General features: G+C 69.7%; 85 protein-coding genes and 1 pseudogene (1 of these 86 running past the window's edge). 31 read left to right on the top strand and 55 right to left on the bottom strand.

Going from position 1 to position 105,949, the window contains the following annotated elements; translation table 11 throughout:
- Positions 1–313: 313 nt before the first annotated feature.
- From ACZ7L5_RS36965 to thyX, 3 genes are all read right to left on the bottom strand, one after another.
- A complete protein-coding gene (locus tag ACZ7L5_RS36965; protein WP_471522571.1) occupies positions 314–1,999 on the bottom strand; it encodes a ribonuclease J in 1,686 nt (561 codons plus the stop codon).
- A 155-nt stretch (positions 2,000–2,154) separates the two neighbouring features.
- Positions 2,155–3,054, bottom strand: coding sequence for a 4-hydroxy-tetrahydrodipicolinate synthase (gene dapA / locus ACZ7L5_RS36960; RefSeq protein WP_363032241.1), 900 nt, complete (start codon positions 3,052–3,054; stop codon positions 2,155–2,157).
- Positions 3,055–3,220: 166 nt separating this feature from the next.
- Positions 3,221–3,961 carry an FAD-dependent thymidylate synthase gene (gene thyX, locus ACZ7L5_RS36955; RefSeq protein WP_328878818.1) on the bottom strand — a complete coding sequence of 247 codons (741 nt, stop codon included), beginning with the start codon at positions 3,959–3,961 and terminating at the stop codon, positions 3,221–3,223.
- Positions 3,962–4,153: 192 nt separating this feature from the next.
- Between thyX and ACZ7L5_RS36950 the strand changes: the two genes are divergently transcribed.
- Both ACZ7L5_RS36950 and ACZ7L5_RS36945 read left to right on the top strand, forming a co-directional pair.
- On the top strand, positions 4,154–4,390 hold the full coding sequence (locus tag ACZ7L5_RS36950) for a hypothetical protein (protein WP_471522568.1): 237 nt from the start codon (positions 4,154–4,156) through the stop codon (positions 4,388–4,390).
- Positions 4,391–4,480: 90 nt separating this feature from the next.
- Positions 4,481–5,032 (top strand): PH domain-containing protein, encoded by a 552-nt coding sequence (locus tag ACZ7L5_RS36945; protein WP_471522566.1) that lies wholly within the window; start codon positions 4,481–4,483, stop codon positions 5,030–5,032.
- Between the two features lie 83 nt (positions 5,033–5,115).
- On the opposite strand, the gene ACZ7L5_RS36940 is transcribed toward ACZ7L5_RS36945, so the two are convergent.
- The 6 genes from ACZ7L5_RS36940 to eccD form a co-directional block, all read right to left on the bottom strand.
- Entirely contained in the window at positions 5,116–5,568 is a 453-nt protein-coding gene (locus ACZ7L5_RS36940) for a tetratricopeptide repeat protein (RefSeq protein ID WP_406196384.1), read from the bottom strand.
- A gap of 9 nt (positions 5,569–5,577) precedes the next feature.
- Positions 5,578–6,330 (bottom strand): 4-hydroxy-tetrahydrodipicolinate reductase, encoded by a 753-nt coding sequence (gene dapB, locus ACZ7L5_RS36935; RefSeq protein WP_471522564.1) that lies wholly within the window; start codon positions 6,328–6,330, stop codon positions 5,578–5,580.
- 55 nt (positions 6,331–6,385) lie between these two features.
- On the bottom strand, positions 6,386–7,765 hold the full coding sequence (locus tag ACZ7L5_RS36930) for a M16 family metallopeptidase (RefSeq protein WP_471522562.1): 1,380 nt from the start codon (positions 7,763–7,765) through the stop codon (positions 6,386–6,388).
- Positions 7,762–9,984: a polyribonucleotide nucleotidyltransferase gene (locus tag ACZ7L5_RS36925; protein WP_471522560.1), complete on the bottom strand. Its 2,223-nt coding sequence runs from the start codon at positions 9,982–9,984 to the stop codon at positions 7,762–7,764. The genes ACZ7L5_RS36930 and ACZ7L5_RS36925 overlap by 4 nt, the downstream gene beginning before the upstream one ends.
- Positions 9,985–10,273: 289 nt before the next feature.
- Complete coding sequence (rpsO, locus tag ACZ7L5_RS36920; RefSeq protein WP_190076129.1) at positions 10,274–10,561, bottom strand: 30S ribosomal protein S15; 288 nt, start codon at positions 10,559–10,561, stop codon at positions 10,274–10,276.
- Between the two features lie 197 nt (positions 10,562–10,758).
- On the bottom strand, positions 10,759–12,216 hold the full coding sequence (gene eccD / locus ACZ7L5_RS36915; RefSeq protein ID WP_471522558.1) for a type VII secretion integral membrane protein EccD: 1,458 nt from the start codon (positions 12,214–12,216) through the stop codon (positions 10,759–10,761).
- Positions 12,217–12,492: 276 nt separating this feature from the next.
- Between eccD and eccCa the strand changes: the two genes are divergently transcribed.
- From eccCa to ACZ7L5_RS36885, 6 genes are all read left to right on the top strand, one after another.
- Positions 12,493–16,440 carry a type VII secretion protein EccCa gene (gene eccCa / locus ACZ7L5_RS36910; RefSeq protein ID WP_471522556.1) on the top strand — a complete coding sequence of 1,316 codons (3,948 nt, stop codon included), beginning with the start codon at positions 12,493–12,495 and terminating at the stop codon, positions 16,438–16,440.
- Between the two features lie 170 nt (positions 16,441–16,610).
- Positions 16,611–16,997, top strand: coding sequence for a hypothetical protein (locus tag ACZ7L5_RS36905; RefSeq protein ID WP_471522554.1), 387 nt, complete (start codon positions 16,611–16,613; stop codon positions 16,995–16,997).
- A gap of 84 nt (positions 16,998–17,081) precedes the next feature.
- Positions 17,082–17,399, top strand: coding sequence for a DUF397 domain-containing protein (locus ACZ7L5_RS36900; protein ID WP_471522552.1), 318 nt, complete (start codon positions 17,082–17,084; stop codon positions 17,397–17,399).
- A gap of 123 nt (positions 17,400–17,522) precedes the next feature.
- Positions 17,523–19,472, top strand: a complete 1,950-nt coding sequence (locus tag ACZ7L5_RS36895; RefSeq protein ID WP_471522550.1) for an ATP-binding protein — start codon at positions 17,523–17,525, stop codon at positions 19,470–19,472.
- Between the two features lie 36 nt (positions 19,473–19,508).
- Positions 19,509–20,828 (top strand): SUKH-4 family immunity protein, encoded by a 1,320-nt coding sequence (locus tag ACZ7L5_RS36890; RefSeq protein ID WP_471522548.1) that lies wholly within the window; start codon positions 19,509–19,511, stop codon positions 20,826–20,828.
- Between the two features lie 60 nt (positions 20,829–20,888).
- Positions 20,889–21,194, top strand: a complete 306-nt coding sequence (locus ACZ7L5_RS36885) for a hypothetical protein (RefSeq protein ID WP_471522546.1) — start codon at positions 20,889–20,891, stop codon at positions 21,192–21,194.
- A gap of 59 nt (positions 21,195–21,253) precedes the next feature.
- On the opposite strand, the gene ACZ7L5_RS36880 is transcribed toward ACZ7L5_RS36885, so the two are convergent.
- On the bottom strand, positions 21,254–21,682 hold the full coding sequence (locus ACZ7L5_RS36880) for a hypothetical protein (protein WP_471522544.1): 429 nt from the start codon (positions 21,680–21,682) through the stop codon (positions 21,254–21,256).
- 116 nt (positions 21,683–21,798) lie between these two features.
- Between ACZ7L5_RS36880 and ACZ7L5_RS36875 the strand changes: the two genes are divergently transcribed.
- Entirely contained in the window at positions 21,799–22,452 is a 654-nt protein-coding gene (locus tag ACZ7L5_RS36875; RefSeq protein WP_471522543.1) for a hypothetical protein, read from the top strand.
- 283 nt (positions 22,453–22,735) lie between these two features.
- Positions 22,736–23,086, top strand: a complete 351-nt coding sequence (locus tag ACZ7L5_RS36870; RefSeq protein ID WP_471522541.1) for an LppU/SCO3897 family protein — start codon at positions 22,736–22,738, stop codon at positions 23,084–23,086.
- Positions 23,087–23,156: 70 nt separating this feature from the next.
- On the opposite strand, the gene ACZ7L5_RS36865 is transcribed toward ACZ7L5_RS36870, so the two are convergent.
- Positions 23,157–23,552 carry a hypothetical protein gene (locus ACZ7L5_RS36865; protein ID WP_471522539.1) on the bottom strand — a complete coding sequence of 132 codons (396 nt, stop codon included), beginning with the start codon at positions 23,550–23,552 and terminating at the stop codon, positions 23,157–23,159.
- A gap of 39 nt (positions 23,553–23,591) precedes the next feature.
- Between ACZ7L5_RS36865 and ACZ7L5_RS36860 the strand changes: the two genes are divergently transcribed.
- Complete coding sequence (locus tag ACZ7L5_RS36860; RefSeq protein WP_471522537.1) at positions 23,592–24,245, top strand: hypothetical protein; 654 nt, start codon at positions 23,592–23,594, stop codon at positions 24,243–24,245.
- 193 nt (positions 24,246–24,438) lie between these two features.
- Positions 24,439–24,819, top strand: a pseudogene (locus ACZ7L5_RS36855) (WXG100-like domain-containing protein); the annotation flags it as partial.
- A gap of 338 nt (positions 24,820–25,157) precedes the next feature.
- Here the strand turns inward: ACZ7L5_RS36855 and ACZ7L5_RS36850 are convergent.
- Positions 25,158–26,927, bottom strand: a complete 1,770-nt coding sequence (locus ACZ7L5_RS36850) for a hypothetical protein (RefSeq protein ID WP_471522589.1) — start codon at positions 26,925–26,927, stop codon at positions 25,158–25,160.
- A gap of 178 nt (positions 26,928–27,105) precedes the next feature.
- Between ACZ7L5_RS36850 and ACZ7L5_RS36845 the strand changes: the two genes are divergently transcribed.
- The 3 genes from ACZ7L5_RS36845 (at position 27,106) to ACZ7L5_RS36835 (ending at position 32,000) form a co-directional block, all read left to right on the top strand.
- Positions 27,106–30,018, top strand: a complete 2,913-nt coding sequence (locus ACZ7L5_RS36845; RefSeq protein WP_471522587.1) for a toxin glutamine deamidase domain-containing protein — start codon at positions 27,106–27,108, stop codon at positions 30,016–30,018.
- Between the two features lie 71 nt (positions 30,019–30,089).
- Positions 30,090–31,097 carry a HEAT repeat domain-containing protein gene (locus tag ACZ7L5_RS36840; protein WP_471522535.1) on the top strand — a complete coding sequence of 336 codons (1,008 nt, stop codon included), beginning with the start codon at positions 30,090–30,092 and terminating at the stop codon, positions 31,095–31,097.
- Positions 31,098–31,454: 357 nt separating this feature from the next.
- Positions 31,455–32,000: a hypothetical protein gene (locus tag ACZ7L5_RS36835; protein ID WP_471522533.1), complete on the top strand. Its 546-nt coding sequence runs from the start codon at positions 31,455–31,457 to the stop codon at positions 31,998–32,000.
- A 108-nt stretch (positions 32,001–32,108) separates the two neighbouring features.
- Here the strand turns inward: ACZ7L5_RS36835 and ACZ7L5_RS36830 are convergent, their stop codons facing one another.
- From ACZ7L5_RS36830 to ACZ7L5_RS36805, 6 genes are all read right to left on the bottom strand, one after another.
- Complete coding sequence (locus ACZ7L5_RS36830; RefSeq protein ID WP_471522531.1) at positions 32,109–32,510, bottom strand: hypothetical protein; 402 nt, start codon at positions 32,508–32,510, stop codon at positions 32,109–32,111.
- 99 nt (positions 32,511–32,609) lie between these two features.
- A complete protein-coding gene (locus ACZ7L5_RS36825) occupies positions 32,610–32,894 on the bottom strand; it encodes a hypothetical protein (protein ID WP_365064189.1) in 285 nt (94 codons plus the stop codon).
- Between the two features lie 43 nt (positions 32,895–32,937).
- Positions 32,938–34,068 carry a hypothetical protein gene (locus ACZ7L5_RS36820; protein WP_471522529.1) on the bottom strand — a complete coding sequence of 377 codons (1,131 nt, stop codon included), beginning with the start codon at positions 34,066–34,068 and terminating at the stop codon, positions 32,938–32,940.
- 65 nt (positions 34,069–34,133) lie between these two features.
- Positions 34,134–34,547, bottom strand: a complete 414-nt coding sequence (locus ACZ7L5_RS36815; protein WP_471522527.1) for a hypothetical protein — start codon at positions 34,545–34,547, stop codon at positions 34,134–34,136.
- 400 nt (positions 34,548–34,947) lie between these two features.
- The gene (locus ACZ7L5_RS36810) at positions 34,948–36,033 is read right to left on the bottom strand and encodes a WXG100-like domain-containing protein (protein ID WP_471522526.1); all 1,086 of its coding nucleotides are present in this window, start codon (positions 36,031–36,033) and stop codon (positions 34,948–34,950) included.
- A 20-nt stretch (positions 36,034–36,053) separates the two neighbouring features.
- Positions 36,054–36,380 (bottom strand): WXG100 family type VII secretion target, encoded by a 327-nt coding sequence (locus tag ACZ7L5_RS36805; RefSeq protein WP_471522523.1) that lies wholly within the window; start codon positions 36,378–36,380, stop codon positions 36,054–36,056.
- On the opposite strand from ACZ7L5_RS36805, the gene ACZ7L5_RS36800 reads away from it, so the two are divergent.
- Positions 36,379–37,089, top strand: coding sequence for a hypothetical protein (locus tag ACZ7L5_RS36800; RefSeq protein ID WP_471522522.1), 711 nt, complete (start codon positions 36,379–36,381; stop codon positions 37,087–37,089). The genes ACZ7L5_RS36805 and ACZ7L5_RS36800 overlap by 2 nt on opposite strands.
- A 43-nt stretch (positions 37,090–37,132) precedes the next feature.
- Positions 37,133–37,750, top strand: a complete 618-nt coding sequence (locus tag ACZ7L5_RS36795) for a hypothetical protein (protein ID WP_471522520.1) — start codon at positions 37,133–37,135, stop codon at positions 37,748–37,750.
- 126 nt (positions 37,751–37,876) lie between these two features.
- Here ACZ7L5_RS36795 and ACZ7L5_RS36790 read toward each other — a convergent pair whose 3' ends face one another.
- Positions 37,877–39,064, bottom strand: coding sequence for a S8 family peptidase (locus ACZ7L5_RS36790; RefSeq protein WP_471522518.1), 1,188 nt, complete (start codon positions 39,062–39,064; stop codon positions 37,877–37,879).
- A complete protein-coding gene (locus ACZ7L5_RS36785; protein WP_471522516.1) occupies positions 39,061–39,786 on the bottom strand; it encodes a hypothetical protein in 726 nt (241 codons plus the stop codon). The genes ACZ7L5_RS36790 and ACZ7L5_RS36785 overlap by 4 nt, the downstream gene beginning before the upstream one ends.
- Positions 39,787–40,462: 676 nt before the next feature.
- Here ACZ7L5_RS36785 and ACZ7L5_RS36780 point away from each other — a divergent pair.
- The 4 genes from ACZ7L5_RS36780 (at position 40,463) to ACZ7L5_RS36765 (ending at position 43,300) form a co-directional block, all read left to right on the top strand.
- Complete coding sequence (locus ACZ7L5_RS36780) at positions 40,463–40,690, top strand: hypothetical protein (protein WP_471522514.1); 228 nt, start codon at positions 40,463–40,465, stop codon at positions 40,688–40,690.
- Positions 40,687–42,096, top strand: coding sequence for a putative T7SS-secreted protein (locus ACZ7L5_RS36775; protein WP_471522512.1), 1,410 nt, complete (start codon positions 40,687–40,689; stop codon positions 42,094–42,096). The genes ACZ7L5_RS36780 and ACZ7L5_RS36775 overlap by 4 nt, the downstream gene beginning before the upstream one ends.
- 83 nt (positions 42,097–42,179) lie before the next feature.
- On the top strand, positions 42,180–42,626 hold the full coding sequence (locus ACZ7L5_RS36770) for a hypothetical protein (protein WP_471522510.1): 447 nt from the start codon (positions 42,180–42,182) through the stop codon (positions 42,624–42,626).
- Positions 42,626–43,300 (top strand): hypothetical protein, encoded by a 675-nt coding sequence (locus tag ACZ7L5_RS36765; RefSeq protein ID WP_471522508.1) that lies wholly within the window; start codon positions 42,626–42,628, stop codon positions 43,298–43,300. Before ACZ7L5_RS36770 ends, ACZ7L5_RS36765 begins: the two co-directional genes overlap by 1 nt.
- Positions 43,301–43,421: 121 nt before the next feature.
- Here the strand turns inward: ACZ7L5_RS36765 and ACZ7L5_RS36760 are convergent, their stop codons facing one another.
- From ACZ7L5_RS36760 to eccB, 10 genes are all read right to left on the bottom strand, one after another.
- Entirely contained in the window at positions 43,422–44,063 is a 642-nt protein-coding gene (locus ACZ7L5_RS36760) for a hypothetical protein (protein WP_471522506.1), read from the bottom strand.
- Entirely contained in the window at positions 44,060–45,037 is a 978-nt protein-coding gene (locus ACZ7L5_RS36755; RefSeq protein WP_383607316.1) for a WXG100 family type VII secretion target, read from the bottom strand. The genes ACZ7L5_RS36760 and ACZ7L5_RS36755 overlap by 4 nt, the downstream gene beginning before the upstream one ends.
- Positions 45,037–45,348 carry a type VII secretion target gene (locus ACZ7L5_RS36750; protein WP_471522503.1) on the bottom strand — a complete coding sequence of 104 codons (312 nt, stop codon included), beginning with the start codon at positions 45,346–45,348 and terminating at the stop codon, positions 45,037–45,039. Before ACZ7L5_RS36750 ends, ACZ7L5_RS36755 begins: the two co-directional genes overlap by 1 nt.
- Positions 45,349–46,555: 1,207 nt before the next feature.
- On the bottom strand, positions 46,556–47,896 hold the full coding sequence (mycP, locus tag ACZ7L5_RS36745) for a type VII secretion-associated serine protease mycosin (RefSeq protein ID WP_471522501.1): 1,341 nt from the start codon (positions 47,894–47,896) through the stop codon (positions 46,556–46,558).
- An 85-nt stretch (positions 47,897–47,981) separates the two neighbouring features.
- On the bottom strand, positions 47,982–49,430 hold the full coding sequence (locus ACZ7L5_RS36740; protein ID WP_471522499.1) for a hypothetical protein: 1,449 nt from the start codon (positions 49,428–49,430) through the stop codon (positions 47,982–47,984).
- Positions 49,431–49,472: 42 nt separating this feature from the next.
- Positions 49,473–49,820: a hypothetical protein gene (locus tag ACZ7L5_RS36735; RefSeq protein WP_365064219.1), complete on the bottom strand. Its 348-nt coding sequence runs from the start codon at positions 49,818–49,820 to the stop codon at positions 49,473–49,475.
- 55 nt (positions 49,821–49,875) lie between these two features.
- Positions 49,876–51,240 carry a type VII secretion-associated serine protease mycosin gene (mycP, locus tag ACZ7L5_RS36730; protein WP_471522496.1) on the bottom strand — a complete coding sequence of 455 codons (1,365 nt, stop codon included), beginning with the start codon at positions 51,238–51,240 and terminating at the stop codon, positions 49,876–49,878.
- A 231-nt stretch (positions 51,241–51,471) separates the two neighbouring features.
- Complete coding sequence (locus ACZ7L5_RS36725; RefSeq protein WP_328422751.1) at positions 51,472–51,762, bottom strand: WXG100 family type VII secretion target; 291 nt, start codon at positions 51,760–51,762, stop codon at positions 51,472–51,474.
- Between the two features lie 73 nt (positions 51,763–51,835).
- On the bottom strand, positions 51,836–52,147 hold the full coding sequence (locus ACZ7L5_RS36720) for a WXG100 family type VII secretion target (RefSeq protein ID WP_328422753.1): 312 nt from the start codon (positions 52,145–52,147) through the stop codon (positions 51,836–51,838).
- A 346-nt stretch (positions 52,148–52,493) separates the two neighbouring features.
- Positions 52,494–54,074, bottom strand: a complete 1,581-nt coding sequence (gene eccB, locus ACZ7L5_RS36715; RefSeq protein WP_471522493.1) for a type VII secretion protein EccB — start codon at positions 54,072–54,074, stop codon at positions 52,494–52,496.
- A gap of 496 nt (positions 54,075–54,570) precedes the next feature.
- On the opposite strand from eccB, the gene eccE reads away from it, so the two are divergent.
- The 3 genes from eccE to ACZ7L5_RS36700 all read left to right on the top strand — a co-directional run bounded on the left by eccE (position 54,571) and on the right by ACZ7L5_RS36700 (position 60,351).
- Positions 54,571–55,893 carry a type VII secretion protein EccE gene (gene eccE, locus ACZ7L5_RS36710; protein ID WP_471522491.1) on the top strand — a complete coding sequence of 441 codons (1,323 nt, stop codon included), beginning with the start codon at positions 54,571–54,573 and terminating at the stop codon, positions 55,891–55,893.
- Entirely contained in the window at positions 55,893–56,732 is an 840-nt protein-coding gene (locus tag ACZ7L5_RS36705; protein ID WP_363032316.1) for a hypothetical protein, read from the top strand. The genes eccE and ACZ7L5_RS36705 overlap by 1 nt, the downstream gene beginning before the upstream one ends.
- 253 nt (positions 56,733–56,985) lie before the next feature.
- Positions 56,986–60,351, top strand: coding sequence for an SCO5717 family growth-regulating ATPase (locus tag ACZ7L5_RS36700; RefSeq protein WP_471522490.1), 3,366 nt, complete (start codon positions 56,986–56,988; stop codon positions 60,349–60,351).
- Between the two features lie 74 nt (positions 60,352–60,425).
- Here the strand turns inward: ACZ7L5_RS36700 and ACZ7L5_RS36695 are convergent, their stop codons facing one another.
- The 9 genes from ACZ7L5_RS36695 to rimP all read right to left on the bottom strand — a co-directional run bounded on the left by ACZ7L5_RS36695 (position 60,426) and on the right by rimP (position 72,773).
- The gene (locus tag ACZ7L5_RS36695) at positions 60,426–61,373 is read right to left on the bottom strand and encodes a bifunctional riboflavin kinase/FAD synthetase (protein WP_471522488.1); all 948 of its coding nucleotides are present in this window, start codon (positions 61,371–61,373) and stop codon (positions 60,426–60,428) included.
- Positions 61,374–61,518: 145 nt separating this feature from the next.
- Positions 61,519–65,358: a trypsin-like peptidase domain-containing protein gene (locus ACZ7L5_RS36690; RefSeq protein WP_471522486.1), complete on the bottom strand. Its 3,840-nt coding sequence runs from the start codon at positions 65,356–65,358 to the stop codon at positions 61,519–61,521.
- A 288-nt stretch (positions 65,359–65,646) separates the two neighbouring features.
- Positions 65,647–66,552 (bottom strand): tRNA pseudouridine(55) synthase TruB, encoded by a 906-nt coding sequence (gene truB, locus ACZ7L5_RS36685; protein WP_471522484.1) that lies wholly within the window; start codon positions 66,550–66,552, stop codon positions 65,647–65,649.
- Complete coding sequence (rbfA, locus tag ACZ7L5_RS36680; protein ID WP_328878870.1) at positions 66,549–67,019, bottom strand: 30S ribosome-binding factor RbfA; 471 nt, start codon at positions 67,017–67,019, stop codon at positions 66,549–66,551. Before rbfA ends, truB begins: the two co-directional genes overlap by 4 nt.
- Positions 67,020–67,068: 49 nt before the next feature.
- Positions 67,069–67,365 carry a DUF503 domain-containing protein gene (locus tag ACZ7L5_RS36675; RefSeq protein WP_471522482.1) on the bottom strand — a complete coding sequence of 99 codons (297 nt, stop codon included), beginning with the start codon at positions 67,363–67,365 and terminating at the stop codon, positions 67,069–67,071.
- 207 nt (positions 67,366–67,572) lie between these two features.
- A complete protein-coding gene (gene infB, locus ACZ7L5_RS36670) occupies positions 67,573–70,731 on the bottom strand; it encodes a translation initiation factor IF-2 (protein ID WP_471522480.1) in 3,159 nt (1,052 codons plus the stop codon).
- A gap of 147 nt (positions 70,732–70,878) precedes the next feature.
- The gene (locus tag ACZ7L5_RS36665; RefSeq protein WP_471522478.1) at positions 70,879–71,175 is read right to left on the bottom strand and encodes a YlxR family protein; all 297 of its coding nucleotides are present in this window, start codon (positions 71,173–71,175) and stop codon (positions 70,879–70,881) included.
- A gap of 102 nt (positions 71,176–71,277) precedes the next feature.
- Entirely contained in the window at positions 71,278–72,264 is a 987-nt protein-coding gene (gene nusA / locus ACZ7L5_RS36660) for a transcription termination factor NusA (RefSeq protein ID WP_328878874.1), read from the bottom strand.
- A gap of 2 nt (positions 72,265–72,266) precedes the next feature.
- The gene (gene rimP / locus ACZ7L5_RS36655; RefSeq protein WP_328878875.1) at positions 72,267–72,773 is read right to left on the bottom strand and encodes a ribosome maturation factor RimP; all 507 of its coding nucleotides are present in this window, start codon (positions 72,771–72,773) and stop codon (positions 72,267–72,269) included.
- A gap of 222 nt (positions 72,774–72,995) precedes the next feature.
- Here rimP and ACZ7L5_RS36650 point away from each other — a divergent pair, with 222 nt between their 5' ends.
- Genes ACZ7L5_RS36650 through ACZ7L5_RS36640 form a run of 3 tightly spaced genes read left to right on the top strand, consistent with a single transcriptional unit; the run spans position 72,996 to position 74,938 of the window.
- Positions 72,996–73,547: a hypothetical protein gene (locus ACZ7L5_RS36650; RefSeq protein ID WP_471522476.1), complete on the top strand. Its 552-nt coding sequence runs from the start codon at positions 72,996–72,998 to the stop codon at positions 73,545–73,547.
- Entirely contained in the window at positions 73,544–74,011 is a 468-nt protein-coding gene (locus ACZ7L5_RS36645) for a ferritin-like domain-containing protein (protein ID WP_471522474.1), read from the top strand. Before ACZ7L5_RS36650 ends, ACZ7L5_RS36645 begins: the two co-directional genes overlap by 4 nt.
- A 27-nt stretch (positions 74,012–74,038) precedes the next feature.
- Positions 74,039–74,938, top strand: a complete 900-nt coding sequence (locus tag ACZ7L5_RS36640) for an aminoglycoside phosphotransferase family protein (protein WP_471522472.1) — start codon at positions 74,039–74,041, stop codon at positions 74,936–74,938.
- An 85-nt stretch (positions 74,939–75,023) separates the two neighbouring features.
- On the opposite strand, the gene ACZ7L5_RS36635 is transcribed toward ACZ7L5_RS36640, so the two are convergent.
- The 7 genes from ACZ7L5_RS36635 to ACZ7L5_RS36605 form a co-directional block, all read right to left on the bottom strand.
- Positions 75,024–76,727 carry a proline--tRNA ligase gene (locus ACZ7L5_RS36635; protein WP_328878879.1) on the bottom strand — a complete coding sequence of 568 codons (1,704 nt, stop codon included), beginning with the start codon at positions 76,725–76,727 and terminating at the stop codon, positions 75,024–75,026.
- A gap of 72 nt (positions 76,728–76,799) precedes the next feature.
- Positions 76,800–77,366, bottom strand: a complete 567-nt coding sequence (locus ACZ7L5_RS36630; RefSeq protein WP_328878880.1) for a GNAT family N-acetyltransferase — start codon at positions 77,364–77,366, stop codon at positions 76,800–76,802.
- Positions 77,367–77,506: 140 nt separating this feature from the next.
- A complete protein-coding gene (locus tag ACZ7L5_RS36625) occupies positions 77,507–78,355 on the bottom strand; it encodes a GNAT family N-acetyltransferase (RefSeq protein ID WP_471522469.1) in 849 nt (282 codons plus the stop codon).
- 218 nt (positions 78,356–78,573) lie between these two features.
- Positions 78,574–79,731 carry a flavodoxin-dependent (E)-4-hydroxy-3-methylbut-2-enyl-diphosphate synthase gene (gene ispG / locus ACZ7L5_RS36620; RefSeq protein WP_363048894.1) on the bottom strand — a complete coding sequence of 386 codons (1,158 nt, stop codon included), beginning with the start codon at positions 79,729–79,731 and terminating at the stop codon, positions 78,574–78,576.
- A gap of 169 nt (positions 79,732–79,900) precedes the next feature.
- Positions 79,901–81,193 (bottom strand): M50 family metallopeptidase, encoded by a 1,293-nt coding sequence (locus tag ACZ7L5_RS36615; protein WP_328884302.1) that lies wholly within the window; start codon positions 81,191–81,193, stop codon positions 79,901–79,903.
- An 8-nt stretch (positions 81,194–81,201) separates the two neighbouring features.
- The gene (gene dxr, locus ACZ7L5_RS36610) at positions 81,202–82,458 is read right to left on the bottom strand and encodes a 1-deoxy-D-xylulose-5-phosphate reductoisomerase (RefSeq protein ID WP_471522467.1); all 1,257 of its coding nucleotides are present in this window, start codon (positions 82,456–82,458) and stop codon (positions 81,202–81,204) included.
- Positions 82,459–82,583: 125 nt separating this feature from the next.
- Complete coding sequence (locus tag ACZ7L5_RS36605) at positions 82,584–84,518, bottom strand: acyl-CoA dehydrogenase family protein (RefSeq protein ID WP_471522465.1); 1,935 nt, start codon at positions 84,516–84,518, stop codon at positions 82,584–82,586.
- A gap of 357 nt (positions 84,519–84,875) precedes the next feature.
- Here ACZ7L5_RS36605 and ACZ7L5_RS36600 point away from each other — a divergent pair, with 357 nt between their 5' ends.
- The 3 genes from ACZ7L5_RS36600 (at position 84,876) to ACZ7L5_RS36590 (ending at position 89,339) form a co-directional block, all read left to right on the top strand.
- Positions 84,876–85,892: a LacI family DNA-binding transcriptional regulator gene (locus ACZ7L5_RS36600; RefSeq protein WP_471522463.1), complete on the top strand. Its 1,017-nt coding sequence runs from the start codon at positions 84,876–84,878 to the stop codon at positions 85,890–85,892.
- A 103-nt stretch (positions 85,893–85,995) separates the two neighbouring features.
- Positions 85,996–88,044, top strand: a complete 2,049-nt coding sequence (locus tag ACZ7L5_RS36595) for a glycoside hydrolase family 31 protein (RefSeq protein ID WP_471522461.1) — start codon at positions 85,996–85,998, stop codon at positions 88,042–88,044.
- A gap of 107 nt (positions 88,045–88,151) precedes the next feature.
- On the top strand, positions 88,152–89,339 hold the full coding sequence (locus tag ACZ7L5_RS36590; protein WP_471522459.1) for a sulfotransferase family protein: 1,188 nt from the start codon (positions 88,152–88,154) through the stop codon (positions 89,337–89,339).
- A gap of 36 nt (positions 89,340–89,375) precedes the next feature.
- Here ACZ7L5_RS36590 and ACZ7L5_RS36585 read toward each other — a convergent pair whose 3' ends face one another.
- From ACZ7L5_RS36585 to ACZ7L5_RS36555, 7 genes are all read right to left on the bottom strand, one after another.
- Positions 89,376–90,092: a glycoside hydrolase family 12 protein gene (locus tag ACZ7L5_RS36585; RefSeq protein WP_471522457.1), complete on the bottom strand. Its 717-nt coding sequence runs from the start codon at positions 90,090–90,092 to the stop codon at positions 89,376–89,378.
- Positions 90,093–90,128: 36 nt separating this feature from the next.
- Entirely contained in the window at positions 90,129–92,339 is a 2,211-nt protein-coding gene (locus ACZ7L5_RS36580; protein ID WP_471522455.1) for a glycosyl hydrolase family 95 catalytic domain-containing protein, read from the bottom strand.
- Positions 92,336–94,315: a beta-galactosidase gene (locus ACZ7L5_RS36575; RefSeq protein WP_471522453.1), complete on the bottom strand. Its 1,980-nt coding sequence runs from the start codon at positions 94,313–94,315 to the stop codon at positions 92,336–92,338. The genes ACZ7L5_RS36580 and ACZ7L5_RS36575 overlap by 4 nt, the downstream gene beginning before the upstream one ends.
- Positions 94,315–96,543 (bottom strand): WD40/YVTN/BNR-like repeat-containing protein, encoded by a 2,229-nt coding sequence (locus ACZ7L5_RS36570; protein WP_471522451.1) that lies wholly within the window; start codon positions 96,541–96,543, stop codon positions 94,315–94,317. Before ACZ7L5_RS36570 ends, ACZ7L5_RS36575 begins: the two co-directional genes overlap by 1 nt.
- 92 nt (positions 96,544–96,635) lie before the next feature.
- Complete coding sequence (locus ACZ7L5_RS36565) at positions 96,636–97,562, bottom strand: carbohydrate ABC transporter permease (protein WP_471522449.1); 927 nt, start codon at positions 97,560–97,562, stop codon at positions 96,636–96,638.
- Positions 97,559–98,611 carry an ABC transporter permease gene (locus tag ACZ7L5_RS36560; RefSeq protein WP_471522447.1) on the bottom strand — a complete coding sequence of 351 codons (1,053 nt, stop codon included), beginning with the start codon at positions 98,609–98,611 and terminating at the stop codon, positions 97,559–97,561. The genes ACZ7L5_RS36565 and ACZ7L5_RS36560 overlap by 4 nt, the downstream gene beginning before the upstream one ends.
- A complete protein-coding gene (locus ACZ7L5_RS36555) occupies positions 98,611–100,290 on the bottom strand; it encodes an extracellular solute-binding protein (RefSeq protein ID WP_471522445.1) in 1,680 nt (559 codons plus the stop codon). The genes ACZ7L5_RS36560 and ACZ7L5_RS36555 overlap by 1 nt, the downstream gene beginning before the upstream one ends.
- Positions 100,291–100,627: 337 nt before the next feature.
- Here ACZ7L5_RS36555 and ACZ7L5_RS36550 point away from each other — a divergent pair, with 337 nt between their 5' ends.
- Positions 100,628–103,465 carry a glycoside hydrolase family 3 C-terminal domain-containing protein gene (locus ACZ7L5_RS36550; RefSeq protein ID WP_471522443.1) on the top strand — a complete coding sequence of 946 codons (2,838 nt, stop codon included), beginning with the start codon at positions 100,628–100,630 and terminating at the stop codon, positions 103,463–103,465.
- A gap of 124 nt (positions 103,466–103,589) precedes the next feature.
- Here ACZ7L5_RS36550 and ACZ7L5_RS36545 read toward each other — a convergent pair whose 3' ends face one another.
- Both ACZ7L5_RS36545 and ACZ7L5_RS36540 read right to left on the bottom strand, forming a co-directional pair.
- Positions 103,590–105,035, bottom strand: a complete 1,446-nt coding sequence (locus tag ACZ7L5_RS36545; RefSeq protein ID WP_471522442.1) for an aldehyde dehydrogenase family protein — start codon at positions 105,033–105,035, stop codon at positions 103,590–103,592.
- A gap of 192 nt (positions 105,036–105,227) precedes the next feature.
- Positions 105,228–105,949, bottom strand: the 3' end of a protein-coding gene (locus ACZ7L5_RS36540) for a PucR family transcriptional regulator (protein WP_471522440.1). Its footprint extends 958 nt past the window's final position; 722 of the gene's 1,680 nt are visible here — the last part of the coding sequence; its start codon lies off the right edge, out of view; the stop codon is at positions 105,228–105,230.

Raw genomic sequence — 105,949 nt, 5'->3', positions numbered from 1 at the left:
TTTGTACTCACCCTCTCGGGCTTTCCTCCGGGCGCTTCCCTTCGGTCTTGCGTTTCCGACTCTATCAGACCTTTTCTCGATCCGATTTCCTCGGTACTTTCCAGGTTTCCGCTCTCGCGTTTCCCTTTCCGGCGACTCCGACTTTATCAGAAGTTCTGAGTCGGAATTCCCGCCCCCTCCGGGGACTGGTTCCGGCACACGAAGTGGCCGGGTTCCCGTTCGGGCGGAGCCGTAAACGTACTGGAGCGGGGCGCCCCGATGCAAATCGAGGCGCCCCGCTCCGGGTTCGCACGGTTCAGCGTCCGACGGACCGTCAGACCTCCACGACGACAGGGAGGATCATCGGCCTGCGGCGGTAGGTGTCGGAGACCCACTTGCCCAGGGTGCGGCGCACGAGCTGTTGCAGCTGGTGGGGTTCGACCACTCCGTCCTGAGCCGACCGCTCCAGCGTCTCCGTGATCTTCGGGATGACCTCGCTGAAGGCGGAGTCCTCGATGCCGGAGCCGCGGGCCTGGATGTGCGGGCCGCCCGTGATCTTGCCGGTGGAGGAGTCCATCACCACGAAGACGGAGATGATGCCCTCGTCGCCCAGGATCTTGCGGTCCTTGAGCGCCGGCTCGCCCACATCGCCGACTGAGAGGCCGTCGACGTACACATACCCGGCCTGGACCTTGCCGGCGATCTTCGCCTTGCCCTCGATGAGGTCGACGACGACGCCGTCCTCGGCGATGACGATGCGGTCGTGCGGGACGCCGGTCAGAGCGCCCAGTTCGGCGTTGGCGCGCAGATGGCGCCATTCGCCGTGCACCGGCATCAGGTTCTTCGGGCGGCAGATGTTGTAGAAGTACAGGAGCTCGCCGGCCGACGCGTGGCCCGAGACGTGCACCTTGGCGTTGCCCTTGTGGACGACGTTGGCGCCCCAGCGGGTCAGGCCGTTGATGACGCGGTAGACCGCGTTCTCGTTGCCGGGGATCAGGGAGGACGCCAGGATCACCGTGTCGCCCTGGACGATCCGGATCTGGTGGTCCCGGTTGGCCATGCGGGACAGGGCCGCCATCGGTTCGCCCTGGGAACCCGTGCAGACCAGCACGACCTCGTGGTCGGGGAGGTCGTCCAGTGTCTTGATGTCCACCACCAGGCCCGGGGGGACCTTCAGGTAGCCCAGGTCCCTGGCGATGCCCATGTTGCGGACCATCGAGCGGCCGACGAAGGCGACCCTGCGGCCGTACTCGTGGGCCGCGTCCAGGATCTGCTGGATGCGGTGGATGTGGCTGGCGAAGCTCGCCACGATGATCCGCTTGCGGGCGTTCGCGAAGACCTGGCGCAGGACGTTGGAGATGTCCCGCTCGGGCGGGACGAAGCCCGGGACCTCCGCGTTCGTGGAGTCGGAGAGGAGGAGGTCGATGCCTTCCTCGCTCAGCCGTGCGAACGCGTGCAGGTCGGTCAGACGGTTGTCCAGCGGGAGCTGGTCCATCTTGAAGTCGCCCGTGTGGACCACCATGCCGGCAGGCGTGCGGATGGCCACCGCGAGCGCGTCCGGAATGGAGTGGTTGACCGCGACGAACTCGCAGTCGAAGGGGCCGATGCGCTCGCGGTTCCCCTCCGTCACCTCAAGGGTGTACGGGCGGATCCGGTGCTCCTGAAGCTTCGCCTCGATGAGAGCGAGGGTCAGCTTGGAGCCGATCAGCGGGATGTCCGGCTTCTCGCGGAGCAGGAACGGGACGGCACCGATGTGGTCCTCGTGGCCGTGCGTGAGGACGATGCCCTCGATGTCGTCGAGGCGGTCCCGGATGGACGAGAAGTCCGGGAGGATCAGGTCGATTCCGGGCTGCTCCTCCTCGGGGAAGAGCACTCCGCAGTCGACGATCAGTAGGCGGCCGCCGTATTCGAAGACCGTCATGTTTCGGCCGATTTCGCCGAGGCCGCCGAGTGGGGTGACGCGCAGGCCGCCCTCGGGGAGCGGCGGCGGCGTGCCGAGTTCAGGATGCGGATGACTCAAAAGACTCTCCTCACCACGCGCGCCACGTACCGGTTGGGCACGTGGCGCGCGTGACGTTCGTGCAGAAGCAGTTGTCGTTGTGGGGTGCAGGCACCGGTGGCCCGCGTATTCAGTTGTGGAGTCTGTTGTGCGCGCCCGGAGCGCGAAGTCTGGTGTTAGAGCTGTACCCCGCCCGCGGCAAGATCGATCTTGAGCTGCTCGATCTCCTCGGGTGAGCACTCGGCCATCGGTGCGCGCAGCGGCCCCGCGGGCAGGCCCTGAAGGGTGAGCGCGGCCTTGGTGGTCATGACGCCCTGGGTGCGGAACATGCCGGTGTAGACCGGGAGCAGCTTCTGGTGGATCTCCGTGGCCTTCTGGACGTCGCCCGAGATGTACGCCTCCACGAGCGCGCGCAGGTCGGGGGTGACCACATGGCCGACGACCGACACGAAGCCGACGGCACCCACGGAGAGCAGCGGCAGGTTCAGCATGTCGTCGCCGGAGTACCAGGCGAGGCCGGAGCGCGCGATGGCCCAGCTCGCGCGGCCGAGGTCACCCTTGGCGTCCTTGTTGGCGACGATCCGCGGGTGCTCGGCGAGGCGGACGATCGTCTCGGTGCTGATCGGGACGCCGCTGCGGCCGGGGATGTCGTAGAGCATGACCGGCAGCTCGGTGACGTCGGCGATGGCCTTGAAGTGCCGGTACAGGCCCTCCTGCGGGGGCTTGTTGTAGTAGGGCGTGACGACCAGGAGGCCGTGTGCGCCCACCTTCTCCGCCGCTCGGGCCAGCTCGAGGCTGTGGCGGGTGTCGTTGGTGCCGACGCCGGCCACGACGTGTGCTCGGTCGCCGACGGCCTCCACCACCGCTCGTACCAGGTCCGATTTCTCCGCGTTGCTGGTGGTGGGCGACTCACCGGTGGTGCCGTTGATGATCAGGCCGTCGTTGCCTGCGTCCACCAGGTGCGTGGCGAGCCGCTGCGCGCCGTCGAGATCAAGTGCGCCGTCCGCCGTGAAGGGCGTGATCATGGCGGTGAGGACCCGCCCGAAGGGGGTCTGCGGAGTGGAGGTCGGAGCCATGGGTTACACGCTACTCGTTGCGCACGGCCTGGTCTGCCCTAGGGGGGTACGGGAAAGTCAGGACAAATAAGGAGCCCGGCACTGCCTGCTCGGGGGTTCAAGCAGTGCCGGGTCCGTTTGATCAGGCTAGATGAACTTCTCTAAATGCCGCAATACGGACAGTGCCTTACGGCGCCACACGGCCGTTCGCATTGAACGCCGCGTGGGTGAGCGGCATGAGCTCGGCCCAGGCCGTCTCCATCTTCTCGCCGACCATCTCGATCTCCCGCTGGGGGAAGGACGGGACCTTGGCCAGCTCGTGCTGGGTGCGCAGGCCGAGGAAGTGCATCAGCGACCGGGCGTTGCAGGTGGCGTACATCGAGGAGAACAGGCCGACCGGGAGGACCGCGCGGGCGACCTCGCGGGCGACGCCCTGGGCGAGCATCTCCTGGTAGGTCCGGTACGCCTCGCGGTACGACTCCTCCATGGCGTGCTGCACGAAGTCGTGCTGCTCCGGGGTGCCCTCGACGAAGACGTACTTGCCCGGGCGGCCCTGCTGCACGAGCTTGCGCGAGGTGCCCGGCACGTAGAACACCGGCTGCAGCTCCCTGTAGCGGCCGGACTCCTCGTTGTACGACCACCCGACACGGTGCCGCATGAACTCGCGGAAGACGAAGATCGGGGCGCTGATGAAGAACGTCATGGAGTTGTGCTCGAACGGGCTGCCGTGCCGGTCCCGCATGAGGTAGTTGATCAGGCCCTTCGAACGCTCCGGGTCCTTGTTCAACTCATCCAGGGACTGCTCCCCGACGGTCGACACCCGGGCCGCGAACAGCACGTCGGAGTCGGCCGCGCTGTGTTTGACCAGTTCGACGGTGACATCGCTGCGCAGATCGATCTTGAAATCGTCGTCGGGGGTGGGGGTCACGGTTCGGAGGGTCCTTCCCATCTCGTCTCTTGGCGACGCCACTCTACGTCCCATCAAACGGGGCGCTCACCGTCGTGACCGAAGGAAGGTCGCGATGGAAGGAAGTCGGTGAAACCGGGCACCTTTTGGGGCACTCGCTCGTCTGTGTTGATGAAAGTGATTCGTTCGATCCCGAAGGGGGACGCACCCTCCATGTTCCGTCGGCGTGAGCCCGTTCCGTTCGCCTTTCTCGCCGAGGCCGACAGGTTCCGCAGCAATGTCACTCCCCCACCCCGTGAGCGGGCGTCCGTCGGCCAGATAGCCGGGCGATGGCTCCTGGGGCTCACCATCGTCGCCGGGCTCGCCGGCTCGCTGGTGGTGGGCACGCCCGCGCTGTCCACCGATAAGGGGGCGCAGACTCAGCAGTCCCAGGCCTCCCAGGGGCGCTGACTCCATCGGACCCCCAAGGGTGGTGAGTGGGGACACAGGTCGATAGCCTCACCGGGCACAGCCCATGCATGGAACGAGTGAGGACCAGCCGTGCCCCTGCCCTTCCTGACGGCCGACCGCGCATTCGAGACAGCCGACGATGTCGCGCTGCCGTTCGACGACCTCGACCGCTGGCGGCGCCCCTACCGGCCCGGGCCGTGGCGCGTGGGTGTGGCCGCGCTGTGGCTGCTGCTCGCCTCGTACGTGCTGTTCGCCGCGGTCATCATCGCCCTGACGGGCACGGTGACCGGGGCTGCGGTCGTCTTCGGCATCGCGCTGGCCGTCATCGCGGGTGCCCTGAGGCTGCTGCGGATGGGCGTGTGGGTGAGCGCGAGCGGGCTGCGCCAGGTGAGGTTCTTCGCCACGCGTACGGTGCCCTGGCAACAGGTCGCCGCCGTGCGGACGGTGCAGCAGCCGGTGCGCTGGCTGGGGCTGCCGCGCACGGTGCAGGGACAGGCACTGATGCTCGTACGGCGCGACCGTGCGGATGACATGCCGACGCTGATGACCACGCACAACGCGGACTTCATGGCCCGGGTCGCGGCCTTCAACCGGGCCACGGACGCCGTGGAGGCCTGGGCCGCGGAGAACACGCAAGGCTGATCGAGCCGGGGTACGCGAAGGGGCCGGCCCGCGAGCAGTGCGGGCCGGCCCCTTCGCGTACCGCCGAGGGGTCGTCGTAGGGCTCAGGCCTCGACGGTCCTGCCGTCGTGGAGGGCGATGGCGCGTTGCATCGCCTTGCGGGCGCGCGGGGTGTCGCGGGCGTCGTGGTAGGCGACGGCGAGGCGGAACCAGCTGCGCCAGTCGTTGGGGGCGGCTTCCGTCTCGGCCCTGCGCCTGGCGAAGACCTCGTCGGCCGAGTCACGGTCGATACGGCCGCTGGGGGTGCGCTTCAGTTCGTCGACGGGCAGGGCGCCCTCGGCGTCGAGTTCGGCGGCCAGCGCGTTGGCCCGGCGGACGAACTGGGTGTTCTTCCACAGGAACCACAGGCCGATCACCGGCAGGATCAGCACCGCCACACCGAAGGTGACGGTGAGGACCGTGCCGGACTGGATGAGCAGCACGCCACGGCTGCCGACCAGGACGAAGTAGACGACCAGGACGGCGGCCGTTATGACGTAGGAGATCTTCGCGCGCATCTGCGGGCCTCAGCCCAGGTCCAGGAAGTGCTCCAGGCCGAAAGTCAGGCCCGGAGTGGTCACCACGCGGCGGGCGCCGAGCAGGATGCCCGGCATGAAGCTGCTGTGGTGGAGGGAGTCGTGGCGGACGGTCAGGGTCTCGCCCTCGCCGCCGAGCAGGACCTCCTGGTGGGCCAGCAGGCCGCGCAGGCGGACCGCGTGCACCGGGATCCCGTCGACGCTGGCACCTCGCGCGCCGTCGAGGGCCGTCTGAGTGGCGTCCGGCGCGGGGGCCGTACCGGCGGCACGGCGGGCCTCGGCGATGAGCTGAGCCGTACGCGTGGCCGTACCGCTCGGGGCGTCGACCTTCTTCGGGTGGTGCAGCTCGACGACCTCGACCGACTCGAAGTAGGGCGCGGCGATCTGCGCGAACTTCATCGTCAGGACGGCCCCGATGGAGAAGTTCGGCGCGATGAGCACGCCGGTCTCCGGGGACTCGGCCAGCCAGGCCTTCAGCTGCGCGAGACGCTCGTCGGTCCAGCCCGTCGTACCGACGACGGCGTGGATCCCGTGCCGTACGCAGTAGTCGAGGTTGTCCATCACCGAGTCCGGCGTGGTCAGTTCGACGGCGACCTGGGCGCCGGTCTCGGCCAGCGCCTCCAGCTTGTCGCCCCGGCTCAGGGCGGCGACCAGCTCCATGTCCTCGGCGGCCTCGACCGCCCGTACCGCCTCGGAGCCGATGCGGCCCTTGGCACCGAGGACCGCCACGCGCAGCTTGCTCATCTTTCTTGCTTCCTTACGTCGGATGTTCCGCGTCGGATGTTCCGTGGGCGGACGGTCAGGCGACGGCGTCGTTCAGCCGGGTCGCCTGTTTGTCCTTCAGCGGGCCGATGACCGAGAGCGAGGGCCGCTGTCCGAGGACCTCGCGGGCAACCGCGCGGACGTCGTCCGGCGTCACGGCCGCGATCCGGGTCAGCATGTCGTCGACGGACATCTGCTCGCCCCAGCACAGCTCGCTCTTGCCGATGCGGTTCATCAGCGCACCGGTGTCCTCCAGGCCGAGGACGGTGGAGCCGCGGAGCTGGCCGATGGCGCGGTCGATCTCGTCGTCGGACAAGCCGTGTTCGGCGACCTGGTCGAGTTCGTCGCGGCAGATCTTCAGCACGTCGTGGACCTGCGAGGGCCGGCAGCCCGCGTACACGCCGAACAGGCCGCAGTCGGCGAAGCCCGAGGTGTACGAGTACACGCTGTAGGCCAGGCCGCGCTTCTCGCGGACCTCCTGGAACAGGCGGGACGACATGCCGCCGCCGAGGGCGGTGTTGAGGACGCCCAGCGCCCAGCGGCGCTCGTCCGTGCGGGCCAGGCCGGGCATACCGAGGACGACATGGGCCTGTTCGGTCTTGCGGCCGATCAGGCCGACCCGGCCCGCGGCGCGGATGGTGCGCCGTCCCTCGCGCGGGCCGATGGGCGCGGCGTCGCCGTTCTTGAAGGCGCCGGCCTTCTCGAAGGCCGCGCGGACCTGTCGTACGACCTTGTTGTGGTCGATGTTGCCCGCGGCCGCCACGACCAGGTGGGTCGGGTCGTAGTGCTTCTTGTAGAAGCGGCGGATGCGGTCGGCGGTGAGGGCGTTGACCGTGTCGACCGTGCCGAGGACCGGGCGCCCGAGGGGGTTGTCGCCGAACATGGTGTGCGCGAACAGGTCGTGCACGCAGTCGCCCGGGTCGTCCTCCGTCATGGCGATCTCTTCGAGGATCGCGCCCCGCTCGACGTTGACGTCCTCTTCGACGATGAGGGAGCCCGTCAGCATGTCGCAGACGACGTCCATGGCGAGCGGCAGGTCGGTGTCGAGCACGCGCGCGTAGTAGCACGTGTACTCCTTCGCCGTGAAGGCGTTCATCTCGCCGCCGACGGCGTCGATGGCGGAGGAGATGTCCAGGGCCGACCTGCGGGCGGTGCCCTTGAAGAGCAGGTGCTCCAGGTAATGCGTGGCGCCGTTCAGAGCCGGGGTCTCGTCGCGGGAGCCGACGTGCGCCCAGATGCCGAAGGTCGCCGAGCGGACCGAGGGCAGGGTCTCGGTGACGATGCGCAGCCCGCCCGGGAGGGTGGTCTTGCGGACCGTGCCGATGCCGTTGGTGCCCATGATGAGGGTTTGGGTACGGGCGACGGCCCGCGCCTCCGAAGAGGTGCGGGCCGTCGCCGTGGAGCTACTCGACGTCACTGGTCGGTGTCGTCCTTCTTGTCCTCGTCGGAGGCCTCTTCGCCCTCGATGACCGGGACGAGCGACAGCTTGCCGCGGGAGTCGATCTCGGCGATCTCGACCTGGACCTTCTGGCCCACACCGAGGACGTCCTCGACGTTCTCCACGCGCTTGCCGCCGGCCAGCTTGCGGATCTGCGAGATGTGCAGCAGGCCGTCCTTGCCGGGCAGGAGGGAGACGAAGGCGCCGAACGTCGTCGTCTTCACGACCGTGCCCAGGTAGCGCTCGCCGACCTCGGGCATCGTCGGGTTGGCGATGCCGTTGATCGTGGTGCGGGCGGCCTCGGCGGCCGGGCCGTCGGCGGCACCGATGTAGATCGTGCCGTCGTCCTCGATCGTGATCTCGGCGCCGGTGTCCTCCTGGATCTGGTTGATCATCTTGCCCTTGGGGCCGATGACCTCGCCGATCTTGTCGACCGGGATCTTCACGGTGATGATCCGCGGCGCGTTCGGGGACATCTCGTCCGGCGTGTCGATCGCTTCCATCATCACGTCGAGGATGTGGAGGCGGGCGTCACGGGCCTGCTTCAGGGCGGCGGCCAGGACGGAGGCCGGGATGCCGTCCAGCTTGGTGTCGAGCTGGAGGGCGGTCACGAACTCCTTGGTGCCGGCGACCTTGAAGTCCATGTCGCCGAAGGCGTCCTCCGCACCGAGGATGTCGGTGAGGGTGACGTAGTGCGTCTCGCCCTCGATCTCCTGGGAGATCAGGCCCATGGCGATACCGGCGACGGGGGCCTTCAGCGGCACACCGGCGTTCAGCAGCGACATGGTGGAGGCGCAGACCGAGCCCATGGACGTCGAGCCGTTGGAGCTCAGCGCCTCGGAGACCTGGCGGATCGCGTAGGGGAACTCCTCGCGCGTCGGCAGGACCGGCACGAGGGCGCGCTCGGCGAGCGCACCGTGGCCGATCTCGCGGCGCTTCGGGGAGCCGACGCGGCCGGTCTCGCCGGTGGAGTACGGCGGGAAGTTGTAGTTGTGCATGTAGCGCTTGCGCGTCACCGGCGACAGCGTGTCCAGCTGCTGCTCCATACGGAGCATGTTCAGCGTGGTGACGCCCAGGATCTGGGTCTCGCCACGCTCGAACACGGCGGAGCCGTGCACGCGCGGGATGGCCTCGACCTCGGCGGCCAGCGTGCGGATGTCGGTGACACCGCGGCCGTCGATGCGCTTCTTCTCCTTGATCACGCGCTCACGGACCAGCTGCTTGGTGAGCGAGCGGTACGCGGCGGAGATCTCCTTCTCGCGGCCCTCGAACTCCGGCAGGAGCTTCTCAGCGGCGAGCGCCTTGACGCGGTCCAGCTCGGACTCGCGCTCCTGCTTGCCGGCGATGGTCAGCGCGGAGGCGAGCTCCGGGCGGACGGCGGCGGAGAGCGCCTCCAGGACGTCGTCCTGGTAGTCGAGGAAGATCGGGAACTCGCCGGTCGGCTTGGCGGCCTTGGAGGCGAGGTCGGCCTGGGCCTTGCAGAGCACCTTGATGAAGGGCTTCGCGGCGTCCAGACCGGCGGCGACGACCTCCTCGGTCGGAGCCTCGGCGCCACCCTGGAGCAGCTTGATGGTCCCCTCGGTGGCCTCGGCCTCGACCATCATGATCGCGACGTCGCCGTCCTCCAGGGTGCGGCCCGCGACGACCATGTCGAAGACGGCGTCCTCGAGCTCGCTGTGCGTCGGGAAGGCCACCCACTGGCCGCGGATCAGCGCGACGCGGACGCCGCCGATCGGGCCGGAGAAGGGCAGGCCGGCCAGCTGCGTGGACGCGGACGCGGCGTTGATCGCCACGACGTCGTACAGGTGGTCGGGGTTGAGCGCCATGATCGTGGCGACGACCTGGATCTCGTTGCGAAGGCCCTTCTTGAAGGACGGGCGCAGCGGGCGGTCGATGAGGCGGCAGGTGAGGATGGCGTCCTCGGAGGGACGACCCTCACGGCGGAAGAAGCTGCCGGGGATCTTGCCGGCGGCATACATCCGCTCCTCGACGTCCACCGTCAGGGGGAAGAAGTCGAGCTGGTCCTTGGGGTTCTTGGAGGCGGTGGTGGCCGACAGCACCATGGTGTCGTCGTCCAGGTACGCCACGGCGGAACCGGCGGCCTGCTTGGCCAGACGGCCCGTCTCGAAGCGGATGGTGCGGGTGCCGAAGGAGCCGTTGTCGATGACGGCCTCGGCGTAGTGGGTCTCGTTCTCCACTAGCGTTTTCTCCGTTACTTTTCGTCTGCGTTGCGTCTTTTGTCCCGATCCGCCCGTGTGGCGGGGGGACGTGAGCGGAGAAGCTGCTCCATCTGGTGCGGGCCGGTCTTCGATCGAAGCACCCGGGTTCACATCGCCCGGGGGCCACTACCGAGGACCGGCGGCGGCGAGGTGCGCTTCTCCTCGTGGTACTGCGTTGTGCTACCACACTACAAAGGGGCGGTGACACTCCGCACGTACAGCAAAGGGAGCGGCCCCTAAGAGTGGGAACCGCTCCCTTCACGGCGTCTTACTTGGCGCCCGCCGCACCGCGGCGGATGCCCAGGCGGTCGACCAGCGTACGGAAGCGCTGGATGTCCTTCTTCGCCAGGTACTGGAGAAGACGGCGACGCTGACCGACGAGGATCAGCAGGCCACGACGGGAGTGGTGGTCGTGCTTGTGGGTCTTGAGGTGCTCGGTCAGGTCCGAGATGCGACGCGAGAGCATGGCGACCTGGACCTCGGGGGAGCCGGTGTCGCCCTCCTTGGTACCGAACTCGGCGATGATCTGCTTCTTCGTGGCGGTGTCGAGCGACACGTGTACTCCTCGTAGTCTCTGATTGCCACCGAGTGCCCCTGGTCCACTTCTCAGGGGAGCTTCCGTGACTCGGGAGGCGGGGATCCGCTGGGCGCGTCCCCCAGGTGGACCCGGAGGCGCGTACACAAACGGCCGTCACACAGCGTACCAGCACGCGGGCACGCTCCTGACAGGCGGCCTCCGGGCCCCGGCGCCGGTCAGACGCCGCCGCGGACCTTGCCGTAGACGTCGAGGACGGCCAGGCAGATCGGGATCAGGGAGAGCAGGACCAGCGAGTCGGCGAGGTCCAGCATGCGGCCCCAGAAGGGGGAGAGCCCCTTCTGCGGCACGATCAGGGCGATCGCGATCAGCAGCAGCACACCGGCGCCGACGGAGGCGCCGAGCCACAGGGTGCGGACGTCGACCGGGCCGGAGTTGCCCTGGAGCAGCTCCATGACGATGTCGGCCGGCGGCGAGATCGCGAGGCCGAGCACCAGCAGTCCGAGCGTGACGACACCGGCCACGAAGAGGCAGGTGACCTGGGCGGTGTAGCGGAACAGGCGGGCCCGCAGCATCGCGGCGAGGCCGGCGCACAGGGCCAGCAGCTGGGCCCAGCCGCTGTCGCTGAAGCCGAGCACCGCGCCGCCCGCACCGATGATGACCGCGGCGCAGCCGCCGACCAGGCCGAGCAGCAGTTCGTGGCCGCGGCTGGTCTGGGCGACGATGCGCTGCACGTCGACGGCCTCGAGGTCGCCCTCGTTGCCATCGCGACGGGCCCTGGCCAGGTCCTCGGGGTTGCGGAAGCCGATCGGCAGCTTGGCGAAGCGGGCGGACCAGCCGGGCAGGAAGCCGACGACCGCCAGGGCGACGACCGCGGTGCCGGCGGCGATCTCCCGCGGCTGGGCCTCGGTGAGCACACCGCAGAACACGGCGAGGGTGCCGATCGCGGAGGCGAGCGCGGCGGCCACGAACGGGGCGTCGCCCTGCGGCAGCAGCATGATCAGTACGACGGAGAACAGCAGCACGGCGACGCAGCCGACGAGGAACTGGAGCCTTCCGGGGCCCTCACCCGCGTCCTGCGAAAGGACGCCGGAGCCCGCGATGAGCGCGTGCGGCAGCGCCGAGATACCGAGCGCGACGGCGGAACCGCGGTCCTCGTAGACCCGGGCCCGTACGCCGGCGAGAGCCGTCAGGGCGAGCGCGGTCACGCCGGCGAGGATGCCCTGCAGGCCGTGCATGTCGTGCCGGATCGGGTCCGCGAACCAGAAGACGAAGCCGAGCATGACCAGCAGCAGCGATCCGGCGACGAGACCGGCGAGGCGCATCAGGTTGTCGTTCCAGCTGCGCAGGTCCTGCTTGACCGCGGCGGCGATCGCGTCCACCACGTCGTCGTGCACGGCCGGCGGCAGCGAGTCGGCGAAGGTCCGCAGCAGCAGCACCTCACCGTCCCTGACGCGGTGCTCGAGCAACGAACGGCTCGCGTCGAGCACTTGACCCTCGCGGGTCACAAGGTGGTAACCAGATGGACTGGTGTCGGACTGGACCAGGCCCGAGAGCCTGATGATCTCAGGAAAGAGGTCCTGGATCGGCAGGTCCTCCGGCAGCGCGACATCTACACGGCTGTCCGGCGCTGCGATGGTGATTCGGCAGAAACCTGTCGAAGTCCCCGTGCTCACCTGGTGTTCCCCCTGCTAGACAAGGCTCCTCGCGCCGCTCGTACGACGCGGAGCGCCACCATATCCGTTGCGGTACCCGGGGAAGGACCTACCTCCCCCATTCCTCCCAGGACCTGCGCCGCATCTCCATCCGCCTCCCTCCCTCGGGCACGTGGCGCATCAGTAGGATCGCTGTCTACGCGAACGACGCCTACGCGAACGAGAACACGTCGCGGTACACGGGGGCGTCGGTGCCAGGACGTATGACGTATCAATCGCGAAGGATGAGTGCATTCGGTGAGCGTCGTCATCATCAAACGACCACCGCGGATAGTGCCCCCGGCCGTCCCGGAGGGCGAGGTCAAACTCGAGACGCCTCCTGAGATCCCTCGCGAGGGCGACGAGAGCATGCTGATGAACCTGCTGCCCATGATGGGCATGGTGGGTTCGGTCGGCTTCTTCTTCATGCCGGGTCTCCCCTCCTACATGAGGGTCGTCGGCGGGCTGATGCTCGCCTCGACGCTGGCCATGGCCATCGCCCAGTTCGCCAAGTCCCGTCAGCAGGGCGGCGGCGCGGGGATGGCTCAGGACCGGCGTGACTACTTCCGCTACCTGGAACAGGTCCGCAAGGACGTACACAAGACCGCGGAGCTGCAGCGCCAGAGCCAGCTCTTCCAGCACCCCGACCCGGAGCAGCTGTGGGCGGTCGCGGCGGACGGTAAGCGGCTGTGGGAGCGGCGCCCGACGGACGCGGACTTCGCCTCCGTGCGGATCGGTCGCGGCATCCAGCAGCTGAACACCCCGCTCGTGGCGCCGGAGACGGCTCCCAAGGAGGAGCTGGAGCCGCTGACCGCGGCGGCCATGAAGGCCTTCCTCGACGCGCACGGCAGCCTGTCGGACCTGCCGGTCGCCATCTCGCTGCGCGCCTTCTACCACGTGACGGTCTGCGGTGAGACGGACACGGTCTACGGCAACGCCCGCGCGTCCCTGTCCCAGCTGGCGACGCTGCACTCGCCCGAGGACCTGATGATCGCCGTGGTGGCGCATCCGTCCGCGGCGGCCGACTGGGACTGGATCAAGTGGCTGCCGCACAGCCAGCACCCGAAGAGCAAGGACGGAGCGGGCTCGTCCCGGCTCCTCTTCGACGACCTCGGTGAGCTGGAGGAGGCGCTCGCGGACCAGCTGGACGACAGGCCCCGCTGGAACCGTGAGGCGACCCCGGTCTACGACCAGCCGCACCTGATCGTGGTGCTCGACGGCGGCACCGTCCCGCCGGACTCCGAACTCGCCAGCAGCGAGGGCCTCCAGGGCGTCACCTTCCTGGAGATCGCGCCCGGCGAGCTGGAGGAGGAGCTGCGCGCCGGCCTGACGGTCTATGTGAAGCCGGAGCGGATGCGGCTGTTCGTCGGCCACGAGTCCGCGTACACCGGCAAGCCCGACCTGCTCAACCCGGCGCAGGCCGAGTCCCTGTCGCGGCAGCTGGCCCCCTTCCGGGTCGGTTCCGCGGAGGAGGGCGAACCGCTGCTGTCCAACCTGGACTTCACGGACCTCATGGGCATCGGCGACGCGGGCACCGTCGACGTCGCCCGCACCTGGCGGCCCCGCACGCTGCACGAGCGGCTGCGCGTGCCGATCGGTGTCGGCGAGAACGGCGAGCCGGTCATGCTGGACCTCAAGGAGGCCTCGCAGGAGGGCATGGGCCCGCACGGCCTGTGCGTCGGAGCGACCGGCTCCGGCAAGTCCGAGGTGCTGCGTACGCTGGTGCTGGGTCTCGCGGTGACGCACTCCTCGGAGACGCTGAACTTCATCCTCGCGGACTTCAAGGGTGGCGCCACCTTCGCCGGTATGGCGGACATGCCGCACACCGCGGCCGTGATCACCAACCTCGCGGACGACCTCACCCTCGTCGACCGTATGCGCGACTCGATCATGGGTGAGACGCAGCGCCGTCAGGAACTGCTGCGCTCGGCGGGCAACTACGCCAACCTGCACGACTACGAGAAGGCCCGGGCGGCGGGTGCCGCGCTGGAGCCGATGGCCTCGCTGGTCATCGTGCTCGACGAGTTCTCCGAACTCCTGACGGCCAAGCCGGACTTCATCGACATGTTCATCCAGATCGGCCGTATCGGCCGTTCGCTGGGTGTGCACCTGCTGCTGGCCTCGCAGCGCCTGGAAGAGGGCAAGCTGCGCGGCCTGGACACCTACCTGTCGTACCGGATCGGTCTGCGGACCTTCTCCGCCGCCGAGTCCCGTACGGCGATCGGCGTCCCGGACGCCTACCACCTGCCGTCGATCCCGGGCTCCGGCTATCTGCGGTACGACACCGACACCATGGTCCGCTTCAAGGCGGCGTACGTGTCGGGGGCGTACCACGGTGAGGGACCGTCCCGGGTGCACCGCTCCACGCAGCTGCGTCCCGCGCTGTTCTCGGCGGAGCATGTGGCGCTGCCCCCGCAGCCGGTGATCGAGGAGCCGGAGCCCGACAACCGGGTGGACGACGCGCTCGCCGACACCGTGCTGGACGTCCTCGTCAGCCGGATGATCAACCAGGGGCCGCCCGCCCACCAGGTGTGGCTGCCCCCGCTCGACGAGGCGCCCTCGCTGGAGCAGCTGCTCCCGCAGCTCGCCGTCACCCAGGACCGCGGCCTCACCGCGCCCGACTACACGGCGCTCGGCCGGCTCAACGTGCCGGTCGGCCTGGTGGACAAGCCGTTCGAGCAGCGGCGTGACGTGCTGTACCGGGACTTCGCGGGCGGTGCCGGTCACGGTCTGTTCGTCGGTGGTCCGCAGTCCGGCAAGTCGACGCTGCTGCGCTCGCTCATCTCGTCGTTCGCCCTCACTCACACGCCGTCCGAAGTGCAGTTCTACTGCCTGGACTTCGGTGGTGGCGGTCTGATCTCGATGGAGGAGCTGGCGCATGTCGGCGGCGTCGCCAACCGTCTCGACGCCGAGAAGGTGCGCCGTACGGTCAGCGAGGTCGAGGGCATCCTCAACGCGCGTGAGGAGTACTTCCGCACCAACAACGTCGACTCGATCCAGACCTACCGTCAGCGCCGGAACTCGGGCCAGCTGCCGGACCAGCTCTGGGGCGACGTCTTCCTCGTCATCGACGGCTGGGCCACCTTCAAGACCGACTACGAGATGCTCGAGGCGACCGTCACCGAGATCGCCACGCGTGGCCTCGGCTTCGGTGTGCACGTGATCCTGACGGCCAGCCGCTACACCGAGGTGCGGCCCGCGCTCAAGGACATGCTGCAGAACCGCATCGAGCTGCGGCTCGGTGACCCGACGGAGTCCGAGATCGACCGCAAGGTCGCGCAGAACGTCCCCGCCACCGTGCCGGGCCGCGGTCTGACCTCGGACAAGCTGCACTTCATGGCGGGCCTGCCCCGTGTCGACGGTTCCTCGGAGACGGAGGACCTGTCGGAGGCGACGTCGATCCTCGTGAGCGGCATCAACGAGAACTGGCAGGGCCAGCACGCCCCGTCCGTCCGTCTGCTGCCCACGATGATGCCCGCGGACGGGCTGCCCAAGGGCTTCGAGCACCCGGACCGCGGTGTCGCCATCGGCATCGACGAGTCGTCGCTGTCGCCGGTCTTCGTCGACTTCGAGACGGACCCGCTCTTCATCGTGTTCGGCGAGAGCGAGTCCGGTAAGTCCGCGATGCTCCGGCTGCTCGTCAAGCAGATCACCGAGCGCTACTCGCCGGACAAGGCGAAGATCGTCATGGGCGACTACCGGCGCGCCCACCTTGAGGGCGTGCCCGACTCGCACCTGTCGCGGTACTGCGCCTCGGCGCCGGCCCTGACGGAGACGCTGGAGGGCCTGGCCGGCTCGATGCACCGCCGGATGCCCGGCCCGGACGTCACGCCCGAGCAGCTGCGCAACCGCAGCTGGTACAGCAGCCCGGACGCGTTCGTCATCGTCGACGACTACGACCTGGTGGCGACCGGCGTGAACCCGCTGGCCCCGCTCCTGGAGTACCTGCCGTTCGCCCGTGACATCGGCCTGCGCGTCATCATCGCGCGCGCCTCGGGCGGTGCGAGCCGGTCGCTGTACGAGCCCGTGATGCAGCGGATGCGCGAGCTCGGCGCCCAGGGTGTCGTGCTCTCCGGCGACCGGGCGGAGGGTGCGCTGCTCGGCAACATCACCGCGACGCAACTGCCGCCCGGGCGTGGGCACTTCCATACGCGGCGTCGGGGTGGGCAGCTGATTCAGACGGGTTGGGTGCCGAACCGCTTCTGAGGGACGGTTGGTCGATCGGTCGATCGGTCGATCGGGAGGGGCGGTACCCATGTGGGTGCCGCCCCTCTCCGTTGCCCACGTGAGGGCTGGGTCCCGGACAGGTGTCCCCGTTAGAGTGGCGTTGCGACAGAAAAGACGAGCCACGGGGGGCAGTTGTGTCGTCGGACTACATGGACTCCGACCCTGAGGTCCTCAAGACCGAGGGCTTTCACATGTTCGGCGTCGGCGTGGACTTCGCCAAGGCCGTGTCAACCCTGCAGACCGGGCTGACCGCGCTCGAGAAGGGCGACACCCCGCCGTGGGGGGACGACGACATCGGCGAGAAGTTCGGCGTCGTCTACGAGGGCCTGCGCGACGGCATGTACGAGTCGATGGCCAGCCTGGCGGAGCGCATCGCCGGCATGGGCGTCGCCTTCACCAAGATGGGCGTGGCGCACGAGAAGAACGAGGCCGAGCAGGACGCCATCTGGCAGCGGACGACGTCCGAGTACGACGGTCAGGTGCAGGTGCCGACCGGTGTCGTGCACAGCAACCTGCGGCCTCGCCAGGACCTCTGATCCTCGACAGGCACGTGCGGGGCCTCCGACGCAAGTAGGCTGACTCACGTACGTCGTTCGCACGTCAGGAAGAGGCCCAGCGGCATGACCGAGGCACGCAACAACGAGGTCGGGACTCAGTCCGAGGACGTCAAGGCGCGCAAGGAGCGGGAGAGGGACGAGCTGTACGCCCTCGACATCTCGGGGGTCGAGTGGCAGTGCGCGCCCGGTACCGAGGCGCACGAGGAGCGGGTCGAGATCGCCTACCTGCCGGCGGGCGCGGTGGCCATGCGCTCGTCTCTGGACCCCGACACCGTTCTGCGGTACACCGAGGCGGAGTGGCGGGCGTTCGTGCTGGGGGCGCGGGACGGGGAGTTCGATCTGGAGGCCACGCCGCGCAATGGTGGGGTGGCGGCGGAGTAGGCCGGCTTCGGGGGTACGCCGCCGGCGTCGGCGGTCGGGGACGGGCCCGTCCGTGGGACCGGCCCGGCGCCTAAGATCAAGGTCCTACGAAAATGCGTCCGCGATGACGGAGGACGGGGACCCATGACCGGCACGACCGAGCACCACGCACCGCACCCCCACATAGGCGGCCGGACCGCCGCGTTGCGCGCGCTCACCGCCTGGCGCGGTGCCGCGCCCGGCGCGCCCCGCGTGGTCGTGCTCACGGGCAGCTCCGGAAGCGGGCGTTCGCGGCTGCTCACCGGTTTCCTGATGCTGTGCGAGCCGGAGTACCGCAAGCGGCTGCCGCTCGACGAGATGGACCCGTCGACGGTGCCGCCGGACCTGCCGGCCCCGGCCGTACCGGCCCCCGAGGGGTTGACCGCGGCCCAGGTCCTGTGGCTGCTCGCCGATCACTACGAACTGAACGCCACCAGTGTCGAGGGCGTGTACGCCGAACTGGCGGCACTCGACGAGCCGGTGACCGTCGTCGTACCGGACGTCGACCGTGCCGGTCCGGTACGGACGGCGGGCGAACCCGCACGGCTGGTACGGGAGGTCCTCTCCCCCCTGGCCGCCACGGAGACGGTCCGGCTCCTGGCCGAGGTGCCGCGTCCGCTGGCCGCCGAGCTGGCCGAGGTCCTGCCCTCCGGCACCGTGCAGATCATCGATCTCGACGAGCCGGAGTGGGCCGACCCCGAGGGCCTGCTGAGGCACGCGCAGGCGGCGCTGAGCGGGGAGTTCGGAGCACCCGAGCTTCCGTTCACCGCGGATCCCGCCTCCCGTCTCGCCCTGGGAGCGGCCATCGGCCGCCGGGCCGGGACCAGTCCGCTGGTCGTCCAACTCGCCGTCAACTGCATCCTGATGGCTCCGGAGGGCTTCGACCCGGCCGACGAGAGGTTCCTGCCGACGTCTGTCGGTGAGGCCCTGGACCTGCACGCCAGGCGGCTCGGCACCGACTCGCAGACGCTGCGGCTCCTGCTGGCACCGCTCGCCCTGGCCGAGGCCGACGGTCTGCCGATTCAACTGTGGTCGCGGCTGGCGAGCGCGGTCGCCGGGCAGGACATGAGCCAGGCCATCGCGGGCGGGATGCTGCTCGCCGCGCCGTTCGTGCAGCCCGAGGAACAGGACGCGGACGCGACGGACGACGAGCAGGCGGACGGGCGTACGTTGCTACGGCTGCTGCACCCGGCCATCAGCGACGAGATCCGCGCCGGCCTGCCGAACGTTGCCGCCGCCCAGAGCCAGATCGCGATGGCCCTGCTGGAGGCCGTGCCCGAGCAGGACTGGGGGAAGGCCGACCCCTACGTGCGCGACAACATCGCAGGCCACACGCTCGAAGCGGGGCTCCTGCCCCAACTCCTCACCGACCCGGGGCTGTTCGTCCACGCCGATCCGGTGCCGTTGCGCGCCGCCATCGAGGCGGTACCGGCCGAGGAGCTGGGCGCCCCCGCCCGCACGTACCTGCGTACGACACCCCTTCTGACCCGCACCCAGGCGTCCCCCATGCTGCGCGCAGCCCTGCTGGAGACCGCGTTCGTCGAGGACGGCCTGCCCGAGTACGCCGAGGCGATCCACCAGCGGCTCGGGCTGGAACTGCCGTGGCAGACGCTGTGGAGCCTGCCCGTCCCGGGCATCAGCGCCGTGACCGTCGGCAGCCTGCCTCGCGCCGACGGATCTGCCACCCCGGTCGCCGTCCTGGTCGTACCCGCGGGCACGCCGGGTGCCCACCCGGTCGGTGCGTCCGGCGAGGAGCCCGGTTCCGCGGTGCTGGTCCATGGCCTCGTACAGCCTGATCACCTCGGCGATGCCGACCCCGAGCAGATTCGACGCCCCTCGGAGGAGGAGCGTGCCGCCGCCCCGCTCGGCCTGAGCCGAGGCGCCGACTACCTGCGGGTCTGGGACCGGGCGGATCAGGAGATGGTGGCGGCACTGATCTCCGACACGCGCTTCACCGCCGCCGACATCTCCCCGGACGGCATCCTCCTTCTCGCCACCGAACACGGGGCGAAGGCCCTGCGTATCCGCGCGGCGGACGCGGGGATAGCCTCGTGAGCACCCACAACCGATGAACTTCGAAGGAGCCTCCCCGTGACCAGCCAGGAGCAGGCGCTCGCCATCGCCGACCGTTGGCTCAACCCGGAAGACTCCGCGGAGCCGCGCCGCGAGGTCCGGATGCAGGAGTTCGACCTGGGCTGGGTCGTGTGGGCGGCACCGGCGGAGCCCGAGCGTGACCCGGTGACCGGTCAGCGGCGGCCGCCTGCCGAGATCGGTGACGCGTGCGGGGTCGTGGACCGTCGTACCGGTGAACTGACGGTCTGGCCGTCGGTGCCGGTCGACGAGGTCATACAGATGTACCGGCAGAAGCACGGCGGCTCGGGCACGTCCGAAAGCGGCGCCCGTCCGGTCACGGGTCCCGGCAACACCGCTGTCTTCACGTACACGGACCCGGCGAACGGCGAGGAGACCACCCTGTTCCGCACCTCCGCCCCGGGCCTGCCTCCCGCCGAGTACCAGGCGTGGGGGGAGCTGCGGCGGATGAACGTACCCGCCGAGAACATCCTGGCCATCCACACCGATGTGCGTCCCAGCCTGCTCCCCGGCGGCTACACGGCCGAACTCCTCAACACCTTCCGCAACGCCCAGCTCTCCTGCTCACAGACCTACGGGGCTCGTCCCGAGGCGCGCGCGGAGGGCATCGCGGCGCTGGTCGAGCAGGTCGAGACCATGCACCGGATGGCCGGCCAGCAGCCGCCGCCCCGCCCGCACCGCCTGCCGGTTCCCGCGCAGGTGACGCCCGCGGAGCCGATGCGTGACGTGGCTCTGGGCCGCCATCTCGTGGAGGTCTTCGGCGAGGACGGCGTCCGTCGCTTCGACGCCGACGACATCACCGCCGGCGCGCTGCCCGAGGCTGCCGGGACGACGCTCACGTGGGCGGGGCTGCCGGCCGACCTCCCGCTGTTCTTCACCGCCGACCGGTCGGACGCCCCTCCGGCCGGTGGCCTGTTCACCGACGTCGCCACGAATCTGCGCGAGCGGCGCAGCCCGGCCGGCGACGACAAGATCGGTGCCCTGGCGCACCTGGTCCGGATCGGCTTCGACGGGGTCGCAGTCATCGCCGTGCAGGTCCTGCCGGGCTCGGGACAGCCGGACGGCCTCGGCGCCCTCTGGGCCGTGGATCCGGTCACTGCCGAGGCCCGCTACGTCAACGTCTCGGTCGCTGCATTCGCTCGCTCCCTGGCGCTGCTCGCCACCGTACGACAGCGACTGCAGGGCCTGGACCCGGTCGCGGCCGGTGCGGAAGTGGCGGCGCTGCAGGAGCAGTTGGCGGCCGTGGACGCGTCCGCGCTGGGTAACGCGGAGACCTGGTGGTCGCTGATCGTCGAGCAGATGTGGCACGGGTTGTTCTGACCGGCCCGGTCCTCTTGGCAGATCCCCACCGCGGCAAACGAGACAACAAGGAGAGCGACCGTGACTTCGGACCACCCGACAGCGCCCACCACCTCCGACCAGGCCCTCGCCATCGTGCGCAGCCGCTTTGCGCAGCCCAGGCTGCCGGACGGCAGTCCCGCCGAGCTGCGCGTCGAGGAGTTCGACATCGGCTACCTGGTGTACGCGGTGTTCCCGCCCGTCACGGACGCCGCCGGGCGGCCTCAGCCGGCTCCGCCCGGCGGCAGCAAGATCGTGGTCTCCAAGGAGACCGGTGAGACCGTCACCGTGCCCAACTATCCGACTGAGGCGGCCATCGCGCTGTACCGGAAGCAGCGCCAGGCATGACACCTACGGCTCGGGCATGACACGTACGGCTCGGGCGTGAACGTACGGCTCGGGCGTGCTCAGTAGAGCGAGAACCCGCCGCTGTGCCGTCCCTGGTTCTTCTTCCCGGACTGGGAGTCCTCGCCCTGCGCCCGCTTCGGATCCGACGGCCCGGTGGCGGGGTCACCGCCGGTGAGCGGCTCGCCGTGCCTGATCTGGTCGCGCTCGTCCTCCGAGAGCGACTCCCACTGACCGCGCAGGGAGGCCATGCCTCCGCCCAGGGCTCGTGACACCGCGGGGTCGTCCATGGCGTCGCGCAGGGCGAGGCGGCCGGAGAGCAGCTTCTTGGCCGCCTCCTGCAAGTCCTTGCCACCGACGTCGGACTCGGACAACTTGCGCAGGGCGGAGTTCAGGGAACGGATCTGTTCGGGTTCGAGTGCCTCGTCGAGCACGCCGCGCTCCTGCGAAGAGCCCTGCGGGTTGGGTGAGTTCTCGGGTTGCCTCGTCATGTCGCTGCCTCTCGTCGCCTCTCGACACCTGAAGTATCTCCCGTCACAGGGGGATGCCATGCTGGGGCCCCATCGGCCGTAGAGAAGAAGGACCGCATCGGAAGGACCGCATCGTCATGGCTCGGACGCAAGGCACAGGAAACGGCACCGGCGTCGACCGTTCCCTCGCCGGCCTCCTCGGCAGAGTCTTCGGGCGCCTGGGGCGCGCGGGCGGCCTGGTCTTTCTGATCGCGGGCCTCGGGCTGAGCGGGTTCGGCGCGTACGAGGGGGCGTACGCGGCGGGTTGGGCGGGTACCCACGGCACGCTTACAGTGCAGCAGTGCGAGGTCAGCTACCCGAACAACGCCGCCCGCAGCAGCCGTAAGAACCGCCGTCCCGTCCGCTGCGAGGGCACGTTCGTCGCCGAGGACGGCAAGGGCACGGACGCCAACGCGGCGGTGCGGGTCAAGCAACGGTACGCGCAGGGCACCGAGTTGTCCGTACAACAGACGGAGCCGCCGGCGTCGGAGGGCGGGGCCGGTGCCGACTACGTCCAGGCCGGGATGGACCGGGCGTGGCGCTGGTTCGCCGCGTTCTTCGGCGGCTGGGTGTTCACCGGGCTCGGGGTGTTCTGCCTCGCCACCGGCTTCGCTCCGTTCGGGCAGAGCCGTGTCTCGTTCGACGCCGCCTGGGAGGCGGCCGGGCGGGGAGTGACGCGGTCGCTCGTGATCGGGGCGATCGGGGTGGGGATCGTCGGCGCCGCGGTGTCGTTCTTGATCAGCTACTTCTGACCCGGTGACGGTCCGGCTGACGTCGGGGGATAGCCTGCGCCGGGTCAACTTCACGTTGACCTTTGCCAGTTCATTCAACGTTCAGCCAACTACGGGGTTCCCGGGCATGTCGACGCCTCCACCGCAGTATCCGAATCAGCCGTATGGGCAGCAGCCGCAACCGCCGTACGGACAACCGCAGCAGCCGTACGGTCAGCCGCAGCAAGGGTACGGATTCCCGCAGCAACCTCAGCCGCAGCCGCCGGGCGGGCCTCAGCGCCCGCAGCCAGGAGGTGTGCTGCGGATGCTGAAGGCCGCCCTCGTCGTCATAGCGATCTTCGGTGGGCTGGGCTACTACGTCTGGGACTACAACACCAGCCCCACCGGCGGTAAGGCGAAGGCCGAGGCTTCGGCGTCCGCGGCCGCCGAGGAGGACAAGACGCACGACCCCGAGATCGGCGACTGCGTGAAGGTCGCGGACCCTCAGGGCGAACCGCTGCCGACAGTCGTCGACTGTGGCTCGCCCGAGGCCGAGTACAAGACGGGGGCCCTGCTCCCCGGACAGGACCAGGAGTGCTCGGCGAAGTACGACTACGGCATCCAGTACCGCAACAGCCGGGGCTTCGACTACACGTTGTGTTTCACCAAGGTCTGATCCACATGGTCCATACGACCAGACCTGACCTGAGCCTGCCCTCGGCTCGCTGACCGGAATGTCCAGCGAGTCAGGGCATCGCGTCCGCCAGCGACGCGCCCGCCGCCGCCAGAATGATCGCCATCATGGCCAGGCGGGTGCGGGCGCGCCGCGCCAACTCCACACTGAGGCCGGCGGAAGCGAGGCTCACGCAGTACATCGCGGTCCCCACGCCCGCCTGGGTACCGCTGTTGAGGCGTCCCACGATCACGAAGAGGCAGACCAGCGCCACCAGCGCCCCGGCGGCCATGAGCCCACCGCGAGCACTCCGCGCCTGCTGCGACCGCCGGCTCGCGAACCCCGGATCCGCCTGCCTGGGGAAACTCGCCCGCAACTCGTCCAGCCCGGGCGGGACCGGATCGCCCTCGTCGCCTCGCAGCTGCGTCTGTACGTGTTCCCCGCCGAGTTCCCGGCCGTGCGTCGTCATGGGGAGGCAGCGTAGGTCAATTCGCTAAGCTCACGCACCATGTTGCCTTCGCACACGCCCTCCCCCGCGCCCGACGCCATGGTCATCCGGACCGGCCGTCGCGGCGCCATGACCGGCCTCCCTTGCTCCGTCCTGCTCATCGCGATGGGCGCGGTCGGCGTCGTCGGCGCGGTCGTGGTTGCTACCGGGAACCAGAAGGGGGAATCCAACCCGGCGGGTTACGTGGGCCTCGTGTTCATGCTGCTGCTCGGTGCGCTCGGCGTGTTCCTGTTCATCGCCAACTGGGCGAACCGTCGCAGCCGGATCCTCGTCGACGCCACAGGCCTGTGGGTCGAGAACGGAAAGCTTCGCAACGTCATCCCCTGGCAGGGGCTCGCCGGAGTCGGCCTGTACTGGAGCAAGTTCGGCCGAACCCAGAAGGTCTACTCCCTCGAACTGTTCCCCACCGGCCCGATCGACCGGGACGACCCCGTCCTGTGGACCCTCGTCCGCGACGAGGAGCCGTTGCACCCCGACCTGCCTCGCCTGCGCCACCGCCTCCCCTTCCCCGCGCCCTGCCGACAGGAACTCGTCTCCGCGGTCCAGCGGTACGTCCCGCACATCTGGCTCGGCGAGTCCGAACGGGCCGAGGGCCACGTCGGCCGACCCGACGTCAAGGGGCACCGACAGCGCACCCAGGGCCGTACACAGTGAACGGTCAGCCGCCCTGCCGCTCGCTTCCGGCAACAGTGGCGACCTGAAACGGACTTGTGACAGCAACCCCCTGAAGTTGCCGGCCGGTGAGTCCGTAAACTTTGCGGACGGCTGTACTCCTGTGTGATTTTCCCTCACGGGTGAGGGAGTTGTACGGCTGTGTTGTCTGACGGGGGTGCTTACTGCTGTGTCGATGATGCTGCCGGACGAACTCGAGTGGGTTCTCCAGATGCTGGGCTACAACTGGCCTACGGCGGACGAGGACAAGCTCAGAGACTCGGCCGCCCTGTGGCGCAAGTTCGGTGAGGACGTCACCGACCTGCACACCAAGGCCAACACCAGCGCCCGCACGGTGACCGCCAACAACGCCGGCGAGTCGATCGACAAGTTCACGAAGACGTACGAGAAGTTCGACGGCGGGGGCGGCGACGGCTACCTCCGTAACGCCGCCGAGGCCGCCTTCCTCATCGCGAACGTGATGGAGACCTGCGCCTACCTCGTCGAGTTCGCCAAGTGGGCGGTGATCGCCCAGCTGATCGCCCTGGCCATCCAGATCGCCGCCGCGGCTGCCGCCGCGCCTTTCACCTTCGGTCTGTCCTCGGTAGCGGGAATGGGCGCCACCCAGGCGGCCCGCCTCCTCGTGCGCCGTATCCTCGACGAGCTCAAAAAGGCGCTGCTCGAGGCACTCATCGAGACCATGAAGGAGCCTGCGATCTCGGCGATCGAGGCGATCATCACCGACCTCATCCGCCAGACGGTGAACGTCGGCTTCGGCGCACAGGAGGGCTACGACGTCGGCGCCACCCTCAAGGCCGGCGGCACCGCGGGCCTTGAGGCCCTGAAGCAGAGCCCGCAGACGTTCGCCGAGGGCGTGCGCGACAGCATGGGTAAGAAGGCGGGCGATCGCTTCCATCACGCGATCGACAGCCGTATCGACGGGTACAACGGGCCGTCCGGGACGCCGGGCAGCGACAGCGGTGCCGGTACCGACGGGAGTGGTGACGGCAGCAGCGGGAGCGGGGACTCCGGCTCGGGGAGTTCCAACTCCAACTCCAACTCCTCCTCCTCGGACTCCGGTTCGTCGGGGTCGTCGGACTCGTCGGACTCCTCGACGTCGTCGCGTTCGAGCAACGGCAGCGGGCCGGGAACGAACATAGGCAACGGGATATCGGCCGACACCGGCGGCAACGACATCGGCGGACCGAACGTGGGGCCGGGCCCCGACTCGGGCTCGGGATCCGCTTCCAACTCCGGCTCCGGCTCCGGGCAGAATCCGTCCTCCTCGGACACGCCGTACTCGAGGCCGTCGGTGGCCCCGTCCGGGTCGTCCCTGACGGACTTCGACGACCCCTCGCCCGGCGGAGCATCGTCCAACTCCCCTGGCTCCAACGGTTCCTCGGGCGCGCCGAGCACGGCCGGGCCCTCCCACTCCGGTGGCGGTTCCGGCGTATCCGGCCTGTCGTCGCCGAGCCCGCAGTCCACGCCCTCGTCCGGGGCCGCGTCGTCCGGCGGTACGTCCTCCTCGCCGGGGAGCGGCTCGATCGGCACCCAGATCGACGGCCTGGCCGCCACCGCTCCCACCCAGTCCAACGCCGCACCGGCGCCGGCAGCCGACTCGTCCCCCTCCAGTTCCGGCGGCCGTTCGGACGGCGGCTCGGCCATGCCGACGTCGCCCACGGCGCCTTCCACGGGGGGTGCGACTCCGGGTGGGCACCACAGCCCGGGCGCCTCCGGCGGCTCCAGCACGCCGTCCGCCACAAGCCCGAACGCCAACTCCGCCCCGGCGAGGAATCCTTCCGCCGGCACACCTGGCACACCTTCCGCCACCGGGACGGGGCCTGCCTCCACTCCGAGCGCCACGCCTTCTACGGCGCCTCGGAGTACGCCGGCTGCGACGCCGGGCGGTACGCCCGCGGCAACGCCGGGGAGTGCGTCGGCCTCGACGCCGGGGAGCACGTCTGCTGCAACTCCGGGAAGCACGTCTGCCACAACTCCGGGAAGCACGTCTGCCACAACGCCGGGGAGTAGGACTGCCTCCACGCCGGACGGACGTGCTCCGGGCGCGGGGGACGGGCGTACGCCGGGTACCCAGGGCACGCCGGATGGTCGAATACCGGCCCAGCGCCCCGGGAGTACGACCCCGGGCGAGGGCAACACGCCGCGGAACACTCCGGGTACGACGCCGGGCGACCGTACTCCACCGCGCGGCGGTCCCGGGAACACCTCTCCGGGCGACGGCAGCACACCTCGCAGCAACCCTGGGAACACGACTCCGGGCGACGGCAACACGTCCCGCAGCAACCCCACGAACACGACTCCGGGCGACCGCACTCCTCCCCGCAGCAACCCCGCGAACACCAACCCGAGCGACGGCAGCACACCTCGCAACAACGCCGACTCGAACAGTGGCACCCGTACCCAAACCCCGGGCCACAACCCGAGCACGACGACGCCGAACCAGAACCCGGCCCAGTCGACGCCCCCCAGGGCCGCATCGCCGTCCACCGGCACGCCCACGACGACGCCGTCCACGTCTCCCGGCGGCGGGCCCGAGCGCTCGTCGACGCCGAGCAGCAGTGCGCCGCACACCTCCACACCGAGCAGCGGCAGTCCGGGTTCCTCGACGCCGAACAACAGCAACCCGAACTCCTCGACGCAGCCGGGCCATGCCACTCCTGGCACGCCCGGCACCCAGAACCAGCCGAGTACCGGTTCGCCCGCCACCCCCTCCAGGCCGCCTCAGCAGCCGGCGGGGAACACGCCGAACACCCCCAGCACTCCGCAGCAGCCAGCCGCACAACCGCACAAGTCGGAGAACACACCGCCCGACTCGCAACAGCAAAAACAGCACCATCAGGACGTGACAGCGGTCCCGATCCACACCGTCGTCACGACACCGCCCGCCTCCGACTCCCCGTCGCACGCGGACTCCGCCACACCCCAGCCCCCCGGCTCGCCCCAGGCCAATCCCGGCGACTCCCAGAACCAACACCCGCAGCAGGACAGCCTGGACGACATCCGAGCCGACCTGGACCACCACCCGGGTGGCCTGTCCCAGCCCGATCCCGCCGATCAGCAGGCTCTGGCCGACGCGGTCCCGCACAACGAGGACGGCACCCCGGAACGCTTCCCCGACCCCTTCGGCCCCTGGACACAGCTCCAGAACGACGGCGGCAACACGGTCCCGGGCCGAAGCAACAACTGCGCAGACTGCTCCCGCTCGTTCCTGGAAACCTGGTACGGCAACCCCCAGGTCTCGGCCCCACGAACTGTCGACCTCGACGAGAACGGCAACCACAACCCGTTCACCCCCGAGGACAACGCGAACGACAACCAGATCCGCTGGACCGGCGCCGCTCACACCTACGCCGGCCCCGGCGGTGACCCCGACACCGCCAACAACATCGCCACCACCCTCCAGCAGGCCGGACCCGGTTCAGCGGCCATCGTCCAGGTCGACTGGCCCGGCGGAGGCGGCCACGCCTTCAACGTCGTCAACCACGACGGCAACATCGTCTGGATCGACACCCAGAGCGGGGAAGTCAGCAACCAGCCGCTCCACATCGACCAGGCGGAGCACGTCTGGCACATCCCGCTGGACGCCGACCGGAATCCGATCGACACGAGCCAGCCCCACACCCAGAACTCCGAGCACGCCCAGCAGGGTACGGACACGTCGCAAGACGGCGGTGACAGTGCCCAACCGAACACGACCGACGCATCCGACGGTCCCGAGAACAAGCAGACCGACGACCCGGCCCCTTCGGGTGAGACACCTGCCCATGCGCCCGGCGAGAACGTCCCGCACTCAGAGCCCGCGAACCCCGTAGACAGGCCGTCCGTCAGAGATGCGGACGGCGACAGCGAAGAGGGCGCGCTCAGCCCCGAGTCACGACCGTCGGACCGGCCGTCGGACCGGCCGTCGACAGGAGAACTTCCCGACGCCGCACGGGGGTCGGACTCCGGCTCCGCACGCGGTGAAGGTGAGAGTGGAGCCGGAGAAAGCCGACGCACACCCCCTGGCCAGGACGGCACGTCGCAGTCGGACAACGGCACTCGCACCAACGTGGCCAACACGCTCGATCCCGACAGGACCACGACTCCGGCACCTGGGACGCAGGCCTCGTCGCCGAGCGACCGCTCCGACACCCCCGCCCGCCAGGCACCCGATACCCCGGCAACCGATCGGCCCAGCAGCCAGCAGCCTCCTGTCACGGGCGCCCACGCCGCCTCGCAGCAGCACAACCCCACCGCGCGGTCGGCCGACCCACGCGGGCAGGACCCGTCCAACCGGAAACCGCACACAAACGAACGGCCGGACTCCGAGCGCGACACCACGACGCGCCCCGACGGCCGAGCGGACACCACCCCCGACGAGGCACCCCGCCAAGGCCCCCGAAGCCCTGCTGGGCAGGACTCTCACCAGCACGACGACCCCACGGATTCGACGGGCGACAAGGACAGCACCAAGGATCCCGACGACCACCCCTACACCGACCCTCACGACCGAGGCACCAGTGACACCGCGGACGAAAGCCGCCGGGTGACCGAGGACGGGCCGGACAGCGATGTCTCGCGCACCCATGAGACACCGGAGGGTGACAAGTCCAAGGAGTACGGCCTTGAGCCCGACCCGCTGCAGCAAAAGCTGCGACTGGAGCGGGACGTCCACAGGGTCGAACTCGACCGGGTCCACGACCGACTCAACCGCTGGGCGGATTCGGGCGAGCTCGGGAACGTTGTGCGGGCGACGAACGGCAGCGGGCCGAATGCCAATCCTGGCGGAGCACGTAGCTTCACCAGGGAGCAGTTGAGCGAAAGTCTCACCGGCTTCCGTGACTTGTCGCGAGGAGAGCAGCAAGCCGTTGTGGCGTCCCTCGCGAGGCTCAGCCTCTCCTTCCACCAGGAGCACGCGGTGGGCCGCAGCCCGGAACGGATCGCCAATCCTTACCGGAACGAGGGCGAGGGCGAACCCGACAAGGACACACCGGACCGCGGCGCGAAGATCTCCAAGGAGTCGCTCGGTGTGCGGCTGCATCGCATGGCGATGAACGCCTTGTTCAAGAAGGCGGAATTCAAGAACCTCGAAACCGACGACCTCAAGGAAATCAGGCGGCACGGACCAGACTTCAGTGGAAAGAACTACGCAGTCCTGGAGGTGCAGGGACCTCCGCCGGAGAGCGATGTCCATTACATCGTGGACTCGTCTGTTCCGGCCAACCAGAACCTCAAGGGGGTGCAACCACGACACTCGGAGCGACACCTGCTCGACTGGCTCAAGCGTATGGACCCGGACGGATCAACGTACACACCCATCGGCCTGTACACCGAGCGTGAACCATGCGGGCAGGGCCAGGGCCACGCGAAATGCTCCGACACTCTCCGGGACAAGCGGCTGGAGGGCATACCGATCCACTACAGCACGACTTACCGTGACGACCCCGTGGGTGTGGACACCCGTGGAGACATGGCAGATGACAAGAAGGACGCGCTCAAGCAGATGAAGGGCATGTCCGATCAGGAATCCAAGCAGCACGCGGAAAAGGTGTGGCGCGAACACTACAAGGACGACCAGGAAGGTCTCGACAAGGCACTCAAGAAGCTTGAGGACAAGACCGGCGACAAACTCATGAAGGCCATCAAGAACGAGTTCGATAACCAACGCAAGGGGACCACGACTCACAAGGAGGACGCCATCAGCGCCGAATTCGACCGGCACATCAGCGCCCTTCAAGGAACTTGGGGCAAGCTGCGTGACGACATCCTCAGCTGAACACAGCCATGGAATGACTGTCCGCCAACGCCCTTACCAGCCCGCCACGCACCACAACTAGGCTGTGGGTCATGCCAGACACCATCAACGCTCTTGTACGGGACCTCTCCGACGATGATCGGAGCGTGCGGCAGGCCGCGGAGGACGGTCTGGTCGCCCTCGGCATGCAGGCGGTCGACAGCCTGCTGCCCTACATGGGAGTGGACGGTTCATCCCGGCTGAAATGGGGTGCCGAGTCCGTCCTGCAGAGGCTGGGCGACGAGGCATTGCCACGCCTGCGGGAGATCCGGAGCCACGGTCCCGGGCGTCTGCGCAGCAACGCCCTGAAGGTACTGGTCGACCTGGGTGGCGCCGAGTACCTGGACGAGGGTGACCGGAGTGCCGTGGAGCGGCTCGTGCGGGTCAAACTCAAGGACGAACTCCCGGTGAGGGTCCCGTCGGAGGCCGGTCGCTGGCTCGCCTTCCCGGCGGAGCGAGTCGACGACGCCGTAGCCGCTCTCGGCCTGCACGATCTTCGGCCGGCCACCACGGTCATGGGCGTGGCTGCCGCCACCGAGGCCACCGACTCGCTCGAGTTCCAGGGTTCCCAGGGAAAGTCTCGGACCGCGTACCGGGTGTTCATCACGCCGGCGTTCGAGACCTGGCTCTCTGAAGTGCCGATCCAGAACTGGCGAATGCTGTGGGGCAATTCGTTCATCGATCAGCTCGACGGCTTCACACTGGCCGACAAACTCAGCGAGCGATGCGGTGAGGCTCACTTCTACGTCATCGACCCCTACAACTCCGCCGAGAACTGGTACGTCGCCCGCGAAGGTCACCGGGTGCGAAGCTTCGGCAGCTACGACCTGCCGCGGTTCCGGGGAGAACCACTGCCCTTCGAGGTGGAGTACAGGGAAGACGCTGACGAGGACGAGGCGGAGGAATACGCCGAAGGTGTTCCTTACGCCCTGACGGCAGCCGACATGCTCTCGGTCGAGCCCGGCCGCATGCCGGCGTCCAGCACCCACGGCCACGGCTGGCTCGCAACCACCCACCCCGACGTACCGAACTCCCGCTTCAAGGGGGCCTTGCCCATCTGACGCCTGCCCTGTGCGCACGGGGCCAGCGTGAAACCTCGGGGGGACCGGTTGCTGCTCGCCTCTCTCCCCTGAGCGCCCTTCACGCCGCCCGCCCCAACCCCGACGGCCCCCTCCTGATCACGCTGATAACTTGCTGTTCTTGCCTATTCACTCAGTGGGATTTCAATGAGCCAGCCACCGTTCCAGCCACCACCGCAGCCGCCGCAACCCCCTCAGGACCCCAACAACCCATACGCTCAGCCCGCGCCACCGCCCCCGCAGCAGCAGCCTCAGGGTTTCGGCCCGCCGCCCGCCCCCGGCCAGCCCCCGATGTACCCCGGAGCACCCCCGGCGCCGGGACAGCCGTCGATGCAACCCATGCAGCCGATGCAATCCGCGTATCCGATGCACCAGGCACCCCAGTTCCAGGCAGCACCCCCCTTCGGGCAGCGGCCGAACGCAAGCGGTCACCCGGTGGGCGCGGTCTTCCTCGCCTTCTTCGCGTCGGTCATCGTGTCGATGCTCTACAGCGGTCTCATCCTGGCCACCTACAAGGACCAGTCGGTCACGACAGCCAATACCCTCTACCTGGGTCACGCGCTGATCAACGGAGCGATAGTCGGCAGCCTGATCGGCATGGTGGGGCACCGCAACAACGGCGCCTGGATCAGCGGTGCCATCATCGCCGCGCTCGGCGCGTTCTTCGGCTACACCAACGCCACCCCGCTCGTCTTCGCCGACGTGGAGTCGCCCGGTGCTGTCTGGGACCTGGTGAGGTACGAGCCCTTCTGGCCGGCCAAAGCCTGGTGGACCGACGAAGCCACCGACGGAGTCGACTGGTTCTCCCCGCTCGGCTTGCTGCTCGCCGCAGCCGCCGCATGGGGCCTCGCCTACCTCATCGGCAGCAGGCGCCGGCAGGTGTGACACCGCATCAGGTACCGGTCCGGGCCATCACCCGGCGCCCCGGCCCCGGTCGGTAGCCTGGTCCGGTCCTGGCGCGAGCCGATGTCGACTCACGCCGGCCTGCCTGCCTCAGCGAAACGCCGGGCTGTCGCCGAGGCCCGCGAGCACTGCTCCAATGCACGCGACCATCATCGCCCAGCGCGTGTGACCGGCCCGCGCGAGCACGAAGCCCCATCCACCGAGGGCCACCCCCACGCCGTACGTGGCGACCCAGACGCCCAACGCGTCACCCTGACCGAGGCGTACAACGATCAGGGCAAGGCATACGACGGCGACCAACCCGGCGAACACCGCGTACTTCCCTCGCGCCTGCCGCGCGTCACGCCGCCGCTCCTCCACGAGCCCCGATCGGCCCTGGGCATCGAACTGCGCCCGCAGGTCGTCCGCGCTCACCCCGGAAGAACCGCTGGAAAGCGGCTGCCCGCCCGTCCCTTCAGGCCTGTTGGCCGCTCCACCGCTACCCGTAGTCATGGCAGTGCAGCTTAGCGGTGACGACCGGTGGCCCGCCGGAGTGGTCCAACGGATGGCGTGACAGGGCATCGAACCGCCCCAGACGAAGCGGAGTTCGCGCTACGCCCCCTCAAGCGACGCCAATACGAACGACAACGGCAGTGTGGCGACGGCGAGAGCAAGCCCCGCCGCGGCCAGTCCCGCACGGATCTCCCGCTTGCCTCGGACGCCCAGGTAGGCGGCGATCAGCGGCAGGACACAACACAGGAGCAGGCTGAAGTGCCAGCCCTCCTCCGTGATGAAGAAGACCATGGCGCCCAGGCAGACGGGCACCGAACTGACGCTCAGGACCTGGCTCCGAGAAAGGAAGAGCTCAAGGTCGCCGGCCCCACCGAAGAAACTCATGACCCGGACCGCTCTCTCCTCGTACTCCTGCTTTTCCTGCTACTCATACCGCGGCATGGTCGTAACCACCGGTACCCACCTGCGGAAACCCGTCCGCCGCCGAGAACCCGTTGACGGCCGCCGACATGACCACTCCGAGCGCGGCCAGCGCCGACGCGAAGGTGTCGAAGGTCTTGGCCGCCTCGGCCCACATCTGCATGAGCCGGATGGCCTGGGCCGCGGCCAGGGCGAACATGGCAATCGAGGCGGCCTGCCCGCCGACGGGAATGGCGTTGACTGCCTGCGCCGCGAGCAGGTTGACCAGCCAGATGACGAGCAGATCGCAGAACATCACCAGGAACGACTTCAGGAACTCCGCGAACTGGAACGCCATCTGCGCCGCCTGCGCATAGCACTGTTGCAGGGACTTGAAGGTCTCCTTGATCTCGTCGAGCTTCTTGGTGAACTCGTCGAAATACACGCTGGCGGCGTTGGCGGCATTGCCGTCCCAGGTCACACCCACGTTCTGGGTGCCCTTGCGCACATTCTCGGACACCGAGTCGCAGAACGACGCCAGGTTGCCCCATACGTCGGAGCAGTCGTTGTACTTGTTCCAGTCCCCGAAAACCCAGTTCGTGCAGACGCCGAAGGGGTCGAAGTCGAAGAGCAGCTTGGACGCCTCCACGGCCATCGCCGAGGGGCTGCCCAGGTCGAGGACGCTGCCGAGCGTCTTCTGCACGGGACTCATCTTGTACTCGTCCGCGTGGCCCGACGCGTACTTGACGATGGGGTTACTGGGATCACCGGGCGGCTTCAGCGTATCCGCGGCGTCGCTGGCGTCGGAGAAGTCGTGCGCGTCACCCCCGGAACCGCCGTCCGACACCTTGGACCCGGGGTAGGTGGCGTCGAGTTTGGCCGCCTCGCCGCTGTCCGTTTCCCGGTAGTACTTGGCGGTGCCGGTCAGCTCCTTCTCGGACGACTCCAGCAGACTCTTGACCTTCTCCAGAGCCTTCTTGGCCTCACTCACATACTGATCGTGGTCACCCGCGACCAGATCCCAGGCCTCACCGCCGACCGACTTCTCGATCTGTGCATGGGTGCCGGTGTACGAGACAGCCTGCGCACTGCCGTCCGCGGCGCGTCCCACCAGCTTCGAGAAGCCGTCGATCGCACCGGGTTCTACTCGAAAGCTCACATCTCCCCCATCGCCTGCATCAGCTCATACAAGGATCGGTACAAGGACCATCAGGACAAGGACCATCAGTACAAGGACCAGCCGCGCCCGTCGTGACGCGATTTCGTGCCCGGGCGGTTCTCCGACTCGGTACGCCGCTCGTCATCGAGCTGCCGCCGTTCCTCCTCGAGCCGGCGCTCCCCGTCAGCGGCGAGCGCCTCACGCTCGCTGTCGGACATGGAGGCCCACTTCTCGGCCAGCGGTGCCGACTGCTGCACCGCCTCCTCGGCGTACGCCGACACATCGGCCGCCTCGCGCAGCCCCATACGTCCGGAGAGGACCTCCTGAGCCATCTCCTTGAGCGCAGCGCCTCCCAGCCCCGAGGCGAGATGCTCCAGGGACTGCCGCAGGATCTTGGCCTGCGCGGCGTCCTGCTGGGTCATCTCCAGAAACTCGGAGTCGTCTACGCGCTTGTCGGAATTGTTCGCGGCGCTGTCCAAGGGATACCTCATCGGGGAGGGTCGGCGTGTCTCGACCGGCGTGAACCTACCAATGCAACTGCGAACGCTTCAACACACGGTCGCCGCAGCAATCGGGTGTTCGGTTTCAACTCGACCAGGGCGGGAGCTTGTTGGCCTTCGCGAGGCTACTGGGTTTGCGAACTTGATCATTCACCATGGCTGGATTACCTATGCCCCGAATTCTCCAATTCGCCGAATTCATCCTGCCTCTACGCAATGCCCGCTTCGCAGATTTGGCAGATGCGGCACCTGTTCATGATCACTTCTTGCTCACTCCCGGCGCGGAACCGATTCGAAGTGCCTCAACCGGACCGGGAACGCCGAGGCAATACGGCTCCAGCCCTGGCCGCTCGCCACGAGCGGTGATGTCCGCGTCACGTCATCCGAACTCGTTGCGAGCCCAGTCATCCGCACGCCCCGACGGGTTGGGGGACCCTGAAGTACCGGTGTCAGCAGAAGTACCGGTGGCACCGGAACCCGCTGCGGCAGTACTGGGCGCGGCGGTACTGGCCGCCGCCCCCTCGGACACCGACGTGGTGTTGGTGTCCCCGGAGCCGGCCCCATGCCGGGCCAACGCATCGACCCCGTGCTGCGCCCGATCCCCGACGGCCCCGCTGACGGTCTCCTTCGCGTGGTCCACATACGTGGCCGGATCCGCGTAGCCGGCGAGTGCCGACCCCTCTCCTCCGGTGACCTCGTTCTTGAGGCCGTCCACATAGGCGCCGACTGCCGTCTTGGCGACGTCCGTCGTCTCTCCGAGATCGATGCCTGACCGTGCGTCGAAGTAGGCCTCGATGCCCTGCTGACCGAGGTTCTGCGCCATTCCGACGGCGGCCTCGCGGACCTTGTCCTTGGCGGCGTCGACCACCCGCTCCTGGACGAACTGCTTGACCTGCTCCTTGACGACCTTCTTGGCCACCTTCTTGAGGGCGTCCATGGTGGCGTGCTCCATGGCCTTGGTGATCGCCTCCATGACCTCCTTCTTGAGGCGGTCCAGCAGCTCCCGGACGATCAAGCGCGTGGCCTGCGTGGCGCCCAGCGCGCCGACCTCGGACAACCCGAAGGTGAAGGGGGCCGCCGCCTGCGCGGCGATGATCTCCATCGCGAGGGCGATGAGCTGCACGATCACGGCCAACTTCGCCGTGAGGACCGCCACCGCGGCCACGTCGAAAGCCAGGGCGATCACGTCGCACGCGGTTCTCGCGTCAGGGATGTAGCGATCCTCGCCGTTCGCGCCCGTGTACGCGCCCCAGTCCTTGCTGAACCCCTCGATCGCGGCACCGAAACTGCTGGAGACGACGGTGCGGGCGAAGCCCTCGCCCTGCGCCTGGATCTCTTCGAGCTCCTTGCCGAAAGCCCGCCAGGCCTCGGCGACCTGATGCAGCGCTTCCTCATCGGCCTCGGGCCAGCTGTAGCCGAGGAGGTCGAGCACCCAGACGAGCTCGCCGGGAAGTGTGAGCGACATGTCAATAGTCCCGAATGCGCCTAGAGTTGACCGGAGATCCTGTCCAGCAGGCCACTGTTCGACGCGTCCGATGCGTCGTAGTCACGTGCGTTGTCCTGCAGGTTCTGCCCGATCTGGTGAAGCCGCTCCGCGAGGCTGTCCATCGACGTGAAGATTCCGTCACGAATCGGCGTGTAGACCTGCCCGAAGTTTTCCCCGAAATCCGCATCCGCCCAAGGCTCCCCGATGCCTTCAAGGGCACCCTGAAGCCGCTTGGACGCGGTCGCGAAATCACCCCCGAGAGTGGCGAATCGCTGCCCTTGCTGCCGGAGCACATCCGTGTCCACGTTAAAGGTTTCGAACGTCATGACGCTCCCCCGAACTCCCCTTGCTGTACGTCATATTGCACGACAGGCGGATAGCTTAGACTCCTCGCGCACGACCCGAAAGTCGGCCGGTCAAGAGATCGTCAAGGAATTCAAAGGGACGCCCAAAGTGGTGACAGCTCAGCCGCGTTACAGCAGTACAGGGGCCCAGTGGGCGGGAAGACTCCTCGGATTTGGACTGCTCCTCGCGGCCGTGGCCGTCGCCGCGGTGACCATTCCGGAACTGCGCAGTGAACTGGCCGGTGACGGCACCGCGGGGGCCCTCACGATTTCTTCATGTGAGACACACACGAAGACCCACTACGGCACGCATCGACGTTCGACAGAACTCCGTTTCAGTTGCACCGGAAACTGGACGGCTCAACAAGGTGGGACCACTTACCAAAATCTAGAAGTGGACACTTCGTCGCGTTTCGAATCCGGTGCGAAAATCCCGGTCGTACAAGTGGACGGTACTTTCGAGCAGCCGCAGGACCGTGACCCCGGAGACGACGCCGCGATCCTCGCGCTCTGCCTCTCCTTGCTGTCGTTCGGCATCCACTGCCTCCTCACCGGCTTCGGCTCCCGCAACGGCCCCGGCTTCGCGGCCTCCTGGAGCTCCTTGCCGGCCCGGACCATCACCGGTCCCCTCCTGGGCGGTCTGTTCGCCTTGGGCGTCCTGACAGCACTCGTGTGCACATTCGCCCTGTGATGCCCGTATCCGCACTCTTCCGCACTCTGAGGACTCACCCCCAATGGCACAGCTGCACGGGAACGCACCGCCGAACGCCACTCCGGAAGGGCGCGCGGGCCTCGGCCGTCTCATCGGCGCGGGCCTCATCCTCGTAGGCGTCGTCCTCCTGGCCCTCGGCGCCTACCTCGGCCCGTACTCGTACGCCACCTCCACACCGGGCAAGCTCACCGTCGAGACCTGCACCGTCGACTACAAGTACCGCTCGAGCTCGTCGAGCACCTCAAGCAGTTCGCGGAAGCGGACCAAGACCAAGTGGTGCTACGGCACTTTCACCACCGCCGACGGCAGCACCAAGGACCTCAACGCGGAACTCAGAAGCGACGCCCTGTACCAGCGCGGCGACGTCCTCGACGCCGTCAAGACCGGCGACACCTCCTACCAGCAGGACCACGGCTGGGTCGGCGCCGTCGCCGTCGGCTGCGCATGGTGGTTCGGCGCCCTCGTCCCCCTCGGCATCGGAATCCTCAGCATCACCACCGGCTTCGCCTTCGGCGGCACCTCCGACTTCCGCCACGCGAGGGAGACCGCGAGCCAGGGCCTGCTCGGCACCGTGTTCGTGATGATCGCGGTGGGGGTGGTGGGGTTTGTCGTCAGCTTGTTGGTGACGTTCTTCGTGTGACGCGAGTTTGGACCGTGCGTCGCACAGAGGTGGCTCCCTGAGGCGGTTGTTCCGATGCGAATCGGCAACAACCGCCTCAGGGAGCTTCGTGGCACAGAGGGACTGCCACTCGCCCCACCATGAGAGTCAGACCGGGAACGGCCCCGACGGAGGGACGGCGGCCGGTGCACCGCCGCCAGCCCTACGCCGCCCCAGCAGCACCAGTAGCAGCCCACCAATCAACATCAGGAGCCCCACACCGGCGGCGCCCAATCCGGTGAGCCACACTTCCTGCTCCATCGCCGGATGGGTCGTCCTGGGCGTACCCACAGGGGAGGCGAAGTGTTCCTTGCCCTCGTATTTCACCGGCACCGTCTTGTCGTCCGGCGGCGAGGCCGCAGCCTTCACGGCGGCGCCGGCGTCGATCTGCCCGTGCCCGAGGAACGCATTCCACCCGCCCTGCGGGTGACGGGCGGTGCTGGTGAGGATCGCACGCGTCTGGGCCGGCGTGAGCTTCGGGTTGTGGGAGAGCATCAGAGCCACGACACCCGAGGCAAGCGCAGTCGCCGGTGACGTGCCGTCAACGGCCTCGTAGCCACCTGTGTTCTTCGCACTGGTGATGCCCGTACCCGGCGCGGCCACTTCGTTGTACGTGTGCACGGTTGAGAACGTGGCGCGTGCCCCGCTCCGATTCGTCGCGGCTACTGCAATGGCCCCGGCGTAACCCGGCGGGAACGCGGTCTCATTGAGTTCGTCCCCGCTGTTGCCGGCCGCCGCGAGTACGGGCACCCCATGGCTCAGTGCATAGCCGATCGCCGCAACGTCGGCGTCATCCGCGTAGTTGCCGACCTCGCCGCTTCCAAGGGACATCGAGATCACATCGGCGCCGTGGTCGACCGCGTAGTAGATGCCTGCCACGATCGGACTTGGGCCGCGCTGCCGTTCGACTTTTCCGTCGTCTGCCTCGTCCTGGTCGGAAATCACCCTGACGGACAGCACCTTGGCCTTGGGCGCGACCTTGAGCACGTCCGACGCCATGGCGGTGCCGTGCCTCCCCCAGTCGGGGCTCTCCGGGTCCAGGCCGTCCTTGCGGTAGTCGGGGCCGGTGGTCACCCGCCCCTTGACCGCAGGGTGGTCAGCCACCACTCCGCTGTCCAGGACAGCCACGGTGACACCTTCGCCCTGACTGAGCTGTTGCGCTGCCGAAAGGCCCAGGGCGTCGCCTTCCCACCCCAAAGGCGTGGTGGCGGCATGCGCGGCGGCCATGGGCAATACACAGATGAGACCGGTCAGTGCAGCACCGACGACGGCCGTTCTCGTAGGTCGGTTGGTCACGACTCCGCACCTCCGAGCTGGAGATCATCCACGTGAAGTTGGAACATCCTGACCAGGATTTCCGCCTCGGCGTACCAGGACTCCCGGTCGGTCATCACTTCAGCTTCGTCTTCCGCCCAGTCGCCCGGCAGATTGCCGGCAAGCCGCCCGTTGACAGCACCCACGGTGGCAGCGACGGCGTAGGGCAGGTGTTCGCCGGCAGTTGCTTCCAACGCCGACCCGTTTCGCCCGATCTTCTTCCACTCGGCGGCCGGAGTGCCCGGCACCGCCAATGGTGCCACCGCCCCCTCGTTCTCCATGCCCTCGAAGGCCTGAGCGAGCTCCACCTTTTTCGAGATGTCTCCGGGCAACACCACGAGTGCGATCGTCGCCACCACGTCCCCGGTCGGGTCGACATACGTCGCGCGCAGCACGGCCTTGCATCCCACCCTCTCCGCGCTCGCAAGCGTCTTCGCCGTCAGTCCCTTGCCACAGGACGTTTCAGGGGAGATGCCGAGCCGACGCCAGTACGCGTACTTGGGATTGGTGAGATCCCCAAGTCGCCCGTCGCGGCCGCCAAGGGTGTCCGGAAAGATGCTGTCGGCGGGTTCGTCCGACCAGATCGCCTCTCCGTACTCGGGGTTGGCCAGCGTCTGCTGGCTGTTGCTGTAAGCATGCGCCGCGAGCGCCCCGCCTCCCACGAGTGCGAGGACACCGAACAGGCCGAGGAGCGAACCAAACACGATACGAACCGTGCGCCCACCCCCGCCGGGAGGAGCAGGGGCAACAGCCGGTGGCATTCCTGGAGAAGGGGGCGGCATGGGAACCTGCCCCTGCCACGGCTGTTGCTGTGGCTGTTGCTGCCAACCCGCTTGCTGGGGCGGCTGCCCATACGGGTTGGCGCTGCCCGGGTTTCCGGGCGGCGTCGGATAGGACATGGGCTTCCTCACACATCTGCCGGTGAGGGGCATGATGCGCAACTCGATCACGTGCGACAGAGGTCCGCTCCCTCGGCTGCCCTGCAACCGGGTTACGCCTCTGAGCTCAGCACAGGAGCAACTCCCGCCCCTCAAGCGCACCTTCCCCGTTCAATCACGAGACACCCTATGGCGTTCGCTAACGCAGAGGCGCACCGCCCTGCGGGTCCTGCGGCGACGTGGTACCACATTGCAGTGCTGCAAGGGTGGTTGTCCGCTTCGGCCGCGACTCCCGTACCCGTTCTCATGAGGTCGTGAAGGTTCTGCGAACGAGCAAACCCTCGACCGGGTCTCACAGACCCATTGGGTAGCGTGTGGCGACAGCAAGTTGACCTGCGCCTTTGCAAGACAGGGGGATGCCGGCGCCATGGGAGCGGGCTTCAAAGTAGACATATCAGAGCTGGACACGTTGGTCAGGGAACTCCACCGGAGTCAGGACGAGATGCGTTCCGCGCTCAACGCTCTGCGTGACACCGGTCCGAAGACCACGGGGAGCAAGGAACTCGACAACGCCTGCGACGAGTTCCACGACAGCTGGGACGACGCGATCACGAAGATCGCCGAGGGTACGCAGGCCATCGAGGATGGGCTGAGGAAGACCCGCGACACCTACCGGGACGTCGAGACGGCCCTGCGTGACGGCTTCGCCGGGAAGGGTGGCACGCAGTGAGCAGTGACTCGTACCCCGCCCTCGGCTTCGATCCGGCACCGGGCAACCCCGGCAACGTGGATTCGCTGGCCGCCCGCACCAAGAAGGCGGCAGCCGCACTCGACAACGCGCAGAACAGCATCAAGCGCCTGACGGGGAACGTCACTTGGGCGGGAGACGCCGCCTCCGCGTTCTCGACGAAGGTCGGGGAGCTCCCCCGCTATCTGAAGGACAGCCAAGAGGCGATGAGTACGGCGTCGTCGGAGCTGACGAAGTGGCGTGCGGCGCTGGCCGACTACCAGAACACAGCCCGGACATACGAGTCGCAGGCCAAGGAGGCCAAGGGGCAGGTCGGCTCCGCGGAAAAGGCCAAGGACACGGCGACGAGCCGCTACAACCAGGCAGCCTCCGACCCCGCGTTCCGCCTCAGTGGCCAGTACTTCACCGGCCCCGCTCTGCAGGACGCCCAAGCAAGGATCGACGCGGCGAGCGCCCGGCTGCAGCAGGCCGACGGCGACCTGTCGACAGCCTCCGTACGACTTGACCAGGCCGAGCGCGAGCTCGAGGAGATCGTCAAGAAGGCTGAGCGGCTGCTCGAGGAGCACCAGTCTCAGGCCCGGGGCGTCGCGGGTCAGCTACGCAAGGCGACCGAGAACGCCCCCGATCCGGGGTTCTGGGAGCGACTTGGCGACCAGTTCCAGAAGCTCGGGCACGCCATCCAGGAGTGGTGTGCCCGGCACAAGGACCTGCTGAAGAGCATCGGTGACTGGCTGAGCAACATCTCCGCCGTCCTCGGTGTCCTGGCACTGCTGACCCTGTGGTGTCCGCCGCTGTCCGGGGCTCTCGCGCTGGCGAGTGCGGGCTTTTCGGCGGGTGCGCTCCTGGCTCACGGTGCGGCCAAGATCGGTGGTGCGGATATCGGGCTGATGGACCTGGCGGGCGACGCCCTCGGCATCGTTCCGGGCGCGGGTTTCGCCAAGACAGCCATCACCGGCACGGCGAAGGTCGTGGTGCGCGCGGAGAAGGCGGGAGAGCTGGTGACCTCCGTCGACGGCGCGGCAAGGGCCGCTCGGCTGGGAAAGCTCGTGGATGACGGAGTCGCCACAGCGGAAGACTTCGGCCGGGCGGGGAACCGCGTCCTCCGCGGCGCCGATGGCCAGATCTTCGAGGCACAAGGCGCCGCGAACAAGGTGAAGCTGGCCTGGGAGAACTCGGTGGCCAAGAACATGGGTGCCTCGATGGGCGAGACCGGGCTGAACACCATTGTCGCCAACACTCCAGGGCTCAGGAACCTTGATTCCCTGCAAGCGGCGATTCGCGCCGACGGAACCGTGGACCCGACGTCGTGGTGGTCGAAGGGCCCCCAGCTTGCGATGCAGGTGCCGGGCACTGCCAGCGGCATTTACGACAGCGTGACGGGAGAATAGCCATGGCAGCCACGCCGCACTCCGAGTCGGTCGCGGACCCTGCCCTTCCGTTCCCTTCGAGACTGGGACTTCTGCTGTGGTTCGTGCTGCAGTGGGTGCTCATCCCGGTGGAGTTCGTTGCCAAACTCGTCTGGCTGCTCATGGTCATCTTCGGAGATGGCCATGAGGACGATCTGATGCGGCTCCTCAACGCTCCCGCCCGGTTCCTCTCGCCCGGCAGGCTGGCACTCCGCCTCTCTCGCAACCCGGCCAAGCACGAGGCACACCTGGACCGGGAGTTCGCCCGGCTCGCCGGGGAGATCGAACGACAGCAATTCGGCTGGCGCACGACGATCTACCACTTCGTCACACTGACGCCAATGCCTGACGGCGCACGCCTGAAGGGCGTCGCGCTGCATCCCCGTGAGTTCCGCGGGACCCCGGTCAGCGTGCTGACCCGCCTGGCACACCGGCACCACCTCGCCCTGGACGTGCCTGCAGATCTACGTCGCGGTGTGAGTCTGCGGCCAACCCACAGGAAGACGCTTTGATGTCCGCCCCGACTACCGAGCTGCACTTGGACGTTCCCGGTGGGTTTCACTCACTGGGACTCGACCTGGACGACGAGGAGCGCCAGGAGCAGCTCTGGTCCATCGCCGAGGAGGTCTGGCCGCACGGCACCGACTTTCAGCGCGAGGTCACCTTCCACTCCTACCGCGAGATGGCCGACCACGCGCTCGCCGAGAACTCCTTCTACGCCGGCTTCTGCCTGGACGAAGCCCCGGACGGCCGCCTCACCACCGCGTCGCTGCTGGCCCGCCTCGACCCGCTGGACGAACCTGACGCGGAAATGTCGGTGCGCGGCCTCTTCGAGGCGCTCTCCGCGAACGACAACAACACGGTCGAGGAGTTCCGGGTCCCGGCCGGGCCAGGTGTTCTCGTCCTGTGCGGCATCGAGTGGCAGTCTGACCCCTCCGACGCAACGGCTCCGTCCCTGCCGCTGGCCAGGGTGGACGTGTACCTCCCGCTGCCCCGGATGCAACGACTCCTCGTCCTGAGCCTCACCACACCCTCTCTGCCCGATCTCCCCTTCTACGTCTCGTTGTTGTCGAAGACCGCACATGATCTGACGGTGTCCAGCGGGGCCGGGGACGCCCCGTCCCCGGGCGACGGAGACGAGCGGGGACGTAGCGCTGCCGATCACGTGAGGGCGGACTTCGGATAGCGGTCCGGATCGCGGGGCGGCTTTCCTGACGCGCCCCCACCCATCGAAGGACAGCACGCCCGGGACCGATCGAGCCGGTCCCGGGCGGGTTCACTTCACGTCGCAGCTCACGACGGTCCGCTCATCTCTGATACGGAAGCGGGTCGAGGTGACTCAACCGGAGCGGGAACGCGTCCGACATCCCGCTCCAGCCCTTGCCGCCGAAGTGGATGGAGCACCACGAACCGTCGACAAAACCGATCTCGTGGTCGCCGCCCACCACATCGCTGCGGTCACGGATGCAGGTCACGTTGTGAAGATCCGTGGCCCATCCCACCTCGGCCGGACCGAGATTGCCAGTGATGGAACGGGCCTGTGACACGTAGACAATCTGCAGTCGGCGGTCGGTGACCTGCAGCATCACAGCCCTGTTGTTCTTGGTCCGAGGCAGCACGGCGCGGGCCAGATGACCGGCCATGCTGTTCCAGCCGCCGTGAAACGGTTTACCCGGCTTCTTCGGCTCACGCTCCGTGAACGCCTCGACGACCGCTTCGATCGGGTTCCAGGTGATCTCGTAGAGTCGTGCGAACCAGAACACGGGGAGCATGGCCCAGCTCCCGAGCGTGCGGCGCTCGGATCGCAGAGCGCGCGGGCGGCGGAAGTAGCCGGGCATCGGTGCCCTCTCGGCCAATGAGACCCCGTGATCGGCGCGTAGTACCTCACCCGCCGGCACCAGCGCTCTTGCCCGCTCAACCGTCTCCCGGCCGCGCTCGGTCCTGCTCACCCGAAATCGTCCCTCACTGTCCTTGTCGCACTCGAAGGAGTCACGTCCGTACGCTCACGGAGACTCTGCGGATCGGGGCGCTGATGGTACTCGTAGCGCTCCTCCGCCACCCCCGGCCCGTCCTCCAGAAGGCTCTCCTGGACCGCTCCGGCCGGGTCCGCGCCGATGACGTCCTTGACGACGCCCTTCACACCCTTCTTGACGACCTTGTAGCCCACATACATGGCAAGGTCGTTGGGGTTGCGCACGGTGACTTCGTTGCCCAACTCGTCACGCTTCTTCGTACCGCGAACGAAACGTCCGAGGCCGCCCTTGAAGTGCTTGGGGCCCTTACGCAGCGCATTCCGGAGCTTCATCATCTTACGCAGCAGTTGCATGCGCTTGGCGATGTCGGCCAAGGCGTCCGCCAGTTTGGCGGTGATCCTCACGGCCTTCGCGGCCCTGTGGGCGATGCCCGCAGCCGCGATGAGCGGACCGATGGCGGCCGCGGCGCCTGCCGTCAGGAGCGAGAGGATGGCCGTGGTCGCAGCGGCCGCGAGCGCGACCTCCACGATTTCCACGATGAGGTCGAGCATCAGCTGTTCGGCAGCCGCACACTCCTGAGCCGCCATCTCGAGGAGTTCGGCCATGGTGTCCATGTCCGAGGCCTCGCCCATGAGGGCTTCCTCGAACTCGGTCATCATGCCGTCGAACTTCCCGAACGCCTCGCCCTGCCACTGGGTGGCCAGCGTCCGGCGGTCGGCGACCAGGTCCTCGACCACACCTCGCAGGTCATTGGCGGACTTGCGCCACTGGATCGCGGTCTCGGCGAGCAGCTCGTTGTCTCCGCTGACCTGCTCGAGGAGTTCGTCCAGGTTGAACTGTTCGAGGATGCCCCGGATGATCTCGTCGAGGACACCGGCGAGCGGGTTGCTCCAGTCCAGGACGAAGTTGATCCGGCTCAGGGCATCACCGGCGACCTGTCCGGCGCCCATCAGTTGCCCCCGCCCATCATGCCCCGGTTATGCATCTCCGTTCCGTCGTAGGCCGCTGCGGAGTCTTTGAGCGCGTCGGCTATCGCGTACAGCGAGTCGACCGCGTCAGTGAGATCGTTGCCGGACTCCTTGCGCTGCGTGTCGTAGTCGGCCTTCAACTCGTCCGACTGGGGCAGCTTCCCGAAGGTCTCCTGGGTGAGCTCCAGTTGCTGTGTACGGCTCCGAATGCTGTCGACCCGACCTGCTGCCGCCTCGACAGCCTTCGCGTACTTACGCAAGGCGTCGCCCTCGACATCGAATCCCCCGCTCATAAGTCCCCTCGTTCGTCCCGTACTTGGATGGTGGTGGCGATTGCCGACCACGATTGGCTTTATTTGATCACGACACTGGGCCGTCGCTCCGGCCACTCGAACTCGGATGCCGCAGGCTGACTTACTGCCGTACGAAATCCGAACCTAACCCACCCCCCCCCAACACACACTGAGCCCATTGCCGCACTTGCTCCAACGGGAGGAACACCGGCTAGAAGCCCCGCTGGCGGCAAAAGCAACTGGGAGCAGAACGCTCGGGAGGGAGGTGGCGGCCTTGACGGCCGAATGCCCCATACCTCGACCGCCGCCGACGCTGGTGCAACTCGGGCGAATTCCGGCGCCGCGGCAGGCGTGGTTCAGCAGCGCCCCCGCGTTCGTCGGCGTCATGCTCACGGCGGGGAGAACGACGACCTCGTCGTGCACCCTGCGCAGTCAGAGAGAGCACCGGATACGAGCCCAGGCCTGCACCCAGCGCCCGGGTGCTGCCGAACAGGCGGGGATTGTTGGGCTCTTGGAGAACGACCCGAACCTCACGGTTGCTCGCGGTAAAAAGCTACTGGGCCGAGTGTCGCGGCGTCCTCGCGTCAGGGCCACGGCCTACTGCTGCGTCAGCTCGGCCGCAGCCCTACTCGAATGAGGCCGGACTCCGCTGTCTACTGCCCGTGATGCGGGGGCTGTTGCGTGTAGGGGTTGGGGTATTGAGGCGCCTGCCCAGGAGGAGTCGGCTGCCCCTGCTGGGGAGCCGAGGGGTAAGGCGGCTGAGCAGGCGGGTAGGCCGGCTGCTGGGGCGGGTATCCCATGTGCTGAGGTGGAGCTCCGGCGCCGTAATTCATCTGGCCTGGAGCCGAGTTGCGGCGACTTCGTAGCACTACGAAGACGACTACGGCGCCGACTACGGCTCCAAGGCCGAGAACGCCAACTACGACGACGATGGCACCCATCGATGGGAACCCCTTCTCCTTCTTGACTTCCAGGTCACTGCGGAATCGACATGCCGACGCGACATACAGCAGCAGAGTCCGGGCATACGTCACCGCGCCCCAACCATGTCAATTGCACGGCCGTCGTCACGGTATCCCAGCAGGTTGAACAGAATTCCCACGTGAGTGCCGAGGTTCCACCCCTGTGGTAGGCGCACCCTCTTGGGAGAACCGGATGCGCCTCTGACTGCCACAGACGAGGAAGGTTTGCCTCTTAATGCCCCTGCTTAATGCCCCTGCTGCGGGGGCTGCTGAGTGTAGGGGCCGGGTTGCTGCGGGGCCTGTCCCGGCGAGGCGGGGTATCCCTGGTTCGAAGCGGGACCCGGGTACGGCTGCTGGGCTGACGGGTAACCGGGGTACTGCGACCCTCCGCCGCCGGAACCGGGGCCTCCGTTGCCTCCGTTGCGACGGTTGCGGAGTACCACGAAGGCGATGGCGCCGATGACCACGACGACTGCGACGCCGCCGGCGACAAGGAGGAGGCTGCTGGAGGAGGACTTCTTCTTCTTTTTGGCCTGCGTCGACTTGTCGGTCCCGTTGGCCGCCTCGCTGGAGGTCGAGGTGGAGGACGTGAGTTGGCCGAGAGGGTTCTTCTTGGGGCCGGCGGGGATGTCCATCGTTACCGCCTGGCGGGGGCGGATAATCCCGTAGCCGTATTCCTCGTCGGGGGCCGTCAGGTCTTTGTGGCCGAGGAAGGAGGCCGACTTGATGAGGCGGTTGATAACTTGGCCCGCGGTCAGGTCAGGGTACTTTGCGCGGACCAAGGCGGCGGTGGCGGATACATAGGCCGTGGCATCCGATGTGCCGTTTGACAGGCTGTATTGCTGAGACCGCGTCTTGTCTGCCGCGAGGACCTCAACGCCGGGAGCCATGAGGGTTAGCCCCTTGCCAGTGTTGGAGTTCTCCCAACGATTTCCTTCTTTGTCTACGGCGCCGACAGACACAACGCCAGGCAGTGCCGCTGGCTCTTCGACAGCGACAGACCCTTCGTTGCCTGCCGATGCAACCACTACCACATCGTGAGCTTGCGCATACGAGATGGCTTCGCGACCGTCACTTAGAGTCTTGCCGCCATCATTGCCGAAGGAGAGATTGATGACCTTCGCGCCATGGTCCACCGCGTATCGGACCGCTGCGGCCCAGGTCTCATCGTGATTAGGGTCCTTCTGTGTCTGGATAACACGAAGGGGCATGATCTTCGCCTTTGGCGCGAGCCCCACCATGCCTGACGCATTCCCTGCGCCATGGCCACGCGCAGCGATGAGGCTCGCCATGCTCGTTCCGTGACCGTCCAAGTCCTCGCGCGCGTTGCCACCGCCGGTAAAGTCTTTACCTTCGAGGACCTGCCCAGCTAGATCCGCGTGGCTGCCGTCCACGCCGGAATCGACTACGGCGACAGTCACCCCTTCGCCTTGAGTCTCGGCCCAGGTGTCCTGCATCGCAAACACGTCCAAGACCCACTGTTGGTCCCTGACATAGTCTGCGGAGGCAGTTGAGGCCGAAGTGAGGAGCAAGGCTCCCGTCAACGCCACGACGCCTGTCGTGGACCAGACTCGCTTGAAATCCAACTCCCTGCTCCTCACTCAGCTTTGGCTGGATGCGCCAGCCCGCATAGGTGGGCGGACGACGACATGTCGTCGTCCGCCCCGCTACTTACTCGATGGTCCGCGGTACGTTGCGGTTTCGATCTTCTTCCGAGATCCAGGTTTCCTCGTCCTCGACCAGGTAGTCGGGACGGTCACCCCTGCTGTTCTCGTCCTCGGGCCGACGTCCGTTGCGACCGCCCATGCCACCCATACCGCCGGCCATGCCGCCACGCTGGGTTCCACCACGGCTGCCGTGCAGGCCCGCGCCGCCGCCAGCACCCTTGCCGGCAATTCCCTTGGCCGCGCCGACAACGCCGCCACGGGCCTTCGCCAGGGCACCACGACCGCCGGCGCCAGCGCCGCCCCGGCCCGCCGCACCGGCTCCACCGCCACCCATACCGCCCATACCTGCTCGACCACCGGCGCCACGACCTGCTGCCGCGCCGCCTCCAGTCATACCACCGCGACCGCCCATGGCTCCGATGCCCCCACGCCCGGCCGCGGCTCCACGGCCGAAGCCAGCGCCTCCGCCAGGTGCCATGATGCCCGGGCCCTGTGCGCCGCCGGTGCCAAGACCGCCACCGCCACCGCCTACGCCAGTGCTCGTGGAAGGACCAGGTCCTGTCAGGCCGGGAGTGATGCTGTCCACCTTGGTCTTAGCCGTGGGGAGCTGCGCACCGCCCGTGATGCCCTGGTCGCGGGGTACCGCGGGAGCAGGCTTCACATTAGTGGTCTGCCCTGCGCTCCATGGCTTAGGAGCCGAGCCGGACGCTCCTGGCCGCGATGCCCCTCCCGTAGGGGGCGTGACGGGTGGCGGGTACTCCACGTCACGGTTGGGTTCCTTGATGTTGCCCTTGTCATCGATAAGGACTCGATTTCTATCCAGGTTTCCCTTAACCCGGATGTACTGAGCCGCAAGGTTCTCCATGACAGCAACACCGTTGAGCTGCGCCTCCCGGCTCGCCCCGATCTTGCCCTCATTGATTTCCGCTACTTCCTTAGCGGTCAGCTTGCGGTCCTGGAGATCGCCGGCTACTGCCTCGCCGTTGTCCCATTGCCAGTCACTGAGGGCGTCGCCGACCTTGGCCCAACCACTGGGTTCTTCAATCTGGTCCAGCTGCGACTTGAACCTACGCAGCTGTGAACCGGCGTCAGCCATCTGAGAGCTGTTGAGATCGGCATGCCACGCGGCATTCCTGATGCTCTGAGAAATTTCTCGAGCCTTCTTCGCAAAGCTCTGGGCTGCTTCCCCCTCCCAGTGCTCCAGGACATTGTCGACCGCCTTGTCAAGCAGGCCGGCGATGCCCCCTCCCTCGCCACCGGAAAGGATCTCGTCTACCTTGCCCCAGTGACGGCCAACCTCCTCGATCGCGCCAGGATTTGTGCCGTCAAGCATCTGCTTGAGTTCTTTCAGCGAAAACTCGATGAACTGAGTCTTTGTCTGAGGCCGCCCAGGGTCCGCGACGCAGGTGTCATTGACGATCTCGGGCTTGGGCAGGTCCTTGTCACCAGCCATTTGGAACTCCTCCCCTATCAGGTGCTACTCGATCCGGAACTGCTAGTCCCACTTGCCCTTCGGGGCATCGGAGCCCCCACCCATTTGCTGCTTGTTCGCGTACTCCTGCTCGGTGTACTTGTCCTTGACCTTTGAGGTGCTCGTGCCGAACTTGTCGATCAGCCCGTGCAGGCTCTTAATCGCAGTTTCAAGGTCGGTCTTCATGTTCTTGTGGGCCGCTTGCAGATCACCGGCCTCCTGGAACAGGCACGTGTTCCCGAAAGCATCCATCGGGATCTCCGTGTTATACCGAGACGTCTGCCCGGCCTTATCCATATCGTCCAGCAACGTCCAGAGCTTCCGGATGACCTCATCCATCGCGCTCAGGTCAACCCGCATCCCGTTACTCATACCCCGTTGTCCTCTCCCCTGTTCCTCAAGTTGTCAGCACCCACTCGGTGCCCAGTCATCGCCCAAGTCGGCCAAGTCGGCCCGCCGACGCACCGGCCCGCCCGACCCTCCGACTACGCCAGTCCCGCACAGCAACCCCGCTCCCCGCAACCACAAGCGCAAGAGCCAGCCCTGTGCCCAACACATAGATGGCCACCCGGCGTTCCCGCTCCGCCTCGCTCTCCCCCATGGTCACTGCCATCGGGATGACGCCGCCCGACCCGGCCGTCACCGGCGGATCCGGCGTCGGAGACGTGCCTGGTGTCGAAGCGTCCGACAACGCGGCTACCGGGTCGACCACGCCCCAGCCGATGTACTGGTTGGGACCACGTCCCGGACGCTGGGCCGTTTCCTCAATCCGGGTAGCGATCTGGGCCGCGTTCCAGCCCGGGTTCTTCTGCTTCAGGAGGGCTGCGACACCCGCGACATACGGGGCCGCGAAGCTCGTGCCGTCGGCGGTGCACTGGCCGCCCAGCGGGACCGTGGAGACCATGCCGACGCCAGGTGCCGCGACGTCAACCATGTCGCCCGCCTGCGAGAAGAAGGCGCGTTCGTCGTTGCGGTCGGAGGCGGCCACCGCCAGGACGCCCGGGTACGCGGCGGGGTACGTGTTCGCCGGCTTGCCGTCCGCTCCGTCGTTGCCGGCGGCCGCCACGATCAGGGCTCCGGCCTTCACCGCGTTTGCCACGGCTCGCCGCAGACCCTCGTTGTCTTCCTTGTTCGCGGTGTCCGACGAGATGTTGATGATCTTCGCGCCCGCGGCCACCGCGGCGGCGATCGCCTGGGACATCGTCCCCGAGTTGCCCTGCTTCTCCCCCTCTCCCCCCGTGTAGCGGTAGGAGAGGATTTCGGCGTCCGGCGCGATACCCACGAAGCCGGTGCCCTTGAGCGGGCGGGCGCCGATGATGCCGGCGACCCGGGTGCCGTGGCCCTCGATGTCCTTGGTGGCGGAACCGCCGACGTAGGACTTGCCGCCTGATACGGCACTGCTCAGCTGCTTGTTCGAGCTGTCGACGCCCGTGTCGATCACCGCGACCTTGACGTCCTTGCCCGTCGCCTGTTCCCACAGCTGGTCCAGGAGGATCCGCTGGAGTGACCAGGGCGTGGACTTGATGACGTCGCCGCCGAAGTCGCACTCCGTGCTGGCCGACAGGCCGAACTCGGGCGCGTCGGAGGAGCCGGAGCCGCCCGAGGCGGAGTCACGCGAGTCCGCGAGGCGCGTCGGCGTCGTCGTGTCCGTCGGTGCCGACAGCGCGGGCGGCGCCGACGCCACGCACACCCCCGTCACCGCGAGCACGCCGAAAACCCGCTGCAGTGCGCGGGTTCCACTGGTGCGGCTACGCGTGCGGGCTGTACGGCCCGCCACGTTCAGGCCCTTCATGTTCAGGCCCCCAGGGCTTCCTTGCTTCCTTCGAAGCTGGGTCATGTGTGTGTCACGGGTGTTGCAGTGAATGTGAATGTTCGCGGGATTTGCTGTGTGCTTTCCGGCAGCCGGCCCTTCCGGTTCCGGAGAAGCTGTGTACGACCCCGAAGCAGAGGTCGGCCCAGCGAACGCCGTGGCGTCGGCTGGGCCGATTCTCTTCATCTCATGCCCCTTGGGCCGCCGCCGGGCTCAGCCCCACGTGTTGGCGTTGCTCTTCTCAGTGGCCTGGTAGCTCTCGGCGGCGCTCTGCAGGGCCGTCGAGATCTTCAGCAGGGTCGCGTGCAGGTCCTGGGCGGTCTTGTCCCACTCGCGCTGCTTGCGCTGGTAGCCCTCCTGCGCCTCACCTTCCCAGGTGCTGGCGACACGCTTGACCGCGGCCTCGAGGTCGTCGAGCTGCTGCTTGATGCGACCGGCGGTGGACTTCACGTCGGTGGACGCATTGGTGATGGTTGCGTAATTGACGAGGATCGACATCGTCATTCCCTTTCAGGAAGAATCGGAGGAAGTCTGTGGAATCTTGAACAGCGGAGATGTACCGACTGAAACGGCTCTATCAGCCGAAGTCGGACATGATCTTGCTGATCTCAGCGTTCTGCTGCTCTTCCGAAGCGGAGTAGTTGCTCCGCGTGGAGTCCACGGCTTCCTTGATGTCGTTGAGGATGTCGCTCATCCTCTTCGCGTCCGCGTTCCAACGATCCTGCAGCTGGCGGTAGGACTGGGCCGCCTGGCCCTTCCAGCCGCCGGCGATCTGGTCGATCACTCCGTTGAGGCGGCGGATCTCGCCCTGCAGCTGACCGTTCGCGGTGCTGATGTCGCCGGAGAGCTTGGTGAGTTCGTCCTCTGTTACCCGGAACTGGCCGGCCATGATGAACCTTCCCCCATGTCGTCGTTTATCCGGGAAACCAGCACGGGTACCCGGAGGAGCTTCGCACGCTTGAGCGCTGCAAACACTCTATCGTCAGCCTGTCACTCAACCACAGGCAAGACCAATCAGTTACACGGCTCACACACTTGGGCGATCATCTCGTGACCGTCACACCGTCTTACTCTCAAGTGCGTTTGCCCGCTTGCCCGTTGGCCGACCGTCCGCCTGAGGGCCGTCGGCAGACGGACCTCAGGCACCACCCAAGCCTCGGGATTCAAGCCCTCGGGATCTCAAGCCCCTAGGCCCGAGCACCGGGGACCTCAAGCATCGGGACCCCACGGCCCCGTCACTGACTCTGCGGCTGCGCCGCACTCCCCGTGTCCAGCATCGGCCCCTTCGGGATGAACGTCGCCCACGTCTGCGGCACGATCGCCACGTTGGACACGTCCTCGTAGCCCAGCCGCGTGCGCGCCTTGTCCGTCTCGCTCGCATCGCCCTGCGACGCACCGCTGGCGGCCGACTCGGCGGAACCGCTGCCGCTCTCCTTTGCACCGCTGTCGTTGTTCGACGGCAGCGAGTACCGAAGGCCCGTGTCCGTCAGCAGGTAGACCCTGCCGCCACCGTCGGCCGTACCGGTGACCTCCTGGAAGAGGAGGCCCGAGCCGGACGAGACGTAGGCGCCCAGCGAGTCGGCGACGACCTTCTTCGGGTACGCCGTTCCGGCCCAGGCCGCGAGTTCCGGCTTCTTGTCCGCGCCGATGCCGCCCTTGTAGACGCTGCACGAGGTGGTGCGGGCCTCGCCGCTCGCCGCGTCGGTGGCGTTGGCCTGCCGCAGAACGGTCTGGGGCCAGCCCTTGTCCTGGTAGAAGGTGTCCGCCCGGCCGCCGTTGGCATCGATGATGTCCGAGGTGCTGACCACGATGTCCTCGCGGGCATCCGCCCCGGTCGCCAGCTTGAGCAGGTCGGCCACGAGCGGCGTGATGGCCGCGATCTCGTCCTTGAGGACGATGTAGTACCGCTCGCCTCCCGCGTCGTTCGCCTTGAGCACGCTGCCCACCCTGCTCGCCTCCGCGGGGAGCCCTTCGACCGAGGTGGGGTTCCCGGCGCCGAGGACCGTCGGGAAGGTCAGGACGCCGCCGTCGTTGAAGGTGCTCAGCCACTCCTGGCTCACCGACTGCGGCTCTGCCTCACCACCGATGACCGCGGCGCGCAGCTTCTCCATGGTGGGTTGGTCGAGGCCCGGGCGCCCCAGCAGGAAGCGGGTCCCCTTGCCGTCGATCAGGTACTCCTGCTCGGTCTTGGAGTCGACGACGTACAGGGCCTTGCCGGTGCCGACCTTCCCCGCGCCGTTGACCGACTTGGCGTCGTCGGCGTCGAGGACGAAGACCGCGCGGTCGATGGCATCGGCCGACCCGGGGGCCGGCCGCTCGCACACCGCCCAGGTCTTCTCCTGCTCCGCGTCGTCCTTGGCGGGCAGCCGGTCGGGGGCGTACGGGATGCCGAGGGTCGCGCCGTGCGGGATGCCGCTCTTGTCGATCTCCTTGCCGGGGACCTCGATGACGCTGCCCTTGCCCTTGTCGAGAAGGAGCTTGGCGGAGGCGTAGTTGAGGACCGGGTGCAGCGTCTTTGTCTTGTCGCCGTTCGACGCCTCGTCGTTCAGGACGACGTAGCGCGTCGTGGAGTCGCTGTCCACGATGATGTACTCGCCCGGCGTGTCCCAGCCCTTGGGTGCCGCGGGCTTGATCACGCCCCACGCGATGAAGCCGATCACCAGCACCACGCCCACCGCGAGAGAGGGCATCACGGTACGAACGGGACGCGGTGCGCCCTCTTCGGATCCGCCCGGCGACGGTGCCAGGAACGCTGCGACGGTGCGCTTGCGAGCGAACGTGTAGGCGGCGAGCTCATCCCGACGCTGCTTTGCCATGGTCCCCGTTTCTCCCGTTTGTGATGCTCGATCGTGATGTGAGACTCGATCGCGGTTGTGTGCTCAAGCGCGTTGGTGATGCTCGATCGCGCTCGAAAGGCCGGTCCCACAAGGCCGGTTCGGCTGTCCTGCAAGGCCGATTCGGCCGCCTCATACGGCCCGTTCAGCCACGCAGGCACCCGCGCAGGCACCTACTATGCCTTGCGCCACGCGGCCCTGATCCATCAGGTGTACGGCCGCCCCCGCATCTTCACAGAGCTTCACCACAGCGCTCCACCATGCGGGGCCGGTCCATGACAGGCTGACCACCTGGGGTTTGGGTGTCCCCTGTGTCGCCTGGTGTTGTGCAGCGGGTACCGTGAGCCACCCGCATGGATGTTGTGGGCCATCGGTGCCCCTGGCCCGTCGCCGGGATCGCGGACCTCTCGGATGCAACGGAACAGAGGATCCCGCCCGGCCAACGGCCACTTACTTCGCGAAAGGGATGTCCCGGGGGATGACCAGCGCTACGAGCACTCGGCGCGGACGCCGCGCACCGCAGCAACAGGGAGGTCCGGGCGGCAGACGTACGTCCGCTGCTCCGGCCGCACCCGCCGCCGCGTCGCCGCGCACGCTGCCCCGCCCCGGCGGCCTCGGTCCGGTACGGCTGCAGCAGCTCATCCTGGTGGAGCTCGCGGCGGCGGTCATGCTGGCCGCCTGGGCCGCCGACGCGTCCTGGCTGCTGGCCCCGGCCGGTGCCGTGGCCGCGCTGTTGCTGCTCCTGGCCGTGCTGCGCAGGGGCCGCCGTCCGCTGCCCGAGTGGTACGAGACGACCCGCGCGCTCAGGCAGCGTCGACGCGACGCCAAGCAGCCCGTGCCGCCCGGGACGGACGCCATGCTGGCGCCGGTCGTGGAGTGCGACCCCGCCCTGCGGACGTACTCGTTCGTGTCCCGTGACGACCGTTCCATCGGCATGATCGGCGACGGGACCTTCCTCACCGCCGTCCTCTTCGTGCAGCCCGCCGACGAACCGCTGCGCCCCGCAGCCGCCGGACGGCAGCTGCCCCTGCGGCTGATCCAGGACGCCCTGGAGGTCGACGGGATCCGGCTCGCCTCCGTGCAGGTCGTGCAGCACACCCAGCCGGCGCCCGCGCCGCACCTGCCGCAGCAGTCGCTGGCCGCACGCTCCTACGGCCCCCTCCAGGCACAGGCCGGTTCCCCCGCGCTCCGGCTCACCTGGGTCGCCCTCAAGCTCGACCCGGAGCTGTGCCCAGAGGCCGTTCAGGCCCGCGGCGACGGCGTTCCCGGTGCCCAGCGCGCGCTGCTGCGTGTGGCTGACCAGCTGGCGAGCCGGCTGGCCGGGGCCGGCTTCAAGGCGACGATCCTGGACGAGACCGAGCTGGTGCAGGCGCTCGCGACGTCCAGTTGCCTGAACCCGCGCGCCAACGCGCAGCACGGGCAGGACGGGCGGGCCCCCCAGCGCCGTACGGTCGAGGCGGTCCGTACCTGGCGGGTCGACGACCGGTGGCACACCACGTACTGGGTGTCCCGCTGGCCGCAGTTGGGGAGTGGCGGTGTGGCGCTGCCCGAGCTGGTCACGCGGCTCACCTCGCTGCCCCTGCTCGCCACGACGTTCAGCATGACCCTCAGCAAGGCAGGCAACCGGGGCGTCTCCCTCACCGGGCACGTCCGTGTCACCGCCCGCGGTGACAGTGAACTCGGCCAGGTGGGGCGCGAGTTGGAGCGGGCCGCCAGTACCGCGAAGGTCGGTCTGGTCCGCCTCGACCGGGAGCAGGTTCCCGGAGCCCTCGCCACTCTGCCGCTCGGAGGTACGTACTGATGTCCCACCCCGCGACCATGCCCCCGGGGCAGCAGGGCCGGGCCCCCGCACGCACTCCGGCCCACGTGGCCTCCCCCACCGACACCGGCATGATCCCGATCATCCGGCAGCCGGAGACACAGCAGCAGCAGCGGCGCATCGGCAGCCCCGGCTTCGGGCTGCGCGGGCCGCGCCGCAACCGCCATGTCGTCAGCGCCGACGAACTCGCGGCGATCAGCATGCCGCTCGGTGACGACGGCGTGATCATCGGCACCGACCCGGAGTCGCAGCCGGCCGTGCTCGGGCTGTCCCGTCCGACCCCCTTCGACGTCGTGCTCGTGGGTGGCTTGTGGCTCGCCCAGGTGCTGGCGCTGCGCGCCGCCGCGACGGGTGCGCGGGTGGGCGTGGAGACCGGACGTCCGCAGGCGTGGCAGCAGTTGGCCCAGGCGGCGGGCGGCGGCCAGCAGTGCGTGACGGTGTACCCGGTGGGCCGGGTGCCCGCGCAGGGTCCGTCCGTGTCCAGTCCGGTCGTGCTGTTCCGGGACTGCGGTATCCGCCCGCCCCGCGGTCGGGTGACGTCCGTGCCGTGGCAGGCCGTGGTGACGGTGCTGCCCTTCGTCAGTGAGCACGCGCCGCGCTGGCTGTCCCAGGCCCATCTGGTCGGAATCCAGCGCATTTCGCCGTACGAGACCGAGGCCGTGCGGGACACGCTGGGGATCCCGGAGGACCAGCTCCAGCACCTGCCGACCCTGCACGACGGCGTCGCTCTGTGGTGCACTCGTAAGCATCAGAAGTTCGTCATGACCGACCCCACCGACGCGGAGACGGGCCTGCTCGGCGTGGCCCGCCGTATGGACTGACAGGTCGTCGTCCCCTGGGTGGGGCCCAACAGGGCCATGCCCAGGGGGGTTTCCGTCCGCACCCATGAGGCTCTTCCGCCCACGCACCCGGAGCTATAGCGTCCGCGCCCATGGGGGCTTTTCCGTCCCGCCATGCGAGTGATTAGGCTTCTGGTGGTGCGGTGACGATCGCAGTCGAGTGGGACTCGCCACTCGGTCCGCCCGGCCGCGACGACGACCAGCTCAGCAGCAGTGGCTGACCAGGAGGCAAGCAGTGAACAGGGATCGGTCCGAGTACAACGGCGGGAGCCCTTCCTCGGACGGGGACGATCACGAGGTGGATCTCACCGGCGAGTTCGAAATCGTCTACACACCTCCCGCCTGGTACGCCCAAAGTACGCAAAGCGGTTCCTCGGCCGGTGGCCAGCAGGATTCCGGTCCGCCATCGCCACCACCGCCGACCGGTGCGCCCGTCGGATCGCCCAGCGGTCCGCCCGGCGGTCCCGCTCCCTACGCTCCCGGACCGGCGCAGCCACCGGCCCAGGGCACCCCTCAGCCGCCCGCTCAGCCGGTCCAGCCCGCCCAGCAGACTCCGGCTCAGGGCACGCCCGACCCGCACCAGCAGGGCGGCCCCGCCACGGGTGGCTACGGCTTTCCGCAGCAGCAGTCCGCCCCGGGTGGCCCCGCGGCCGGCGGATACGGCTACCCCCAGCAGACAGGCGCCGGTGCGCCCCAGCAGGGCCAAGGCCAGGACACCTCCGGCGGGTTCGGCGTACCCCAGCAAGGTCAGGGCCAGGACACGTCGGGTGGCTTCGGTGTGCCCCCACAGCAGTCCGCGCCGGGTGGCCCCGCAGCCGGCGGATACGGCTACCCCCAGCAGTCAGGCGCCGGTGCGCCCCAGCAGGGCCAAGGCCAGGACACCTCCGGCGGGTTCGGCGTACCCCAGCAGGGCCAAGGCCAGGACACCTCCGGCGGATTCGGCGTACCCCAGCAGGGTCAGGGCCAGGACACCTCGGGAGGCTTCGGCGTCCCGCAGCAAGGCCAGGACACGTCCGGCGGATTCGGCGTGCCCCAACAGCACACGCCTGCCCAGCCCCCCGCCGCCGCACCTCAGTCTCCGACGCCTGCCCAGCCGCCCACCGCGCCCCCGCAGCACACGCCCGCCCCGCCCCCCGGCGCCCCCGGCTTCCCCGTGCTGCGTCCGGTCGACACCGACGCCCAGGGCGGACCGTCCCCGGCGGCAGGCGTCCCGGCGGCCCCCGTACCCGAGCACCCCGCACCCGAGCAGCCCGCTCCCGCACAGCCGGTGGCGGAGCCCGTGGCGGAGCCGGAGGCCGAGCTCAACCACGCCGCCGCGGACGCCGAGGCCGCGCGCCTGTTCGGCGATGCCGACGACGACGTAGAGGCGGACGAGGAGCGGACCGACGAGGCGGAGTCGGCGGACTCCACCGGATCCGCGCCCGTCGCTCAGGGCGACGAGCCGGAGCACGTCCAGGCCGACGCCGACTCCCCCACCCAGGCCGCGCCCCAGCACGAGCCCCCGGCGACGCCGGAAGCGGAGCCGGACGCAGAGGCCGAGGCACAGGCCGCCGCACCCGCGCCCACCGCTCCCGCACAGCAGCCTGCGGCTCCGGTACAGCAGCCCCAGGCGCAGCCGACCGGCCAGCCCCCCGTGCCGCCGCAGGCCCAGCCCACCGGCCAGGCCCCGGAGCAGCCGCAGGCCCAGCCCCACCCCAACCAGGCGCTCCCTCCGCTGCCCCAGGGATTCACGCCCGCGCAGCCCGCCCCGGGAATGCCGCCGCAGTCCGGACAGCCGGACCAGCAGGCCGCCGCCGCTGCGCAGGCCGCCGGCTACGGCTACCCCCAGGCCCCGGCCGCCCAGCCGCTCCCGGACCAGGCCGGCCACCCCGGTCAGCCCGGCCACTCAGGTCAGCCTCCGCACCAGCCCCCCGCGCAGGGCTCGTTCGGCCCGGCCCAGCCGCAGGCCCAGCCCGGATACCCGGCGCAGGGCGGACAGCCCGCCCCCGCCGACCCGCGGCAGGCACACCAGCCCGGACAGCCGCATCCCGGTCACCCGCAGGCCGCCGGTTACGGCTACCCGCAGCAGCCCCCGCACGCAGGCCAGCCGCAGCCGGGCCAGCCGCAGCCCGCGCAGCCCCAACCGCAACCGCAGGCCGACGGATACGGCTACCCGCAGCAGCCGCAACACCCCGCGCAGCCCGGCTACGGCTACCCGCCCCAGCAGGGCGGCTACGGCTACCCGCAGGCAGCCCAGCCCCAACAGCCCGGGCCGCAGCAGCCCCCGGCCCAGCCCGAGCAGCAGGCCCCGCAGCAGCCGCAGCCGCAGCAGAATCCCGCCGCCTACGGCCAGCCGGGCAACCAGGGCAACCAGGGCTGGAGCGCCCCGCCCGGACCCCAGGCCGGCCCCGGCGCTCCGCAGCAGCAGCAAGCCGCGCCCGGCACCCCGCTCGGCTACAACGCCGCGGTGGAGCTGTCCTCGGACCGACTGCTGCGCAACCAGCCCAAGGCCCGCAAGAACAACCAGGGTCCGTCCCGCTTCAAGCTCGGTGCGAAGAAGGAGCAGGCGGAGCGGGAGCGGAAGCTGGGTCTGATCCGTACGCCGGTGATGTCCTGCTACCGGATCGCGGTGATCAGCCTCAAGGGCGGTGTCGGCAAGACCACGACGACCATGTCTCTGGGCGCCACCCTCGCCACCGAGCGGCAGGACAAGATCCTGGCGATCGACGCCAACCCGGACGCCGGCACACTCGGGCGGCGCGTGCGGCGCGAGACGGGCGCGACGATCCGTGACCTGGTGCAGGCGATCCCGCAGCTCAACAGCTACATGGACATCCGCCGCTTCACCTCGCAGGCGCCCTCGGGCCTGGAGATCATCGCCAACGACGTGGACCCGGCGGTCTCCACCACCTTCAACGACCAGGACTACCGCAGCGCGCTCGACGTGCTGGGGCGGCAGTACCCGATCATCCTCACGGACTCGGGTACCGGTCTGCTCTACAGCGCGATGCGCGGCGTGCTGGACCTGGCCGACCAGTTGATCATCATCTCCACGCCCTCGGTGGACGGCGCGAGCAGCGCCTCGACCACGCTCGACTGGCTGTCGGCGAACGGGTTCGCCGATCTGGTCCAGCGGTCGGTCACCGTGATCTCGGGAGTCCGCGAGACGGGCAAGATGATCAAGGTGGAGGACATCGTCGCGCACTTCGAGACCCGCTGCCGCGGTGTCGTCGTGATCCCCTTCGACGAGCACCTGTCGGCGGGCGCCGAGGTGGACCTCGACATGATGCGTCCCAAGACCCGCGAGGCCTACTTCGACCTCGCCGCGCTCATCGCCGAGGACATCGCGCGCACGCAGCAGGGCTTCGGCAACCCGAACATGCAGTACCAGCAGCACCAGCAGCACCCGCAGCAGGGCGGCTACCCGCCCCCGCAGCAGCAGCCCCAGCAGCAGTACCCCCAGCAGGGCGGTGCCCCGCAGCCGGGTCAGGGCTGGGGGCAGCCCCCGCAGCAGCCCGCGCCGGGCCAGGGCTGGCAGCAGCAGGCGCCGCCGCAGCAGGACCCGCAGCAGGGTCAGCAGCCGCAGCAGGGCGCCGTACCGCCCGGCTGGACGCAGCAGTAGCCCATGCGCAACGAAGGGCGGCCGGTACCCCTGAGGTACCGGCCGCCCTTCGGCGTCGTAGGACTGGCTAGTGGCTACTCGGCGGCCGCCACCAGCTCACGGCAGCGCTTGACGTCCTCGGCCATCTGCTCCAGCAGGCCGTCCAGCGACTCGAACTTCGCCTGGCCGCGGACGAAGGCGAGGAAGTCGACGGCGACGTGCAGGCCGTACAGGTCCAGGCCGACGCGGTCGATCGCGTACGCCTCCACCGTGCGCTCGGTCCCGTCGAACTGCGGGTTCGTGCCGACGGAGATGGCCGCCGGCATCACCTCGCCCTGGGCGTGCAGCCAGCCCGCGTAGACGCCGTCGGCGGGGATGGCGGTGTGCGGCAGGGTCTCCACGTTGGCGGTGGGGAAGCCCAGCTCCCGGCCGCGCTGTGCCCCACGCACGACCACGCCCTCGACGCGGTGCGGGCGGCCCAGGATCTCGGCGGCGCCCTCGACGTCGCCCTGGGCGACCAGCCGCCGGGTCAGAGTGGAGGAGAAGGGCTCGCCGCCGCCGGCCTCGCCGGTCACGTACAGGTCGACGACCTCGACCTCGTAGTCGTAGATCTTGCCCTGCTCGGCGAGGAACTCGACGTTGCCCGCGGCGCGGTGGCCGAAGCGGAAGTTCGGGCCCTCGGCGACCGCCTTGGCGTGCAGTTTGTCGACCAGGACCTTGACGACGAAGTCGGCCGGCGACAGCTTCGAGAACTCGGTCGTGAAGGGGAGGATCAGGACCGCGTCCACGCCCAGCTCGGCCATGAGGTCGGCGCGGCGGTGGTGCGGGGCGAGCAGGGGCGGGTGGCTGCCGGGGCGGACGACCTCGCTGGGGTGCGGGTCGAAGGTGACGACGACCGCGGGGACGCCCAGCTCACGCGCGCGGTCCACGGCATGCCGGATGATCAGCTGGTGCCCGCGGTGGACTCCGTCGTAGGAGCCGATGGTGACGACGCTGCGCCCCCAGTCCTGGGGGATGTCCTCCAAGCCACGCCAGCGCTGCACTGTGCCTGCTCCTTGTCGCAAAGTCGTCGAACCGGTGTCCGTCTTCGCTCATACGGTCTTACGCAGGTCTAAGGGTGCCATGCCGGGCCCTTGTGGCCCGCATCGGCATGGGTGCTGTGACCGGCTGCACGTGCCAACGCGGGATTCATGCGGGGACTCGGACGCCTGCCAGGTTCTCGATCATCCGGCGGGTGCTCGGGCCCACCACCGCCGTCCAGTCCTGCGGGGTGTCGGTCAGCCACGCCGCGACCTGGGCGGCGAAGCCGGGGACGCGGCGCCCCAGGTCGACCAGGCCCCGGTCGAAACGGGCTGCGCCGTCCTGGGTGCGGACCAGGAGCATGCCGATGTGGTGGACGAGGTCGCGCAGACCGTCGCCCGGGCGGTCGCCGCGGCACCGGACGCTGGCGTGCAGGAGGGCGTCGAGGACGGCCGGGGCGTGTTCGTTGGCGAGGAGGAAGTCCAGGAGCTCGCGCCGCAGGGTCCGCGAGTCGGACGTGCCGGGAGTGGCGAGTACGGCGGCCAGGGCGACCCGCACCCCTTCCGTGCCGCCGTCCAGCAGGTTGGTGACCAGCGGGAAGAGGACGGCGCGGGAACTGGGGCCGTGCTCAAGGCGCCGGTCGACGTAAGCGGCCACGTCCGCTGCGGTCTCGGGGCACCACTGGACCGCTTCCCGCAGGAGGGTGGCGACCCGGCGGGCGAGGTCCGGTGTGGTGACGTCGGCGAGGGTGCGCAGCGCCTCTTCGGCGTCGGGTCGGCACAGCCGCGCCCGGAAGGCTTCGAGGACCTGTTCGGGGTGGGTCGCGAGGGCGGCGACCAGGGCGCCCGGCGGGAACCGCGGGTCGGCTGCCGCGAAGTGCGCCAGCGCCTGCGGCAGGTGGAGGGCACGCGTGCGTGGGTCCCGTACGAGGACGGCGAGCGCGCTGCCGTGCAGGGTGCAGTCGTCGGGCCGGGCGAGCAGGGCGAGGGCGGCATAGCGGAGCAGCTCGCGGTCGGCCTCGGTGCGCACATGAGGCGCGACGCGCTGTCCGTACGCCGCCGCCGCGACGCGTCGCCCGGGCCGCTCGTCGTGCGCCCAGCGGTCGACGGCCCGGCAGATCGCGGACGGTTCCTCCTCGGACAGTACGGCGAGGAGTTCGTCGGCTTTGCGGTGTGCGCTGTCGACGAGCGTTTCGGTGAGGTCGTCGAGGGCGCGGTGGCGGTGCGTGTGCAGCAGTGCCTGGGCGGCGTGGGCGACGGTCGCGTGGGGCGTCGCGGGCAGCGGGCGGTCGTCGTCGAACCAGCGGGTGAGGTGGGGTTGTACGGCAGCGGGGTCGGCGGCGAGGAGCCGGGCCACCGCGTCCAGGTACCGGGGGTGCCGGGGTTGCCCGGGGTCGAGCGCCTCCTCGGCGTCGCTCGGCGGGCCGTCGGCGAGGACGAGGCGGCGCAACAGGTCGAGGCGCTCCCCGTCCGGGAGCGGCAGCGCGGTCCAGAAGCCGGGGCCGAACTCGGGCGGCACGGCGAGGTCGCGCCCGCGCCGGGCGACGATCCGGTCGGTGAGGAGGCGCAGTACGTCCTGGTACGGCGTCGCGTCCGGGACGCGCAGCAGGGTCTCGGTGATGAGCCGGGCGGCCCACCAGCAGTGCCGGTCGGCATCCAGCGCATCGGCCAACTCCTCAAGCCGGAGGGCGAGTTGATGGTGTCCGTGGTGCCGTGGGAGCAGCAGGAGGGCTTGGACGACGGGGCCGATGCGGTGGTGCGGTACGGGGAGGGGGTGCGCGGCGTCGGGGTGGGTTCGGCTCCGGTGGACCAGGGCGTACAGGGCCTCGTCCAGGTCGAGGTGCATGCCCTGGATCCAGTCGGCGACTTCCTCGTGGGCGAAGCGATAGCCGTTGCCGGCCGGGACGAGGAGGCCCTCGGTGAGGACGGCGGAGGCCCAGCCGGTGGCGCCGCCGAGCCGCGCGGGGGCGGGCCCCCAGGGGAACACCGCCTCGAACGACTCCCGGTCCAGCTCCCCCTGGCCCGGCCCGAGGCTGCGGCGGGCGGCCTCGTGGACCTGGCCGGAGACCTTGGCGGCCAGGCGGCGTACGGCGGTGCCGCGCAGGCCGTTCTCGACCGCCAGGCGGACGGCGATGCGCAGGCACATGAGGTCGAGGTGGGCGGAGAGGACGTCGTCGCGGTCGACCGGGACGGCGGGGGCGTCGGGCAGGGCGGCGCGCACCTCGGAGAGGAGGCGGAGCGTGAGGGGGTGCCGGACATCGGGTGCGGCGAGAACGCCGTCCGGGATGCCGTAGCCGGCGCGGGCCCGGTGGGCCTCGTCAGGGGTGAGGTCGTCGAGCCGTACGCACGGCGGAAACCGCCCGGACGTCCCGCGCTCCGACCGCTCACCCGAGCCGTACAGCAACTCCTCCGGGAACTCGGCGCCCGCCCCCTCCCAGTACTCCGCCCGACACGCCACCACCAGCCGGGCCCCCGTCTCCCGCAGCCACTGCGCCGTGCCGTCGGTCCACTCCCTGAGGCCGTGGGCGAGGACGGGGGGCATCTCCTCGGGGCTGTCCAGGAGGAGCAGGAGGGGGCGGCCGGTGGCGCGAGCGAGCCGGGCCAGCCGTTCGGGGCTCGTGTCGCCCAGGATGCCGGGGTCGGCGGAGTACTGGCCGGCCACGGTCGCCGATACCGACGCCGATGCCCATACCGATGCAGATGCCGACACCGATGCAGATGCCGACACCGACGCCGACGCCGCCACGATGCGGGCCGCCCGGTTCAGCGCCCGCCGCGCCGCGTCGGCCACGGAGGTGTCGTCGCCCCTCAGGTCGGCGCCGCGCAGCCACAGCGTGGGAGCCGGTTGCGCGCCGCGACCGCGGCGGGCTGCCAGGGCCGCGAGTTCCGTCGTACGGCCGCTGCCGGGACGCCCGACCAGGCCCAGTACGGAGGCCCTGCTCTCGGCGAAGGCGCTGAACTCCCTCGCCGTCGAGGCCCGTTCGACCGGCATCGCCCCCGCTCCCCCGGCGCCCTCCCGGCCCGCATGGCCCGCCGGCGCCCCGGCAGGACCGTCCTGCCCGACCGATGTGGCCGTCAGCTCCAGTACGCCCGCCAGGTTGAGGTCGGCCCCGTACGCCGGCACCGTCGCCGCGTTCTCGGCGAGCAGCTCGGCCAGCGGGCCGTCGGACGGGACGCCCGTAGCCCCTGCCCGAGCGCGGCCGAGACCCTGCTGGAGCAGCGGTACCGCGAAGACGGCGTCGCGGTGGCCGGACTGCAGTGCCGTGCCGAGAACGCCCACGACGGCGCCGGTCCCGGCGTCGAGCACGGGTCCACCCGCCGCCCCTCCGCCCAGCCGCATCGCGTCCCGGCCGGCCGTGCCGATCGCCAACTCCAGGGCGCCGTCGAGGAGATGGAGGCGGTCCGTCGCCGTGTACGTCACTGCCACGGCGCCCAGCACCCGGGCTTCCCGCCAGCCCCCGGCGGCGATCCGGACGTACGCGCCGGTCTCGATCTGATCCAGCACGGTCACCGGCAACGGCTCCACGCCCAGCCCCTCGGTGCGTACGAGAGCCAGGTCCAGGGCGGGCAACAGGGTCACCGCGGTCGCATCCACCGCACAGCTCCGGTCGCCCTCGGCGGAGTACAGCACCAGCCCGGCCGAACCGTCGACGACCTCGTGGCTGGTGACGACCGTGCCGTGGTGGTCGGCCACGAACCCGAGGCCGCGGGGCCGACCGGCCGCGTCATGAATGCGGACCAGGGCTTCGTCACGAGGGCGGGCGCCCAACCCGGCGCCGTCCCGGCGTTCGCCGGAGCAGGACCCGCTGTCGTCCGGGCCTCGGGTGCCGACGTCCGTCCCGGTCAGGCCGATGCCGGGCAAGTCGTCCGAGGTGCTCCAGGGACCCGATGCCTCCCCCAGGTCCCGAACGCCGCGCATGGCCTGACGCGTGTGCCACGCGTCTTCCGCCGACCGCGTCCCCTCCGCCGTCCGGCGGTCGCCGCCCGCCCCCGGGCCTCGTCCCGCCATGGTCGAACCTCCCCGCCGTGCGTCCACACGCCCATGCGCCCACGCCCTGTTCTTTCGACGGTAGGCGCGAAGTGATCAGCGGGAAAGATCGCTCGGCGAACGCGCCCCCTTCCGCTCCCTCGGTTCACTCCGAGCGCCTGCACGGACGGGTGAACGGGCAGGGGTCGTTGGATACACCCTAGGGGTGGGGGAACCGAGGGGGACCGTGGAGCGGCGGGCAGAGGACTACCCCGTGACCGCCGCTCCACGGGCAGAACACCGGCAGGCGGCGCCCGTGAGCCGGGCGCCTCAGCCGAAGACGGCCAGGCTCTTGGCCTTGCCCTTGTGCTGCTCCACGAGCGCGAGGAAGCGGCCCTCGGGGGCGAAGACGGCCACGGGGCCGGCGCCCGCGTACTCGTCGGGCATGTCGAGGCGGACCCCGTTCGTCAGCAGCCGGGCGCGTCTGGCGTCGACGTCCCAGCGCGGGAACGCGGCCGTGGCGGCCTCGGCGATCGGCATCACCGTCAGCTCCTGCTGCAGCTGCTCCAGCGTCTTGGCGGAGTCCAGCTTGTACGGGCCGACGCGGGTGCGGCGCAGTGCCGTGAGGTGGCCGCCGACGCCCAGGTCGGCGCCGAGGTCGCGGGCCAGGGCGCGGATGTAGGTGCCCGAGGAGCAGACGACCGACACGACCAGGTCGAGGACGGCGGTGCCGTCGTCGGCGACGGCGTCGCGCACGTCGTGGACCGAGAAGGACGAGACGGTGACCGGCCGCGCCGGGATCTCGAAGTCCTCGCCGTCGCGCGCCCGCTTGTAGGAGCGCACGCCGTCGATCTTGATGGCGCTGACCTTGGAGGGGACCTGCATGATGTCGCCGGTCAGCTTGGCGATCCCGGCGTCGATGGCCTCGCGGGTGACCTTCGAGGCGTCGGCCGACGCCGTGATGTCGCCCTCGGCGTCGTCGGTGATCGTGGTCTGGCCGAGGCGGACGGTGCCCAGGTACTCCTTCTCGGTCAGGGCCAGGTGACCGAGCAGCTTGGTCGCCTTCTCGACGCCGAGGACGAGGACGCCCGTCGCCATGGGGTCGAGGGTGCCGGCGTGCCCGACGCGGCGGGTGCGGGCGATGCCGCGCATCTTGGCGACCACGTCGTGCGAAGTGAAGCCCGACGGCTTGTCGACGATGACAAGGCCGTCGGGCGTGGTGTGCTTCTGCGTCATTCCGCGGTGTCGCCGTCCGTCTCGGCAGCGTCCGACTCGTCGTCGGCACCCGGCTTGCGGTACGGGTCGGCCTCACCGGCGTACTTCGCGCCCGCGGACACCTCGCGCACCTTCTCGTCGGACTGCCGGGCCTTGTCGAGGAGGTCCTCGATGGTCCGGGCGGTGTCCGGGAGGGCGTCGGCGACGAAGGTGAGGGTCGGCGTGAACTTCACACCCGCGGCCGCTCCCACGGCCGAGCGGAGCACGCCCTTGGCGCTCTCCAGTCCGGCGGCGGCGGCCGCCCGCTCCTCGTCGTCCCCGTACACCGTGTAGAAGACCGTCGCCTCCCGCAGGTCACCCGTGACGCGGGTGTCCGTGATGGTGACGTGCGAGCCGAGCCGCGGGTCCTTGATCCCGCGCTGCAGCTTCTGGGCCACCACCTCTCGGATGAGGTCCGCCAGCTTTTTCGCCCGCGCGTTGTCGGCCACTGGTCCGTCTCCCGTTCTTTCTTCTTCTGCGTTCTTTGGCTGATGGTCGTCAGTCGTCGTGGTCACCGAGGAAACGCCGCCGTACCGACAGCAGTTCCACTTCCGGACGGCCGGCGACCAGCCGTTCACACCGGTCCAGTACGTCGGCGAGATGCCCGGCGTCGCCGGACACCACGGCGAGGCCGATCCCGGCCCGCCGGTGGAGGTCCATGTGGTCCACCTCGGCCGCACTCACCGCGTACTTGCGCTGGAGTTCGGCGACGATCGGGCGGACGACGGAGCGCTTCTCCTTCAGCGACCGTACGTCGCCGAGGAGGAGGTCGAAGGACAGCGTCCCCACATACATGTGTGTAACCGGTTCACCCGCCGGTACGGGATCGATGGCCCTGCCATCCGTGGGGCAGGGACATCAGAACCGTACAACGAAGGGGTCGGGACGATCGACGGATATTACGCTCCGTGGACCGTCGCCGTCCGCCTTCGATGCAGGTCGGCAAACGGCGCGCTGGCCGACGGAACCGAAGTCCCGCCGGCCAGCACAAACCGTCGGCTGTTACGCCCGCGGCTTCTCGCGCATCTCGTACGTCGCGATGACGTCGTCGACCTTGATGTCGTTGAAGTTGCCGAGGTTGATACCGCCCTCGAACCCTTCGCGGATCTCGGTGACGTCGTCCTTGAAGCGACGCAGACCGGAGATGTTGAGGCTCTCCGCGATGACCTTGCCGTCGCGGACGAGGCGCGCCTTGGTGTTGCGCTTGACCTCGCCCGAGCGGACCAGGACACCGGCGATGTTGCCCAGCTTGGACGACTTGAAGACCTCGCGGATCTCCGCCGTGCCGAGCTCGACCTCCTCGTACTCCGGCTTGAGCATGCCCTTGAGGGCCGCCTCGATCTCCTCGATGGCCTGGTAGATCACCGAGTAGTACCGGACGTCGACGCCCTCGCGCTCCGCCATCTGCGCCGCGCGGCCCGCAGCGCGGACGTTGAAGCCGATGACGATGGCGTCGGAGCCGGTCGCCAGGTCGATGTCCGACTCGGTGACCGCACCCACACCGCGGTGCAGGACGCGGATGTCGACCTCTTCGCCGACGTCGAGCTGGAGCAGCGAGGACTCGAGAGCCTCCACCGAACCGGACGCGTCGCCCTTGATGATGAGGTTGAGTTCCTGCACCAGACCGGCCTTGAGGGCCTCGTCCAGGTTCTCCAGGGAGAACCGGACACCCCGGCGGGCGAAGTTGGCGTTGCGCTCACGCGCCGCGCGCTTCTCGGCGATCTGACGCGCCGTGCGGTCCTCGTCGACGACGAGGAAGTTGTCGCCGGCGCCCGGGACGTTGGTGAGACCCAGGACCAGGACGGGGGTCGACGGACCCGCTTCCTCGACGTTGTTGCCGTTGTCGTCGAGCATCGCCCGGACACGGCCGTACGCGTCGCCGACCACCATCGTGTCGCCGATGCGCAGCGTGCCGCGCTGGACCAGGACCGTCGAGACGGCACCGCGGCCGCGGTCGAGGTGGGACTCGATCGCAATACCCTGCGCGTCCTGCTCCGGGTTGGCCCGCAGGTCGAGCGAGGCGTCCGCGGTGAGGACCACGGCCTCCAGCAGGCTCTCGATGTTGAGGCCCTGCTTGGCGGAGATGTCGACGAACATCGTGTCGCCGCCGTACTCCTCGGCCACCAGGCCGTACTCGGTCAGCTGACCGCGCACCTTGGTCGGGTCCGCGCCCTCGACGTCGATCTTGTTGACCGCGACGACGATCGGGACGTCGGCCGCCTTGGCGTGGTTGAGCGCCTCGACCGTCTGCGGCATGACGCCGTCGTTGGCCGCGACGACCAGGATCGCGATGTCGGTCGACTTCGCACCACGGGCACGCATGGCGGTGAACGCCTCGTGACCCGGGGTGTCGATGAAGGTGATCCTGCGCTCTTCGTCGTTGACCTGGGTGGCGACCTGGTACGCACCGATGTGCTGCGTGATACCGCCGGCCTCGCCCGCGACGACGTTCGTCTTGCGGATCGTGTCCAGCAGTCGGGTCTTACCGTGGTCGACGTGACCCATGACGGTCACGACCGGCGGACGCGGCATGAGGAATTCCTCGCCGCCCTCGTCCTCGCCGAACTCGATGTCGAAGGACTCGAGCAGCTCGCGGTCCTCCTCCTCCGGGCTGACGATCTCGACGACGTAGTTCATCTCGCCGGCGAGCAGCTGGAGGGTCTCGTCGGAGACGGACTGCGTGGCAGTGACCATCTCGCCGAGGTTCATCATCACGGCGACGAGCGACGCCGGGTTGGCGTTGATCTTCTCCGCGAAGTCGGTGAGGGAAGCACCGCGCGACAGGCGGACGGTCTGTCCGTTGCCGCGAGGCAGCATCACGCCGCCGACCGACGGGGCCTGCATGGCCTCGTACTCCTGGCGCCTCTGCCGCTTCGACTTACGGCCACGACGAGCGGGACCGCCGGGACGACCGAAGGCACCCTGCGTGCCACCACGGCCACCGGGACCGCCGGGACGACCACCGAAGCCGGGACGGCCACCGCCGCCACCGCCGGGACCACCGGGACGACCGGCGAAACCGCCACCGCCGCCACCGGGACCGCCGGGACGACCGGCGAAGCCGCCGCCACCGCCGCCACCGGGACGACCGGCGAAGCCGCCGCCGCCACCCGGGCGACCGCCGCCGCCACCGGGACGACCGCCGCCACCGGGACCGCGGCCACCGGGGCCACCGCCGCCGGGACGCGGGCCGGCAGCAGGACGCTGCGGCATCATGCCGGGGTTGGGACGCGGGCCGCCGGGGCCGCCGCCACCGGGACGAGGACCGCCGGGGCCGCCGCCGGGACGCGCGCCGCCGCCCTGCGGACGGGGCATGCCGCCCGGCGTGGGACGTGCGCCGCCCGGAGCCTGGGGACGGGGACCGCCCTGGCCCTGGCCCTGCGGACGCGGGGCACCACCGGGAGCACCGGCGCCGCCCGGACGCGGGGCGCCGCCCGGACGGGGCGCCTGCGGGCGCGCCATGCCGGTGGAGCCACCAGAGGTGAACGGGTTGTTGCCCGGACGGGGACCGGCCGGACGACCGCCGGGACGCTGGGCGCCGCCACCCGGACGCGGAGCGCCGGGACGGTCGCCGCGGTCGCCGCGGTCGCCGCGCTCACCACGGCCCTGGCCACCCTGGCCCGGGCCACCCGGACGCGGAGCGCCGGGGCGCGGCGCCTGGCCGGCCGGACGCGGGGCGCCCGGACGCGGGCTGGAACCCTGGGCCTGGCCCTGGGACTGACCCTGAGAGGCGGCGGGGGCGGCAGGAGCCGCCGGAGGCGCCGTGAACTCGGGCGCGGTCGGAGCCGGGGACGCCGGGGCGGGCCGCGGCGCGGGCTTCGGGCCCGGGGTGGGACGGGGGCCGGGAGCAGCCGGGGCGGCGGGAGCCGCGGGCTTCTCGGCAGCGGCCGGCTTGGGGGCCGGCGGGCGCGGGGCGGCCGGACGGGCGGCCTGCGCGGGAGAGGGGGCTGCCGGCTTCGCCGGGGCAGCCTTGCGGGCGGGGGCGGACTTACCGCCTCCGTTGCCCTGCTGGAGGGCGTCCGTCAGTTTGCGGACAACGGGCGCTTCGATGGTCGAAGACGCCGAACGGACGAATTCACCGAGTTCTTGGAGCTTGGCCATGACGACCTTGCTCTCAACCCCGAACTCCTTGGCGAGTTCGTATACCCGGACCTTAGCCACTTCGCTCCTTTTAGGTCCGGGTTGCGTCCGGACCGTCGCTACTTCATGGGCGTACTCATCGCGTGCTCATCGAGTGCTCATCGCAATCTCGACCTACTTCCAACTCGCGGGGTACCTGGGCCGCGCGGGGGTTCCGCACGACGCTTCTTACGGTGTTGCCTGCTCAGCAACTGTTGTCTGCTCGACGTATCGGCGCAACGCCTTTGTGTCGAGCGCTCCCGGGGCGCGCAACGCCCGCGTGAACGCCCGGCGGCGCACCGCCTGGTCAAGACAGACCAGAGCGGGGTGTACGTACGCACCCCGGCCGGGCAGCGTACCGCGAGGATCAGGGGCGCACTCGCCCTTGATCGCCACGATCCGCAGCAGATCAGCCTTGGCCGCTCGCTCCCGGCACCCCACACAGGTGCGTTCAGGGCATGCGCGGACGCGTGTCCGGCCAGACACTCTTAAGTCTACCTCCCCGTAGCGACCTCACCCCTTTGGGGCGGGATTCGAACAGTTGCCGGGCGATAACGTGACGTGATCTGAGCGACCTGCGGCCTGGATCTATTCCCCGGCCTGCTCGGTGTCCGGCCGGATGTCGATCCGCCAGCCGGTCAGCCGGGCCGCAAGCCGGGCGTTCTGCCCTTCCTTGCCGATCGCCAGTGACAGCTGGTAGTCGGGCACCGTCACGCGCGCGGAGCGGGCCGCCATGTCCACGACCTCCACCTTGGAGACCCGGGCCGGCGACAGCGCGTTCGCCACCATCTCGGCCGGGTCGTCCGACCAGTCGACGATGTCGATCTTCTCGCCGTTCAGCTCGCCCATGACATTGCGCACCCGCCCGCCCATGGGGCCGATGCAGGCACCCTTGGCGTTCAGGCCGCTGCGGGTGGACCGGACGGCGATCTTCGTGCGGTGACCGGCCTCGCGGGCGATGGCGGCGATCTCGACGGATCCGTCGGCGATCTCCGGCACCTCCAGGGCGAAGAGCTTCTTCACCAGGTTCGGGTGCGTGCGCGAGAGGGTCACGGACGGGCCGCGGACGCCCTTGGCCACTCGTACGACGTACGACCGGATGCGCATGCCGTGCGGATACGTCTCGCCCGGGACCTGCTCCTGCACCGGCAGGATGGCCTCCAGCTTGCCGATGTCCACGAGGACGTTCTTCGGGTCGCGGCCCTGCTGGACCACGCCGGTGACGATGTCGCCCTCGCGGCCGGCGTACTCGCCGAGCGTCGCGTCGTCCTCGGCGTCGCGCAGCCGCTGCAGGATGACCTGCTTGGCGGTGGTGGCGGCGATACGGCCGAAGCCGGACGGGGTGTCGTCGAACTCGCGGGCCTCCTGGCCCTCCTCGAGGTCCTCGGGGTCCTCCTTCGCCCACACGGTCACATGGCCGGTCTCCCGGTTCAGCTCCACGCGCGCGTGGCGGCGGCTTCCATCGGTGCGGTGGTAGGCGATGAGGAGGGCCGACTCGATCGCCTCGACCAGCAGGTCGAAGGAGATCTCCTTCTCCCGTACCAAGCCCCGCAGGGCGCTCATGTCGATGTCCACGGCTACGCCTCCTCTTCCTTCTCGTCCTTGTTGTCCTTGCGATTGAACTCGACCTGCACGCGCGCCTTGTCGATGTCCGCGAAGCCGAGTCTGCGGGAGGTGGCCTTGCGGCCCTTCACTCCCGGCACTTCGAGGTCGAGGCCCTCGTCGTCGACGTCCAGGATCCGGGCCACCAGCTCGCCGCCCTCGGCCAGTTGGAACTTCACGAGCCGGTCGACGGCGCGCACGTAGTGCCGGTGTTCCGTGAGGGGGCGCTCCGCGCCGGGGGTTCCGACCTCGAGGGTGTACTCCCCCTCGCCCATCGCGTCCGTCTCGTCGAGCTTCGCCGAGAGCGCGCGGCTCACATCGGCGATCCGGTCCAGGTCGGCACCGGTGTCCGAGTCCACGACGACGCGCAGCACACGCTTGCGTCCGACGGAGTCCACTGCGATCTCTTCGAGGTCCAGGCCCTGAGAGCTGACGAGCGGTTCCAGTAGTTCTCGCAGCCTCTCGCTCTGGGTGGTGCTCATCCGGGTGACTCCTCGGCCGCGTGTGCTGTTGTGGGATGGGTCGCGTGTCTGGTCAAAGGGTATCGGGTCGCGAGGACTGTTGCCGTCCACCTGCGCACGAGCGGTGCCGATGAGTGGTGCCGTCCGCTTGCGCGGGTACGGTGATCACGGGCCTGCGGCCCGCTGTCGTGTGTAACCGCTTTCACAGCCGCCTTCCGTACAAGTTCCCCGAGGACGTCTGCCGTGCCGTACCCCCCGCCGCCGCGCTCCGCGTCAGGACCGCGCAGAAGAACCCTGCTCGCCTCGGCCGCCGGAGCCGCGCTGCTGGTGGGCTGCTCCTCCGGCTCCGACGACTCGGACGGCGGCACCAGCGGCAGCCCGTCGGTCGCCGAGCGGGCACGCGCGCGTGCGGCCGGGGACAGCGAGGGGCTGGTCGAGCGCTACGACGCGGTGCTCGCCGCCCATCCCGTGCTGACGGAACTGCTGGGGCCGTTGCGGGCGGCGGCCGTAAGGCATGTGGAGGCGTTCGAGGGTGGCCGAAAGGCATCGGACAGCGCGTCGCCCTCCGGGTCGCCGGCGTCTTCCGCTTCGCCGGCGCCTTCCGGGTCGCCGTCGGCCGCCGTGCCCCTCGACGAGCGGGCGGCCCTCGCCGAGCTCGCCGCCGCGGAACGGGCGCTCGCGGACCGGCGGGCCAAGGCGTTGCTGGACGTACCGGGCGAACTGGCGCGGCTGCTGGCCTCGGTGGCCGCGGCGGGGGCGGCACACGCGTATCTGCTGAACGAGGGGGCCAAGTGAGCGAGTCCGGCAAGAAGGAGCAGCTGAAGGCCCTGCAGGCGGCGCTCGCCGCCGAGCACGCGGCGGTGTACGGGTACGGCGTCGTCGGCGGCCGGATCAGCCAGGAGCGGCGCTCTCAGGCCCGCGCGGCCTACGACGCGCACCGGGCGCGGCGGGACGCGCTGGCGCGCGAGGTGCGCGACCTCGGTTCCGAGCCGGTCGCCGCGAGCCCCGCGTACGCGCTGCCGTTCCCGGTGTCGGACGCACCCTCGGCCGTGCGGTTCGCCGCCGGTCTTGAGGACCGGATGGCCGCGGTGTACTCCGACCTGGTGCGGGCGGCCGAGGGTGAGCTGCGGGGTACCGCGGCCGAGGCGCTGCGGGAGGCGGCGGTGCGGGCGGTGCGCTGGCGGGGCGAGAGCGTAGCCTTCCCTGGGCTCGCCGAGCGGGCGGCCACGACGTCCGCCTCGCCGATGCCCTCGGCATGACCCGCATCTGAAGGGAACTACTCGCGCATGGCTTTCGAACCGCCGCAGCGTCTGGTCAAGGCGCTCGGTGAGACGGCACCGGACGGTGACGACTGGTTGGTGAAGCTGCCGGAGGCGGCCCACCAGGCCGTCGCGCTACGCGAGTTGACCGTTGAGCGGGTGCAGATGCCGGGCGGGCGCAGCAGCCTGGTGGTACTGGTGCGGCGCGCTGACGGAACCCCGGCCGTGCTGAAGCTGGCCCCGCCGCGGGCCCGTCCGCAGAGCGAGCGGGCGGCGCTGGCGCACTGGGGAGGCGTGGGGGCCGTGCAACTGCTCGACGAGCCCGCTGTCGAGGGTGTGCTGTTGCTGGAGCGGCTGCATCCGGATGTGTCGGTGCGGTCGTTGCCCGAGGCGAAGGCGCTGCTGGAAGCGGCGGGGACGCTGCGGCGGCTGTGGGTCGAGCCGCCCGGCGATCACCCCTTCGAGACGGTCGCCGAGCGGACCGGTCGGCAGGCCGACGCGATGCGGGCGACCGCGGCCGCCGATGCCGAGGTGACTTCATTGGTCGACGCCGCGCTCGCCGCCCGCGAGGAGTTGCTGGCCGCGCCACCCGAGCGGCGGTTGCTGCACGGGACGTTCCGGCAGAGCAAGGTGCTGGCCGGGGAGCGGATGCCGTGGCTTGCGGTGGGGCCGGACCCGGTGATCGGTGAGTGCGCGTTCGATCTGGCGCGGTTGGTGCGGGACCGGGTGGAGGATCTGATCGCCTCGCCGTCGGGGGCTGCGACGACCCGGCGACGGGTCAAGCGGCTTGCGGAGTCGCTGGACGTGGATCAGGAGCGGCTGCGGGGCTGGACGTTGTTCCGGGCCGTGGAGTCGGGCGTGCGGGCGCGGCGGGTCGGGCGGGCCCAGGACGCGGAGTTGTTGCTGGAGTTCGCCGGCTGGCTCTGAGCCGGCTCCTGGTACTCCGGGAAGGGCGCACAAGTCCCTCCGTGCGGCGCCTTGAGCCGCACGGAGGGACTTCTGCGGAGAGCCCTTACGCGGTGAGGCGGGCGATCGCCTCGTCGACCGTCAGTTCCTCGCGCTCGCCGGTCCTGCGGTCCTTGAGCTCGACGACGCCCTCGGCCGCGCGCCGGCCGGCCACCAGGATCTGCGGTACGCCGATCAGCTCCGAGTCCGTGAACTTCACGCCCGGCGAGACACCCGCGCGGTCGTCGCACAGGACGCGCAGGCCGGCCGCGGACAGCTTCTCGGAGACGTCAAGGGCGAGTTCGGTCTGCAGGGCCTTCCCGGCGGCGACCACGTGCACGTCGGCCGGGGCGACCTCGGCGGGCCAGCACAGCCCCTTGTCGTCGGCGGTCTGCTCGGCGAGGGCCGCGACGGCGCGGGAGACACCGATGCCGTAGGAGCCCATGGTCACGCGGACCGGCTTGCCGTTCTGGCCGAGGACGTCGAGCTTCAGCGCGTCCGCGTACTTGCGGCCCAGCTGGAAGATGTGGCCGATCTCGATGGCGCGGTCGAGCTTGAGGCCGGTGCCGCACTTCGGGCAGGGGTCGCCCTCCTGGACGACCACGACGTCGACGTACTCGTCGACCTCGAAGTCACGGCCCGCGACGACGTTCTTCGCGTGCGTGCCCTCCTTGTTGGCGCCGGTGATCCAGGAGGTGCCGGGGGCCACGCGCGGGTCGGCGAGGTACTTGACCTTCTCGCCCAGGCCCTGCGGGCCGACGTAGCCGCGGACCAGGTCCGGGCGCCCGGCGAAGTCCGCCTCGGTGACCATCTCGACGACGGCCGGGGCGAAGTGCGCCTCGACCTTGCCCATGTCGACCTCGCGGTGACCGGGGACACCGACCGCGACGATCTCGCCGTCGACCTTCACGAGCAGGTTCTTCAGGGTGTCGGCGGCCTGGACGCCGAGGTGGGCGGCGAGGGTCTCGATGGTGGGGGTGTCGGGGGTCGGGATCTCTTCGAGGGCGGGCACGTCGCCGGCGTCCACCGACTTCAGCTCGTACGTGATGGCTTCGGTGTTCGCCGCGAAGTCGCAGTTCGGGCAGTCGGCGAAGGTGTCCTCGCCGGCCTCGGCCGGGGCGAGGAACTCCTCGGACTTCGAGCCGCCCATGGCACCGGCGGTGGCGGCGCAGATGCGGTAGTCGAGGCCGAGGCGCTCGAAGACGCGCTGGTAGGCCTGGCGGTGCAGGGCGTAGGACTGGCCGAGGCCCTCGTCGTCGGTGTCGAAGGAGTACGAGTCCTTCATCAGGAACTCACGGCCGCGCAGGATGCCGGCCCGCGGGCGGGCCTCGTCGCGGTACTTGTGCTGGATCTGGTAGAGGATGACCGGCAGGTCCTTGTAGGAGGACGCCTGGTCCTTCACCAGCAGCGTGAAGATCTCCTCGTGGGTCGGACCGAGCAGGTAGTCGCCGCCCTTGCGGTCCTTGAGGCGGAACAGCTCCTGGCCGTACTCGTCCCAGCGGCCCGTCGCGTCGTACGGCTCACGCGGCAGCAGGGCGGGGAGCAGCACTTCCTGGGCGCCGATGGCGTCCATCTCCTCGCGGACGATGCGCTCGACGTTGGCGAGGACCCGCTTGCCGAGGGGCAGCCACGACCAGATGCCGGCCGCGGTGCGGCGGACGTAGCCGGCGCGGACGAGCAGCTTGTGACTGAGGACCTCGGCGTCCGCCGGGTCGTCGCGCAGCGTCTTCGCCATCAACTGGGACATGCGCTGGACCGGTGCGTTCGCCATGGTTTCCGTACTCCTGCTGCGTAAGGGTTATGGCAGGAGGTTAGCCGGGCGGGACGGGGCGGTGGAAATCGGTTAACGGCGGCGGAGCGGGAGCGGGGCGCCCATCACGGCGTACGGCTTCGGGGCGCTGGGGAAGAGGACCTGGCGGGCGAGGTCCTGATAGCCGAGGGAGCGGTAGAGGCCGCGGGCGGGGCTTTCCACGTCGATCGCCGAGAGGATCGAGCGGGGTTCGAGGGCGCCGTCCGTGATCGTGGTGATCAGACGGCGGCCGACGCCGCGGTTCTGGTAGCCCGGGTGGACGTGGAGTTCCGTGATGACGAAGGAGTTGTCGAGCCAGTCGTCGTAGCCCGGGGCCCGCAGGTAGGGCTCCACGATGGTGGACCACCAGTGGGTGCGGTCGTTCGGCATGCCGTAGACGAATCCGATGAGGCGCCCGCCGCTGGTGGCACCGAGGGCCCTTGCGCCCGGGTAGGTCATGTGGCGCAGGACGATCTGGCGGCGAACGGCCACCTCGTCGGGGCCGAGGCCGAACGCCACGGCTTGGACTGCGAGGGCTTCGTCGACGTGGGTGGCGAGGTCCAGGGGGCCGATCACGATGTCGTCTGGTTGGCGGCGGTGTGCGTGACCGGGAAGGCGCATGTGGGGAGCCTACAGGGGGGTTCGCGCTGAATTCCGGGTGCGGCATCCGTGGTTGCCGGCGCCCACGCGGCGGAGCCGCACATCGACAGGGCCCCGCGCCCCTGGGGGCGTTGCAGCGCGGTCCCTCGCAGGGAACGTCGTCAGAACAGGACGCTCATGAAGGCGCCGACCTCCTGGAAGCCCACCCTGTGGTACGTCCGTCTCGCCGCCGTGTTGAAGTCGTTCACGTAGAGGCTCACCACCGGGGCCACATCGGCCAGGGCGTAGCGCAGTACCGCTGCCATGCCGGGGGCCGCCAGGCCCTGGCCCCGGTACTCGGGGGCCACCCAGACGCCCTGGATCTGGCAGGCCCTGTTCGTGGCGGCGCCGATCTCGGCCTTGAAGACGACCTTGCCGGTGTGGTCGAGGCGGGCGAAGGAGCGGCCGGAGCCCACGAGTTCGGCGACCCGGGCCTGGTAGAGGAGGCCGCCGTCGCCGGCCAGCGGGGAGACGCCGACCTCCTCGGTGAACATCGCCACGCACGCCGGCATGATCGTCTCCATCTCGTCCTTGCGGATGCGGCGGACGTACGGATCCGGGGTGATGTCGGTCGCCATGCGGTCGGTGATCATGAGGGGCTGGTGGGCACGGACGTCCCGGGCCGGGCCCCAGCTGGGTTCCAGCAGGCGCCACAGCTGGGCGGTCGACTCGGCGGGGCCGACGATGGAGGAGCAGCGGCGGCCCGCCCGCCGGGCCCGGTCGGCGAAGGCCCGTACCGCGCGTGGACCCGCGCAGATCGGGACGAGGTTGGCGCCCGCGTAGCACAGGGAGGTGAGCATGCCGCCCTCGTACCAGCCCCACATCTCGCCGCCGAGGCGCCACGGGTCGAGGCCGGCGATCTGGACGCGGGACGTCACGAAGGCGTTCGCGACCGGCTCGCGGTCGAGCACGGCGAGCGCGGCGTCCAGGTCGCTCGGTTCGAGCACCCGTGAGGTGGTCTGGGTCAACACGTACGGGGCCTCACGCTGGGGTTCTGCTGGTCCCCGCACTGTACCTGCGGAAGCTTTGCCGTGCCGCCCCGTGGGGGTTGGCGGGCGTTGAGGGTGGACGTCGGCTGCGGTCCCGCCTCTGGGGGCTGCCGCCGCCAGGCCCCCGCTTCGGCCTGAACGGCCTCGTCCTCAAACGCCGGACGGGCTGAAATGCCCGGACCGGCGCCGAGTCGCTGCGGTCAGCCCGCCACCGCCACCGACGGCTCGCCGCTCGCCACGCCGTCCGCCTCCATCTGTTCGGCGATCTTCATGGCCTCTTCGATGAGGGTCTCGACGATCTTGGACTCGGGGACGGTCTTGATGACCTCGCCCTTGACGAAGATCTGGCCCTTGCCGTTGCCGGAGGCGACACCGAGGTCGGCCTCGCGGGCCTCGCCCGGGCCGTTCACGACGCAGCCCATGACGGCCACGCGGAGCGGGACCTCCATGCCTGTGAGGCCTGCCGTGACCTCCTCGGCGAGCTTGTAGACGTCGACCTGGGCGCGGCCGCAGGACGGGCAGGACACGATCTCCAGGCCGCGCTGCCTGAGGTTCAGGGACTCCAGGATCTGGTTGCCGACCTTGACCTCCTCGACCGGCGGGGCCGAGAGGGACACGCGGATGGTGTCGCCGATGCCCTGGGAGAGCAGGGCGCCGAAGGCCACGGCCGACTTGATCGTGCCCTGGAACGCCGGGCCCGCCTCCGTCACGCCGAGGTGGAGCGGGTAGTCGCACTGGGCGGCCAGTTGCCGGTACGCCTCGACCATCACGACCGGGTCGTTGTGCTTGACCGAGATCTTGATGTCCCGGAAGTCGTGCTCCTCGAAGAGCGACGCCTCCCACAGCGCCGACTCGGCGAGCGCCTCCGGCGTCGCCTTGCCGTACTTCTGGAGCAGACGGCGGTCCAGCGAGCCGGCGTTGACGCCGATGCGGATCGGGGTGCCGTGGTCCTTCGCGGCCCGCGCGATCTCCTTGACCTTGTCGTCGAACTGCTTGATATTGCCGGGGTTCACACGGACCGCCGCACAGCCGGCCTCGATCGCCGCGAACACGTACTTCGGCTGGAAGTGGATGTCCGCGATCACCGGGATCTGGGACTTGCGGGCGATCGTGGCGAGCGCGTCCGCGTCGTCCTGCGTCGGGCAGGCCACGCGCACGATCTGGCAGCCGGAGGCCGTGAGCTCCGCGATCTGCTGGAGAGTGGCCCCGATGTCGGACGTACGCGTCGTCGTCATCGACTGGACCGAGACCGGCGCGTCTCCGCCGACCGCCACGGTGCCGACCTGGATCTGGCGGCTCCGCCGGCGCTCGGCGAGCCTGGTCGGAACGGACGGCATGCCGAGAGAAATCGCAGTCATCTGCTGTGCAACCCCAAGTCGTGGATCAAGGTCCGGTCCCGTCAGCAGCGGGCCCCAGGCTTCGAGATTACGGCACCGTGCCTCAGCCCAGCACATCACCGCCCGTAAACCCACTCAATGGAAGGCGGCCCAGGACATGCGATCCCGGGCCGCCTCGAACTCCATGTGACTAGGAGATTCTGACTGGGTTAACCACGTCCGCCACGAGCACGAGCAGCGTGAAGCAGACGAAGATTCCGGCCACCACGTAGGCCACCGGCATCAGCTTCGCCACATCGAACGGACCGGGGTCCGGGCGGCGCAGCACCTTCGCCGTGTTGCGGCGCAGCGACTCCCACAGGGCGCCCGCGATGTGGCCGCCGTCGAGCGGCAGCAGCGGGAGCATGTTGAAGAGGAAGAGGGAGAGGTTGAAGCCGGCCAGGAGGAAGACGAACGTGGCCAGCTGCTGCGACGCCGGGATGTCCAGCGTCGCGATCTCGCCGCTCACCCGCGCCGCGCCGACGATGCCCATCGGGGAGTCCGGTTCGCGCTCGCCGTCGCCGAAGGCCGCGTCCCACAGGGCGGGGACCTTGGAGGGCAGGGCGATGAGGGAGTCGACGGCCTCGCCGACCCGGTCGGACATCCAGGTCACCGAGTCGCCGAAGTCCTGTTTGACGACGCCGGTGGCGGCGCTGAAGCCGAGGAAGCCGGCCTGGACGTAGTCGTCCTTGACGTAGGCCCCGCTCGCGTCCTTCTTCACGACCCAGTTGGTGGCGATCTTCGCGTGCAGGGTCACTTGCTCGCCCTTGCGGTCGACGACGATCGGCACCTCCTTGCCGGCGCTGTCGCGGATGAGGTCGGAGAGGGAGTTCCACTCCTCGGTCGGTACCCCGGCGAAGGAGACGATCTTGTCGCCGGCCTTCATGCCCGCGGCGGCGGCCGGCGACTTGGGGTCGGAGGCCTTGCACTCGTCGCGGTTCTGGGTCTGGGCGATGACGCACGGGGAGACCGAGCTCACGGTGGTCGTCTGCTGCTGGATGCCGAAGCCCATCAGCACGGTGAGGAACAGGGCCACCGCGAGGATGAGGTTCATGAAGGGGCCCGCGAACATCACGATGACCCGCTTCCACGGCTTGCGCGTGTAGAAGAGGCGGCTCTCGTCACCCGGCTTGAGCTCCTCGAACGCGGCCGAGCGGGCGTCCTCGATCATGCCGCGCCAGGGGGATGTGGAGCGGGCCTCCAGGCGGCCGTCCGGGCCCGGCGGGAACATGCCGATCATGCGGATGTAGCCACCGAACGGGATCGCCTTGATGCCGTACTCGGTCTCGCCCTTGTTCCGCGACCAGATGGTGGGGCCGAAGCCGACCATGTACTGCGGCACGCGGATGCCGAACAGCTTGGCCGTGGACAGGTGGCCCAGCTCGTGCCAGGCGATCGAGGCGAGCAGCCCGACCGCGAACAGCACTATGCCGAGGATGAACATCAGGGTCGTCATGCACGGGCCTCCGCCGTGTGTGCCGCCAGTTCCTGTGCCCGCCTGCGGGCCCAGGTCTCCGCTTCGAGGACGTCCGCGACGGTGAGCGAAGTTCCCGCGCGCGGGGTGCCGTGCTCCTCCACCACCCGGGTCACGGTCTCCATGATCCCGTTGAACGGCAGCGCGCCGGCCCGGAAGGCCTCGACGCACTCCTCGTTTGCCGCATTGAACACCGCCGGTGCCGTGCCCGCGAGCTCGCCCACATGACGCGCCAGATCGACCGAGGGGAACGCGTCGTTGTCGAGGGGGAAGAACTCCCACGTCGACGCCTTGCTCCAGTCGAACGTCGGCGCGGCGTCGGGGATGCGCTCCGGCCAGCCGAGGCCGATGGCGATCGGCCCGCGCATGTCGGGGGGCGTCGCCTGGGCGATCGTGGATCCGTCGGTGAACTCAACCATCGAGTGAACATACGACTGGGGATGCACGACCACCTCAATGCGGTCGAAGGAAATGTCGTAGAGGAGGTGTGCCTCGATGACCTCCAGGCCCTTGTTGACGAGGGTCGCGGAGTTGATCGTGATCACTGGGCCCATGGCCCAGGTGGGGTGGGCCAGGGCGTCCTCGACGGTCACCTGAGCCAGGTCCGCCTTCGTACGGCCCCGGAACGGGCCCCCGGACGCCGTGACGACCAGCTTCCGTACATCTGCCCGCGACCCGGACGCCAGGGCCTGGAACAGGGCCGCGTGCTCGGAGTCGACGGGGATGATCTGCCCGGGCTTGGCCAGCGCCTTGACCAGCGGGCCGCCGACGATCAGCGACTCCTTGTTGGCGAGCGCGAGTGTGCGGCCCGCCTCCAGGGCGGCGAGGGTGGGGGCGAGGCCGATGGAGCCGGTGATGCCGTTCAGAACGGTGTGGCAGTCGGAGGCGGCGACCTGGGTGGCCGCCTCGGGGCCCGCGAGGATCTCGGGGAGCGGCTCCCCCGTGCCGTACTGGGCCTGCAGGGCCTCCCGCAGCGCCGGTACGACGTCCTCGCGGGCGACCGCGACGGTCTGCGCCTTCAGCCGGTACGCCTGCTCGGCGAGGAGGGCGACCCGGCCGCCGTTGGCGGACAGGGCGGTGACCCGGAACCGGTCGGGGTTGCGCAGCACGAGGTCGATGGCCTGGGTGCCGATCGAGCCGGTGGAGCCGAGGATCACCACGTCCTTGGGGCCGTCGCCCGCTACGGGGTCGTAGACCAGATGCGGGTCGGCGAGTGGGGCTGGACTGTCGCTCATTCCCCCATTGTGGCCGGAAGGGCTGACAGGGAGGACAGGGCATCCCCATCCGGCAGGTAACAGGATGGTGAGGGGTCACTGCGAGCAGTGACCCCTCACGGCTTCTCAGGCCCTCGAACCGTCGGTCACCTGATCGGACGGTGCACGTTCTCCCGCTCGCTGGGGCCCGGCGTCGCGTCGGCGATCCAGGGGGCGCCGTCGTCCGACGGGTCGACGATGCCCTGCTCCAGCCACTCGTACGTGCCCGACATCACGCCCTTGACGACCTTGCGGTCGAGGTCGTCGGTGTTGGACCACAGGCGGCCGAAGAGCTCCTCGATCCGCAGGCGGGCCTGCTGGCAGAAGGCGTCGGCGAGCTGGTAGGCCTCGCGGCCGTGCTCGCCCTGGCCGCGCAGGTGCTCGGCGCGCACGCACACCGCGCTCATGGCGAACAGTTCGGCGCCGATGTCGACGACACGGCCCAGGAAGCCCTGCTTGGTCTCCATGCGGCCCTGCCAGCGGGACATGCCGTAGAAGGTGGAGCGGGCGAGTTTGCGGGACGTGCGTTCGACGTAGCGAAGGTGCGGGGAGAGGTCGACGCCGCGCTTGAACTCACCGTACGAATACGGCAGTTGTCCCTGGCCGGCGACCAGCTTCGGCAGCCACTTGGCGTAGAAGACGCCGGCGTTCGCGCCTGCCTTCGCCTTGTCCTGGAGGGACTTGTCGGGGTCGATGAGGTCACCGGCGACCGAGAGGTGGGCGTCGACGGCCTCGCGGGCGATCAGGAGGTGCATGATCTCCGTCGAGCCCTCGAAGATGCGGTTGATGCGCAGGTCGCGCAGGACCTGCTCGGCGGCGACCGGGCGCTCGCCGCGCGCCCTGAGCGACTCGGCCGTCTCGAAGCCGCGGCCGCCGCGGATCTGGATCAGTTCGTCGGCGATCGTCCAGGCCATCTCGGAGGCGTAGAGCTTGGCGAGGGCGCCTTCGATGCGGATGTCGTTGCGGTCCTCGTCGGCCATCTGCGAGGCCAGGTCGGTGACGGCCTCCAGGGCGAAGGTGGTGGCCGCGATGAAGGAGATCTTCGAGCCGACGGCCTCGTGGTGGGCGAGCGGCTTGCCCCACTGCTCGCGGGCCGCGGACCACTCGCGGGCGATCTTCAGGCACCACTTGCCGGCGGCGACGCAGGACGCGGGGAGCGAGAGCCGTCCGGTGTTCAGGGTCGTGAGGGCGATCTTCAGGCCCACGCCTTCGGGGCCGATGCGGTTGGCGGCGGGGACGCGGACCTGGTGGAAGCGGGTGACGCCGTTCTCGATGCCGCGCAGACCCATGAAGGCGTTGCGGTTCTCGACGGTGATGCCGGGTGAGTTGGTCTCCACGACGAAGGCGGTGATGCCGCCCTTGTGGCCCTCGGACTTCGGCACCCGGGCCATGACGACGAGGAGGTCGGCGACCACGCCGTTGGTCGTCCAGAGCTTGACCCCGTCGAGGACGTAGTCGTCCCCGTCGGGAACGGCGGAGGTGGCCAGGCGCGCCGGGTCGGAGCCCACGTCGGGCTCGGTCAGCAGGAAGGCACTGATGTCGGTGCGGGCGCAGCGGGGCAGGAACTGTTCCTTCTGCTCCGGGGTGCCGAACAACTTGAGCGGCTGCGGTACGCCGATCGACTGATGGGCGGAGAGCAGCACGCCGATCGCGGGGGACGCCGAGCCGGCCAGGGTGAGGGCCTTGTTGTAGTAGACCTGGCCGAGGCCGAGCCCGCCGTATTTGGTGTCGATCTTCATGCCGAAGGCGCCGATTTCCTTCAGCCCGTCGATCACGTCGTCGGGGATGCGCGACTCGCGCTCGATGAGGGCGCCGTCGACCTTCGTCTCGACGAAGTCGCGGAGCTTGGCGAGGAACTCCTCGCCGCGCTGGGCGGCCTCGTCGGTGGGCATGGGGTGGGGGTGGATGAGGTCGAGTCGGAAGCGGCCCAGGAACAGTTCCTTGGCGAAGCTGGGCTTGCGCCAGTCCTGCTGCCGGGCCTCCTCCGCCACCTGACGTGCCTCACGCTCAGTGACAGTGGGCTTCGTGGGTGCTGCGGACATGAGGCTCACCTCGCCGTGAATCGGGATCATGGGCCGTTTGGTTACCGACGGGTGCTACCCGATCGTATGTACCCGATTACGGGCGGGGCCACCACCCTGCGCGCGTCCGTTCGGCCGATGTTGACGGAGTCCGCCTCGGTGTCCAGGCGGTCGGCGCCCGGAGAACGGGCGCGGTCAGAGGTGTTGCGGCGGCAGGGCCGTCCGGGGGACGGTGCCCCTGGAGAGGAATGCTGTCGAAGCGCTTCGATAACCTATGGACACCCGGCCTCGCCAGAGCTAGTGTCAAATCACCTTCACACCCGCCCCTGCACGCATCGGCGCACTGTCGAAGCGCTTCACTAGAGCTTGGAGAGCTGGATGGTCACCCTCGCCGAGGTCGCCCAGCACGCCGGAGTCTCGGCGAGCACGGTGAGCTATGTCCTCAGTGGCAAGCGGTCCATCTCCACGACCACCCGGCACCGGGTCGAGCAGAGCATCCGCGAACTCGGCTACCACCCGAACGCGGGCGCCCGTGCCCTGGCCAGCAGCAGGTCCAACATCATCGCGCTGATGATCCCGCTGCGCACCGACATGTATGTGCCGGTGATGATGGAGATCGCCATCGCGGTGGCCACCACGGCCCGCACGCACGGCTACGACGTCCTCCTGCTGACCGGTGAGGAGGGCCCCGACGCGGTGCGCCGTGTCACCGGCAGCGGGCTCGCCGACGCGATGATCCTGATGGACGTCCAGTTGGACGACGAGCGGCTGCCGCTGCTGCGCGGCACCGATCAGCCGTCCGTGCTGATCGGGCTGCCCGCCGATACCTCCGGGCTGACCTGCGTCGACCTCGACTTCAAGGCGACCGGCGCGTTGTGCGTGGAGCATCTGGCGAAGCTGGGGCACCGCGACATCGCTGTCATCGGCGAGGCGCCGGCCGTCTATGAACGGCACACCGGTTTCGCGGAGCGCACGCTCGACGGACTGCGGCTGCGTTCCCAGGAGTTGGGGCTCCGGCTGCTGCACCGGCCCTGCGACGGCGGGTACGACGCGATGGCCGTCACCCTCGCCCGCATCCTCGACGAACGCCCGGGCACCACCGGATTCGTCGTACAGAACGAGTCGGCGGTCGAGCCGCTGCTCGCGCTGCTGCGCCAGCAGGGCCGTGCCGTGCCCGAGGACGTGTCGGTGGTCGGCATCTGTCCCGACCAGGTGGCCACCCAGGCCTCGGTGCGGCTGACGTCGGTCTCCATTCCCGCGCAGGAGATGGGCCGGCACGCCGTGGAGCAGCTGGTCGCCAAGCTCGACGGGCGCGGCAGCGAGGAAGTCCTGCTGATCGCGCCCGAGTTGACGGTCCGGGCGAGCTCGGGCCCGGCGCCGGCCGCCGCCCACTGACACCTCACCGCCCCCACCCTCCCCGCCACCGACCGCTGCACCGCCGTGCCCTCGCCGGGCACCCCCATGTCTGCATTCGCTGCCCTCCTGAGGAGCACACCTCGTGAATCAGCCTGCCGAAAACCAGCCCCAGCCAGGCACGGTCAGCCTCGCGCAGTCGTCCCCGACCCTCGGCACGTTCCGCGAGCGGGACGGCGCGCTGGAGTGGAGCGGCCGCCAGGAGACCGTACGCGTCGAGCCGTGGGGTCCGGACGCGGTCCGGGTGCGTGCCCGGCTCGGCGGCCCGGTCCTCGAAGGACTGCCGGGCGCGCTCCTGGAGTCCGCCCCGCCCACGGAGTCCGCCGTCAAGATCGAGGACGGGCTGGGCACGCTGACCGTCGGCGCCCTGACCGTCGAGGTCGACGCCGAGGGCCTGGTCCGGTTCCTGCGCACCTCGGGCGGCGAGGAGGTGCTCGCCGAGGAGCGCGCCCACTTCTGGTGGCCCGGCCCGCGCCTCTACACCGCCGTGGGCAACGGCCACCACCGCCTGGAACAGCGCTTCGCCGCGTACGACGACGAGAAGCTGTACGGCCTCGGCCAGCACCAGCACGGGCGGTTCGACCAGAAGGGCCTGGTCGTCGACCTCGTCCAGCGCAATGCCGAGGTCGGCATCCCGGTCCTGTCCTCCAGCCGCGGCTACACCCTGCTGTGGAACAACCCGGCGATCGGCCGCGTGGAGCTCGCGCACAACGGCACCCGGTGGGTCGCCGACTCGGCCCGCCAGATCGACTACTGGATCACCGCGGGCAGCCCGGCCGACGGCCAGCGGCGCTACAGCGCGGCGACGGGCCGTACGCCGATGCTGCCCGAGTGGGCGGCCGGCTTCTGGCAGTGCAAGCTGCGCTATCGCACACAGGACGAACTCCTCGCGGTGGCGCGGGAGTACAAGCGCCGGGGCCTGCCCCTGTCGGCGATCGTCTGCGACTTCTTCCACTGGACGCACCTCGGCGACTGGAAGTTCGACCCGGCCGAGTGGCCCGACCCTGCGGCCATGGTCCGTGAACTGACCGAGCTGGGCGTCAAGTTGGTGGTCAGCGTCTGGCCGTCGGTGTCGCCGCTGAGCGAGAACCACGCCGTGATGGAGCAGCGCGGCTACTTCATCGGCACCCAGTACGGCCCGATGGCACACGCCGACTGGCCCGACAAGGAGGTGGCCTCCACGGTCCAGGTGGCGTTCTACGACGCCACGAACCCGGACGCGCGTGAGTTCGTGTGGTCGAAGGTGCGCGACAACTACCTCGTCCCGTACGGCATCACGGCCTTCTGGCTGGACGCCTGCGAGCCGGAGCTGAAGCCGGGTTTCCAGGAGAACCTGCGCTACTGGACGGGGCCGGGCCCGGAGGTCGGCAACAGCTACCCGGCCGAGAACTCCCGCACCTTCCACGAGGGCCTGCGGGCACAGGGCGAGGAAGTCATCACCCTCAACCGCTCTGCCTGGGCGGGCAGTCAGCGCTATGGCGCCGCCCTGTGGTCCGGAGACATCGGCACCGACTTCCCGACCCTGCGCCGCCAGCTCGCGGCCGGACTCAACACCGCGCTGTCCGGCATCCCCTGGTGGAACACGGACATCGGGGGCTTCCACGGCGGCGACCCGGACGACCCGGCGTACCGCGAGGTCATGGTCCGCTGGTTCCAGTTCGGCGCGCTGTCCCCGCTGATGCGTCTGCACGGCTTCCGCGACCCGGGCACACCGCTGGGCCCGGAGATGACCGGCGGCCCGAACGAGGTGTGGTCGTACGGCGAGGAGGCCCGCCCGATCCTGGAGAAGTACCTGCGGCTGCGCGAGCGCTTGAAGCCGTACGTCCTGAAGGTCATGCGCGAGGCCCACGAGGAGGGCCTGCCGGTGATGCGGCCGCTGTTCCTGGAGTTTCCGGACGACCCGGCGGCCTGGTCGGTCGACGACGCCTATCTCTTCGGCCGCGATCTGCTGGTCGCCCCGGTGCTGACGGCGGGCGCGACGACATGGACGACGTATCTCCCGGCAGGCGCGGGCTGGACGGACGCGTGGACCGGGGAGACGTACGAGGGCGGTGCGACCGTGACGGTCGACGCCCCGCTGGACCGCATCCCGCTGTTTCTGCGGGACGGGGCACCGCTGCCGGTGGCTCAGTAGCCGTGCCAGAGGGGGTGGCCGGACGGTGGAGGTCTTCCGGTCACCCCCTCGGCCGCTCGTCCAACTCCCGGCTCCAGCACGTCAGTTCATCGGTATAGAGTCGCCGCGTGTCCTCGCCTCCCCTCGCCCTCACTCTCGCCAACCAACTGCTGCGGCCGGGGTTCGGATCCCGTCGCGGTCCCGACCGGATCTTCGACCGGATCGTCGTGGAGGCGGGAGAGGCCAAGGGGGACCGGCAGTTCGTCGACGACTTCCGGCTGCTGCTGGGCTGGTGGGCGAGGGCCGAGAACCTCACGCCGGTCGGCTGGCAGTCCGCTCAGGTCTTCGTGCGCCGGCATCTCACGAATCGGGCGCGGGTGCGGGCTCTGGTCGCCGAGCACCCGGAGATCGAGCGGGAGCCGATCGAGAAGCCGGTGTTCGTCGTGGGCCTGCCGCGTACCGCGACCACCGTCACGCACTCCGTCCTGTCGCTCTCGGCCGAGCACCGCAGCCCTCTGCTGTGGGAACTCCTCGCCCCCGGCCTGGAGCCGTCGCCCCGCGAGCGCCGGAAGGCGGTCACCGCGGGACGCCGCATGGTCCAGGGAACCAACCTGTTCGCACCGCGCTTCCGCGACATCCACGCGATGGCCGCCGAGGGCCCCGAGGAGTGCACCTTCGCCCTGCCGCACGCCCTGATGCCGCTGTCGCAGGTGCTGATACCGGAGTACGTGGAGTGGTACCGCGCGCGGGACTTCACCGACGACTACCGGTACCTCAAGCAGGTGTTCCAGGTCCTGCAGTACGGCCGTCCGCGGCGCCGCTGGATCCTCAAGTCCCCGCTGCACCTGGGCAACCTCGACGCGCTGCACACGGTGTTCCCGGACGCCACGATCGTGTGGTGCCACCGCGACCCGGTCACCGCCGTGGCCTCCTTCTGCAGCCTGATCGAGCACGGCATGGCCGTCAGCACCCGCCCCCTCGACCTGCACGGCATCGGCGCCATCTGGTCCGGCCTGCTGAGCCGTGCCATGCGACGCGGCCTCGCGGCCCGTGCCGCCCTCCCCCGCGAGACGGTGGTCGACGCCCCGTACTCCTGGCTCGGCGCCGAGCCCGCCACGGGTGCCCCCAAGCTCTACGACGCCGTCGGCGCACGCTGGACCGACACCGAGGCCGCCCGCCTGGCCGTCGCCGTCGCCCGCCCCAAGGGCACCCGACCGCACCGCTACGACCTGGCCCGCTACGGCCTGACCCGCGCCGAGGTCGAGGACGCCTTCGCGGACTACAACGCGCTGCGGGCCGAGGTCGACCGCGCCTGAGGCGGGACGCGGACCGGCCCCGGCCCTGCTGACGGGTCAGCTGCTACTGACGGTCAGGTTGTTCGTGGCGAAGTCGAGCCCGCCGGACGACGAGGTGATCTCGTAGCCGAACTGCACGTCACCGATGGTCTCGCTGCTGGACATCCAGCCCTTGGTGTTGGCAATCCAGCCGAGGATCGGCTTGATGTCCACGCTGCCCGAGGTGGAGTCGGACGTCCGCAGGAACGAGAAGACCTCGTTCGCGCCGTTGTTGCCCTTGTAGACGGTCCAGGTGTGACCGCCGAGCGTGACATTGCCCTGCGAGGTGCCGAGCGGGCCGACGGCTCCGTTGTAGTTGACCCAGAGCATGATCTCGTAGTCGTAGTCGGTGTCCCAGATGTCGTACGACGTGTTGTACGCGCCGGACGACGGGACGGAGACGTTGTAACTGCTGGTGAGCGAGCCGAGGGAGGCGATCGTCTTGTTGATCACCTTCTTGGAGTTGGGGTAGGACTTGATGCCGCCCGTGCCCGGGTGGTTGGCCCAGACACCCCAGTTGGTGCCGGAGTTGGCCCAGATGCACTGGCTGCCGGCGCCGGAGCCCCAGATGTTGTTGTAGAGCGTGTAGCCGTTCAGGCTGGTGTTGCCCCACTGGTCGCAGGAGTTCCAGACGGCGGCCGAGGCGGGGGCGGAGGCGAGCCCGACGGTGGCACCGAGGGCCATCGCCGGGGCCAGCACGGCCATGGTGATCTTGCGTAGTGCGCTCTTTGCCATGGTGTCCCTTTCCATGGGTGGGGGGAGTTGCGGGGGTTACCACGCCCCGAGGCCGAGGACGTGGTCTTCTCCGGCGACGAGGTCGAGCGGTTGGGCGTCGCCGGTGGAAGTCCGGAGTTCGATGCGCAGGGTGCGAGACGGTTTCAGGACGGCGGTCGCCCCGCCGGGCCCCCACGTCAGATCGACCTCCGCGCCGAACCGGGTGCGTACGCCTCGAAGCCGGCCCTTGGGGAGGGTGGGCGGCACGGCGGGCAGCAGGACCAGCCGGCCCGGGGTCGACTGCACGAGCATCTCGATCAGTACGGCGGGCAGGGTGTGCGCGGCGTCCGCGTTGTAGACGTCGCGGTTCGGGTAGTGGGCGCTCATCAGGGAGGCGTGGAAGAAGTCGCCGTCCAGGACCTGGTCGAGGGCGTGGGCAACCCGCTCGCCGTCCCTGAGGCGGGCCGCGATGAGGGCGTGGTGGAGATGGCCGTGCGCCGAGTCGTTCTCCGCGCCGCGCAGTTCGAGGGCACGGTGGGCGGCCGTCGCGAGGTCCGGGGTGTCGTACGGGGTGATCTCGTCGAGGGGCCAGACTCCGTGGAGGTGGCTGAGGTGGCGGTGGTCGTACGTGTCCTCCAGGCCCGGCCAGGCCCATTCGGCAAGGGCGCCGTCGGCGTTGATCCGGTGCGGAGGGAGGCGGTCGGCGAGGGCGTGCCAGCGGTCGGCCTCCGGGGTGCCCGGGTGGTAGCGAGCGGCCGTGCACAGGGCGTGCCGGGCCGCCGAGAGGTCCATGGCCGCGTTGATCGTGCCCCAGCTCGCGTTCGCCGGGCGGTTCTCGGGTGAGTAGGAGGGGACGACGATCAGGCGGCCGTCGCGGTCGGTGCGGGTGAGGAAGTCCTCGTAGAACCGGGCGACTTCGGTGAGTGCGGCGGCGGTGCGCGGGTCCCTTTCGCCGCGGGTCTCGTCGTGGTCGACGAGCGGCTTGAGCAGCCAGTCGGCGCCTGCGGTCCACAGGTGCAGGGGGTATGCGCGGCTGAAGTGGTAGAGGTGGCCGGACTCGCCGTCGGTGTGGGCGGGAGCCACGACGCCACGGGTGCCGAAGATCGCGCGGGCGTTGTCCCGCCAGTGGTCCCACTGGCCGTGGACGAGGGCGGCATGGGCCTCGGTCACCTCCGGAAGTGCTGCCGCGGCGGCCGATGCGGTCTGGAGGTTGAGGTTGGCGTCGGTGGTGAACGCGCCCGACCAGGCCGTGTTCCAGTCGCCGGTCCACAGGCCGGTCAGCCGGGGCGGCAGCATTCCGGCGGCGGACATCAGGTGGTAGCGGCCGGCCGCGAAGAGGCGTTCCAGGAGAGCGGGGCTCTTGGGGCGGCTCACCAGGTCCGAGCCGGGCAGGGCTCGTTCGGCCGCGTCGGCGCCGAGATCGAGGCCGACGCGGAGGTAGGCCGGACGGTGCAGGTCGGTGTGGCGGGTGAGGAGTCGGCCGTACGGGTCCTCGTCGCACTCGGGCAGCAGGGCGCGCAACGCGTGTGCCTCGACGAGCGTGTCCAGCTCGCCGGTGTGGCGCCGGACGCGGGTGAGGAGCAGCAAGGAGCGGGCGTTCTCGATGCGCAGGCCCGGCAGCGAGGTGCGGGTGCTTCCGCCCGTGACCACGGCGAGGGTGACGCCCGTGTACGAGCGGTCGCTGCCGGGGTAGCGGGCGCGCAGGGTGAGGAGCGCGCCCTCGGGAGTGCGGACGGCACCGTGTCCGACCGCCAAGTCGTAGGGCGCACCAGGAAGTCGGTGGTCCAGGGTGACATCGACCGTGAGGCCGGGCTCGGTGACGTGCTGGACGATGACGTCGTCGGCGCGGGAGACGAACACCCGGCTCCGCCAACCGCCTTGCGCGGCCGTGCAGACGCCGGTGGTGAAGTCGGCCTCCCGGCGGTAGTCCCCGCGCTCCTGGGCGGCCGGGCGGCTCAGCCGCACCTGGAACGCGGGGTGGAAGGGCTGCACCCATTGGAGCTCCCGCCCGTCGGTGAATCGCTCGGCTGCGGTGACGTCACCGGCGAGCAGCCGGTCCTGAAGGTGCGGGAGCTCGGCGGCGAGGGCGGGGGGACGGGCGTGTTCGCCGCCGTTGGGGCGGACCAGGGTGTGGTGGTTGACGATGACCCGGTCGGCGTTCGGATCGCCGAACACCATGACGCCGTGTCGGCCGTTCCCGCTCAGGAAGGCGTCCTCCCAGCGGGTGGCGGGAGCGGGCTCCCAGGTGCCGTGAACGGGTCCGCTCATGAGACGGCCTCCAGTACGGCGACCCCGTACCGCCCCAGCTCCACGGAGTCGGTCGTGTCCGCGCCGGTCAGCAGGTCGTGGTGGCGGCCCGGCACGGACACGGTGACCGCGTCGCGCCCGTAGTTCAGAAGGAACAGCAGCCCACCCCGCCGTACCGCCTCCACACCTGCCGGAAGTCCGGCGAGGGTCGGTCGTACACCCGCACCCGTCGCGATGTCGGCGAGCAGTGTGCGCAGGGCGTGCGGCTCGGGGAGGGTGGAGACGTACCAGGCACGGCCCTTGCGCAGGACGGCGGGCAGTCCGTCCAGCTCGCCCCCCTTGTAGGGCGTCACGGCGGCCACGTCGTCCGCCGCCTCGATCTCCTCGGACCACAGGGTGCCGTAAAAACCCTCGACGTCGGCCTTCTCCCCCGCGTCGAGCGGCCACCATTCGTGCAGGGTGCGGATGCCGAACAGTTCGCGCAGCCGTACGTCCATGCCGCCCGGGCGGACGCGGTCGTCCTCGTCGGCGACGCCGGTCAGGAAGCCGGCGACGAGGGTGCCGCCGCCCTCGACGTAGGCGACGAGGTGGTCGATGGCCGCGTCCGTCATCAGGTACAGCTGGGGGACGACGACCAGTTTGTAGGCGGACAGGTCGTGTTCGGGGTGGGCGAAGTCCGTGACGGTGTGGGCCTCCCAGAGGGCGCGGTGCCAGGCACGGACGACCTGCGGGTAGTCGAACTCGGAGGACAGCCGGCCGTCCTGCATGCTCGCCCACCAGGCGTTCCAGTCGAGGAGTACGGCGACTTCCGCGGCGTCGACCCGGCTGTCCGCCACCTTCCCGCCGAGCCGGGCGAGCTCGGCGCCGATCCGCTTGACCTCCTGGTACGTACGGCCGTGCTCGCCCGCGTGGCTGACCATCCCGGAGTGGAACTTCTCCGAGCCCTGCCGGGACTGCCGCCACTGGAAGTAGCAGACGGCGTCGGCGCCGCGGGCCACGGCCTGGAGGGACCACAGGCGGTTGAGGCCGGCGGGCTTGGGGTGGTTGACGCCGCGCCAGTTGACCGGTCCGGCCGCCTGCTCCATGACCATCCAGGGGCCGCCGCCGGCCTGCGAGCGGGTCATGTCATGGATGAGCGCCCCGTGCTGCCCGCCGAACGGATCGCGCGGATCCGGGTAGATGTCGACCGAGACGACGTCCTCCCGCTCGGCCCAGAGCCAGGCGTCCTGCCCCTGCCAGAACGGCATGAAGTTGGTCGTCACCGGGATGTCCGTGCTGTGCCGGGCGACGATGTCACGCTCGGCGAGGTAGCACTCCAGCAGCGCGTCGGACGTGAACCGCTTGAAGTCGAGAACCTGCGTGGGGTTCTTCATGTAGTGCGCGCGGCGCGGCGGCAGGACCTCGTTCCAGTCCCCGTATCCCTGGCTCCAGAACGCGGTGCCCCAGGCCTCGTTGAGGGCGTCGAGCGTGCCGTACCTGTCCTGGAGCCAGCGGCGGAAGGCAGCCTCGGCCTCGGGGCCCCAGTCATAGGTGCAGTACTCGTTGTTGATGTGCCACATCCGCAGGGCCGGGTGGCCGGCGTAGCGGGCGGCGAGGTCCTCGGTGATGGCGGCGGCGTAGCGGCGGTAGGTCGCGCTGGAGTGGGAGAAGTGCTGGCGGGAACCCCACCACTCGGTCCGGCCGTCCTCGTCGCGCGGGAGGGTCTCGGGGTGCAGCCGGCCCATCCAGGGCGGGGGCGAGGAGGTGGGGGTGGCGAGGACGACGCCGACGCCGTTGTCCTGCATCAGGTCCATCAGCCGGTCCAGCCAGCGGAACTCCCGCTCCCCCGGCCGGGGTTCGAGCTTCGCCCAGGAGAAGACACCGAGGGTGACCGAGTTGACCCCGGCGTCCTTCATCAGGCGGACGTCGTCGTGCCAGGTCTCCTCGGGCCACTGCTCGGGGTTGTAGTCGCCGCCGAAGAGAAGGCGGCCGCGGGTGGCGTCGTTCAGGTCGGGCATCAGACCGGGTCCCCGTACTGGACACCCCGCCCGTTGGTGGCGAGGTAGACGCGGCCGTGGAGGCGCGGGTCGCCGGTGACGGCCGCTCCGATCCAGCCCCATTGGTGCAAGTCGTCGTTGATCCGCACCCAGGTCTTCGCCTCGTCGTCGGAGCGGTGGACCGCGGTGCTGCTCTCGGTGGAGCCGACCAGGTAGAGCGCCGGGTAGACGGCGCCTGGGGCGGCCTTGCCGAAGCCGAGGGTGTACGAGGCCCAGCAGCTGTCGACCTTGGTGAAGGTCGCGCCGCCGTCGGTGGAGCGGTACAGCCCGTTCCACTTGAGGCTCAGCCACAGGTCCCCGGCCCGGCCGGGCGCCACGGCCAGCTGGAACTCCCTGTCACCCGAGTTCAGCCCGCCGGCCCGCGCGGCGAAGGTGAGACCGCCGTCGGTGCTGGCGTGGAGCGTGCCGGTGGCGGTGTCGAAGGCGTAGAACGTCGTCGGGTCGACGGGGTCCGCGACCGGCGTGGCCCCCTTCGGCAAGGAGGTGACCTCGGACCAGGTGGCGCCGTTGTCGGCGGAGCGCTGGGCCGGGTAGGGGGTGCCGTCCCAGTGCACGAAGGACCACAGCAGCACGCTGCCGTCGGCGTTGGCGGCGATCGGCCCCGGCGCGTCCTTGGCGATGGCGGGCTGGGTCTTGAAGGGCGCCCAGGTCTGCCCGCCGTCGTTCGAGTGGGCGCCGTTGCCGTGGTCGCCCCAACCGGTACGGACGACGTACGACGGCCTGGCCGCGGCCTGCGCGAGCCCGGTGGAGGTCCCGAACACCGGATTGGCGGCCATGCCGCGCGACGGGGACGCCGCGAGCGACTCGTGGTACATCACACCGATGTCCCCGTTGCCGCTGATCAGGTGCGCCCTCCCGGCCGGCGGCGAGATCAGCTGACGGACGGACGTCTCCTCCAGTCCCCGGATCTGCGGGGCCCAGTGCACCAGGTCGCGCGTGCCGTAGAGAGTGGCGCCGGTGCCGTGGACGATGTGCTTCGCGTCGTACGGGTCGACGGCGACCGCCTGGATCCACCAGCCGAACTTGGGCTTGTCGGCACCCCACTTGAGGTACGGCGTCTCGGAGACGTCGAGGACGGAGGTGTCCTTCAACGACGTCCATGTGCGACCGCCGTCGGTGGTCCGGTACACGGTGTCGATGTCGGCCCAGCGGTTGTTGGTGGACACCACGACCGTGCCGGGCCGCCGGGCGTCGACGGCGACGCCGCCGTAGCCGAAGGTGTCGGCCGAACCGTCACCCGTGGTCCCGCCGGGCTGCACGGGCGTGACGTCGGTCCACTTCCCGTTGAGCGTGCACAGCTTGTGCGCGCTGCCGTCACTCTGACCGTTGGGGCCGGGTGCGTTGGCGTACGTCACGTACAGCTCGTGGGTGTGGCGGTCGTACGCGGCGCGGATCGGGACCTTGGCGGCGGTGCCGGTGGGCTGACCGGGGACGGCCTCCCACTTGGTGCCGTCGGCGGTCCGGTACAGGTTCTTGGTGGCCGCCGTGCCGTCGCCGTCGCCCCAGCCGGCGTAGAGGGTGCGGCCGGCGGCGACGAGGAGGGTGACGCCCTGTCCGGTGGCACTCGGGGTACCCGGGAATCCGGTCACGGCCGCCCAAGTGGCGCCCCGGTCGGTGGACTTGAGCAGCCCGTCATGCCGGGTGCCCAGCCACAGGGTGTCGCTGTCCCGTGGGTCGACGAGCAGCCGCTCCCCGGTGCCCCGTCCGTCCTCGTTGGCGCCGAGCTTCACGGCGAGGTCGGCGCGCTGCCAGGTGGCCCCGCGGTCCGCTGAGCGCAACACCGCTCCGTTGCCGGCCCAGGACTGGGCGTAGGTGCCCAGGGCGAGGTAGACACGGTCGGGGTGGGCGGGGTCGACAGCGATGGCCTCGACGCCGAGGAGGTTCCAGTCGTCCCAGCCGAGGTGGTCGGTCAGCGGGGTCCAGCGGGCGGCGCGGTCGTCCCAGCGGTAGGCGCCGCCGATGTCGGTGCGGGCGTAGGCGAGGCCGCGGGCGGAGGGATGGAAGAGCACGCCGGTGACGAAGCCGGTGCCGCCCATGACGGCGTTGCGCCAGCGGTACGCCTGGCCGGCGGCAGCGGCGTCGGGCTCGGCGGCGGAGGCCTGCCCGGCGATGGACGGCACGGCGGTGAGCGCGGCAGCGGCCGCGGTGCCGGCGAGGACGGTTCGTCTGCTGGGCTGGGACGAGCGCATGGCAAACCTCGTTCTGGCAAGGGGGCGGGGACGCCTACGTGGGGGACAGCGAGCAACCGGTGGTCCTGCGGCTAGACCTTGCTGTGCGGTCGTCAGCCCTTGACCGCGCCGGTCAACATGCCCTTCTTGAAGTGGCGCTGGACGAACGGGGACGCTACGGCGACGGGGATCAGGGCGAGGACCATGACGGCCATCTGCAGTCCAAGGGAGGAGAGTTCACCGGTGCGGACCGCCTGCTGAAGGCCGGTCGGCGCCTCGGTGTTCTTCTGGACCAACTGGATGAGCACGTTCTGCAGCGGCATCATCTGCTGGTCGCTGAGGTAGATGGAGGCGTTGAACCAGGCACTCCAGTAGCCGACCGCGTAGAACAGCGAGATGACGGCCAGCACCGCCCGCGACAGCGGCAGGATGATGGTCAGCAGGATCCGCAGGTCGCCGGCCCCGTCGATGCGGGCGGACTCGGTGAGTTCGGGTGAGATCCCCATGAAGAAGGCCCGCAGGACAAGGATGTTGAAGACGCTGACCGCGCTCGGCAGGACGAGCGACAGATAGGTGTCCGTGAGGCCCAGCGACTGCACCAGCAGGTACGTCGGGATGAGGCCGGCCCCGAAGAACATCGTCGCCATCATGGTCATCAGGAAGAACCGATGCCCCAGACTCCCCGGCCGGGACAGGCCGTAGGCCGCGAGCACCGACACCGTCATCGAGAACAGCGTGCCGAAGAGGGTGACGCCGGCCGAGACCATGATCGCCCGGCTGACCTGGCCGCCGCCGAGCAGTTCGGTGTAGTTGACGAAGGTGATGCCCTGGGGGATCACGACGAGGCCGCCGACCCGGTCGATCACCGGCTTCGGGGAGAGGCTGGTGACGATCACGATCCACAGCGGACCGAGCACCCCCAGGCAGCACAGCGCGAGGAAGCCGCTCTTCAGGGTGAGTCCGGCCTTGCTGGGCGGCTCCTCCCACACGGGGCGGGCGGGGGCCTTGAGGCTGCGGATGAGCTGCGTGTTGAGGCTCATTTCTTGTACACCCCCTGCTCGCCCAGCAGGTGCGCGAACTTGTTCGCGCCCAGGACGAGGCAGACTCCGATGACTCCCTTGGCGAGGCCGACCGCGGCCGCGTAGCTGAAGTCGCCGTTCTGGATACCCATGTTCCACACGTACGTGTCCAGGACCTCGCTGGCCCCCGCACCGACTGCGTAGCGCTGGAGCAGGAACTGCTCGAAGCCGACGCTCAGCGCGTCGCCCACCCTGAGGACCAGCAGCAGCGCGATCACCGGGCGCAGCGCGGGCAGCGTCACATGCCACATGCGCCGCCGGCGCCCCGCCCCGTCCATGGCGGCGGCCTCGTACAGGTCGGTGCTGACCGCGGCCAGCGCCGCGAGGAAGACGATGATCCCCCAGCCTGCGTCCTTCCACACGGCCTGCGCGGTGACCAGGTACTTGAAGAGATCCGCGTCGGTCATCAGGTCGAAGCCGCTCCACCCGTGGTTCTCCAGGGTCTGGGCGATGATGCCCGCGCCGCCGAAGATCTGCTGGAACACGGTGACCACGAGGACCCACGAGAAGAAGTGCGGCAGATACATGATCGCCTGTGCCACGGCCCGCACCCGGGGCCGCACCACGCTGTTGATGAGCAGCGCGAGGGCGATGGGGATCGGGAAGAACAGCACCAGCTGGAGCACGAACAGGACGACGGTGTTCTTCGCGGCGCTCCAGAACAGCGGGTCGTCCAGCATCCGCGAGAACTGCTCCACGCCGACCCAGGGGCTGTGGAGGATCGCGGTGACGCCGTTGCCGGAGACGTACGGGTCGTAGTCCTGGAAGGCGACGACGTTGCCGAGCAGCGGGACGTAGTTGAAGAGCAGCAGCAGGAGGATGACGGGCAGCGTCATCAGGATGAGCGCGCGATCGCGGCGCAGCCGGATCCGGAAGGGAACCTTGCCGGCCTTGCTCGTCCTGCGCGGCACCCGCTCCTTCACCGCGGCGGTGGCGACCGCGGCCGTCGGCTCCTCGACGGCCGCGGGGGGACGAGTCCCGTCGGGCCTGCTCCCGGCCGTGAGAGACATCAGTTGCCGCTGCCGTTCTTGTCGATGAGCTCCTTGTACCAGTCGCGCAGCTTGTCGCCCCCGGAGGACCTCCAGGTGGAGATGGCCGCCTGGACCTCCGACAGTTTCCGGTTGCCCCGCACGTAGTCGATCTCCAGCTGCTCGAACTGGCTGGAGAGATTGGCGTAGCGGGTCGGCTCGACGATGTTCATGCCGTACGTGGACGTCTTCTTCATGAAGGCGCCCATCCGCTGCTGCCACTCGACCTGCTTGCGGGCGACGTCGGGGAAGTCGGGGTGGGCGTAGTAGGCGGCCGGTGCGGCCAGCATCACCCAGGCGTTGACCACCTGGGAGTTGCCCAGGTCGTTCTTGACCGGGACGCCGTCCTTGACCGTGTAGTGGGTGCCCTCGACGCCGTAGTCGACGAGCATCCGCTCCTTGGTGCCGTAGGGCGCTGCCGCGAAGTCGGCGGCGGCCAGCGCGTTCTCGATCGTCGTCTTCGAGGCGCCCTTGCGGATCAGCGACCAGATACCGGCGGGCTGGGCCGCGGTCAGCTTCGGGTTGCCACCGTCCGCGCCGAAGATGTCCATGCCCTCGATCTCGAAGTCCGGGTTGGACGCGGCCTGTTCGGTGGTCTTCCCGTACCAGGAGGACATGTCGTTGTTGAAGACGAGGATCTGGCCGGCGGTGAAACGGTTGCCCGCGTCGCCCGAGCGCGCTTTGTCGTCGGGATGGACCACGCCCGCGTCGAACAGCTTGCGGGTCCACTCCAGGGCTTCCAGGTACTCGGGCTGCTCGACTCGGTACGTCAGCTTGCCGTCGTCCGCGCTGTCCCAGCCGAGCGTCCCGGAGGGGCGGACGCCGAAGATGCCCCATGCGGTCCAGTTCATGTCACCGCAGGCGTACACCTTGGCCTTGGCGCTGGTGGCCTCCTTGGCCCAACTGAGGAACTCGTCGGGTGACTTGGGGACCGAGTAGCCCTTCTTGTCGAAGATGTCCTTGCGGTAGAAGGGCACGATGAAGGACGCAGTCGCGGCCGGCATCGGGATGCCGCGCAGGGCGCCGCCGAAGATGCCCATGCGCCAGGCGTCGGAGGGGATGGCCGCCAGGTTCGGGTACTTCTTGACCTTGTCGCCCGCCAGGTGGGGGCCGAGGTCCATGAACTTCGCGGTGACCGCGTTCGAGATCTTGCCGACCAGTTCCCAGCTCGGCACGACCACCATGTCGGGTATGGAGCTGGAGGCCAGGACGGCGCCGAGCTTCTCGCCGTAGGTGTTGCCGTCCTGGTTCTGCCAGGTGACCTTGGTGCCCGCCGCGGCGTCCAGCGCCTTGTAGTAGGGGTTGCCGGGCTTCGGCGGGGAGCCCCAGAACGGGGCCATGACCTTGAAGGGGGCGCCGGTGCCGAGCTTCTCCGGGACCGAGGTGGCAAGGGCGGCGAGATCGACCTTGCCGGTGTAGCCGGCCGCCGAACCGTTCTTCGACGGAAGGTCCGGCTGGGCGACCGTGCTCGCCACGTACGTCGGCAGCAGCTTCTTCGCGTCCTTGCCCGACGTGGCCCCCTCACGCGAACCGCTGTCCGAACCGCCGCAGGCGGCGAGCAGCGGCATCCCACCGGCCACCGCTGCGGTGGCGACCGCCGTGGAGGCGAGGAAGCTTCTCCGGCTGGTTCCAAAGGAGGCTGAGTCGGCGTTCGGCGTCATTGCGTCAACCCTTCATGGCGCACCTGGACACCCGGCGGTGGGCCGTCGGCTGCGGTGTCGTAAGTGGAACTGGCTGAGCTGAAGCGGTCCTCCGACCACTGCGACGAGATCCGACCGGGCTCCGTCGTCGAAGCGCTTCGATGTTGCTGCGAGGTTAAGTGAACACCCAGGGGTGCACAAGGGTCGCTTCCAAGATTCCTCCGAGGTGCGGGAAGGGACCTTTCCTTATGCATTGCTTGAAGTAAGGGTGCCGATGTCTTGACACCCACCCCCGAGCCAAATCAGCATCGAAGCGCTTCGAAAGCGTCTCGCCGCTCCACCACAAGGGGATCCCCAAGTGACCGCACAAACGCCGCCCACGCCACCTTTCCGTGATCGGCGACTGCCGTTCGCGAAGCGCATCGACGACCTTCTGTCGCGGCTCACCCTCGACGAGAGGATCGGATTTCTGCACCAGTTCACGCCCGCCGTGGAGCGCCTCGGCATCGCCGCGTTCCGCACCGGGCAGGAGGCCCTGCACGGCGTGGCGTGGATGGGCCCGGCCACCGTCTTTCCCCAGGCGGTCGGCCTCGGCGCGACCTGGAACACCGATCTCGTACGCCGGGTCGGCGAAGCGGTGTCGAAGGAGACCCGCGCCATGCGCGCCCGCGACGACCGGGTCGGCCTCAACGTCTGGTCCCCCACCGTCAATCTCCTGCGCCACCCCCTGTGGGGCCGCAACGAGGAGGGCTACTCCGAGGACCCGAAGCTCACCTCGGCCATCGCCACCGCGTACACCCGCGGACTGCGCGGCGACCACCCGACGTACTGGCGCACCGCCCCCGTCCTCAAGCACTGGCTGGCCCACAACAACGAGACGGGCCGAGACGTCACATCCTCGTCGGTGCGCCCGCGCGTCCTGCACGAATACGACCTGCGGGCCTTCCGCGAGACGGTCGAGGCGGGCGCGACGGCCGGGGTGATGCCCGCGTACAACCTGGTCAACGGCCGCCCCAACCATGTCTCGCCGTATCTGCGCGAGCACCTGCGCACCTGGACCGACGAGGACCTCCTGGTCTGCTCGGACGCCGGTGCGCCGTCCAACCTGGTCGACTCCGAGCACTACTTCGACACCCACGAGGAGGCCACGGCGGCCGCGGTCCTCGCCGGGGTGGACAGCTTCACCGACCACGGCACCGACAGTTCGAAGATCACCGCGCGGGTCCGCGGGGCCCTGGACCAGGGCCTGCTGACCGAGGCGGATCTCGACACGGCCGTCCGCCGCCAGCTCTCGGTCCGCTTCCGCCTCGGTGAGTTCGACCCGGAGTACGACCCGCACGCGCCCACCAAGGACTTCGACACCCCGGCCCACCGGGCGCTCGCCCAGGAGGCCGCCGAGCAGTCGGTCGTCCTGCTCAAGAACAGCGACGGACTGCTGCCGCTCGCACCGGACACCCGGATCGCCGTGGTCGGCCTGCTGGCCGACGAGTGCAAGCTCGACTGGTACAGCGGCACGCTCATCCACCGCTCCACCCCGCTGGAGGGCCTGTACGAGCGGTTCGGCGCGGAGCGGGTGGAGTTCGCGGAGGGCGTCGACCGCGTCCTGCTGAAGACCTCGGCCGGAACCTTCCTGCGTGTCCCCGAGGCCGAGGCCGACGACGAGGTGCGCGGCGCCGAGGGCGCCCTCGACCCGGCCCTGCTCGCCGGCCGTACCGACCTGCCCCCGCTGACCTGCGGCCCGACCGGCACCGAACTCGCGCTCGTCGACTGGGGCGAGGGCGTGCTGACGCTGCGCGCCCCCGACGGCCGCTATCTCTCCGTCGCCGGGGACGGCCGCCTCCGCGCCTCCGCCGACCAGCCCGGAGGCTGGGTCGTCCAGGAGACGTTCCGCCTGGAACCGCATGAGAACGGGCACCTCCTCCGGCATCTCGGCACGGGTCACCACGTGTCAGTCGCCGCCGACGGCGTCAGGGTTGCCGAGTCGAATCCGGAGGCTTTCGAGCTCGTCGTCGTCGAATCCGGGGAAGAAGCGGTGGCGCGTGTCACCTCGCGGGCGGACGTGGTCCTGGTGGTCGCGGGCAACGACCCCCACATCAACGGCCGCGAGACCGAGGACCGCACGACACTGGCCCTCCCCGCCCACCAGGAACGCCTCCTGCGGGCCGCCCGCGCCGCCAACCCGAACACGGTGCTGGCGCTGGTGTCGGCGTACCCGTACGCCGTCGACCCGGCCGCGATCCCGGCGATGCTCTGGACGTCCCACGGCGGCCAGGCGGCCGGCACCGCCCTGGCCCGGGTCCTGGCCGGCGACGTCTCCCCCGCGGGCCGCCTCCCGCAGACCTGGTACGCCGACGACGCCGACCTGCCCGGCCTCCTCGACTACGACGTGATCGACGGCCGCCAGACGTACCTGTACTTCGAGGGGACCCCGCTGTTCCCGTTCGGCCACGGTTTGTCGTACGCGAGTTTCTCGTACGCCGGCCTGCGGACGACGGTGGGCGGCCACGGGGTGACGGTCACCTTCACGGTCACCAACACCGGCGAAGGGACGGCCGACGAGGTCGCCCAGCTCTACACCCGAGCCGTCGACCCGACGGTGCCGCGTCCGCGCCGCGAGCTGGTGGCGCACAGCAGGGTGCGGCTGGCTCCCGGCGAGCGGCAGGAGCTGAGTTTCGAAGTCCCGCTGTCCGCCTTCGACTTCTGGGACGTCGCCCGGGGCGGATGGTGCCGCGAGCCGGGCCGGTACGAGATCCTGGCCGGTGCCTCCAGCGAGGACATCCGCCTGCGTACGACCCTGACCCTGACCGGCGAGGCGCCCGCCCCGCGCCCGGCCCTCCGACGCGGCCTGGACGCGGCCGACTTCGACGAGCAGAGCGGCATCGCGATCGTCGACCGTACGAAGGCGTCGGGCGATGCGGTGACGCCGGCGCGGGGCGGGTCGGGCGAACTGGTCTACCGGCACTGCGACTTCGGGGCCGGCGTCACCCGGGTGACGGCGACGGTCTCCGGCGACGGCGTGATCGAGGTGTCCCTGGACGGGGGCCCGGTGCTCGTCGTACTGACGTCCGGGGCGGCGGATGCGAGTCCGTACGACTACTCGACGGTGAGCGCCGGCATCACCGCCGACGGCGTCCACGACGTCCACCTCGAACTGCGCGGCCCACTGCGGCTCGCGCACGTCGGCTTCTCCGGTTGAGGGTCCGGAACAGGCCGACGCAGGAAGGGGCCCGGCACCGGAAGGCATCGGTGCCGGGCCCCTTCGGGAATCCTATATGAAAATGGTTCCCATTAGCTAGCCTTCAGCCGGCCTTGCGACTGATTCACAGAGCGATGCCGGTGAGGACCATCACGCGCTCGTAGGTGTAGTCGTCCATCGCGAACTTCACGCCCTCACGACCCACACCGGACTGCTTGGCACCGCCGTACGGCATCTGGTCGGCGCGGTAGGAGGGCACGTCGCCGATCACGACGCCGCCGACCTCGAGGGCGCGGTGGGCGCGGAAGGCGGTCTGCAGGTCGTGGGTGAACACACCCGCCTGGAGGCCGTACTTGGAGTCGTTGGCGGCGGCGAAGGCAGCCGCCTCCCCGTCGACCTTCTGCACGGTGAGGACGGGTCCGAAGACCTCCTCGCACGCGAGGGTCGTGCCGGCCGGTACGTCGGTCAGCACGGTCGGCGCGTAGGAGGCGCCGTCGCGCTTGCCGCCGGTGAGAAGGCTGGCCCCGGCGGAGACGGCCTCCTCGACCCAGTTCTCGACGCGCTTGGCGGCGTCCTCGCTGACCAGCGGGCCGACATCGGTGGCGTCGTCGCCCGGGTCACCGGTGACCTGGGCCTCGACGGCGGCGACGATGCGCGGCACGAGCCGGTCGTACACGGACGCGTCCGCGATCACCCGCTGCACGGAGATGCAGGACTGGCCGCCCTGGTAGTTGGAGAACGTGGCGATGCGGGTCGCGGCCCGGTCGAGGTCCGCGTCGGAGGCGAAGTCGGCGAGCACGATCGCCGCGCCGTTGCCGCCCAGCTCCAGGGTGCAGTGCTTGCGCGGCACCGAGTCCATGATCGCGTAGCCGACCTTCTCGGAGCCGGTGAAGGAGATGACCGGCAGACGCTCGTCCTGGACCAGGGCGGGCATCTTGTCGTTCGGCACCGGGAGGATGCTCCAGGAGCCGGCCGGAAGCTCGGTCTCGGCGAGCAGCTCACCGAGGATCAGCCCGGACAGCGGGGTGGCAGGGGCGGGCTTCAGGATGATCGGCGCGCCGGCGGCGATGGCCGGGGCGATCTTGTGGGCGCACAGGTTGAGCGGGAAGTTGAAGGGCGCGATACCGAGGACGACACCCTTGGGGAAGCGCCGGGTGAAGGCGAGCCGCCCCTGACCGCCCAGGTCGGTGTCGAGCCGCTGGGCCTCGCCACCGTTGAACCGCCGGGCCTCCTCGGCCGCGAACCGGAACACGGACACGGCACGGCCGACCTCGCCGCGGGCCCACTTCATGGGCTTGCCGTTCTCGGCGTAGATCAGCCGGGCGATCTCCTCGGTCCGCTCGACGAGCCGCCTGCTGACGTGGTCGAGAGCGGCGGCACGTACGTGGGCCGGGGTCGCGGCGAAGTCCTCGCGGACGGCGTACGCGGCGGCCACGGCCTCCTCGGTCTGCGCGTCCGTCGGCACGCTCACCGTGCCGACGACCCGCCCGTCCCACGGGGAGGTCACATCAAAGCTGTCCTCGCCGCTGACCTGGCGGCCGGCGAGCCAGAAGGCGTGGGTGGAAGTCATATGAATTCCCGGCCCTTCCGCGATTGGGGGTGTCCTGGTGTGTCGTGGTCCACGGTAGGGGCGAGGGGGCGGCGCGGCGTTTGTCCGGGGTGTAGTGGTAGGGGGCCGGGGTTCGACGGATTGGCAGAGCGGCGGCTCGGTTCGACGCCGGCCCGGATTCTCCGGGGCGCTCGGTCGTCCTGCTCGGTCGTCCTACTCGGTCGACGTCGCCTTCAACGCCAGCCAGAGCTCCATCCGCACGTCCGCGTCGTCCAGGGACCGCCCCAGAATCTCCTCCACCCGCCGCATCCGGTACCGCAGCGTGTGCCGGTGCACCCCGAGGTCCGCTGCCGCCGCGTCCCACTGCCCGTGCCGGGACAGCCAGGCCCGCAGCGAGGCGACCAGATCCCCCCGCCCCGTCGCGTCGTGCTCGTGCAGCGCCCGCAGCAACCCGTCCGCGAACGCCTTCACCGCGTCGTCCGCGAGCAACGGCAGCACCGACCCCGCCGCCATCTGCTCGTGCTCCACGCACACCCGCCCCCGCCGCCGCGCCACCGACAGCGCCTGCTCGGCCTGCTTGTACGCCGCCGCCGCGGCGATGGGTCCGGCCGGCGCCGAGAGCCCGACGACCAGTTCGTCCTCGTCGGTGCTCCCCGGCGGCTCCGGTACGGTCCCGGTCCGCGCCGCCTCCAAAGCCGCCGCGTAATCCGCACACGCGTCCACCGCCGCGCCCCCGTCCGCCGCGAGCACCACCAGCCGTGCCGTGTCCCCCTCCCCCTCGGGCACCACCAGCACCGCTTCCCCTGCACGCGCCGCCGCCGACTCCACGACCTCGGTGAGGGCACCCAGCGGATCGCCGCTCGCCTCGGAGGCGGCGACCAGCACCGCGGCGGACGCCTTGGTGAGCGCCACCCGGCTCCCGGAGTCCACGACAC

It is taken from the genome of Streptomyces sp. NPDC107528, from assembly GCF_055639295.1.
This window is presented reverse-complemented; position numbering and strand designations above follow the sequence as displayed.

What these genes read in the sequence shown, in the direction of transcription:
- dapA (WP_363032241.1), bottom strand. Translation starts at nt 3,054, where the DNA reads ATGGCTCCGACCTCCACTCCGCAGACCCCCTTCGGGCGGGTCCTCACC.
- ACZ7L5_RS36950 (WP_471522568.1), top strand. Translation starts at nt 4,154, where the DNA reads ATGTTCCGTCGGCGTGAGCCCGTTCCGTTCGCCTTTCTCGCCGAGGCC.
- ACZ7L5_RS36940 (WP_406196384.1), bottom strand. Translation starts at nt 5,568, where the DNA reads ATGCGCGCGAAGATCTCCTACGTCATAACGGCCGCCGTCCTGGTCGTC.
- dapB (WP_471522564.1), bottom strand. Translation starts at nt 6,330, where the DNA reads ATGAGCAAGCTGCGCGTGGCGGTCCTCGGTGCCAAGGGCCGCATCGGC.
- ACZ7L5_RS36905 (WP_471522554.1), top strand. Translation starts at nt 16,611, where the DNA reads ATGGACTCCGACCCTGAGGTCCTCAAGACCGAGGGCTTTCACATGTTC.
- ACZ7L5_RS36900 (WP_471522552.1), top strand. Translation starts at nt 17,082, where the DNA reads ATGACCGAGGCACGCAACAACGAGGTCGGGACTCAGTCCGAGGACGTC.
- ACZ7L5_RS36895 (WP_471522550.1), top strand. Translation starts at nt 17,523, where the DNA reads ATGACCGGCACGACCGAGCACCACGCACCGCACCCCCACATAGGCGGC.
- ACZ7L5_RS36880 (WP_471522544.1), bottom strand. Translation starts at nt 21,682, where the DNA reads ATGACGAGGCAACCCGAGAACTCACCCAACCCGCAGGGCTCTTCGCAG.
- ACZ7L5_RS36875 (WP_471522543.1), top strand. Translation starts at nt 21,799, where the DNA reads ATGGCTCGGACGCAAGGCACAGGAAACGGCACCGGCGTCGACCGTTCC.
- ACZ7L5_RS36870 (WP_471522541.1), top strand. Translation starts at nt 22,736, where the DNA reads ATGCTGAAGGCCGCCCTCGTCGTCATAGCGATCTTCGGTGGGCTGGGC.
- ACZ7L5_RS36865 (WP_471522539.1), bottom strand. Translation starts at nt 23,552, where the DNA reads ATGACGACGCACGGCCGGGAACTCGGCGGGGAACACGTACAGACGCAG.
- ACZ7L5_RS36860 (WP_471522537.1), top strand. Translation starts at nt 23,592, where the DNA reads ATGTTGCCTTCGCACACGCCCTCCCCCGCGCCCGACGCCATGGTCATC.
- ACZ7L5_RS36840 (WP_471522535.1), top strand. Translation starts at nt 30,090, where the DNA reads ATGCCAGACACCATCAACGCTCTTGTACGGGACCTCTCCGACGATGAT.
- ACZ7L5_RS36835 (WP_471522533.1), top strand. Translation starts at nt 31,455, where the DNA reads ATGCAGCCGATGCAATCCGCGTATCCGATGCACCAGGCACCCCAGTTC.
- ACZ7L5_RS36830 (WP_471522531.1), bottom strand. Translation starts at nt 32,510, where the DNA reads ATGACTACGGGTAGCGGTGGAGCGGCCAACAGGCCTGAAGGGACGGGC.
- ACZ7L5_RS36825 (WP_365064189.1), bottom strand. Translation starts at nt 32,894, where the DNA reads ATGAGTTTCTTCGGTGGGGCCGGCGACCTTGAGCTCTTCCTTTCTCGG.
- ACZ7L5_RS36810 (WP_471522526.1), bottom strand. Translation starts at nt 36,033, where the DNA reads ATGTCGCTCACACTTCCCGGCGAGCTCGTCTGGGTGCTCGACCTCCTC.
- ACZ7L5_RS36800 (WP_471522522.1), top strand. Translation starts at nt 36,379, where the DNA reads ATGACGCTCCCCCGAACTCCCCTTGCTGTACGTCATATTGCACGACAG.
- ACZ7L5_RS36805 (WP_471522523.1), bottom strand. Translation starts at nt 36,380, where the DNA reads ATGACGTTCGAAACCTTTAACGTGGACACGGATGTGCTCCGGCAGCAA.
- ACZ7L5_RS36795 (WP_471522520.1), top strand. Translation starts at nt 37,133, where the DNA reads ATGGCACAGCTGCACGGGAACGCACCGCCGAACGCCACTCCGGAAGGG.
- ACZ7L5_RS36780 (WP_471522514.1), top strand. Translation starts at nt 40,463, where the DNA reads ATGCGTTCCGCGCTCAACGCTCTGCGTGACACCGGTCCGAAGACCACG.
- ACZ7L5_RS36765 (WP_471522508.1), top strand. Translation starts at nt 42,626, where the DNA reads ATGTCCGCCCCGACTACCGAGCTGCACTTGGACGTTCCCGGTGGGTTT.
- ACZ7L5_RS36755 (WP_383607316.1), bottom strand. Translation starts at nt 45,037, where the DNA reads ATGGGCGCCGGACAGGTCGCCGGTGATGCCCTGAGCCGGATCAACTTC.
- ACZ7L5_RS36750 (WP_471522503.1), bottom strand. Translation starts at nt 45,348, where the DNA reads ATGAGCGGGGGATTCGATGTCGAGGGCGACGCCTTGCGTAAGTACGCG.
- ACZ7L5_RS36740 (WP_471522499.1), bottom strand. Translation starts at nt 49,430, where the DNA reads ATGGCTGGTGACAAGGACCTGCCCAAGCCCGAGATCGTCAATGACACC.
- ACZ7L5_RS36735 (WP_365064219.1), bottom strand. Translation starts at nt 49,820, where the DNA reads ATGAGTAACGGGATGCGGGTTGACCTGAGCGCGATGGATGAGGTCATC.
- mycP (WP_471522496.1), bottom strand. Translation starts at nt 51,240, where the DNA reads ATGAAGGGCCTGAACGTGGCGGGCCGTACAGCCCGCACGCGTAGCCGC.
- ACZ7L5_RS36725 (WP_328422751.1), bottom strand. Translation starts at nt 51,762, where the DNA reads ATGACGATGTCGATCCTCGTCAATTACGCAACCATCACCAATGCGTCC.
- ACZ7L5_RS36720 (WP_328422753.1), bottom strand. Translation starts at nt 52,147, where the DNA reads ATGGCCGGCCAGTTCCGGGTAACAGAGGACGAACTCACCAAGCTCTCC.
- eccB (WP_471522493.1), bottom strand. Translation starts at nt 54,074, where the DNA reads ATGGCAAAGCAGCGTCGGGATGAGCTCGCCGCCTACACGTTCGCTCGC.
- eccE (WP_471522491.1), top strand. Translation starts at nt 54,571, where the DNA reads ATGACCAGCGCTACGAGCACTCGGCGCGGACGCCGCGCACCGCAGCAA.
- ACZ7L5_RS36705 (WP_363032316.1), top strand. Translation starts at nt 55,893, where the DNA reads ATGTCCCACCCCGCGACCATGCCCCCGGGGCAGCAGGGCCGGGCCCCC.
- ACZ7L5_RS36690 (WP_471522486.1), bottom strand. Translation starts at nt 65,358, where the DNA reads ATGGCGGGACGAGGCCCGGGGGCGGGCGGCGACCGCCGGACGGCGGAG.
- truB (WP_471522484.1), bottom strand. Translation starts at nt 66,552, where the DNA reads ATGACGCAGAAGCACACCACGCCCGACGGCCTTGTCATCGTCGACAAG.
- ACZ7L5_RS36675 (WP_471522482.1), bottom strand. Translation starts at nt 67,365, where the DNA reads ATGTATGTGGGGACGCTGTCCTTCGACCTCCTCCTCGGCGACGTACGG.
- rimP (WP_328878875.1), bottom strand. Translation starts at nt 72,773, where the DNA reads ATGAGCACCACCCAGAGCGAGAGGCTGCGAGAACTACTGGAACCGCTC.
- ACZ7L5_RS36640 (WP_471522472.1), top strand. Translation starts at nt 74,039, where the DNA reads ATGGCTTTCGAACCGCCGCAGCGTCTGGTCAAGGCGCTCGGTGAGACG.
- ACZ7L5_RS36635 (WP_328878879.1), bottom strand. Translation starts at nt 76,727, where the DNA reads ATGGCGAACGCACCGGTCCAGCGCATGTCCCAGTTGATGGCGAAGACG.
- ACZ7L5_RS36630 (WP_328878880.1), bottom strand. Translation starts at nt 77,366, where the DNA reads ATGCGCCTTCCCGGTCACGCACACCGCCGCCAACCAGACGACATCGTG.
- ispG (WP_363048894.1), bottom strand. Translation starts at nt 79,731, where the DNA reads ATGACTGCGATTTCTCTCGGCATGCCGTCCGTTCCGACCAGGCTCGCC.
- ACZ7L5_RS36615 (WP_328884302.1), bottom strand. Translation starts at nt 81,193, where the DNA reads ATGTTCATCCTCGGCATAGTGCTGTTCGCGGTCGGGCTGCTCGCCTCG.
- dxr (WP_471522467.1), bottom strand. Translation starts at nt 82,458, where the DNA reads ATGAGCGACAGTCCAGCCCCACTCGCCGACCCGCATCTGGTCTACGAC.
- ACZ7L5_RS36605 (WP_471522465.1), bottom strand. Translation starts at nt 84,518, where the DNA reads ATGTCCGCAGCACCCACGAAGCCCACTGTCACTGAGCGTGAGGCACGT.
- ACZ7L5_RS36600 (WP_471522463.1), top strand. Translation starts at nt 84,876, where the DNA reads ATGGTCACCCTCGCCGAGGTCGCCCAGCACGCCGGAGTCTCGGCGAGC.
- ACZ7L5_RS36585 (WP_471522457.1), bottom strand. Translation starts at nt 90,092, where the DNA reads ATGGCAAAGAGCGCACTACGCAAGATCACCATGGCCGTGCTGGCCCCG.
- ACZ7L5_RS36580 (WP_471522455.1), bottom strand. Translation starts at nt 92,339, where the DNA reads ATGAGCGGACCCGTTCACGGCACCTGGGAGCCCGCTCCCGCCACCCGC.
- ACZ7L5_RS36575 (WP_471522453.1), bottom strand. Translation starts at nt 94,315, where the DNA reads ATGCCCGACCTGAACGACGCCACCCGCGGCCGCCTTCTCTTCGGCGGC.
- ACZ7L5_RS36570 (WP_471522451.1), bottom strand. Translation starts at nt 96,543, where the DNA reads ATGCGCTCGTCCCAGCCCAGCAGACGAACCGTCCTCGCCGGCACCGCG.
- ACZ7L5_RS36565 (WP_471522449.1), bottom strand. Translation starts at nt 97,562, where the DNA reads ATGAGCCTCAACACGCAGCTCATCCGCAGCCTCAAGGCCCCCGCCCGC.
- ACZ7L5_RS36560 (WP_471522447.1), bottom strand. Translation starts at nt 98,611, where the DNA reads ATGTCTCTCACGGCCGGGAGCAGGCCCGACGGGACTCGTCCCCCCGCG.
- ACZ7L5_RS36555 (WP_471522445.1), bottom strand. Translation starts at nt 100,290, where the DNA reads ATGACGCCGAACGCCGACTCAGCCTCCTTTGGAACCAGCCGGAGAAGC.
- ACZ7L5_RS36545 (WP_471522442.1), bottom strand. Translation starts at nt 105,035, where the DNA reads ATGACTTCCACCCACGCCTTCTGGCTCGCCGGCCGCCAGGTCAGCGGC.